Origin of the sequence: Streptomyces hyderabadensis, from assembly GCF_020404845.1 — a bacterium.
In the GTDB taxonomy this organism is placed as follows: domain Bacteria; phylum Actinomycetota; class Actinomycetes; order Streptomycetales; family Streptomycetaceae; genus Streptomyces; species Streptomyces hyderabadensis.
Map to the genome: position 1 here is coordinate 1 of NZ_JAIOJZ010000028.1, position 104,416 is coordinate 104,416.

99 protein-coding genes, 1 tRNA gene and 6 pseudogenes are annotated in these 104,416 nt (G+C 72.5%); 78 read left to right on the forward strand and 28 right to left on the reverse strand.

Going from position 1 to position 104,416, the window contains the following annotated elements; translation table 11 throughout:
• The first annotated feature begins 148 nt into the window (after positions 1 to 148).
• The 5 genes and pseudogenes from K7854_RS21715 to K7854_RS21735 form a co-directional block, all read left to right on the forward strand.
• Positions 149 to 496, forward strand: coding sequence for a RodZ family helix-turn-helix domain-containing protein (locus tag K7854_RS21715; protein ID WP_226028307.1), 348 nt, complete (start codon positions 149 to 151; stop codon positions 494 to 496).
• The gene (locus K7854_RS21720) at positions 493 to 1,137 is read left to right on the forward strand and encodes a class F sortase (protein ID WP_226028216.1); all 645 of its coding nucleotides are present in this window, start codon (positions 493 to 495) and stop codon (positions 1,135 to 1,137) included. The genes K7854_RS21715 and K7854_RS21720 overlap by 4 nt, the downstream gene beginning before the upstream one ends.
• Before the next feature lie 62 nt (positions 1,138 to 1,199).
• The gene (locus tag K7854_RS21725) at positions 1,200 to 1,691 is read left to right on the forward strand and encodes an RNA polymerase sigma factor (protein WP_226028217.1); all 492 of its coding nucleotides are present in this window, start codon (positions 1,200 to 1,202) and stop codon (positions 1,689 to 1,691) included.
• Positions 1,675 to 2,241, forward strand: coding sequence for a hypothetical protein (locus K7854_RS21730; RefSeq protein WP_226028218.1), 567 nt, complete (start codon positions 1,675 to 1,677; stop codon positions 2,239 to 2,241). The genes K7854_RS21725 and K7854_RS21730 overlap by 17 nt, the downstream gene beginning before the upstream one ends.
• Positions 2,242 to 2,535: 294 nt before the next feature.
• Positions 2,536 to 2,688 (forward strand): annotated as a pseudogene (locus tag K7854_RS21735) (DUF952 domain-containing protein); the annotation flags it as partial.
• Between the two features lie 7 nt (positions 2,689 to 2,695).
• Here K7854_RS21735 and K7854_RS21740 read toward each other — a convergent pair.
• The 4 genes from K7854_RS21740 to K7854_RS21755 all read right to left on the reverse strand — a co-directional run bounded on the left by K7854_RS21740 (position 2,696) and on the right by K7854_RS21755 (position 6,328).
• Positions 2,696 to 3,025 carry an SCO5918 family protein gene (locus tag K7854_RS21740; RefSeq protein ID WP_226028219.1) on the reverse strand — a complete coding sequence of 110 codons (330 nt, stop codon included), beginning with the start codon at positions 3,023 to 3,025 and terminating at the stop codon, positions 2,696 to 2,698.
• A 56-nt stretch (positions 3,026 to 3,081) separates the two neighbouring features.
• Positions 3,082 to 4,680: a DEAD/DEAH box helicase gene (locus tag K7854_RS21745; protein WP_226028220.1), complete on the reverse strand. Its 1,599-nt coding sequence runs from the start codon at positions 4,678 to 4,680 to the stop codon at positions 3,082 to 3,084.
• Positions 4,681 to 4,961: 281 nt separating this feature from the next.
• Positions 4,962 to 5,165, reverse strand: a complete 204-nt coding sequence (locus K7854_RS21750) for a cold-shock protein (RefSeq protein WP_226028221.1) — start codon at positions 5,163 to 5,165, stop codon at positions 4,962 to 4,964.
• 305 nt (positions 5,166 to 5,470) lie between these two features.
• Complete coding sequence (locus K7854_RS21755) at positions 5,471 to 6,328, reverse strand: oxidoreductase (protein ID WP_226028222.1); 858 nt, start codon at positions 6,326 to 6,328, stop codon at positions 5,471 to 5,473.
• Positions 6,329 to 7,110: 782 nt separating this feature from the next.
• Here K7854_RS21755 and K7854_RS21760 point away from each other — a divergent pair.
• Positions 7,111 to 7,764, forward strand: coding sequence for a helix-turn-helix domain-containing protein (locus K7854_RS21760; RefSeq protein WP_226028223.1), 654 nt, complete (start codon positions 7,111 to 7,113; stop codon positions 7,762 to 7,764).
• A gap of 119 nt (positions 7,765 to 7,883) precedes the next feature.
• The gene (locus K7854_RS21765; protein ID WP_226028224.1) at positions 7,884 to 8,615 is read left to right on the forward strand and encodes a ferritin-like domain-containing protein; all 732 of its coding nucleotides are present in this window, start codon (positions 7,884 to 7,886) and stop codon (positions 8,613 to 8,615) included.
• A 299-nt stretch (positions 8,616 to 8,914) separates the two neighbouring features.
• Here the strand turns inward: K7854_RS21765 and K7854_RS21770 are convergent, their stop codons facing one another.
• Entirely contained in the window at positions 8,915 to 9,499 is a 585-nt protein-coding gene (locus K7854_RS21770; RefSeq protein WP_226028225.1) for a TerD family protein, read from the reverse strand.
• Positions 9,500 to 9,652: 153 nt separating this feature from the next.
• On the opposite strand from K7854_RS21770, the gene K7854_RS21775 reads away from it, so the two are divergent.
• From K7854_RS21775 to K7854_RS21840, 14 genes and pseudogenes are all read left to right on the forward strand, one after another.
• Positions 9,653 to 10,273: a VOC family protein gene (locus tag K7854_RS21775; RefSeq protein ID WP_226028226.1), complete on the forward strand. Its 621-nt coding sequence runs from the start codon at positions 9,653 to 9,655 to the stop codon at positions 10,271 to 10,273.
• Between the two features lie 79 nt (positions 10,274 to 10,352).
• The gene (locus K7854_RS21780; protein WP_226028227.1) at positions 10,353 to 11,642 is read left to right on the forward strand and encodes a phosphatase PAP2 family protein; all 1,290 of its coding nucleotides are present in this window, start codon (positions 10,353 to 10,355) and stop codon (positions 11,640 to 11,642) included.
• Between the two features lie 53 nt (positions 11,643 to 11,695).
• Positions 11,696 to 12,319, forward strand: coding sequence for a carbonic anhydrase (locus K7854_RS21785; protein ID WP_226028228.1), 624 nt, complete (start codon positions 11,696 to 11,698; stop codon positions 12,317 to 12,319).
• 161 nt (positions 12,320 to 12,480) lie between these two features.
• The gene (locus K7854_RS21790) at positions 12,481 to 13,002 is read left to right on the forward strand and encodes a hypothetical protein (protein WP_226028229.1); all 522 of its coding nucleotides are present in this window, start codon (positions 12,481 to 12,483) and stop codon (positions 13,000 to 13,002) included.
• Between the two features lie 125 nt (positions 13,003 to 13,127).
• Entirely contained in the window at positions 13,128 to 13,970 is an 843-nt protein-coding gene (locus K7854_RS21795) for a DUF4097 family beta strand repeat-containing protein (RefSeq protein ID WP_226028230.1), read from the forward strand.
• A gap of 113 nt (positions 13,971 to 14,083) precedes the next feature.
• On the forward strand, positions 14,084 to 15,121 hold the full coding sequence (locus K7854_RS21800; RefSeq protein ID WP_372481054.1) for an ATP-binding cassette domain-containing protein: 1,038 nt from the start codon (positions 14,084 to 14,086) through the stop codon (positions 15,119 to 15,121).
• Positions 15,118 to 15,909, forward strand: a complete 792-nt coding sequence (locus K7854_RS21805) for an ABC transporter permease (RefSeq protein WP_226028231.1) — start codon at positions 15,118 to 15,120, stop codon at positions 15,907 to 15,909. Before K7854_RS21800 ends, K7854_RS21805 begins: the two co-directional genes overlap by 4 nt.
• A 212-nt stretch (positions 15,910 to 16,121) precedes the next feature.
• Positions 16,122 to 16,568: pseudogene (locus K7854_RS21810) on the forward strand (GtrA domain-containing protein); the annotation flags it as partial.
• Between the two features lie 243 nt (positions 16,569 to 16,811).
• Positions 16,812 to 16,901: a K(+)-transporting ATPase subunit F gene (gene kdpF / locus K7854_RS21815; protein WP_037922167.1), complete on the forward strand. Its 90-nt coding sequence runs from the start codon at positions 16,812 to 16,814 to the stop codon at positions 16,899 to 16,901.
• Positions 16,902 to 16,908: 7 nt separating this feature from the next.
• Complete coding sequence (kdpA, locus tag K7854_RS21820) at positions 16,909 to 18,570, forward strand: potassium-transporting ATPase subunit KdpA (RefSeq protein ID WP_226028232.1); 1,662 nt, start codon at positions 16,909 to 16,911, stop codon at positions 18,568 to 18,570.
• Positions 18,567 to 20,702 (forward strand): potassium-transporting ATPase subunit KdpB, encoded by a 2,136-nt coding sequence (gene kdpB / locus K7854_RS21825; protein WP_226028233.1) that lies wholly within the window; start codon positions 18,567 to 18,569, stop codon positions 20,700 to 20,702. Before kdpA ends, kdpB begins: the two co-directional genes overlap by 4 nt.
• 5 nt (positions 20,703 to 20,707) lie before the next feature.
• Positions 20,708 to 21,385: a potassium-transporting ATPase subunit C gene (locus K7854_RS21830; RefSeq protein ID WP_226028234.1), complete on the forward strand. Its 678-nt coding sequence runs from the start codon at positions 20,708 to 20,710 to the stop codon at positions 21,383 to 21,385.
• Between the two features lie 21 nt (positions 21,386 to 21,406).
• The gene (gene sigJ / locus K7854_RS21835; protein ID WP_226028235.1) at positions 21,407 to 22,351 is read left to right on the forward strand and encodes an RNA polymerase sigma factor SigJ; all 945 of its coding nucleotides are present in this window, start codon (positions 21,407 to 21,409) and stop codon (positions 22,349 to 22,351) included.
• Positions 22,352 to 22,466: 115 nt separating this feature from the next.
• The gene (locus K7854_RS21840) at positions 22,467 to 23,663 is read left to right on the forward strand and encodes an NAD(P)/FAD-dependent oxidoreductase (RefSeq protein ID WP_226028236.1); all 1,197 of its coding nucleotides are present in this window, start codon (positions 22,467 to 22,469) and stop codon (positions 23,661 to 23,663) included.
• Between the two features lie 31 nt (positions 23,664 to 23,694).
• On the opposite strand, the gene K7854_RS21845 is transcribed toward K7854_RS21840, so the two are convergent.
• The 3 genes and pseudogenes from K7854_RS21845 to K7854_RS21855 form a co-directional block, all read right to left on the reverse strand.
• The gene (locus tag K7854_RS21845) at positions 23,695 to 24,465 is read right to left on the reverse strand and encodes a polysaccharide deacetylase family protein (RefSeq protein WP_226028237.1); all 771 of its coding nucleotides are present in this window, start codon (positions 24,463 to 24,465) and stop codon (positions 23,695 to 23,697) included.
• 99 nt (positions 24,466 to 24,564) lie between these two features.
• Positions 24,565 to 24,829, reverse strand: a pseudogene (locus K7854_RS21850) (PH domain-containing protein); the annotation flags it as partial.
• 141 nt (positions 24,830 to 24,970) lie between these two features.
• Positions 24,971 to 25,273, reverse strand: a pseudogene (locus tag K7854_RS21855) (hypothetical protein); the annotation flags it as partial.
• On the opposite strand from K7854_RS21855, the gene K7854_RS21860 reads away from it, so the two are divergent.
• The 3 genes from K7854_RS21860 to K7854_RS21870 all read left to right on the forward strand — a co-directional run bounded on the left by K7854_RS21860 (position 25,235) and on the right by K7854_RS21870 (position 27,026).
• Positions 25,235 to 25,681: a DUF2690 domain-containing protein gene (locus K7854_RS21860; protein WP_226028238.1), complete on the forward strand. Its 447-nt coding sequence runs from the start codon at positions 25,235 to 25,237 to the stop codon at positions 25,679 to 25,681. The pseudogene K7854_RS21855 and the gene K7854_RS21860 overlap by 39 nt on opposite strands.
• Positions 25,674 to 26,174, forward strand: coding sequence for an acyl-CoA-like ligand-binding transcription factor (locus K7854_RS21865; RefSeq protein WP_226028239.1), 501 nt, complete (start codon positions 25,674 to 25,676; stop codon positions 26,172 to 26,174). The genes K7854_RS21860 and K7854_RS21865 overlap by 8 nt, the downstream gene beginning before the upstream one ends.
• 177 nt (positions 26,175 to 26,351) lie before the next feature.
• Positions 26,352 to 27,026, forward strand: a complete 675-nt coding sequence (locus tag K7854_RS21870; protein ID WP_486389164.1) for a lytic polysaccharide monooxygenase auxiliary activity family 9 protein — start codon at positions 26,352 to 26,354, stop codon at positions 27,024 to 27,026.
• Between the two features lie 90 nt (positions 27,027 to 27,116).
• Here K7854_RS21870 and K7854_RS21875 read toward each other — a convergent pair.
• Positions 27,117 to 27,467, reverse strand: a pseudogene (locus K7854_RS21875) (PIN domain nuclease); the annotation flags it as partial.
• Positions 27,468 to 27,564: 97 nt separating this feature from the next.
• Between K7854_RS21875 and K7854_RS21880 the strand changes: the two are divergent.
• The 5 genes and pseudogenes from K7854_RS21880 to K7854_RS37690 all read left to right on the forward strand — a co-directional run.
• On the forward strand, positions 27,565 to 27,855 hold the full coding sequence (locus K7854_RS21880; protein WP_226028310.1) for a hypothetical protein: 291 nt from the start codon (positions 27,565 to 27,567) through the stop codon (positions 27,853 to 27,855).
• Between the two features lie 416 nt (positions 27,856 to 28,271).
• On the forward strand, positions 28,272 to 28,553 hold the full coding sequence (locus K7854_RS21885; protein ID WP_226028241.1) for a hypothetical protein: 282 nt from the start codon (positions 28,272 to 28,274) through the stop codon (positions 28,551 to 28,553).
• Entirely contained in the window at positions 28,550 to 28,948 is a 399-nt protein-coding gene (locus K7854_RS21890; protein ID WP_226028242.1) for a PIN domain-containing protein, read from the forward strand. Before K7854_RS21885 ends, K7854_RS21890 begins: the two co-directional genes overlap by 4 nt.
• Before the next feature lie 989 nt (positions 28,949 to 29,937).
• Positions 29,938 to 30,669, forward strand: coding sequence for a dienelactone hydrolase family protein (locus tag K7854_RS21895; RefSeq protein WP_226028243.1), 732 nt, complete (start codon positions 29,938 to 29,940; stop codon positions 30,667 to 30,669).
• Between the two features lie 87 nt (positions 30,670 to 30,756).
• Positions 30,757 to 31,213, forward strand: a pseudogene (locus tag K7854_RS37690) (transposase); the annotation flags it as partial.
• Positions 31,214 to 31,271: 58 nt separating this feature from the next.
• On the opposite strand, the gene K7854_RS21900 reads toward K7854_RS37690, so the two are convergent.
• The gene (locus K7854_RS21900) at positions 31,272 to 32,168 is read right to left on the reverse strand and encodes an NAD-dependent epimerase/dehydratase family protein (RefSeq protein ID WP_226028244.1); all 897 of its coding nucleotides are present in this window, start codon (positions 32,166 to 32,168) and stop codon (positions 31,272 to 31,274) included.
• 71 nt (positions 32,169 to 32,239) lie between these two features.
• Here K7854_RS21900 and K7854_RS21905 point away from each other — a divergent pair, with 71 nt between their 5' ends.
• Positions 32,240 to 33,187: a GlxA family transcriptional regulator gene (locus K7854_RS21905; RefSeq protein ID WP_226028245.1), complete on the forward strand. Its 948-nt coding sequence runs from the start codon at positions 32,240 to 32,242 to the stop codon at positions 33,185 to 33,187.
• Between the two features lie 269 nt (positions 33,188 to 33,456).
• On the opposite strand, the gene K7854_RS21910 is transcribed toward K7854_RS21905, so the two are convergent.
• A tRNA-Gly gene (locus K7854_RS21910) sits at positions 33,457 to 33,530 on the reverse strand.
• 510 nt (positions 33,531 to 34,040) lie between these two features.
• Between K7854_RS21910 and dcd the strand changes: the two genes are divergently transcribed.
• Entirely contained in the window at positions 34,041 to 34,616 is a 576-nt protein-coding gene (dcd, locus tag K7854_RS21915; RefSeq protein WP_226028246.1) for a dCTP deaminase, read from the forward strand.
• A 34-nt stretch (positions 34,617 to 34,650) separates the two neighbouring features.
• Complete coding sequence (locus K7854_RS21920; protein ID WP_226028247.1) at positions 34,651 to 35,148, forward strand: phosphoribosyltransferase; 498 nt, start codon at positions 34,651 to 34,653, stop codon at positions 35,146 to 35,148.
• A gap of 80 nt (positions 35,149 to 35,228) precedes the next feature.
• On the opposite strand, the gene K7854_RS21925 is transcribed toward K7854_RS21920, so the two are convergent.
• From K7854_RS21925 to K7854_RS21935, 3 genes are all read right to left on the reverse strand, one after another.
• The gene (locus K7854_RS21925) at positions 35,229 to 36,257 is read right to left on the reverse strand and encodes a Yip1 family protein (protein ID WP_226028248.1); all 1,029 of its coding nucleotides are present in this window, start codon (positions 36,255 to 36,257) and stop codon (positions 35,229 to 35,231) included.
• Between the two features lie 71 nt (positions 36,258 to 36,328).
• The gene (locus K7854_RS21930; protein ID WP_226028249.1) at positions 36,329 to 37,627 is read right to left on the reverse strand and encodes an FG-GAP repeat domain-containing protein; all 1,299 of its coding nucleotides are present in this window, start codon (positions 37,625 to 37,627) and stop codon (positions 36,329 to 36,331) included.
• Positions 37,628 to 37,761: 134 nt separating this feature from the next.
• Positions 37,762 to 40,044 carry a (Fe-S)-binding protein gene (locus K7854_RS21935; protein WP_226028250.1) on the reverse strand — a complete coding sequence of 761 codons (2,283 nt, stop codon included), beginning with the start codon at positions 40,042 to 40,044 and terminating at the stop codon, positions 37,762 to 37,764.
• Positions 40,045 to 40,378: 334 nt separating this feature from the next.
• Between K7854_RS21935 and dnaK the strand changes: the two genes are divergently transcribed.
• The 6 genes from dnaK to K7854_RS21965 all read left to right on the forward strand — a co-directional run bounded on the left by dnaK (position 40,379) and on the right by K7854_RS21965 (position 47,101).
• A complete protein-coding gene (gene dnaK, locus K7854_RS21940) occupies positions 40,379 to 42,232 on the forward strand; it encodes a molecular chaperone DnaK (protein ID WP_226028251.1) in 1,854 nt (617 codons plus the stop codon).
• Positions 42,229 to 42,906: a nucleotide exchange factor GrpE gene (gene grpE, locus K7854_RS21945; RefSeq protein WP_226028252.1), complete on the forward strand. Its 678-nt coding sequence runs from the start codon at positions 42,229 to 42,231 to the stop codon at positions 42,904 to 42,906. The genes dnaK and grpE overlap by 4 nt, the downstream gene beginning before the upstream one ends.
• Before the next feature lie 42 nt (positions 42,907 to 42,948).
• Positions 42,949 to 44,139, forward strand: coding sequence for a molecular chaperone DnaJ (gene dnaJ, locus K7854_RS21950; RefSeq protein WP_226028253.1), 1,191 nt, complete (start codon positions 42,949 to 42,951; stop codon positions 44,137 to 44,139).
• A 5-nt stretch (positions 44,140 to 44,144) separates the two neighbouring features.
• On the forward strand, positions 44,145 to 44,600 hold the full coding sequence (locus K7854_RS21955) for a heat shock protein transcriptional repressor HspR (RefSeq protein WP_059299450.1): 456 nt from the start codon (positions 44,145 to 44,147) through the stop codon (positions 44,598 to 44,600).
• 203 nt (positions 44,601 to 44,803) lie between these two features.
• On the forward strand, positions 44,804 to 45,922 hold the full coding sequence (locus K7854_RS21960; protein WP_226028254.1) for a sugar ABC transporter substrate-binding protein: 1,119 nt from the start codon (positions 44,804 to 44,806) through the stop codon (positions 45,920 to 45,922).
• Positions 45,923 to 46,072: 150 nt separating this feature from the next.
• Positions 46,073 to 47,101, forward strand: coding sequence for a helix-turn-helix transcriptional regulator (locus K7854_RS21965; protein WP_226028255.1), 1,029 nt, complete (start codon positions 46,073 to 46,075; stop codon positions 47,099 to 47,101).
• Here K7854_RS21965 and K7854_RS21970 read toward each other — a convergent pair.
• The 3 genes from K7854_RS21970 to K7854_RS21980 are packed head-to-tail and all read right to left on the reverse strand — an operon-like array spanning position 47,064 to position 50,073.
• A complete protein-coding gene (locus K7854_RS21970; protein WP_226028256.1) occupies positions 47,064 to 48,041 on the reverse strand; it encodes a helix-turn-helix transcriptional regulator in 978 nt (325 codons plus the stop codon). The two genes, K7854_RS21965 and K7854_RS21970, sit on opposite strands and share 38 nt — an antisense overlap.
• A complete protein-coding gene (locus tag K7854_RS21975) occupies positions 48,038 to 49,066 on the reverse strand; it encodes a helix-turn-helix transcriptional regulator (protein WP_226028257.1) in 1,029 nt (342 codons plus the stop codon). Before K7854_RS21975 ends, K7854_RS21970 begins: the two co-directional genes overlap by 4 nt.
• A complete protein-coding gene (locus tag K7854_RS21980) occupies positions 49,063 to 50,073 on the reverse strand; it encodes a helix-turn-helix domain-containing protein (protein ID WP_226028258.1) in 1,011 nt (336 codons plus the stop codon). The genes K7854_RS21975 and K7854_RS21980 overlap by 4 nt, the downstream gene beginning before the upstream one ends.
• A 324-nt stretch (positions 50,074 to 50,397) precedes the next feature.
• Here K7854_RS21980 and K7854_RS21990 point away from each other — a divergent pair, with 324 nt between their 5' ends.
• The 3 genes from K7854_RS21990 to K7854_RS22000 all read left to right on the forward strand — a co-directional run bounded on the left by K7854_RS21990 (position 50,398) and on the right by K7854_RS22000 (position 54,331).
• Positions 50,398 to 50,733: a Rieske (2Fe-2S) protein gene (locus K7854_RS21990; RefSeq protein WP_226028259.1), complete on the forward strand. Its 336-nt coding sequence runs from the start codon at positions 50,398 to 50,400 to the stop codon at positions 50,731 to 50,733.
• Between the two features lie 292 nt (positions 50,734 to 51,025).
• Positions 51,026 to 53,623, forward strand: coding sequence for an ATP-dependent chaperone ClpB (clpB, locus tag K7854_RS21995; protein ID WP_226028260.1), 2,598 nt, complete (start codon positions 51,026 to 51,028; stop codon positions 53,621 to 53,623).
• Between the two features lie 171 nt (positions 53,624 to 53,794).
• Entirely contained in the window at positions 53,795 to 54,331 is a 537-nt protein-coding gene (locus K7854_RS22000; protein ID WP_226028261.1) for a YbjN domain-containing protein, read from the forward strand.
• Positions 54,332 to 54,436: 105 nt separating this feature from the next.
• Here K7854_RS22000 and K7854_RS22005 read toward each other — a convergent pair whose 3' ends face one another.
• On the reverse strand, positions 54,437 to 55,627 hold the full coding sequence (locus tag K7854_RS22005; protein ID WP_226028262.1) for a pyridoxal phosphate-dependent aminotransferase: 1,191 nt from the start codon (positions 55,625 to 55,627) through the stop codon (positions 54,437 to 54,439).
• Positions 55,628 to 56,043: 416 nt separating this feature from the next.
• Here K7854_RS22005 and K7854_RS22010 point away from each other — a divergent pair, with 416 nt between their 5' ends.
• The 21 genes from K7854_RS22010 to K7854_RS22110 all read left to right on the forward strand — a co-directional run bounded on the left by K7854_RS22010 (position 56,044) and on the right by K7854_RS22110 (position 78,132).
• Positions 56,044 to 56,328, forward strand: a complete 285-nt coding sequence (locus K7854_RS22010; RefSeq protein ID WP_226028263.1) for a hypothetical protein — start codon at positions 56,044 to 56,046, stop codon at positions 56,326 to 56,328.
• A 400-nt stretch (positions 56,329 to 56,728) separates the two neighbouring features.
• Entirely contained in the window at positions 56,729 to 57,265 is a 537-nt protein-coding gene (locus tag K7854_RS22015) for a DUF2617 family protein (protein WP_226028264.1), read from the forward strand.
• 125 nt (positions 57,266 to 57,390) lie between these two features.
• A complete protein-coding gene (locus K7854_RS22020; protein WP_226028265.1) occupies positions 57,391 to 59,043 on the forward strand; it encodes a polyamine aminopropyltransferase in 1,653 nt (550 codons plus the stop codon).
• 264 nt (positions 59,044 to 59,307) lie between these two features.
• Positions 59,308 to 60,468, forward strand: a complete 1,161-nt coding sequence (locus K7854_RS22025; protein WP_226028266.1) for a sensor histidine kinase — start codon at positions 59,308 to 59,310, stop codon at positions 60,466 to 60,468.
• Positions 60,465 to 61,193 (forward strand): response regulator, encoded by a 729-nt coding sequence (locus K7854_RS22030; protein WP_226028267.1) that lies wholly within the window; start codon positions 60,465 to 60,467, stop codon positions 61,191 to 61,193. The genes K7854_RS22025 and K7854_RS22030 overlap by 4 nt, the downstream gene beginning before the upstream one ends.
• A gap of 52 nt (positions 61,194 to 61,245) precedes the next feature.
• The gene (locus K7854_RS22035; RefSeq protein ID WP_226028268.1) at positions 61,246 to 62,082 is read left to right on the forward strand and encodes an SRPBCC domain-containing protein; all 837 of its coding nucleotides are present in this window, start codon (positions 61,246 to 61,248) and stop codon (positions 62,080 to 62,082) included.
• 36 nt (positions 62,083 to 62,118) lie between these two features.
• Entirely contained in the window at positions 62,119 to 62,916 is a 798-nt protein-coding gene (locus tag K7854_RS22040; protein ID WP_226028269.1) for an aldose epimerase family protein, read from the forward strand.
• A 9-nt stretch (positions 62,917 to 62,925) separates the two neighbouring features.
• Positions 62,926 to 63,474: an orotate phosphoribosyltransferase gene (gene pyrE / locus K7854_RS22045; protein WP_226028270.1), complete on the forward strand. Its 549-nt coding sequence runs from the start codon at positions 62,926 to 62,928 to the stop codon at positions 63,472 to 63,474.
• 154 nt (positions 63,475 to 63,628) lie between these two features.
• On the forward strand, positions 63,629 to 64,660 hold the full coding sequence (gene fbaA / locus K7854_RS22050) for a class II fructose-bisphosphate aldolase (RefSeq protein ID WP_226028271.1): 1,032 nt from the start codon (positions 63,629 to 63,631) through the stop codon (positions 64,658 to 64,660).
• A gap of 74 nt (positions 64,661 to 64,734) precedes the next feature.
• Positions 64,735 to 66,201, forward strand: coding sequence for an MFS transporter (locus K7854_RS22055; protein ID WP_226028272.1), 1,467 nt, complete (start codon positions 64,735 to 64,737; stop codon positions 66,199 to 66,201).
• A gap of 294 nt (positions 66,202 to 66,495) precedes the next feature.
• Positions 66,496 to 66,909, forward strand: coding sequence for a DUF3151 domain-containing protein (locus tag K7854_RS22060; RefSeq protein WP_226028273.1), 414 nt, complete (start codon positions 66,496 to 66,498; stop codon positions 66,907 to 66,909).
• Positions 66,910 to 67,070: 161 nt separating this feature from the next.
• Positions 67,071 to 67,886: a tryptophan 2,3-dioxygenase gene (locus tag K7854_RS22065; protein ID WP_226028274.1), complete on the forward strand. Its 816-nt coding sequence runs from the start codon at positions 67,071 to 67,073 to the stop codon at positions 67,884 to 67,886.
• Positions 67,879 to 69,123 carry a kynureninase gene (gene kynU, locus K7854_RS22070; protein WP_226028275.1) on the forward strand — a complete coding sequence of 415 codons (1,245 nt, stop codon included), beginning with the start codon at positions 67,879 to 67,881 and terminating at the stop codon, positions 69,121 to 69,123. Before K7854_RS22065 ends, kynU begins: the two co-directional genes overlap by 8 nt.
• Positions 69,124 to 69,316: 193 nt before the next feature.
• Positions 69,317 to 70,219, forward strand: a complete 903-nt coding sequence (locus K7854_RS22075; RefSeq protein ID WP_226028276.1) for an alpha/beta hydrolase — start codon at positions 69,317 to 69,319, stop codon at positions 70,217 to 70,219.
• Positions 70,220 to 70,410: 191 nt separating this feature from the next.
• On the forward strand, positions 70,411 to 71,400 hold the full coding sequence (locus K7854_RS22080) for an alpha/beta hydrolase (RefSeq protein WP_226028277.1): 990 nt from the start codon (positions 70,411 to 70,413) through the stop codon (positions 71,398 to 71,400).
• Positions 71,393 to 72,601 (forward strand): acyltransferase family protein, encoded by a 1,209-nt coding sequence (locus tag K7854_RS22085; protein WP_226028278.1) that lies wholly within the window; start codon positions 71,393 to 71,395, stop codon positions 72,599 to 72,601. The genes K7854_RS22080 and K7854_RS22085 overlap by 8 nt, the downstream gene beginning before the upstream one ends.
• Complete coding sequence (locus K7854_RS22090) at positions 72,594 to 74,009, forward strand: sensor histidine kinase (RefSeq protein ID WP_226028279.1); 1,416 nt, start codon at positions 72,594 to 72,596, stop codon at positions 74,007 to 74,009. Before K7854_RS22085 ends, K7854_RS22090 begins: the two co-directional genes overlap by 8 nt.
• Entirely contained in the window at positions 74,006 to 74,692 is a 687-nt protein-coding gene (locus tag K7854_RS22095) for a response regulator (RefSeq protein ID WP_226028280.1), read from the forward strand. Before K7854_RS22090 ends, K7854_RS22095 begins: the two co-directional genes overlap by 4 nt.
• Positions 74,693 to 74,788: 96 nt before the next feature.
• Positions 74,789 to 76,135: a sensor histidine kinase gene (locus K7854_RS22100; RefSeq protein WP_226028281.1), complete on the forward strand. Its 1,347-nt coding sequence runs from the start codon at positions 74,789 to 74,791 to the stop codon at positions 76,133 to 76,135.
• Positions 76,132 to 76,797, forward strand: coding sequence for a response regulator (locus K7854_RS22105; protein ID WP_226028282.1), 666 nt, complete (start codon positions 76,132 to 76,134; stop codon positions 76,795 to 76,797). The genes K7854_RS22100 and K7854_RS22105 overlap by 4 nt, the downstream gene beginning before the upstream one ends.
• 96 nt (positions 76,798 to 76,893) lie before the next feature.
• A complete protein-coding gene (locus tag K7854_RS22110; protein WP_226028283.1) occupies positions 76,894 to 78,132 on the forward strand; it encodes a cytochrome P450 in 1,239 nt (412 codons plus the stop codon).
• Here K7854_RS22110 and K7854_RS22115 read toward each other — a convergent pair.
• From K7854_RS22115 to K7854_RS22125, 3 genes are read right to left on the reverse strand one after another with little or no spacing between them, the layout of a single operon-like run.
• Positions 78,115 to 78,426, reverse strand: coding sequence for a hypothetical protein (locus tag K7854_RS22115; RefSeq protein ID WP_226028284.1), 312 nt, complete (start codon positions 78,424 to 78,426; stop codon positions 78,115 to 78,117). The two genes, K7854_RS22110 and K7854_RS22115, sit on opposite strands and share 18 nt — an antisense overlap.
• 36 nt (positions 78,427 to 78,462) lie before the next feature.
• Positions 78,463 to 80,088, reverse strand: a complete 1,626-nt coding sequence (locus K7854_RS22120; protein WP_226028285.1) for an ABC transporter permease — start codon at positions 80,086 to 80,088, stop codon at positions 78,463 to 78,465.
• Complete coding sequence (locus K7854_RS22125) at positions 80,085 to 81,011, reverse strand: ABC transporter ATP-binding protein (RefSeq protein WP_226028286.1); 927 nt, start codon at positions 81,009 to 81,011, stop codon at positions 80,085 to 80,087. The genes K7854_RS22120 and K7854_RS22125 overlap by 4 nt, the downstream gene beginning before the upstream one ends.
• Before the next feature lie 88 nt (positions 81,012 to 81,099).
• Between K7854_RS22125 and K7854_RS22130 the strand changes: the two genes are divergently transcribed.
• Both K7854_RS22130 and K7854_RS22135 read left to right on the forward strand, forming a co-directional pair.
• A complete protein-coding gene (locus tag K7854_RS22130; protein WP_226028287.1) occupies positions 81,100 to 81,600 on the forward strand; it encodes a GbsR/MarR family transcriptional regulator in 501 nt (166 codons plus the stop codon).
• An 85-nt stretch (positions 81,601 to 81,685) separates the two neighbouring features.
• The gene (locus tag K7854_RS22135; RefSeq protein WP_226028288.1) at positions 81,686 to 82,279 is read left to right on the forward strand and encodes a Uma2 family endonuclease; all 594 of its coding nucleotides are present in this window, start codon (positions 81,686 to 81,688) and stop codon (positions 82,277 to 82,279) included.
• A gap of 9 nt (positions 82,280 to 82,288) precedes the next feature.
• Here the strand turns inward: K7854_RS22135 and K7854_RS22140 are convergent, their stop codons facing one another.
• Positions 82,289 to 83,188, reverse strand: coding sequence for a diacylglycerol kinase family protein (locus K7854_RS22140; protein WP_226028289.1), 900 nt, complete (start codon positions 83,186 to 83,188; stop codon positions 82,289 to 82,291).
• Positions 83,189 to 83,373: 185 nt separating this feature from the next.
• Between K7854_RS22140 and K7854_RS22145 the strand changes: the two genes are divergently transcribed.
• From K7854_RS22145 to K7854_RS22165, 5 genes are all read left to right on the forward strand, one after another.
• Entirely contained in the window at positions 83,374 to 84,657 is a 1,284-nt protein-coding gene (locus tag K7854_RS22145) for an adenylosuccinate synthase (RefSeq protein ID WP_003975310.1), read from the forward strand.
• Between the two features lie 131 nt (positions 84,658 to 84,788).
• Entirely contained in the window at positions 84,789 to 85,280 is a 492-nt protein-coding gene (locus tag K7854_RS22150; protein WP_226028290.1) for a DUF3515 family protein, read from the forward strand.
• A gap of 58 nt (positions 85,281 to 85,338) precedes the next feature.
• The gene (locus K7854_RS22155) at positions 85,339 to 85,539 is read left to right on the forward strand and encodes a hypothetical protein (protein ID WP_226028291.1); all 201 of its coding nucleotides are present in this window, start codon (positions 85,339 to 85,341) and stop codon (positions 85,537 to 85,539) included.
• An 87-nt stretch (positions 85,540 to 85,626) separates the two neighbouring features.
• Entirely contained in the window at positions 85,627 to 86,511 is an 885-nt protein-coding gene (locus tag K7854_RS22160) for a sigma-70 family RNA polymerase sigma factor (protein ID WP_226028292.1), read from the forward strand.
• 38 nt (positions 86,512 to 86,549) lie between these two features.
• Entirely contained in the window at positions 86,550 to 86,843 is a 294-nt protein-coding gene (locus K7854_RS22165; protein WP_226028293.1) for a hypothetical protein, read from the forward strand.
• Here K7854_RS22165 and K7854_RS22170 read toward each other — a convergent pair.
• The 3 genes from K7854_RS22170 to K7854_RS22180 form a co-directional block, all read right to left on the reverse strand.
• Positions 86,836 to 87,486 (reverse strand): putative DNA-mimic protein, encoded by a 651-nt coding sequence (locus K7854_RS22170; protein ID WP_226028294.1) that lies wholly within the window; start codon positions 87,484 to 87,486, stop codon positions 86,836 to 86,838. The two genes, K7854_RS22165 and K7854_RS22170, sit on opposite strands and share 8 nt — an antisense overlap.
• Before the next feature lie 117 nt (positions 87,487 to 87,603).
• On the reverse strand, positions 87,604 to 88,305 hold the full coding sequence (locus K7854_RS22175; protein ID WP_226028295.1) for a GntR family transcriptional regulator: 702 nt from the start codon (positions 88,303 to 88,305) through the stop codon (positions 87,604 to 87,606).
• 169 nt (positions 88,306 to 88,474) lie between these two features.
• Positions 88,475 to 89,830 (reverse strand): aspartate aminotransferase family protein, encoded by a 1,356-nt coding sequence (locus K7854_RS22180; protein ID WP_226028296.1) that lies wholly within the window; start codon positions 89,828 to 89,830, stop codon positions 88,475 to 88,477.
• Between the two features lie 219 nt (positions 89,831 to 90,049).
• Here K7854_RS22180 and K7854_RS22185 point away from each other — a divergent pair, with 219 nt between their 5' ends.
• The gene (locus tag K7854_RS22185) at positions 90,050 to 92,455 is read left to right on the forward strand and encodes a serine/threonine-protein kinase (protein WP_226028297.1); all 2,406 of its coding nucleotides are present in this window, start codon (positions 90,050 to 90,052) and stop codon (positions 92,453 to 92,455) included.
• A 28-nt stretch (positions 92,456 to 92,483) separates the two neighbouring features.
• Here the strand turns inward: K7854_RS22185 and K7854_RS22190 are convergent, their stop codons facing one another.
• Positions 92,484 to 93,245, reverse strand: a complete 762-nt coding sequence (locus tag K7854_RS22190) for an SLATT domain-containing protein (RefSeq protein ID WP_226028298.1) — start codon at positions 93,243 to 93,245, stop codon at positions 92,484 to 92,486.
• Between the two features lie 270 nt (positions 93,246 to 93,515).
• On the opposite strand from K7854_RS22190, the gene K7854_RS22195 reads away from it, so the two are divergent.
• From K7854_RS22195 to K7854_RS22230, 7 genes are all read left to right on the forward strand, one after another.
• Positions 93,516 to 93,863, forward strand: a complete 348-nt coding sequence (locus K7854_RS22195) for a YbaB/EbfC family nucleoid-associated protein (RefSeq protein WP_226028299.1) — start codon at positions 93,516 to 93,518, stop codon at positions 93,861 to 93,863.
• A gap of 102 nt (positions 93,864 to 93,965) precedes the next feature.
• Complete coding sequence (recR, locus tag K7854_RS22200; RefSeq protein WP_226028300.1) at positions 93,966 to 94,565, forward strand: recombination mediator RecR; 600 nt, start codon at positions 93,966 to 93,968, stop codon at positions 94,563 to 94,565.
• Positions 94,558 to 95,217 (forward strand): DUF5063 domain-containing protein, encoded by a 660-nt coding sequence (locus K7854_RS22205; protein WP_226028301.1) that lies wholly within the window; start codon positions 94,558 to 94,560, stop codon positions 95,215 to 95,217. Before recR ends, K7854_RS22205 begins: the two co-directional genes overlap by 8 nt.
• 321 nt (positions 95,218 to 95,538) lie before the next feature.
• Positions 95,539 to 96,816 carry an aspartate kinase gene (locus K7854_RS22210; RefSeq protein WP_031042983.1) on the forward strand — a complete coding sequence of 426 codons (1,278 nt, stop codon included), beginning with the start codon at positions 95,539 to 95,541 and terminating at the stop codon, positions 96,814 to 96,816.
• The gene (locus K7854_RS22215; RefSeq protein WP_226028302.1) at positions 96,816 to 97,904 is read left to right on the forward strand and encodes an aspartate-semialdehyde dehydrogenase; all 1,089 of its coding nucleotides are present in this window, start codon (positions 96,816 to 96,818) and stop codon (positions 97,902 to 97,904) included. The genes K7854_RS22210 and K7854_RS22215 overlap by 1 nt, the downstream gene beginning before the upstream one ends.
• Before the next feature lie 483 nt (positions 97,905 to 98,387).
• Positions 98,388 to 98,960: a SigE family RNA polymerase sigma factor gene (locus tag K7854_RS22220; protein WP_226028303.1), complete on the forward strand. Its 573-nt coding sequence runs from the start codon at positions 98,388 to 98,390 to the stop codon at positions 98,958 to 98,960.
• Between the two features lie 752 nt (positions 98,961 to 99,712).
• A complete protein-coding gene (locus tag K7854_RS22230; protein WP_226028304.1) occupies positions 99,713 to 100,789 on the forward strand; it encodes a hypothetical protein in 1,077 nt (358 codons plus the stop codon).
• A 25-nt stretch (positions 100,790 to 100,814) separates the two neighbouring features.
• Here K7854_RS22230 and K7854_RS22235 read toward each other — a convergent pair whose 3' ends face one another.
• Entirely contained in the window at positions 100,815 to 101,642 is an 828-nt protein-coding gene (locus K7854_RS22235) for an SURF1 family protein (protein WP_226028305.1), read from the reverse strand.
• Positions 101,643 to 101,887: 245 nt separating this feature from the next.
• On the opposite strand from K7854_RS22235, the gene K7854_RS22240 reads away from it, so the two are divergent.
• Positions 101,888 to 103,669: a S9 family peptidase gene (locus tag K7854_RS22240; RefSeq protein WP_226028309.1), complete on the forward strand. Its 1,782-nt coding sequence runs from the start codon at positions 101,888 to 101,890 to the stop codon at positions 103,667 to 103,669.
• A gap of 136 nt (positions 103,670 to 103,805) precedes the next feature.
• Here the strand turns inward: K7854_RS22240 and K7854_RS22245 are convergent.
• Positions 103,806 to 104,416 (reverse strand): NAD-binding protein (locus tag K7854_RS22245; protein WP_226028306.1); only part of this gene is annotated, 611 nt, incomplete at its 5' end.

A 104,416-nucleotide genomic window follows, 5' to 3' on the forward strand; every position in this document is an offset into this window, starting at 1 on the left:
ACCTCCAGCGGGCTGCCGGTGTCGCGGGCGAGGCGGGGCGCGGCGTGCCCCACCGCCCCCCCCCCCCGGGGGGGCGCGGCGGAGGAGAGAGACGCCCCGGACGCCCCAACCCACCCCCCCCCCCGGGCCCCGGGCCTGCCCCGCCGTACTGGCGGGCCCCGCGCCCGCGTTCGCCGACGCCCCCAGCCCGTTCCCCTCCGCCCCCGCCGAGAGCGCCCCGAGCCCCGGTACCGGAGCGACCGACCAGGCCCCCGCACCCGCGCCGTCCGTCAGCTCTCCCGCCGCCGAGCCGACCGAGGCACCGGCCGCCGCGCCCGCCGACGGCCAGGTCTCCGTCGTACCGGAGGGCGCGGCCGACACCGGCGTGGCGGCGCCCGCGGACCCGGCCGGGACCGACCCGTCCGTGGTCGGCGCGAGCACCGGCGGGGTGCTCCTCGCGGGCGGCGTGGTCCTCTTCGTCGTCCGCCGCCGACGGGCGGCGGCGACCGGCGCGTGATCCCGCGCCCCGGCCGGACCCTGGCCGCCCCCGCCCTCGCCACCGCCGCACTGGCCGCGCTGCTCGTGGGCTGCGGCGGCGGCCAGGGGGACGGCGACGCCGCCCCCAGCCGCCCGGCAGCCGCGAAGGCCACGGCGGCACCTCCCGCGCAGGCCCCGGCCAAGTCGGTGCGGCCCCTGGCGCGTTCGGTGCCGGTGGGGCTGCGCATCCCCGCCATCGGGGTCGACACCCCGGTCATGGACCTCGGCCTGGCCTCGGACGGCACGGTGGAGGTCCCGCCCGTGACGGCCGACGACCGAGCCGGCTGGTACCGGCACTCGCCGACCCCGGGCCAGGCGGGGCCGTCGGTCCTCCTGGGCCACGTCACGGTGGGCCGGTACGGCGACGGCGTCTTCCGGCACCTCGCGCGGCTGCACCGCGGCGACCGGGTCGAGGCCCGCCTGGAGAACGGCACGGCCGCCGAGTTCGCGGTCACGGCCGTACGGACGGTGGCGAAGGACGACTTCCCGACGGAGGACGTCTACGGGGACGTGGCGGGACCGGAGCTGCGGCTCATCACCTGCGGCGGACCGCGCGACGGCGAGGAGTACCGGGACAACGTCATCGTCTTCGCCGAACTGGCCGCCACCGGGGGCACCTAGCCATCTGTCCGCCGGACAGGACCCGGTGCGCGCACCGCACACCCTCACGACCATGGAGAGCGTTGAAACGGTCCCGTGACAGGGCGGCGTCCGAGCTGTTCGCCGCCCTGTATCCGCGCCTCGCCGGCTGGTGCCGCCGGCTCGTCGACGACGACGAGACGGCCCACGAGATCGCCTCCGAGGCGTTCACCCGGCTCTGGGCCCGCTGGACGTCGGTGGAGGAGCCCCGCGGCTTCCTCTACGTCACCGCCGCCAACCTCGTCCGCGACCACTGGCGCAAGCTGGAGCGCGAGCGCCGGGCGGTGCGCCGGGTCACCGCGGAGGTCGCCGTGCGCCCGCACCCCGAACAGGCCGACCCCTCGGTGCGGCTGCTCGTACAGTCGCTGCCGGAGCGGCTGCGCGTGCCGATCCTGCTCCACTACTACGCCGACATGCCGATCCGGGAGGTGTCCGCGCTGACCGGGCGCAAGGAGGGAACCGTCAAGGCCGACCTGCACGCGGCCCGCGAACTGCTCCGTGTCCGGCTGAGGAGAAGCCTTGACCACACGCCTTGAGGACGAGATGGACGAGCCCGGTTCCGGACCCGACGGCGACGACCCGCTGCTGGTCGTGCTGCGGCCCGGCGCCGACTTCCTGGGCCCGCCGCCGGGCCGTTACGAGGCGATCCGCCGGGCGGCGTCCCGCCGGCGCCTGCTGCGTGCCGTCGCCGGTGCCGCCGCGACCGCTGCCGCCGCCGCCCTGATCGCACTGCCGCTGCGCTGGGCGGTGCCCACCGAGCCCACGCGCCCGGCGCCACCGCTGGCCCCGGCCCCCGCCGACCCCACCCCGCAGGCCTCGCCCAGCCCGGCCCCGCCGAGCGACGCCACGCGGGCGCCCCGCTCCGGCCACGCACCGCCGACGGAGGCCCCCGCCCCGTCCGCCGCCACACCGTCGCCCTCCGAGCCGACGACCGAGCCGAGCGTCCCGCCGGTCCGGCAGGGCCCGTCGAGCGCGCCGGGCGCCGTGGTGGTGCCCACGCCCGCGGCGCCCGACCATGCGGCGCACAGCGGCTCGGCTGCTTTCGAACGCTTGCCCAGTGCTCCCCTCTTCAGGGTGGAGGTGTAGGGCTTCCTCGCCTGGCGATCCGGAGAGGCGCGGATTCATGGCAGGATCGGCTTGTCCGACAACGGAGTTGTCGGACCTACCGCCGGACAGGCGGGACGTCAAGCCTGTGGAGACCATGTAAGACCACCCCTCACGGGGCGGCAGAGGTCGATGAAGCAGGAACCCGCGGTGGCACCGCGTAGCGGTGCGGACCGGAATCGCCTGCGTTCACACAGGCGAGGATGTCAAAACGGGGTGATGATCTATCACTTGGTGGCGATGTTCGGCCGCCTCCCACCGGCTCACCGCGAGGTTTGCGAGTGGGAGGCAGCCGCACCCGCGCCGCCGCCGGGTGTCGCCGAGGGCACCCTCTTCCCGCACGTGTTCGGCCCCCTCGACCGCGCGGCCGTCCGGCGTGTGCTGGAGGTCCGCTGGGACGCCGGGGGCCGGGCCACGGGGCTGTGCTGATCGTGCCTCAGCCGTCCTGGGGGGTGATGACGGTGCCGCCGAGCAGCGCGGACGCCGTCTCGACCGGTGTCGCGGCGGGCGCCGACGGCGCGGGTTCGGCGCCGGGGGCGGGGTGGCAGGTGAAGCCGAGGCGGGTCATGGCCCGGGTCACCTCACCACCGGTGAAGTCGCGGCGGTCCTGCCGGGTGACGACCTCCCCCACCTGCTTGACGGGATAGCGGCGACGGCCGATCGTGACCGACTCACCGGTGACGGGTTCGGGCGTGACGCCCTTCATCGAGTCCAGCACCCCGCCCTTGGTGAGGTCGAACGGGTACCGGGCGATGACACAGCGCATGATGCCTCCACGAGCGGGATGGGTGTGCGGTGGTGTTCGAACCTGCCCGGACCGTCCTAGGCCGCCGAGCCGGTCGCACCGGCCGAACCGGTCGAGCCGCCGGCGGACTGGCGGCGCGGCCTGCGGCGCGGGGACTCGCCGGCGGGCCGCCCCTGGGCGGCCCGGCCCTGACCGGTGCGGGGCTGCGCGGCGCCGGTACGGGCCTGGGCGCCGGTGCCCTGTCCGCCGCCGCGCCCCTGCGAGGAACGGCCGCGGCGGCCGCGGGACGCGGATCCCGTACCGGAGGCCGCGCGCTTGGGGCGCTCCACGACCGGTGCGGCGATCACGACGGGGACGCCGGAGGGTGCCTGCGCCCCGGTGATGCGGGTCAGCTCCGCCTCGCCCGAGCGGACCGGCGTGACCCGGGGGGTGATGCCGGCCGCGGCCATCAGCCGGGTCATCTCGCGCCGCTGGTCCGGCGTCACCAGGGTGACGACGCTGCCGGACTCGCCGGCCCGGGCCGTACGGCCGCCCCGGTGCAGGTAGTCCTTGTGGTCGCCGGGCGGGTCCACGTTGACGACCAGGTCGAGGTTGTCGACGTGGATGCCGCGGGCCGCGACGTTGGTCGCCACCAGCGCGGTCACCTGCCCGTCCTTGAACTGGGCGAGGGTCCGGGTGCGCTGCGGCTGGGACTTGCCGCCGTGCAGGCCCGCGGCGCGCACCCCGCTCTTCAGCAGGTGCTTCACCAGCCGGTCCACCCGGTGCTTGGTGTCCAGGAACATGATGACCCGGCCGTCGCGCGCCGCGATCTCGATGGTGGTGCGCTGCTTGTCCTCGTCCTGCACGTGCAGCACGTGGTGCTCCATCGTGGTGACGGCACCGGCCGACGGGTCGACGGAGTGGACCACCGGGTCGGTCAGGTAGCGGCGGACCAGCTTGTCGACGTTGCGGTCGAGGGTGGCCGAGAACAGCATCCGCTGCCCGTCCGGCGCGACCTGGTCGAGCAGGGCGGTGACCTGCGGCATGAAGCCCATGTCGGTCATCTGGTCGGCCTCGTCAAGGACCGTGATCGTGACGTCGCCGAGGGCGCAGTCGCCGCGGTCGATGAGGTCCTTGAGCCGTCCGGGCGTCGCGACGACGACCTCCGCGCCGGAGCGCAGCGCACCGGCCTGCCGGCCGATGGACATGCCGCCGACCACGGTGGCCGACCTGAGGCCCACGGCGCGGGCGTACGGGGCGAGCGCGTCGGTGACCTGCTGGGCCAGCTCACGGGTGGGGACGAGAACCAGGGCGAGCGGACGCCGCGGCTCGGCGCGCCGGCCGGCCGTACGGGCCAGCAGGGCGAGGCCGAAGGCGAGCGTCTTGCCCGAACCGGTGCGGCCGCGGCCCAGTACGTCCCGCCCGGCCAGGGAGTTCGGCAGGGTCGCCGCCTGGATCGGGAACGGCATGGTCACGCCCTGGTCGCCGAGGGCGGCCAGCATGCGGGCCGGCAGGTCGAGTTCGGCGAAGGTCTCGACGGCGGGCAGCGCCGGGGTGACCGTCTTCGGCAGGGCGAACTCGCCGCCCTGGGGCGCGGCGGCCGGGCGGCGGCCGGAGTTCTGCGGGCGGCCGGCCGAACGGGAGCGCCGGGGGGTGTCGCCGGAGCGTCGGCGGTCGTTGGTGCGTGCGCGGTTCATGGGGAACCTTCCTCGATACGGCACGTATCAAGGGAGACCCGCAGCGGACGAGCGGCGCAGGGAATCGCAAGAACGAGCCGGCCCGGTCGATTTCGGCGTGGTGGGCCGAGCGGACCGGGAGAATTGGTGAATGCGGGAACGCGTGAACGCGGGTGGAGCGAATGCGGGGAGGGAGTGCGGAGAAATCCGTACCCCGCGGCGGGCGCGGTGCGCCCGGAAACGCGGCAAGCTGGGGCCCGCACCCCAAGGTGCGGGCCCCAGCTGCGGAGTGTGCGTGCGCGTCAGGCCGGGGTGATGTTCTCGGCCGTCGGGCCCTTGTTGCCCTGCGCGATGTCGAAGGTCACCTTCTGACCCTCGAGCAGCTCGCGGAAGCCCTGCGCGTTGATGTTCGAGTAGTGGGCGAAGACGTCGGGGCCGCCGCCGTCCTGCTCGATGAAGCCGAAGCCCTTTTCGGCGTTGAACCACTTCACGGTGCCGGAAGCCATGTTTTCTCCTTCGGTACGGTGCTCGGAGTTCACCCTGTGTGCACTCCGGTCGCCGCGATGATCACCCCGTCGGAAAAACCTTCAGGCAACCACAACTGCAACTTCCGTCGACAGTAGCACGCCGTGATCGGCCGGGTGCCGGCGATAATCTTGGCCCGGTCGGCCGCCCGGGGAATATTCCCGGGCGGGGGCCCGATTTCCGCCGCCCACGGGGCGGATATCGGCACCCCGGGACGCCGCGGACACCCCCGGACACCCCGTACCGAGACAAAGGACACGTCCGCGCGGGGGCCCGGGCGGGCGGGTCAGCCGAGGTCGGCGAGGTCCTCGGCGGTGAGGGCGATCGACCCGGCGGCCGTGTTCTCCTCCAGGTGGGACGGGGTGCCGGTGCCGGGGATGGCCAGGGTGACGGGCGAGGAGGCGAGCAGCCAGGCCAGGGCGATCTGCGGGACCGTGGCGCCGTGCCGGCCCGCGACCTTGGCGATCCGGTCCCCGCGGAGGTCGGTCAGGCCGCCGCCCAGCGGGAAGAACGGCACATAGGCGATGCCGGCCTCCTCGCAGTGGGCCAGCACCTCCGTGTCGTCGCGCTTGTCGGTGTGGAAGTGGTTCTGGACGGCCGCCACGGGGGCGATCGCCCGGGCCTCGGCGAGGTGCCCGGCGTCCACGTTGCTGAGGCCCAGGTGCCGGATCAGACCCTCCTCGCGCAGTGCGGCCAGCGCCTCGAAGCGGGCGGCGACGGACTCGCCGTGCGGCGTCGGCGCGAGGCCGCCGATACGGAGGTAGACCAGGTCGAGGCGGTCGAGGCCCAGGCCCTCGAGGTTCTCCTCGACCAGCGCCCGCAGCGCGCCCGGGTCGGTGGTCGCCTCCAGACTGCCGTCCGGCCTGCGCAGCGGCCCGACCTTGGTGGCGATCACCAGGTCGTCCGGGTAGGGGTGCAGGGCTTCGCGGATCAGGTCGTTGGCGCGTACGGTGCCGTCGCCGCTGGTGTAGAAGGCGGCGGTGTCGATGTGGTTGACGCCGAGTTCCACGGCCCGGCGCAGCACGGCGCGCCCGGTCTCCGGGTCGCGGGCCGGGCCGTGGAAGCTGTTGGTGGGCAGACGCATGGCTCCGAAGCCGAGCCGCCCGATCGTCAGGTCGCCACCAAGGCGGAATTCATTGCTCATGCCCCCCACCCTGCGCGCCCCCACCCCCACCCCACGACCCCATGGCAACTTGCTGCCACCCACCCGACCCACAGCGCCCCCGGCCCCGGCGGCCCCCGGGGCCGCCCCGCGATCCCCGAGACCACCCCGCGATCCCCGAGACCACCCCGCGATCCCCGGGGCGGCCCTGCGAGTCTCGGGACCGCCCGGGATCCTCGGGACCGCCCGGGATTACGAGACCACCCCGCGATCCCCCGGGACTACCCGCGATCCTCGGGACCACTCGGGATCCTCGGGACCACTCGGGATCCTCGGGACCGCCCGTGATGATGCTCGGGACGGTCCGTGATGCTCGGGACCGCCTCGGGATCCTCGGGAGCACCCGTGATGCTCGGGAGCCCGGCGACCCCCGGGGCCACCTGGGACCCCGGGACCGTCTGGGACCTCCGGGACCCCCCGAGACCACCCGCGATCCCCAGGACCACGGTCCCCGTAGCCACCGCGGCGCCGCCAGCCCCGGCGGCCGCCGCCGACCTCGGCGGGCGGGGGCGGGTCCGGCGGTTTGGTGAGTGTTGCGGCCCGCCGGGTGTGGCGGGCCTGGCGTTCCCCAGCGGTCTTGCGGCCTTGCGGCCCGGCGGCCCTTGGTGGTTCCCGGCGTCCCGGAGTCCCCGGCGGGGCCAGTGCCCCTGGCGCGCACGGCGGCTCCGGCCGGCCCGGCGGGCCCTCGGGTCTCCGAGCGCCCCGGGCCGGCCCCGAGCGGTCGGCCCGGGTGCCGGTGGGGGCGGGCGCGTCACAATGGCCGTATGGCAGAGAGCATGACGGTGCACGGTGACCTGGAGCTGCTGGCGCGGGCCGGGCATCTCTTCTCCTCGGTCCGGGAGGAGTTCGTCTGCGCCGCCCGCGACCTCGACACCTGGCCCCGCCCGGCCGCCCGGCGGGTCGCCCGCACGCGGGTGCGGGACAGCGGCGCCTCGCAGGTGCGCAAGCTGCTCAGCCCGGCCGCGCTCGCCGACGAGGGCGCCCGGGCGCACCTGAACGAGCTGGCCGCCCGGGGCGCCCGGGTGCGGATCGCCGCCAGTGCCCTCCCGCACGAGACGATCATCATCGATCGGCGCTGGGCGATCCTCGCCGGAGCGGACGCGCCCGGGGGCCGCGCGTACACCGTGACCTCCGCGCCCACCCTCGTCGGCGGCGTGCACGCCCTGTTCGAAGCCGCCTGGGAGGCGGCCACCGACCTCGCGTCCTTCCTCCGGGGCGACCAGCCGCAGCTCGACGCCGGGAGCCGGACGGTGCTGCGCGCACTGGGATCGGGTGCCACCGACGAGGCAGCCGCTCGCGAACTGGGCATGTCCCTGCGCACCTACCGGCGCCGGGTCGCCGCACTGCTCGACGCCCTCGACGCCGGGTCGCGGTTCCAGGCGGGCGTACGCGCGGGCGAACTCGGACTCAGCGGCTGAGCGAGCGACCGGACGGACGGGCGAACGGCCGGAGGGTCGGTCGGCAGGAACGGTTCGGTGTTCCGCTGCGTCGTCACCCGACGGGGCACGGCGGCCGTGCCCCGGAGAGGGGCGGCGCAGTGGCTGCGGACGGGTTCGCCGAGTGGACGCGGCGGTTCGAGGACGAGAGCGAGCGCAGGCGGGCGCAGGGCGACCCGGACTGGACGCGCGGTGCCGTGCTGCACCGGGCGGTGTGGGCCGGCGTCCAGCGCTTCCAGGTCGGCGAGGACGGTGACGGGGCGAACCTCGTCGCCAAGGCCGAGAAGGCGGGCGACCCCCAATACGCGCGCGCCGTGCGCCTCTTCGTCGCCGAGGAGCAGAACCACGCCCGGCTCCTCGCCCGGCTGCTGGCCGCCGGCGGCAGGCCGACGCTGCGCGGCCACTGGAGCGACACCGCCTTCGTACGGCTGCGGCGCCTGCTGGGCCTGCGCACCGAACTGCTGGTGCTGATGGTCGCCGAGGTCGTGGCGCTGCGGTACTACCGCGCCCTGCGGGACGGCACCGACGACGCGCTGACCACGGAGGTGGCCGGCCGGATCCTGGCCGACGAGCGGCGCCACGTCCCCTTCCACTGCGAGCGGCTGCACGACTCGCTGGCCGAACTCCCCGCCGTGACGCGCCGCCCCGTGCTGGCCCTGTGGCGGCTGCTGCTCCTCGCCGCCACCCTGGTCGTCGTCGCCGACCACGGCGCGGGGTTGCGCCGCCTCGGCGTCGGACGGCGCCGGTTCGCGTCCGACGTCATGGCCTCGTCCGCCGAGGTGGTGGAGGCGGTGCTGTCCCCGCGGCCGGACGCGTGGCCCGGCGACGCCTGAGACCGGCAGCACCGGCGCCATACCGCCCGGCACGCCCGCTCCCGCGTCCGCGCTCACGCCCGCCGGCGGGTCCGTCCGGCACGCCTGCTCCCGCGTCCGCGCTCACGCCCGCCGGCGGGTCCGTCCGGCAGGCCCGCTCCCGCGTCCGCGCTCACGCCTGCTCCCGCGTCCGCCCGGCACGCCCGCTCCCGCGTCCGCGCTCACGCCCGCTCCCTCGTCCCCCGTCCCCGCCCGCTCCCGCGGCCGCCCGGCACGCCCGGCGGCGGGTCGTACCTCGGGTGGTCGTACCTCGGGGCGTCCTACTTGCTGACGGCGAAGCGCATCAGGGCGTGCTCGTCGCCCTGCTTGATCTTGCCCGTCTCGTTGACGACCTCCAGCTTCCAGGAGTCCCCGACCCGCACGGCCTTGGCCACGGCGCAGCCGTTGTCCTGGCTCAGCAGGCTGGGCCAGATGTCGGCGACCTGCTCCGAGCTGCCCCCGGTCGCGTCGTAGACCTTGAAGCTGATGTTGCGCGCCTTCTGGAAGGAGCTGCCCTTCTTGTACGCGGCGGCGACGAACACGATCGACGTGATGACGCCCGGGAGCCGCGCGAACTCCACGGTCACCGTCTCGTCGTCGCCGTCCCCGTGGCCGGTCTGGTTGTCGCCGCTGTGCAGCAGCGAGCCGTTGCCCATCGGGTCGAGCGAGTCGAGCCCGGCGAGCCGTACCGGGTCCCCGCCCTGCATCGCGACGGCGATCAGGTCGAGGTCGGTGCCGGTCTTGCGCCGCAGCTTGCCGAGCACTCCGCCGCTGCTGCCGGCGGTGGGGTCCCAGGAGACGCCGATGGACAGGTGGGTCACCCCGTCCAGGTCCGCGGGGCCGCCTTCCTTGGTGAGCGTGATCATGTGTGGGTCATCCTCCGTGGTCGTGCCTGTGCCGCAGAGTCTGCCTGGCGCGGGAACGTTTCGGCAGGGCGGGGCCGGGGACGGGGGCGGCCGCGGGCAGCCCGTCAGTTTTCGAGAAGCACCGCGGCCCCGCCCGCTCCTACCGTCGACGCCATGAACTCCATCGACTCGGTCACCCTGGAGGTGGCCGACACCGAGGCCGCCGCCCGCTTCTACTCCGACGCCTTCGGGCTCGACGGTTCGCGGGTGCGGGTCCGCGCCTGCGACGCCCCGACGAGCGGGTTCCGCGGCTTCACCCTGTCGCTCGTGGTGTCCCAGCCCGGCAACGTCGACGCCCTGTTCACCGCCGCCGTCGAGGCCGGCGCCACCGTCCTCAAGCCCGCCGCGAAGTCGCTGTGGGGATACGGCGGGGTGGTCCAGGCACCGGACGGCACGGTCTGGCAGCTCGCGACCTCGGCGAAGAAGGACACCGCTCCGGTCACCCGCGACGTCGACGAGATCGTGCTCCTCCTGGGCGTCGAGGACGTCAGGGCCACCAAGCGGTTCTACGTCGAGCAGGGCCTCACCGTGGGCAAGAGCTTCGGCGGGAAGTACGTCGAGTTCGCCACCGGCCCCGGCACCGTCAAGCTCTCCCTCTACAAGCGCCGGGCCCTCGCCAAGGTCGCGGGCGTGCCCGCCGAGGGAACCGGTTCGCACCGCCTCGTCGTCTCCGGCGGCACCCGCCCGTTCGACGACCCGGACGGCTTCACCTGGCAGCCGGAACCCAGGCAGTGATCCGTTCGTCTTCCTGTTCATGTCATCAAGGGAAACTCCGCGAATACCCTGGGGGCGGACGCGGGCGAGACTCTGGGCCGTGGCGGGTGTGGCGACCCTCGCGTTCCTCATCGCGCTGGAGATCGCCGCGCGCCGCTACGGCCTGCCGGGGCCGATGACCAACCAGGCCAAGGAGCTGGTGTTCGCCCCCGCGTCGGGGCCCCTGCTCTACGCCGGCCTGGCGCTGACGATGGTGGTCCTGACCTGGCGGCAGCGGTTCCTCGCGGCGGCCGTCGCGGTCGGCATCGACCTCGCCGTCGCGCTGGTGCGGTGGGCCGCGGACGCCACCGCGTCGGGCAGCCACTCCTTCGGCAACGGCGCGCTGTGGGTGGTCCTGGGCTGCGGGGTCGTCGCCGTGACGCGCCGCACCGGCCCCGAACGGATCCTCCTGCTGAAGGGCGTCGGGCTCGGCCTGCTGCTGGTGGCCGGGCGCAAGACGGGCGACGCCTGGCTGCTGATCACGTCGAAGACGCGTCCGGACGTGCTCGACCCGTACGTGGCGACCGCCGACCACGCGCTCGGCAACCCGTCGTGGCTGGTGGGCCGGGCCGTCGAGGCAACCGGAGCGGTCGGTGAGCACGTACTGGACTGGGTCTACGTCCAGCTCGCGGTGGCCGCGGTCGTGGTCGCGCTGTACCAGCTGCGCAAGGTGGCGGCCGAGCGCCGGTTCCCGCGCCACCACCTGGTCCGCACCTTCCTGCTGATCGGCCTGCTCGGACCGGGCATCTACATGATCTTCCCGGTGGTCGGGCCGGTCTTCGCCTACGGCACCGGCGCCTTCGGCACCGGCGGCGAGGAGTGGGCGCTCGCCGACCTGTGGCCGCACACGCCACCGCCGGTCGCCGCGCCGCACGCGTTCACGTACGACGGGATCACCCCCCGCAACTGCATGCCCAGCCTGCACACCGCATGGGCCACCGTGATCTTCATCCACTCCCGGACGGGCCCGCGCGTCCTGCGCTGGGCAGGAACGTTCTGGCTGGTCGCCACGCTCACCGCGACGCTCGGGTTCGGCTACCACTACGCCATCGACCTGGTCGCCGGAGTGGTGTTCGCGGTCACGGTCGAGGCGGGGCTGCGCGCCCTGGACCGCGGCTGGGACCGGTCGGGAAGCCTGCTGGTCGCCCACGGGGCGGTGGTGTTCGCCGCGATCCTGGCGTCGACGCGCTACCTGTCGCTGGAGATGGCCCGGCACCCGTGGGTCTTCGGCCCGCTCCTGCTGCTGGCCATGGCCTCGGTGATCCACGGTTACGTCCGGACCGTGAAGGGGTGGGAACCGGCGCCCGCGGCGCCGTCACCGCGTCCGGAACCGCAACTCGAGGCAGCCTGAGGCACGCGGCACGCGGCACGCGGCACCCGGAAGCGGGTCGGTATCGTGCAGCCATGCCTGATCTGAGCCCTTCCTCCCCCGCAGAGGCCTACGCGGCGCTGCTGCAGGGCAACGCCCGCTTCGTGAGCGGGGACCGCCTGCACCCCAACCAGGACGCCGACCGCCGGGCGGAGCTGGCCCCGCGTCAGCATCCGTTCGCCGTGCTCTTCGGATGCTCGGACTCACGGCTCGCGGCCGAGATCATCTTCGACCGTGGGCTGGGCGACCTGTTCGTGGTGCGGACGGCCGGCCACGTGGCGGGCGCCGAGGTGCTGGGCAGCGTCGAGTACGGCGTCAACGTGCTGGGCGCACCGCTCGTGGTGGTGCTCGGGCACGACTCCTGCGGCGCGGTCACCGCGGCCGCCGAGGCCGAACGCGGCGGCACGGCACCGGCCGGTTACCTCGGGGACGTGGTGGAGCGGGTGATGCCGAGCGTGCTCGCGGCGCGCGCCCTGGGGCGCACCGAGGTCGACGAGTTCGTGGACGAGCACATCCGCCGGAGCGTCGACGGGCTGGTGGGCCGCTCGGCGCAACTGGCGAACGAGGTGGCCGCCGGCCGGTGCGCCGTCGTCGGACTGTCCTACCGTCTGGCCGACGGGACGGTGAAGCGCGTGGCGGCTCACGGGCTCCCCGAGTAGCCGGTCGGCACCTGTGCCTCCGTGATGCCATGAGTGGCGCCACGGAGGCACATTGCATTTCGGGGACGTTTCCGCAGGTCGGTGGGCTGTCGTTCGCGTCCTCGCCGTTCTGGTGTCGTTGGTACTTGCGCGTGGCGCCATCGTGGTGCCATGATGGCGTCATGGACCTCACCCCGTATGTCGACGCACTCCGCCGCGAACTCGCGGTGGCCGCCGAAGCCGGTGGCGACGAAGCCCGCGAGCTGGCCGAGCGGCTGATCGCCCCGCTGGAGTCGGCGACCCGGCTGACCATGCTCAACGTGCTCTCCGCCGCGATGGACGAGATCACCCGCGAGCTGGCCCCCGGCTCGGTCGACGTACGGCTGCGCGGCCTCGACCCCGACTTCGTGGTGACACCGCCGCCCACCGACGGCGGCGGTGCCGTGGAGCAGGCCGCGCCCGTCGAGACCCTCAAGGCGCCGGCGCCGCCCGCCGACGGCGACGAGGGCGGCACCGCGCGCGTCAACCTGCGCCTGCCGGCCCACCTCAAGACGCGCGCCGAGGAGGCCGCGGGCCGCGAGGGACTGTCGGTCAACGCCTGGCTGGTGCGGGCCGTCTCGGCCGCCGTCGACGGCGGTGGCAGCGCGCCCGCGCCGGAGCGGGCCCGCAACGTCGGACAGAGCTTCACCGGCTGGGTGCGCTAGCCCGGCCCGCAAGGAACCGAGTACCGCAGCACACCGAACCGCACTGGACCACACCGCACAGCGCCACGCTCAGACCACGTCCCACCAGCGGGGACGCCCCACGGACTCATGAGGACGGTACAGCCATGCCTTCTTTCGACACTCCCCGCCCGATCGCGGTGACCGCCCACGTGGGCGCCGGTTCCGTCCGGTTCACCGCGAGCGACCGGCCCGACACGGTCGTCGAGGTGCGCCCGGGCGACCCCAAGCGGGACAAGGACGTACGGGCCGCCGAGCAGACCGAGGTCTCCTACGCGAGCGGCGTCCTGACGATCAGCACGAAGGAGCGCCGCTTCATCGGCCCCACCGGCACGGTCGACGTGACGGTGGAACTGCCCGCCGGGTCCCGCGTCGACACGGTCGGCTCCTGGACCCAGGTCCTCGGCGAGGGCCGGCTGGGCGAGGTCCGGGTGAAGACCCCGGGCGGCGACGTGCGCCTGGACACGACCGGGCCGCTGCGGCTCGACGCGTCCCACGGCTCGGTCACCGTGGACCGGGTCGAGGGCTCGGCCGAGATCACCACCAGCTCCGGCAGCGTGCGGGTCGGCGTCATCGAGGGTCCCGCCGTCCTGAAGAACTCGCACGGCTCCACCACCGTGGGCGCCGCCCTCGGCGACCTCAGGGTGAAGAACGCCAACGGTGACATCAACGTCGCCCGCGCCGAGGCCTCGCTCACCGCCACCACCGCCCACGGCACCCTGCGGGTGGACGAGGTGGCCCGCGGCGAGATCCGGCTGGAGACCTCCTACGGCGCCATCGAGGTCGGCGTCCGCGCGGGCACGGCCGCCTGGCTGGACGTCCAGTCCAGCGGCGGGCAGGTGCGCAACACGCTCACCGCGTCCGGCAGCCCCGCCCAGACGGAGGAGACCGTCAAGGTCCACGCCCGCACCCGGTACGGCAACATCGACGTCCGCCGCGCCAAGGCCTGAGCGCCCGCGCACCGGCCGCCCCCCGGCGTATCCGCCCCCCGGCGCCACCGTCGCCCCGCACGCTCCGTCACCTCACCCCCGCACATCCGTCACCCCTCGAACGGGAGGGCTCCATGCCTTCGTCTGTCATGCCCACGACCACCCCGGGAGCCGGTCCGCAGGCGCCCGCCGCCGTCTCCGCCGCGGGTCTGCGCAAGTCGTACGGGGACAAGACCGTCCTCGACGGCATCGACCTGCGGATCCCGGCCGGGTCCGTCTTCGCGCTGCTCGGGCCGAACGGCGCCGGCAAGACCACCACCGTGCAGATCCTCTCCACCCTCATCTCCGCCGACGGCGGGCAGGCCCAGGTGGCCGGCCACGACCTCGCCACCGCCCCGCAGGCGGTCCGCGGCGCGATCGGCGTCACCGGACAGTTCTCGGCCGTGGACGGTCTGATCACCGGCGAGGAGAACATGCTCCTCATGGCCGACCTGCATCTGATCCCCCGGCGCGAGGGGAAGCAGATCGCCGCCGAACTGCTGGAGCGCTTCGGCCTCACCGAGGCCGCGAAGAAGCCCGCCTCCACCTACTCCGGCGGCATGAAGCGCCGCCTGGACATCGCCATGACCCTGGTCGGCAGCCCCCGGGTGATCTTCCTCGACGAGCCCACCACTGGCCTCGACCCCCGCTCCCGCCACAACATGTGGCAGATCATCCGCGAACTCGTCACCGGCGGCGTCACCGTCTTCCTCACCACCCAGTACCTGGAGGAGGCCGACGAACTCGCCGACCGCATCGCCGTGCTCAACGACGGCAGGATCGCCGCCGAGGGCACCGCCGAGGAACTGAAGCGGCTCGTCCCCGGCGGACACGTCCGGCTCCGCTTCACCGACCCGGGCGCCTATCGCGACGCCGCCGGCGCGCTGCCCGGCAGCACCGCGGACGACGACTCCCTCACCCTCCAGATCCCCAGCGACGGCAGCCAGCGCGACCTGCGCTCCGTCCTCGACCGCCTGGACGCCGCGGGCGTCGAGGCGGACGAGCTGACCGTGCACACCCCCGACCTCGACGACGTCTTCTTCGCCCTGACCGGCGGCGCCGGCGTCCCCGCCCAGTCCGCCCAGTCCGCCCAGTCCGCCCCGTCCGACGCGACCAAGGAGACGGTCCGATGAGCACCCTCACCCTCGCCGTGCGCAACTCCTCCACCATGCTGCGCCGCAACCTCCTGCACGCCCGCCGCTACCCCTCCCTCACCCTCAACCTGCTGCTCACGCCGATCATGCTGCTGCTGCTCTTCGTCTACATCTTCGGAGACGCGATGAGCGCCGGCATCGGCGACGGCGGCGCCGACCGGTCCGCCTACGTCGCGTTCATCGTGCCGGGCCTGGTGCTGATGACCATCGGCAGCACCACGGTCGGCACCGCGGTCTCGGTCGCCAACGACATGAGCGAGGGCATCGTCGCGCGCTTCCGCACCATGCCCATCCACCGCGGCTCGGTGATCACCGGGCACGTCATCGGCAGTGTGCTGCAGTCGGTGATCAGCGTGGTCCTCGTCGGTGCCGTCGCCGCGGCCATCGGCTTCCGCTCCACCGACGCCACCGTCCTGGAGTGGCTCGCGGCCTTCGCGCTGGTCGCCCTGTTCGCCACCGCGCTCACCTGGATCGCCGTCGGCATGGGCCTGATCAGCCCGAACGCCGAGGCCGCCAGCAACAACGCGCTGCCGCTGATCTTCCTCCCGCTCATCTCCAGCACCTTCGTGCCCATCGACGCCATGCCGGGCTGGTTCCAGCCGATCGCCGAGTACCAGCCGTTCACCCCCGCCATCGAGACCCTGCGCGGCCTGCTCCTCGGCACCGAGATCGGCCACAACGGCTGGCTCGCCCTCGGCTGGTGCGTGGCCCTCTGCGCGCTCGGCTACTTCTGGTCGAAGTCGGTCTTCAACCGCGACTCGAAGTAGGCGGCCACCGCGGCCAGCTCCGCGGGCGGTCCCCGCGACCCGTTCCACCAGGGCGGCGCGCCCCGACACCTCGTCGGGGCGCGCCGCCCTCGGCGTTGCCCCGCCGGTCGATGGCGCACATGGCGTCAGTAAATGGCTCCCGATGGCGCCATGAATGTGCCATAGTGGTGCCATCAACGGCACTACGACACCACGGAGGGGGCGGTCCGACCATGGACACAGTGCGGAGCGGCGGCCGACGGACCACGCCCGGTGCCCTCGTGGCCTTCGCCCGCTTCGTGCTCTGCGGGGGCGGCGTGGGCCTCGCCGCCGCCTTCGCCGTGGCCGGCCTCGCCGCCTGGATGCCCTGGGCCCTGGCCAACGCCCTGGTCACCGCGGCCTCCACCCTCCTCGGCACCGAGCTGCACGCCCGCTTCACCTTCGGCGCGGGCGGGCGTACGACCTGGCGCCAGCACGCCCAGTCGGCCGGATCGGCGGGGGCCGCGTACGCGGTGACGTGCGCGGCGATGCTCGTCCTGCACCAGGTGGTGGCGGCGCCCGGTGCGGTGCTGGAACAGGCCGTCTACCTGTCCGCCTCCGCGCTCGCCGGTATCGCCCGCTTCGTGGTGCTGCGCCTCGTCGTCTTCGCGCGGGGCGAGCGGCGTCCCGCCGCGGCGGACGGGGCGCGTCCCCTCGGGTGTCCCCCCGGGCGTCCCCTCGTCAGAGACGTGTCAAAGGCGCTCACGCCGCCGTATGGAAGCCGTCAACGGTGGCCGAAACCGGTCGGAACGGGGCTCTCATCTTCCTGTCAGCTTCTTTTCCGAACCTCACTAGGAGCCAGCGATGGCCGACGTGGCCTTCGTCGTCACCACGATCGCGGTGTTCGCGTTCGTGGCCCTTGTCGCCAAGGGGGTGACGAAGCTGTGACCGCGGAGAACATCGTCGGCCTGATCGTGGCCGTCGCCCTGCTCGGTTACCTCGTCCTCGCCCTGATCCACCCGGAGAGGTTCTGAGCACCGCATGAGCCCCGTCCTCGCCGGCGTGCTCCAGCTGCTCGCGCTCATGGCCGCGCTGGCGCTCGCCTACGTCCCCCTCGGCAACTACCTGGCCAAGGTCTACTCCTCGTCCAAGCACCTGCGGGTCGAGAGGTGGATCTACAAGGGCATCGGAGCGAACCCGGACACGGAGATGCGCTGGCCGGCGTACCTGCGCGGCGTCCTCGCCTTCTCCGTCGCCGGCGTCCTCTTCCTGTACCTGCTCCAGCGGCTGCAGGGCGTGCTGCCGGGCTCGCTCGGCTTCGCCTCCATCGACCCGGACCAGGCGTTCAACACCGCCGCGTCCTTCGTGGCCAACACCAACTGGCAGTCGTACTACGGCGAGCAGGCCATGGGCCACGTCGTGCAGACCGCCGGCCTGGCGGTGCAGAACTTCGTGTCGGCCGCCGTCGGCATCGCCGTGGCCGTCGCCCTCGTCCGCGGTTTCGCCCGGTCCCGCACCGGTGAACTGGGCAACTTCTGGGCCGACCTGGTCCGCGGTGTGGTCCGCGTCCTGGTGCCCATCGCCGTCGTCGGCGCCCTGATCCTGGTGGCCTGCGGTGTCATCCAGAACTTCTCCGGCATCCACGAGGTCGGCCAGTTCACCGGCGGCACGCAGGAGTGGAACGGGGGTGCGGTCGCCTCCCAGGAGGTCATCAAGGAGCTGGGCACCAACGGCGGCGGCTACTTCAACGCCAACAGCGCCCACCCCTTCGAGAACCCCACCCCGTTCACCAACCTGTTCGAGATCTTCCTGATCCTGCTGATCCCGGTCGCCCTGACCCGCACCTTCGGCGTCATGACCGGCTCGGTGCGGCAGGGGTACGCGATCCTCGCCACGATGGCCACCATCTGGGTCGGCTTCACGGCCCTGATGATGTGGACCGAGTTCGCCCACCACGGCCCGGCGCTGCAGGCGGCCGGCGGCGCGATGGAGGGCAAGGAGGTCCGCTTCGGCATCGGCGGCTCGTCGATCTTCGCGGTGTCGACCACCCTGACCTCCACCGGCGCCGTGGACTCCTTCCACTCCTCCTACACCGGCCTGGGCGGCGGCATCACCATGCTCGGCATGATGCTGGGCGAGATCGCGCCCGGAGGCGTCGGATCCGGGCTCTACGGCATGCTGGTCATGGCGGTGATCGCGGTCTTCATCGCGGGGCTCATGGTGGGCCGCACCCCCGAGTACCTGGGCAAGAAGATCGGCACCCGCGAGATCAAGTTCGCGGCCTGCTACATCCTGATCACCCCGGCCCTGGTCCTGGTGTTCACGGCCGCCGCGATGGCGCTGCCCACGCCGGGCGACTCGATGACCAACAGCGGGGCGCACGGCTTCTCCGAGATCCTCTACGCCTACACCTCCGCCTCGAACAACAACGGCTCCGCCTTCGCCGGTCTGAACGCCGACACCCAGTGGTTCAACACCACCCTCGGCCTCGCCATGCTGCTCGGCCGCTTCCTGCCGATGGTGTTCGTCCTGGCCCTCGCGGGCTCGCTGGCCGGCCAGCAGCCGGTGCCGGCCACCAAGGGCACCCTGCGCACCGAGAAGCCCCTGTTCAGCGGGCTGCTGGTGGGCGCCGTCCTGATCATCACCGGGCTGACCTACTTCCCGGCCCTCGCCCTGGGCCCGCTCGCCGAGGGGCTGGCATGACCACTCACACGCGGAAACAAGAGGACGCCATGTCCACCGTCACCACCCCGGACCGGGCGCCGCACCACGACGCACCCACCGGGCACCAGCCCGAGCAGGGCCGCGTCGGCGCGGGCCTCTTCGACCCGAAGCAGCTGGTCAAGTCACTGCCCGACGCGTTCCGCAAGCTCGACCCGCGGGTGATGGTGAAGTCGCCCGTCATGTTCGTCGTCCTCGTCGGATCCGTCCTGACCACGGCCTTCTCCTTCGCGGACCCCGGCGACTGGTTCGGCTGGACGATCAGCGCCTGGCTCTGGCTGACCGTGCTCTTCGCCAACCTGGCGGAGGCGGTCGCCGAGGGCCGCGGCAAGGCCCAGGCCGACACCCTGCGCAAGGCCAAGACCGACACCGTCGCCCGCCGTCTCGTCGACGGACGCGAGGAGCGGGTGCCCGGCACCGGGCTGCGCGTCGGCGACCTGGTGGTCTGCGAGGCCGGCGACATCGTCCCCGGCGACGGCGACGTCGTCGAGGGCGTCGCCTCGGTCGACGAGTCGGCGATCACCGGGGAGTCGGCGCCCGTCATCCGCGAGTCCGGCGGCGACCGGTCCGCGGTCACCGGCGGCACGAAGGTGCTCTCCGACCGGGTCGTCGTACGGATCACCACCAAGCCGGGCGAGACCTTCATCGACCGGATGATCAACCTGGTCGAGGGCGCGGCCCGGCAGAAGACGCCGAACGAGATAGCGCTCAACATCCTGCTGGCCTCGCTGACCGTCGTCTTCCTGCTGGCCTGCGCCACCCTCCCGCCGTTCGCCGACTACGCCGGCACCGAGCTGACCATGGTCGTGCTGGTGGCCCTGCTGGTCTGCCTGATCCCGACCACGATCGGCGCCCTGCTCTCCGCGATCGGCATCGCGGGCATGGACCGCCTGGTGCAGCGCAACGTACTGGCGATGTCGGGCCGCGCCGTCGAGGCCGCCGGTGACGTCTCCACGCTGCTCCTCGACAAGACCGGCACCATCACCCTCGGCAACCGGCAGGCCGCCGAGTTCGTGCCCGTGCGCGGGGTGACGGAGGCCGAGGTCGCCGACGCCGCCCAGCTCTCCTCGCTCGCCGACGAGACACCCGAGGGCCGCTCGATCGTCGTCCTCGCCAAGGAGAAGTACGGGCTGCGCGAGCGCCACCAGGGCGAACTCGTCGGCGCCGAGTGGATCGAGTTCACCGCCCAGACCCGGATGTCGGGCGTGGACGTGGACGGCCGCAAGGTGCGCAAGGGCGCGGCCGGTTCGGTCGCCGCCTGGGTCCGCGAGCGGGGCGGCCAGGTCGCCGACGACGCGGACACCACCACCGACCGCATCTCCGCGGCGGGCGGCACCCCGCTGCTGGTGGCGGTCGAGGACGACCGCGGCGCGCGCGTCCTCGGGGTGATCCACCTCAAGGACGTCGTCAAGGACGGCATGCGCGAACGCTTCGCGGAGCTGCGCCGCATGGGCATCAAGACGGTCATGATCACCGGCGACAACCCGCTGACCGCGAAGGCGATCGCGGACGAGGCGGGCGTCGACGACTTCCTCGCCGAGGCCACGCCCGAGGACAAGATGGCGCTGATCAAGCGGGAGCAGGCCGGCGGCAAGCTGGTCGCGATGACCGGCGACGGCACCAACGACGCCCCCGCGCTGGCCCAGGCGGACGTCGGCGTGGCCATGAACACCGGCACGTCGGCCGCCAAGGAGGCCGGCAACATGGTCGACCTCGACTCCAACCCGACCAAGCTCATCGAGATCGTCGAGATCGGCAAGCAGCTGCTGATCACCCGCGGGGCGCTGACGACGTTCTCCATCGCCAACGACGTCGCCAAGTACTTCGCGATCATCCCGGCGCTCTTCGCGGCCGTCTACCCGGGCCTGGACAAGCTCAACATCATGGGCCTGTCCTCCCCGTCCTCCGCGATCCTGTCCGCGGTGGTCTTCAACGCGCTGATCATCGTCGCGCTGGTCCCGCTCGCGCTGAAAGGCGTGCGCTACCGGCCCATGAGCGCCGACCGGATGCTGCGCCGCAACCTCGCCGTGTACGGACTGGGCGGTCTGATCGCCCCGTTCGCCGGCATCAAGATCATCGACCTGCTCGTCTCGCTCATCCCCGGAATCGGTTGACCGCCATGAACACCTCCGTCACCAACGCCGCCCGCCTGCTGGCCGCGGGACTGCGCGCCCTCCTCGTCCTGACCGTGGTCACCGGCATCGTCTACCCGCTCGCCGTCACCGGCGTCGCCCAGGGGCTGTTCCCCGGCAAGGCGAACGGCTCCGAGATCAAGGCGGACGGGAAGGTCGTCGGTTCCTCCCTGATCGGCCAGCAGTACAACCTGCCGCTGAAGAAGGGCCAGGAGACCCCCGAGCCGGACCTGAAGTGGTTCCAGGGCCGCCCCGCCAACGGCCTCGGCACCAACAGCGTCAACACCCAGTACAAGCTGATCCTGTCCGGGGCCACCAACCGCTCCGCCGACAACCCGGAACTCCTCCAGTGGGTGAAGGACGCCAAGGCCGCCGTCGTCAAGGACAACTCCGTACCCGGTCACCCCGTGCGGCCGTCCGACGTGCCCGCGGACGCGGTCACCTCCTCCGGCTCCGGCCTGGACCCGGACATCTCCCCGCAGTACGCCGACCTCCAGGTGCACCGGGTCGCCGCGAAGAACGGCCTGCCCGTGGACCGGGTCCAGAAGCTCGTCGACGAGCACACCACCTCCCGCACCCTCGGCTTCATCGGCGAACCGCGGGTGAACGTCCTGGAACTGAACATCGCGCTCAAGGAGCTGGTGGCCCCCGCGGCCGGGCGCTGAGGCGCGGTTACAATCCGGGCCATGGCCCTCACCGTGAGCGACGTGGAACGGTTCGAGGCCTCCAGGCACCGTCTGGAGGCCATCGCCTACCGCCTCCTCGGCTCCGCGAGCGAGGCGGAGGACGCCGTGCAGGAGACGTTCCTGCGCTGGCAGGCGGCCGACGTCGCGCGCGTCGAAGTCCCCGAGGCCTGGCTGACCAAGGTCCTCACCAACCTGTGCCTCAACCAGCTCACCTCGGCCCGCGCCCGGCGCGAGACCTACGTCGGCCAGTGGCTGCCCGAGCCGCTGCTGGCCGGCGACCCGATGCTCGGCCCCGCCGAGACGGCCGAGCAGCGCGAGTCGGTCTCCCTCGCGGTCCTCGCCCTGCTGGAGCGGCTCGCCCCGGCCGAGCGGGCGGTGTACGTCCTGCGTGAGGCGTTCGGCTACCCGCACCGGGAGATCGCCGCGATCCTCGACATCACCGAGGACGCCAGCCAGCAGACCCTGCACCGGGCCAGGAAGCACGTCGCGCAGGGCAGGGCGCGCACGGAGGTAGACGGGGCCGCCGCCCGGCGGATCGTCGACGAGTTCCTCGCGGCGGCCACCAGCGGCCGCACCGAACCGCTGGTCCGGCTGCTCACCCAGGACGCCGTGTCGATCGGCGACGGCGGCGGAAAGGTCCCGGCCCGCGCCAAGGCGTTCGAGGGCGCCCGCGCGGTGGCCACGTTCATGCGGGGCCTGTTCAAGCCCGGCAAGGCCAAGCGCGAGCTGACCGGCGGTCCCGCCGATATCTACGCCGTCACCGCCAACGGCGACCCCGCCGTGGTGGCCGTCGTGCACGGCCGGGTCATCGGGATCATGTGCCTGGAGGTCACGCCCGAGGGGCTCGCGGGCTTCCGCAACCAGGTCAACCCCGACAAGCTCGAACGCGCCACCCGCCGGTGGGCGGCCACCGACCACGGGGAACCTTTGCTTCAGGTCTTCTGACCGTCATGTGACGCAAGTCACTTCCTGCTCCTGTCAGGAATCCGCGGGCTGCCCGGTTCAAGGGGCGAGTCCCGCTGGAGAGAGCCCTCAGCGGCCGGAGACAAGGGAGCACGTCATGCAGCACACCCCGCGGCACCGCATCGTCGTCCTGGGCGCCGGATACGCCGGAGCCGTCGCCGCCGGCCGTCTCGCCCGGCGGCTGCGGAGCGAGGACGCGGCCATCACCCTCGTCAACGCCGAGGCCCAGTTCGTCGAACGGGTCCGGATGCACCAGCTCGCCGTCGGCCAGGACCTCCGGGCCCGGCCGCTCGACGAGATGTTCGCCGGCACCGGCGTCGACGTGCGGATCGCCAAGGTCACCGCCGTGGACGCCGACCGGAAGACCGTCTCCGTCACCGACCCGGACGGCACCGGTGAACTGGAGTACGACACCCTCGTCTACGCCCTCGGCAGCGCCTGGAACCCCCAGGACGTCCCCGGTGTCCGGGAGCACGCCCACGAGCTGGCCGGGCGCCCGGGCGCGCTGCGGCTGCGCGCACGCCTGGCGGGACTGGCGGCCGGCCGCTCCGTGGTCGTGGTCGGCGGCGGGCTCACCGGCCTGGAGACCGCGGCCGAGATCGCCGAGGCCCGCCCCGACCTCGCGGTGTCGCTCACCGCGAGCGGCGGCCTCGGCGACTGGCTCTCCCCCAGGGGCCGCCGCCACCTGCGGAAGGTTTTCGCCGCCCTCGGCATCACGGTGTACGAGGACGCCGCCGTCACGGCCGTGGCCGCGGACCACGTCGTCACCGCCGACGGCACGTCCGTACCGGCCGACGTCACGGTGTGGACCGCCGGGTTCGCCGTCCACCCGCTGGCGCGGGCCACCACCCTGGAGGTCACCGACACGGGCCGGATCGTGGTCGACGCGACCATGCGCTCGGTGTCCCACCCCGACGTGTACGCGGTCGGCGACGCGGCGCTGGCCGCGGGCCCCGGCGACAAGCCGCTCAGGATGTCGTGCGCCTCGGGCGTCCCCACCGCCTGGCAGGCCGCCGACGCCGTCGCGGCCCGGCTGACCGGCCGGAAGCTGCCGACCGTGACGCCGCGCTACTTCAACCAGTGCATCTCGCTGGGCCGCGGCCAGGGCCTGATCCAGTACGTCACCGCCGACGACCGGGCCGTGCGCGGGGCGCTGACCGGACGGCTCGCCGCCCTCTACAAGGAACTCGTCTGCAAGTCCGCGGCCTGGGGCGTCGCCAACCCGACCCTCGGCATCCCGACCCGACGCCGTCCGGTCACGGCCCGCACCCCGGAGCCGGCGCCGACGGTCTGAACGGCGGCGGACCGGGCGGGGGCGGCCACGCTCAGCGCACCGGGAACCCGAAGGTGCGGCCCTGCTCCTTCAGCCAGGGCAGGACCTGCCGCAGCGCCTCGACGGTCTGGGTGCGGTCGCCCCCGGCGTCGTGGAAGAGGATGGTCGGCCCGTTGGGCAGCTCCCGCTGGACGGTGGCGACGATGGCGTCGGTGCCCGGCCGCTCGAAGTCCTTGGTGTCCACGTTCCAGCCCAGCGGGCGCATGCCGTGGGAGGCGGCGAGCTTGCGGCTGTAGGGGGTGAACGCCCCGCCGGGGGCCCGGTAGTACACCGGCCGGACGCCCCCGGACGCCTCGGTGATCATGCGCTCGGCGTCCAGGATCTCCTTGGACTGGTACGCCTCGGACTTCTTGTCCATGGCCGTGTCGTGCGACACCGAGTGGTCGCACAGCCGGTGCCCGGCGGCGACGACATCCTTCACGAGGTCCGGGTGGGCCTCGGCCTGAACGCCCGTCATGCAGAAGACGGCCTTCACCCCGTACTGGTCCAGCAGGTCCAGCACCTGCGGCGTCCACGCCGGGTCGGGACCGTCGTCGATGGTGATGTTCACGCCGCGCGGCCCGGCGTCCGAGGCGTGCGCGATGCTGATGTCGACCGGCTTGCCGCCCGGGGTGGCCGACGCGGAGGCCTGGGGCGTCGCGCCGCCGCCGACGGGGTCGGCCTGCGCGGTCCACACCGAGGCGCCGACGGCGAGCACCGTCACACCGAGCGCCGCCCCGACCACCTTGCCGTACCAGCCCCGTCCACCACCGTGCCGCGCCATGTCCGCCGCCCCGCCTTCGCGTAGTTCCTCGCCGCCGCTCCCCGAGCACCCCGGGGACCACATGACAGGACGGGAGAAAGCTCCTCGGGGATCCGTCCGTTACGGATCACGGACAATCCCGGGGGAGTTCGCGGACAACCGGGCGGCCGGGGCCCGCGCGCCACCCAGCGCGCGGAGGATGCGGACCAGGTCGGCGGGGGCCGCCGCGAGCCGCACCGCCCGGCCCGCGTCGTCGAGTTCGGCGACGTGCCGGCCGCGGCGTCCCCGTCGCCGCCCCGTGGACGCCGTACGGCCGTGCCGGTGAGCCGGCGCACCGGGACCGGCCGCGCCGCGACCTCCCGGGACCGGGGTGCGCAACGACCGCGACCCGCAGGGGCCGCCTGCGCGGTGGACGGATACTCATCTCGCGGCCGACGGTCGTGCCCGCATCGTGCCCGCACCGTGTCCGCACGCCGCCACCGGCCGTACGGGACCTGCCGGATGCCTGGGTGCGGTGGGCCGCGCCTCAGGCGGAGGGCGCCGGTCCCGGCCGGCGGTCGCCCAGCGGGCGGCGCGCGGCCAGCACCGCCCCGAGCCCCTCCCGCAGGTCGGCGACGAAGTACCCGGGAACCTCCAGCGACGGGAAGTGTCCCCCGCGTTCGGCCACCGTCCAGCGGACGATGTTCCGGTACCGCTGCCGGGCCCAGGGGCGCGGGCACTTCTCGACGTCGCGGGGGTACATGGTGAGCGCCGACGGGACGTCGACCCGGAGTGCGGGGTCGAGCGAGTCGTGGCTCTCGTAGTAGATGCGGGCCGCCGACGCGCCGGTCGGGCTCCCTTGTGCCACGGAGCCGCCTGCGAGGGCCGGGACCCGATGCGCCTGATCTGCGGCATCGGCCCCGACACCCTCGCCTCGCACCGCACCGCCACCGGCGCCCACGTCGAGCTGCGCCACAGCAAGAAGTGCGGTGCGAGCTGGGCCCGGACCTGGGGGACCGAGATCGGCGACCGGCTGGACGTCACGGCGGGCGGCCCGACCCACGAGGTGCGGATCGGGAACAAGGACGACGCGGCGGCCTTCATGTACACCGAGATGACGGAAGTGGGCCCCGGCAGCACCGTCCGGGCCTGCTTCCGCCCCGCGACGGCCGACGCCGAACGCGAGTGCTTCGAGGCCCGCGTGGGCGGGACCACCACAACCGGGCCGCGGGGGCTGGACACCGCCGGGGGTGAGTGACGTCCGGCCCTCGGACGTGCCGATGCCGCAGCGGGAAGACCTGGTGCTCGTCGACCAGAAGGGCCCGCTCGTCGCCGAGCGGATCGCCGCCACGTCCGCCGCGCAGCCCCTGGTCCGCCGTATCGGCACCGCGCTCGTCGACGCGGCAGCGGCGTTGACCGGCGGCGGTCGCCCGGACGACCCGGCGGCGGGCGACGCGTTGCTGCTCGCCCGTCTCCAGCTCATGATCTCGACGCCTGCCCTGTGGGCCAGGCACCTGGACGGCCACTACGCCCTCCAGCAAGCGATCGTCGACGCCCTGGGGGGCGACGTCACCGATCCCGATGCGGAGTTCCGCGCCCGAGCGGCGGCCGGCGCCTGTCTGGCCGCCATGCACACGGCACTGGTGCGCTGGGCCGAGGACGAGGGGCGGACCGAGCTGCCCGATCTGATCGCGCAGGCGCTCGTCGCCGCCTTCGGTCCCGATGCCGTCGACACCGGCCCGGCCGGGTGAGGAGCCCGCGACGTCGGCGCCCCGGGTGAGGTGTAGTGCGTCCGGCCCACGGCAGATTCCCCGCTCGTTGCCTACCGCTGTGATCGACTTTGTGCGCTTCGTTGACATTTCCCCCAGGAGGCCTACCGTTGGGAGCGCTCCCATAACAGTCGTGCAACTGGAAGGAGTTCCCCCCACATGCGCACACAGAGTCCGTTAACCGGGCGTTCGCGGTCGTCCCTCCGTCGCCCTCTCCAGGCGCTCGTCATGCTGTTCGCCGTGGTTGTCGGCGCACTGACCTGGTCGGCCCCCGCCCAGGCTCACGGCACTGTCGTCGGCCCCGCCACCCGGGCGTACCAGTGCTGGAAGACGTGGGGCAGCAACCACACGAACCCGGCCATGCAGACCGAAGACCCCATGTGCTGGCAGGCCTTCCAGGCCAACGCCGACACCATGTGGAACTGGATGAGCGCGCTCCGCGACGGCCTCGGCGGCCAGTTCCAGGCGCGGACCCCCGACGGGACGCTCTGCAGCAACAACCTCTCCAGGAACGCCAGCCTGGACAAGCCCGGGCAGTGGAAGACCACCACCGTCGGCAACAACTTCTCGGTCCACCTGTACGACCAGGCGTCCCACGGTGCCGACTACTTCAAGGTCTACGTGAGCAAGCAGGGCTTCGACCCCAAGACCCAGGCACTGGGCTGGGGCAACCTCGACTTCATCACGCAGACCGGCCGGTTCGCCCCGGCGCAGGACATCACGTTCCCCGTCCAGACTTCCGGTTACACCGGACACCACATCGTGTTCGTGATCTGGCAGGCCTCGCACCTCGACCAGGCCTACATGTGGTGCAGCGACGTGAACTTCGGCTGAGCCGGGGAGCGTCACCCCCTCCACACGCAACCCCAGGTCGCTGGCCTGGGGTTGCGTGCGTATCCAAGGGCTTCGACGTGCCCGTCGCGCTCACTTGCCGGCTTCGGGGCCGTACCACTGGAGCGCCTGACCGGTGACAGCTGTCACGCATTCGAAATCCCGGTCGCGGTGCAGAAGAGTGAGTCCCTGCAATTCGGCTGTGGCGGCCACGACGAGGTCAACAGGCCCGGCGCTGCGGTACTGCCCGCGTTGGGTGAGGATCTCCTGGACCTGCCAGGCGCGGTCGTAGGCCCTGTCATCGACCGGAACCCAGCCGAAGAGCAGACGCATGTTCTCGATGCCGTGGGCCCTGTCGGCGGCGGAGCGTGCGCCGTAGAAGAACTCCAGCTCGGTGATGGAGCAGGAGGCGATGAGCCCGGCTGCCGCCGCCCGGTCCCATCCGGCTGGTCGTCCGGCTGGGGCGCGGCCGGGTGCTGCTCGCGGGCTGCGCGGTGCAACTGGTGGGCACCGTGATGCTGTTGGCGGTGGCCGCCGGACCGTGGGCGGAGCCGTCGGCAGCCAGCTCGCCGCCGCGGTTCTGGCTTCCCGCGTGATCTCCGGAACATCGCTCCCCGACGATTCGGGCTTCACCCTCGCGTTCTGGATCGCCACGGCCGTAGCCGCGTCGGGGGCGCTCTATGCGTTGCTGTCCGGAAAGCGATCGACCACTGAAAAAGAAATCAGCCAGGAATTCGTTGGGGTCGGAGATGGAAGTGATGGAAAAGTAATGGAAGGGAAAAAGAATGGGCCGACCGCGGGCTCTGTCGACACGGCTGAGTCAACCGGTTGAGCTCTACCGCGACTGCACCGGTGACACGGAGGACCCAGCAGTAAGCATGCCGAGGAAGACCCCGCAGGGCTTGGAGACCTGGAGCAGGAGCTGTACTCGGCCGGTGCGGATGCCGCTGAGGTGGAAGCCGGTTCACGTCGACTGCAGGCGGAAGCCCTGGTCATCAACTCGCTGAGGCACGCAAGCAGTACGCGCTGGTCCAGAGGGACGTGGCTGCCCGTATGGGTGTGAGCATCGCTGGGGTATCCCAGGTCGAGCACGGCGAGGTCGCCCACTCTCGATGTCATCGCACGTTACGTCGGAGCGGTCGGCGGCAGCGCTTGGCGTGCTCAATGGCTGGGTTGCTCCGTCATCCGGTCTGAGCCTCGTGGCGCACTTGCCGCCCGTTATGCCATTTTCAATGGCATACTCGGGGTGTGGCTGATGACGACGTTGACTTCCCACCCGGCGACGGCCCCACCAGTGGTATCTCCGTCACCCTGACCGCCGGAACTCTGCAAGCCATCCGCGAGCGGGTCGGCAAGCGGGGCGTCTCGGCGTACCTGGAGAAGGCGGCCCAGCGGCAGATCGAGCGGGACAATCTGGACGAGCTGATCGCGGACTTCGACAAGGTGCACGGCCCGGCCGACCCCAAGGCCGTGGCGGCCAAGCGTGCCCGGCTGACTGGCGACGCTTCAGACTCTGGGGCGACTGCGTGAGCGGTGCCCTGGTCCTGGACAGCGAGGGCCTGGCGAAGGCCGTACAGCGTGATCGGGAAATCCACGAGTGGCTGACGGCGGCTCGCGACGCGGACCTGCCCGTGGTCACGTCAGCTGCCGTGCTGGTCGAGGTGATCCACCCGAAGATCAACGACGCCGCGCTGAAGTGGACCCTGTCCCGCCTGGCCGTCGAGCCGGTGACCCAGGCCGTCGCGCACTCCGCTGCCGCCTTGCTACGGGCAGCGGGGCTGCACGGCCACAAGTACGCCATCGACGCCATGCTGTGCGCGACCGCCTTGCAGCATCCCGGCCGGGTGACGATTCTGACTTCGGACTTCGAAGACATCAGGCTGCTCACTGCCGGGCATCCGCGCCTGAGCACCGAGAAGGTCTGAGCCGCTGCCATCTCCGTCTCCACATCCTCCCCCGGCGGCGCCATCTCGGAGCGCAGCAGGGATTCCAGACATCTCGCTCAGGTGGGTCAGGACCGCCTGCCGACCCCGGTAGCGTCCGACGTAACGGCGGGCCTGGGCGGCGAAGAACGGCACGGTGCCGTCGTTCAGCACAGCGTTTGGGTCCTCTCCGAAGTCGTTCTGCCCGGATCAGCCTGCCCATGCCTATGACACCGGGCCCGGAACGAGGGAGGTCGCACGACGCCTGCTGTGCGGCCTGGCATGGAGGGGTCCGGAAATGACTGAGGCCCAGGTCGTGACCTGGGCCTTCTTCATGGAGCGGGTGACGAGAATCGAACTCGCGCTCTCAGCTTGGGAAGCGACGGCGCTCGATGGGCGCCCAGGTCCCTGACCTGCAGCGTAAGGACCCACGGGGTCGGCCAGTGAGGCGCTGACCGACCGCTCTTGCCCCGCTGCGACCAGGCACGGGCCAGGACGGTGTGTATCCGGCTGTTGCGCTCGGCGGTGGCGAAAAGGTCCCCTCGCAGTCCTCGCCCGACTTCGGGTGCCGCGCCGACGTCACCCAGGGCCCAGTTCACTCCTACCGCGTAGAGGCCGGCCTCTGGCGGCGAGATGCGAAACAGCTGGTCTGCGGGGGCGATGCAGGGAGTCGGCATTCCCGCGTTCCGGGCGTCGGAGGTCATGTCCAGGGCCTGGCCGCAGTCACCCGTTCGTGAGGCCGCGGTGGCTGGCCGGCCCTCAATCGGGCAGATCACGAAGCCGCACAGGAGCTAGTGCCGCATCAGAGGAACGTTTGCCCTGCCGGCGTCCCTGCCCGGGTCAGGGTGGAGTCCCTCGTGATACGTTCCTGCCGCCGTGCACTGCTGCGAACTGAGGAGGTGAGACCGATCAACGCTGTGACAGGTCGGGCCTCCCTCCCTCGCATGGCCTAGGGAGTGCCCGCAGAGGCATCCCGAAAGGCATGAATCGCTATGCGCTTCATATCTGAGGCGTCGTCCGACGGCGTCCGCGAACAGCTCTTCACCCTCGGCGAGATTCCTGGCGTGTTGTGGACGCCGGAATGTGCCGCCACCACTCGTCCGCTCGTCTTGATGGGACACGGTGGCGGTCAGCACAAGAAGGCCCCTGACCTCGTGGCGCGTGCACGCCGCTTCGTGACCGAATGCGGGTTCGCGGTCGTGGCCGTCGACGTTCCCGCCCATGGCGACCGGCCGAAGGTTGAGGAGTACGACCGGATCGCGACGGAGAACCAGGCTCGCGTGGAAGCCGGTGAAGAATTGGCCCCGCTGATCGCCGACTTCCAGGCGCTCGTGGCCCGCCAGACTGTGCCGGAATGGCGGGCGGTCCTGGACGCGGTTCAGCAACTTGAGCACGTTGGCGCCGGCCCGGTGGGCTACTGGGGGGTTTCGCTGGGATGCGGACTCGGTGTTCCCTTCGTCGCTGCCGAACCGCGCGTTCGCGCGGCGGTACTTGGCTTGGGCGGGGCGCTGGCGTCGGCCGAGGCCGCCGCGCGGATCACGGTTCCAGTGGAGTTCTTGGTGCAGTGGGACGATGAGCGGGTGCCGAGGGTTCAGAGCTTGGCGCTGTTCGACGCCTTGGCATCGGCCGAGAAAACGTTGCACGCCAACCCCGGCAAGCACGGGGAGATCCCGGCATTCGAGCTGGAGAGCACGTTGAGGTTCTTCGCCCGGCACCTCGGCTGATCCCGCCGACTGCAGTCCGCGACGTGCCGATCGGGGGCCCGGATCCCGATCGGCACGTTCGCTGCAACTGGTCGGAGTGGCCGACACAACATGGACGGCTTCGACTCGCTGCACCCGAAAGTACAAGGGCGGCCGGCCGAAGACCTTCACGCTGCCCGAGCGGCGCGAGACCGAGAAGATCGCGAAGTCGAAGCCAGCCGACCGAGCACAAACTGACGTTCTCCACCCGGGGCCCGAGCAAGCCGGCGGACTTCCTGGTTGCCGAGGGGATGGTCGACGACATCAGCCACGAGGGCCTGCGCATCCTGCTCCGCGCGGAGGGCGTCTCCTGCAACGCCTGAAGGCCTGGAAGACCTCCCGCGATCCGGACTACGCAGCCAAGAAGGCCGGGATCGAGCACCTCTGCGCGACTCCCGACCGCGAGGTCATACCCAAGGGCGGCGAGCCCGAAGTGATCTACTGCGTAGACGAGTTCGTGCCGCTCAGCCTGACGCCGGCGGGAGTACGACGCCTGTATGAGCGGCGCAATGCAGGCGAGCGGCCTCATGATGGCCTGTCGTGGGCACGGCTCTTCGCGAGGCACTGGGAGACCTGGTGCCTGCCTAGCGGTTCAGCACTTCCCCGAGCACGTCGTCCACCGGGGTGGCGCTCACGCCGAGGATCTTTTCGGTCTCGGAGTAGTCGATGACGAACGGCCGGCCGGGCTTGGTGAGTACTTCGTGCATCTCCGCCCAGAACGGATCGGTGAACGCCAGCAGGGTCAGGTCGCGTTCGGTCAGCTCTTCCATCCGTGGTTCCGGGGCATCCGCGAGATCGGCGAGTCGCCCGGCCAGTTCCCGCACCGACAGGGTCGTGGTGGGGGCGTGCCAGGCACGGCCGTACGCCTGCTCGTTGCGGCTCGCGGCGACCAGTGTGCGTGCGGTGTCGCCGATCGCCGAGTAGCTGTGCGGCACATCGAGTTCCTGCGGCACCAGGGCCAGCCTGCCTTCCAGGACTTGCCGCTGCACCATGAGGCTGAACACCGAGAAGGCGCCGGCGCCGTAGAACTGGGCGGCCCGCACCTCGGTGACCTTCACCCCCGAGGCCGCGGCTTCCTCCCAGACCCGCGCCCTGGCCCGACCCTTGGGCCCGGTCGCCGCCAGGGGGAAGTCCGGCCTGATCGGCCCGCTCACCGGACCGTAGGCGTAGAGGTTGCCGAGCATGACGTACGCGGCCCCGGTACGCCGCGCCGCGCCGAGGAGCGATGCCGACAGGATGGGGAACTGCTCGGGCCAGCGGTGGTACGGCGGAGCGGCCGTGGTGAACAGGGTGTCCGCCCCCTCTGTCAGTTCGGTGAGCCGATCGGTGTCGGTCGCGTCCGCGGCGACCTTGTCGACGAGCGGGTGGTCGGGCCCGCCGCCGGTCCGGCTGATCATCCGCACCCGCTCGCCGTCTTCGGCGAGAAGCAGAGCGGTCTTCGACGCCGCGGCCCCACGTCCCACGATCACATGAGATTTCATGCGGACCACGGTGCCGCTGCCCGGCCTCGTGGAATAGTGGCCACAATGCCAACCATCCGGAGGTTCTGGCCATGCATCGCGTCGCCGCGGTCGTCGTGCCGCCGGTACTGAGCTTCGACGTCTCGATCCCGCTCATGGTCTTCCACAACGTGGAGCACTACGACGTGCGGGTGTGTACGGCGCGCCCCGGCCCGACGCCGACCGTCGGCGGCCCCGACATCGTGGTGCCGGACGGCCTGGACGCGATGGCGGGCGCCGACACGGTGATCGCCGTCGGCAGCGGCGGCGAGCAGGCTCCTCCGGAGGTCCTCGACGCCCTGCGGAAAGCCGCCGCCACCGGCGCCCGCATCGCCTCGCTGTGTACGGGGGCGTTCGTACTGGCCCAGGCCGGCCTGCTCGACGGGCGCCGCGCCACCACCCACTGGGGACTGGCCGACGACCTCGCCGCTCGCTTCCCGGCCGTCGACGTCCAGCCCGACCTCCTCTTCGTCGAGGACGGCGGCATCTTCACCTCGGCGGGGGCCGCGGCCGCCATCGACCTGTGCCTGCATCTGGTCAGGGTCGACCACGGCGCGGCGGCCGCCAACACGGCCGCGCGGCTCGCGGTCGTCCCTCCCGTACGGCCGGGCGGCCAGTCCCAGTTCATCGAGACCCCGCTGCCGCCGGAGCGCGGCACCTCACTCGCCGCCACCCGCGCCTGGGCGCTCGAACGCCTCGATCGCCCGCTCACCCTGGCCGACCTGGCCGGTCACGCCAGGACGAGCGTGCGCACCCTGACCCGGCGCTTCCACGCGGAGACCGGCCTGAGCCCTCTCCAATGGCTGCTGCACCGGCGCATCGACCGGGCCAGAGAGCTGTTGGAGACCACCGAGCTGCCCATGGACCAGGTGGCCGGGAAGAGCGGTCTGGGCAGCGCGGACTCCCTGCGCAAGCACATGGTCGGCCGGGTCGGACTCACGCCCACGGCCTATCGCGCGAGCTTCAGCCGGCAGGTCGACCACCCGGCCGGGGCCACGTGACGAGCCGCTAGCGCTGCGCCCGCCGCCAGCGGGGCCGAAGCACCGCATGGGGCTTCAACGCAGGGCGTGGCGGATCTTCAAGCGTCCGTACCCCATGCCCCCATTCCGGGTTGCTCCTCCGGAAGCGAGGCCAGAGCGCACCCGAGTTCGCCACTGACGGCACGCCGAGAGCACGCCGAGAGCACGCTGAGGGCACGCTGAGGGCGCGCCGCCCCTTGTTCGGACTAGGCAACAAGTAAGGCCCAAGTCGCTGACTTGGGCCTTCTCCATGGAGCGGGTGACGAGAATCGAACTCGCGCTCTCAGCTTGGGAAGCTGATGTTCTACCATTAAACTACACCCGCGTAAGACGCCGACCGAGGTCGGTGCCTGGACGCTCGCTCACTCTACCCCATGCCCGGCCCCCGGTGTTCGCGCCGTGGGGCCGGTGGTCGTTCCGGGGTGCGGATGCGGCTGCGGGGGCGCGGGGTTGGGGCGTACCGTGAGGGCCCTGGAGAGGGTGTGCGCGAGGGCGGAGTGCCGCCTGGAGAGTCGTCTCTTTCATCCCGTACTGTGGCTTTTGTCGTCAGGGTAGTTCAGCCAGACGCGGCTCTTGGGGAAGGGACTTGAAGGACTTGATGGAGCGCACCGTCGTCCGCTGTGCCGATGGGCACGTGTTCACCGCCACCTCGTTCCCGATGCAGCAGGCCGAGCGACTCGGCCCCGGTCGGCTCGTCCGATGTCCGCGGTGTGCGCGGCTGCGGAGCGCCGTGCCGGTGGGTGCGGAGAAGCGGTAGCACAGACGCAGAGCGAGATCGGGCGCGCGGCGCGGCGGCGGTTGTCGCTGCTCCGCGCGCCTTGCGTATCCTCGGTGCGTGCTTCTCTCAGACAAGGACATCCGGGCCGAGATCGACCACGGGCGGGTGCGGATCGATCCCTTCGACGACTCCATGGTGCAGCCGTCGAGCATCGACGTGCGTCTCGACCGCTACTTCCGGGTGTTCGAGAATCACCGGTACCCGCACATCGACCCCTCGGTCGAGCAGGTGGACCTGACCCGGCTGGTGGAGCCGGAGGGCGACGAGCCGTTCATCCTGCACCCCGGCGAGTTCGTGCTGGCCAGTACGTACGAGGTCATCACCCTCCCCGACGACCTGGCGTCCCGCCTGGAGGGGAAGAGTTCGCTCGGGCGGCTCGGGCTGGTCACGCACTCCACCGCCGGGTTCATCGACCCGGGCTTCTCGGGGCACGTGACGCTGGAGCTGAGCAATCTCGCGACCCTCCCGATCAAGCTGTGGCCGGGGATGAAGATCGGGCAGCTGTGCATGTTCCGGCTCACCTCGCCGGCCGAGCACCCGTACGGGAGCGAGCGCTACGGGTCCCGTTACCAGGGGCAGCGGGGGCCGACCGCCTCCCGGTCCTTCCTCAATTTCCACCGGACCCAGGTCTGAACCCAGTGACGAGCAGGATGAGCAGGACACGCGCATGAGTGATGTTCGGGAGAATCTGACCTACGAGCAGTTCGGCGTCGCCGTGCGCGAACTCGCGCAGGCCGTCGCCGACGACGGGTACGAGCCGGACATAGTGCTCTCCATCGCCCGCGGGGGCGTCTTCGTCGCCGGCGGGCTGGCGTACGCGCTCGACTGCAAGAACATCCACCTGGTGAACGTGGAGTTCTACACCGGGGTCGGGACCACGCTCGACATGCCCGTCATGCTCGCGCCGGTCCCGAACGTCATCGACTTCTCCGACAAGAAGGTCCTGATCACCGACGACGTCGCCGACACCGGCAAGACGCTCAAGCTGGTGCGGGACTTCTGCCTGGACACGGTCGCCGAGGTGCGCAGCGCGGTGATCTATGAGAAGTCCCACTCCCTCGTGCGGTGCGAGTACGTGTGGAAGCGGACCGATGAGTGGATCAACTTCCCGTGGTCCGTTCAGCCGCCCGTCGTGCGGCGGCAGGGGCAGGTGCTGGACGCCTGACCGGCCGATCGGCGCCAACGCGAAGGGCCCCGGCGTGACGTGCACGCCGGGGCCCTTTCCGTATGTCTGTGTGCCCGCGGCTAGAACGTGCCGAGCTTCACGATCGACAGCAGGGCGATCAGCTGGATGGCGCTGGCGCCGAGCGCCTTGGGCCAGGGCAGGTCGTGGGAGCGGCTGACCATGAGGGTCAGCAGGGCGCCGGCCGCGACCCAGGTGGCCCAGCCGAGGATCTGCACGAAGGGCGCGTCGCCGCCGGCGAACATCGCGACGACCAGGCGCGGGGCGTCCGTGAGGGACATGATCAGCATGGAGAGGCCGACCGTCGGCTGCCAGGCGCCGTCGCCGCCGAGCTGGCGGGCGAGGGTGTGGGTGACCACACCCAGGATGAAGGCGCTCAGCACCAGCGCGACCGCCGTGGTCAGGACGATCGGGATGGCGTTCGAGAGGGTGGCGTTGATCGCCTCCTCGCGGGCGCCGTCGAAGCCGAAGACCGCCAGCAGGCCGTAGAGGAACGTCACGATGAGCGCCGGGACCCACATCGCGTAGTCCCGCATCTGGAGGAAGGTCTGGTTGGGCGCGAGGATCACGCCCTTCAGGAGGTCCTTCCAGTGCAGGCGGGGCCCGACCGGGCCGGGGGCCGGGGCGGAGCCGGCGCGGTAGGTGTCGCCCTGGTTGTAGGGGTCGTCGACCGTGAACGCCTGGGTGTGGCCCGGGTTGTTGGCCGCGTACGGGTCGTACGGGGCCTGCTGGGGGTGTCCGCCGGGGCCGCCCTGTCCGTAGCCGCCGTCGCCGAAGTACTCCGGCTCACCGTGGCCACCGCCGTATCCGCCGCCGGGTGCCTGCGGCCACGGGGAGCCGCCGGGCGCGGGGGCACCGCCGCCGTACGGCTGCTGCGGGTACGGGGGCTGAGGCGCCGCGGGACCGCCGTACGACGGTCCCTGGGGCGCCTGCTGTCCGTACGGGGGGCGTTGCGGTCGCGCGTTTGGAGCGCCGTTGTCCCGGCCGCGTCCGATCCTGAATCCAGCCACGCCTTCGAACGTACCTGGTCCCGGAGAGTGACGTGCGGGGCCCGGCCATTCGGGGGGTCCTTTGCGGCCGAGCTGTGACATCCCTTACGGGGTCTCCCCGAGGAGACCCCGAGGCCCGGCCGGCGGACCGGCGGCGGGTGCCCCCCGGTTCCCTACCGGGTCAGGAACTGCGACGTCGAGAAGGTGAGAGCGGCCCGTGCCGTCACGACGTCCTTCGCCGCGCCCCGGTGGACCTCGACGGAGTCCTCCGTGTCGCCCCGGTAGGTGCGCAGCACCAGGTCCGCGAGACCGTCGCCGTCGAAGTCGCCGGTCGTCAGCACCCGCGTCGTGCCCGGCGCCGCGGGCCGCACCGTGACCGGGGCCCGGGCCGTGAGGCCGGCCTCGCGGCCCGGGTGGACGCGTACGCCGGAGCCGCTGGAGACCAGGTCGCTCAGGCCGTCGCCGTCGAAGTCGGCGGCGTCGAGCATCGAACCGGGGGTGTCGAGGCTGCCGCGGGCCGCGGTGGGCAGGTCGTAGCGCATCGCGGTGTCGTCCATGGTGCCCACGGCCGCGTCCAGCGCCTTGCCCTTGCCGAAGGCGCCCAGCGCGATGTCGACGCCGGCCGGGAGGGTGACCCCGGTGCGGGTCGGGCCGTCGGGGCCGCCCAGGACGAGGGCCGCCCTGCCGGGGCCCGCGGAGACGCGGACGACCAGGTCGTCGTACCCGTCGCGGTTCACGTCGGCGGCGGGGCCGGTCGGTGCCTCGCCGGGGGACGGGACGGGCGCGCCGGCCTCGCGCGGGGCGCCCTTGCGGGTGAAGGGCCCGCGCAGATAGCTGAGGCGGCCCGCGGAGGCGTGGACCACCAGGTCCTGGGCGCCGTCGCCGTCGAAGTCGCCGCAGACCGGACGCTCGGGCCAGTCGTTGCCGTAGCGGGCCCGGTCGGGCACGGTCAGCGGGACCGCGCGGCCGGTCGGTCCCGACGGGGAGCCGAAGAGGAGCTGGAGGGGGACCGGGGGGCGGCCCTGGCCGTCGTAGGGCGGGTCGGTGGTGACCACCAGGTCGGTGAAGCGGTCGCCGTCGAGGTCGCAGCTCGCCTCCGCCTCGAAGACGGCCGGCAACTGGCCGTCCACCGGGGCCGCGTGCTCCTTCGGCGTGAGCAACTGCCGGGTTCCCGAGACCAGTCCGCGGGACGAGCCGTAGACGATCCCGATGCCGGCGTCGTCGGCGTGGCTCTCCGCCTTGACCAGGTCGTCCAGGATCAGGTCGCGGTGGCCGTCGCCGTTGAAGTCGTCGGGGACCTCGCTGCCCTCGCCGTGCGGGACGGGCAGCGGGGCGGGGGCCTGGGCGGCCCGCACGGGGGTCGGGGAGGCGTCCTCGGCGGCGGGCGCCGGGCCGTGGCCGCAGGCGGCGAGCAGCAGCAGACAGCCGGCGGCGGCCGTGCCGGTCAGGGTCCTTCTTCGCAGGCGCCGCACCGTTCACCTCGTCCGTATCGACCCGTATCACCATCACCGTCAACGACCGGGTAATCATGCACGCGTTCGACATACGGCGACACCCCCGGGTTCGTACGGAACCCGGGGGTGTCGGTCGAGCGGGTGAGCGGCGGTTACTTCACCGGCTCCGGCGTCGGCTCGCTCTCCGGCTCCGGCTCGCCGGTCGGGTCGGCCGGGGTCTTGACGGAGTCCAGCAGGAGCTGGGCGACGTCGACGACCTGGATGGACTCCTTGGCCTTGCCGTCGTTCTTCTTGCCGTTGACCGAGTCGGTCAGCATGACCAGGCAGAACGGGCAGGCCGTCGAGACGATGTCGGGGTTGACGGACAGGGCCTCGTCCACGCGCTCGTTGTTGATGCGCTTGCCGATCCGCTCCTCCATCCACATCCGCGCGCCGCCGGCGCCGCAGCAGAAGCCGCGCTCCTTGTGCCGGTGCATCTCCTCGTTGCGGACGCCCGGGACGGCGGCGATGATCTCGCGCGGCGGCGTGTAGATCTTGTTGTGGCGGCCCAGGTAGCAGGGGTCGTGGTAGGTGATGATGCCCTCGACCGGGGTGACCGGGAGCAGCTTGCCCTCGTCGACCAGGTGCTGGAGCAGCTGGGTGTGGTGGATGACCTCGTAGTCGCCGCCGAGCTGCGGGTACTCGTTGCCGAGGGTGTTGAGGCAGTGCGGGCAGGTGGCGACGATCTTCTTGGCCGACTTGGGCTTCGCCGACTCGGGCGTCACCTTGCCGTCGTCGTCCATCTCCTCGCCGAAGGCGGCGTTGAGGGTCATGACGTTCTCCATGCCGAGCTCCTGGAACAGGGGCTCGTTGCCCAGGCGGCGGGCGGAGTCACCGGTGCACTTCTCGTCGCCGCCCATGATCGCGAACTTGACGCCCGCGATGTGCAGCAGCTCGGCGAAGGCCTTGGTGGTCTTCTTGGCGCGGTCCTCCAGGGCGCCGGCGCAGCCGACCCAGTAGAGGTACTCGACCTCGGTGAGGTCCTCGATGTCCTTGCCGACGACCGGGACCTCGAAGTCCAGCTCCTTGAGCCACTCCAGGCGCTGCTTCTTCGCCAGGCCCCAGGGGTTGCCCTTCTTCTCCAGGTTCTTGAGCATCGTGCCCGCCTCGGACGGGAACGCCGACTCGATCATGACCTGGTAGCGGCGCATGTCGACGATGTGGTCGACGTGCTCGATGTCGACCGGGCACTGCTCGACGCAGGCGCCGCAGGTGGTGCAGGACCACAGGACGTCCGGGTCGATGACGCCGTTCTCCTCGAGGGTGCCGATCAGCGGGCGCTCGGCCTCCGCCAGAGCGGCGGCCGGGACACCGGCGAGCTGCTCCTCGCTCGCCTTCTCCTCGCCCTCCATCGTCTTGCCGCCGCCGGCCAGCAGGTAGGGGGCCTTGGCGTGCGCGTGGTCGCGCAGGGACATGATCAGGAGCTTGGGGGAGAGCGGCTTGCCGGTGTTCCAGGCGGGGCACTGCGACTGGCAGCGGCCGCACTCGGTGCAGGTGGAGAAGTCCAGCAGGCCCTTCCAGGAGAACTGCTCGACCTGGGAGACGCCGAAGACGTCGTCGTCGCCGGGGTCGGTGAAGTCGATCGGCTTGCCGCCCGAGGTCATCGGGAGCAGCGGGCCCAGCGCGGTGCCGCCCTTCGCGTCGCGCTTGAACCAGATGTTCGGGAAGGCCAGGAAGCGGTGCCAGGCCACGCCCATGTCGGTCTTCAGGGCGACCGTGATCATCCAGATGAAGGAGGTGGCGATCTTCAGGCCGGCGAAGAAGTAGACGAGGTTCTGCAGCGTGCCGAGGTCCACGTCCTGGAGCGCGGAGACGACCGGGTACGAGATGAAGAACGACGCCTCGTAGCCGTCCACGTGGTGGAGGGCGCCCTCCAGCGCGTGCAGCATGAAGATGCAGACGCCGACGATGAGGATGACGGCCTCGACGAAGTACGCCTGGCCGAAGTTGGAGCCCCCGAAGCGGGACTTGCGGCCAGGCTTGCGCGGGTGGCTGAGCTGCCGGATCACGATCAGGACGAGGATGCCGAGCACCGTCATCGTGCCGATGAACTCGACGAAGACGTTGTACGGCGCCCAGTCGCCGATGACCGGCAGGATCCAGTCGGCCTGGAAGAGCTGGCCGACGGCGTTGACGATGGTCAGCAGCAGGGAGAAGAAGCCCACCGCGACGAACCAGTGCGCCACCCCGACGATGCCCCAGCGGTTCATCCGGGTGTGGCCGAGGAACTCCCTGACCACGGTGACGGTGCGGTCCACGGGGTCGTTGGTCCGCGTTCCGGCCGGCACCGGCTGGCCCAGCCGCATGTAGTTGAAGATCTGCAGGACGGCGCGGCCGAACAGTGCGACGCCGACCACGATCAGGACCAGCGACACGATGATCGCGGCGAGTTGCATTTGGGGGCTCCTCGGGCCTGCGAGGTTACGAGGGGGCGGTGGTACGGGGTGGTGCTCGGTAGTACTGGTGGGTGTTGCTCGGTATCGCTCGTATTACTAAGCGGTAACTTAATCAGTCCGTTTGAGACTACCCCCATCCTCCGCCGCACTGTAGTCGGACGTGCGGTGATCTGCGTCGCTGAGGCAACCCTGGCCGCGGCGTGCCACTCCGCCCCCCATTGCGCGTAAGGAGCGGATAAGAGTTGAGCCTGGCCGACTCACCTCTGTTGACCCAGTGCCGGGCGTCGTGCACACTTGAGCCTGTTCCACTCAAGTCAGCTGGAGGTTATTCACCATGGCACGTGCGGTCGGCATCGACCTGGGCACGACTAACTCCGTCGTCAGCGTTCTGGAGGGCGGCGAGCCCACCGTCATCACCAACGCCGAGGGCGCCAGGACCACGCCGTCCGTCGTCGCCTTCGCCAAGAACGGTGAGGTGCTGGTCGGCGAGGTGGCCAAGCGCCAGGCGGTCACGAACGTCGACAGGACCATCCGCTCGGTCAAGCGCCACATGGGCACCGACTGGAAGGTCAACCTGGACGGCAAGGACTTCAACCCGCAGCAGATCAGCGCCTTCGTGCTGCAGAAGCTGAAGCGGGACGCCGAGTCCTACCTGGGCGAGAAGGTGACCGACGCGGTCATCACCGTCCCGGCGTACTTCAACGACGCCGAGCGCCAGGCCACCAAGGAGGCCGGTGAGATCGCGGGCCTCAACGTCCTGCGCATCGTCAACGAGCCGACCGCCGCCGCGCTGGCCTACGGCCTGGACAAGGACGAGCAGGTCATCCTGGTCTTCGACCTCGGTGGCGGTACGTTCGACGTCTCGCTGCTGGAGATCGGCGACGGCGTCGTCGAGGTGAAGGCCACCAACGGTGACAACAACCTCGGTGGTGACGACTGGGACCAGCGCGTCGTCGACTACCTGGTCAAGCAGTTCCAGTCCGGCCACGGCGTGGACCTGGCCAAGGACAAGATGGCGCTGCAGCGTCTGCGCGAGGCGGCCGAGAAGGCCAAGATCGAGCTGTCCTCGTCCACCGAGACCAACATCAACCTGCCCTACATCACGGCGTCCGCCGAGGGCCCGCTGCACCTGGACGAGAAGCTCACCCGCGCCCAGTTCCAGCAGCTCACCTCCGACCTGCTGGAGCGCTGCAAGACGCCGTTCCACAACGTCATCAAGGACGCCGGCATCCAGCTGTCCGAGATCGACCACGTCGTCCTCGTCGGCGGTTCCACCCGTATGCCCGCCGTCGCCGAGCTGGTCAAGGAGCTGACCGGCGGCAAGGACGCCAACAAGGGCGTCAACCCGGACGAGGTCGTCGCCATCGGCGCCGCCCTGCAGGCCGGTGTCCTCAAGGGCGAGGTCAAGGACGTCCTGCTGCTCGACGTAACCCCGCTGTCCCTCGGTATCGAGACCAAGGGCGGCATCATGACCAAGCTGATCGAGCGGAACACGACGATCCCGACCAAGCGCTCGGAGATCTTCACCACCGCCGAGGACAACCAGCCCTCCGTGCAGATCCAGGTCTACCAGGGCGAGCGCGAGATCGCGGCGTACAACAAGAAGCTCGGGATGTTCGAGCTGACCGGTCTGCCCCCGGCGCCGCGCGGCGTCCCGCAGATCGAGGTCGCCTTCGACATCGACGCCAACGGCATCATGCACGTGACCGCGAAGGACCTGGGCACGGGCAAGGAGCAGAAGATGACCGTCACCGGCGGCTCCTCGCTGCCGAAGGACGAGGTCGACCGGATGCGCCAGGAGGCCGAGAAGTACGCGGAGGAGGACCACGCCCGCCGCGAGGCCGCCGAGTCCCGCAACCAGGGCGAGCAGCTCGTCTACCAGACGGAGAAGTTCCTCAAGGACAACGAGGACAAGGTCCCGGGCGAGGTGAAGACCGAGGTCGAGACCGCCGTCGCCGAGCTGAAGGAGAAGCTCAAGGGCGAGGACACCGCCGAGATCCGCACCGCCACCGAGAAGGTCGCCGCCGTCTCGCAGAAGCTGGGCCAGGCCATGTACGCCGACGCCCAGGCCGCGCAGGCCGCCGGCGGCGAGGCCCCCGGCGCGGGCGCCCAGGCCGGTGACAAGGCCGACGACGACGTCGTCGACGCCGAGATCGTGGACGACGAGCGCAAGGACGGTGCCGCGTGACGGAGGAGACCCCGGGTTTCGACGAGAAGCCCGACGTCCCCTCCGGCGCCACCCCTGACGACGCCGAGCCGCAGGCCGCCTCCGAAGAGGGGGCGGCCCCGGCCGGGGACGCGAGCGAGAACGCGGGTCTGGTGGCCCAGCTGGACCAGGTGCGCAGTGCGCTGGGCGAGCGCACGGCGGACCTCCAGCGCCTCCAGGCCGAGTACCAGAACTACCGCCGCCGGGTGGAGCGGGACCGCGTCGCGGTCAAGGAGGTCGCCGTCGCGAACCTCCTGTCCGAGCTGCTTCCCGTGCTCGACGACATCGGCCGCGCCCGGGAGCACGGCGAGGTCGTCGGCGGCTTCAAGTCCGTCGCGGAGTCGCTGGAGTCGGTCATCGCCAAGATGGGCCTCCAGCAGTTCGGCAAGGAGGGCGAGCCCTTCGACCCGACGATCCACGAGGCCCTGATGCACTCCTACGCACCGGACGTCACCGAGACGACGTGCGTGGCGATCCTGCAGCCCGGGTACCGGATCGGCGAACGCACCATCCGCCCCGCGCGGGTGGCGGTCGCCGAGCCGCAGCCGGGCGCCCAGACGGTCAAGCCGGCCGAGGCCGGCTCCGAGGGGCAGGACGCCTCCGACGCGGAGGACAACGCCGGGACCAAGGAGAGCGGTGGCCCGGACGAGGGCTGAGCTTGAAGTGACGGCACAGGCGCGAGAGGAGGGACGTCGGGGATGAGCACGAAGGACTTCATCGAGAAGGACTACTACAAGGTTCTCGGCGTCCCCAAGGACGCCACCGAGGCCGAGATCAAGAAGGCGTACCGGAAGCTCGCCCGCGAGAACCACCCGGACGCCAACAAGGGAAACGTCAAGGCGGAGGAGCGCTTCAAGGAGATCTCCGAGGCCAACGACATCCTCGGTGACCCCAAGAAACGCAAGGAGTACGACGAGGCCCGCGCCCTCTTCGGCAACGGAGGCTTCCGTCCGGGGCCGGGCGCGGGCGGCGGTGGCACCTTCAACTTCGACCTGGGCGACCTCTTCGGCGGCGGCGCCCAGGGCGGGGGAGGCCAGGGCGGCTTCGGCGGCGGCCTCGGGGACGTCTTCGGCGGTCTGTTCAACCGCACCGGAGGCGGACCCGGCACCGGCACGCGCACGCAGCCGCGGCGCGGGCAGGACATCGAGTCCGAGGTGACCCTGAGCTTCACCGAGGCCATCGAGGGCGCGACCGTGCCGCTCAGGATGTCCTCGCAGGCACCCTGCAAGGCCTGTTCGGGCACCGGCGACAAGAACGGCACGCCGCGCGTGTGCCCGACCTGCGTCGGCACCGGCCAGGTCGCCCGGGGTTCGGGCGGCGGCTTCTCGCTCACCGACCCGTGCCCGGACTGCAAGGGCCGCGGCCTGATCGCCGAGGACCCCTGCGAGGTCTGCAAGGGCTCCGGACGCGCCAAGTCCTCGCGGACGATGCAGGTCCGGATCCCCGCCGGGGTCTCCGACGGGCAGCGCATCCGGCTGCGCGGCAAGGGCACGCCGGGCGAGCGGGGCGGTCCGGCGGGCGACCTGTACGTGGTCGTGCACGTCAAGGAACACCCCGTCTTCGGACGCCGGGGCGACAACCTCACCGTCACCGTCCCGGTCACCTACGCCGAGGCGGCCCTCGGCGGCGAGGTCAGGGTCCCGACCCTGGGCGGTCCGCCCGTCACGCTGAAGCTGCCGGCGGGCACGCCCAACGGGCGCACCATGCGGGCCCGGGGCAAGGGCGCGGTCCGCAAGGACGGCACCCGCGGCGACCTCCTGGTCACCGTGGAGGTGAGTGTTCCGAAGGATCTGACGGGGAAGGCTCGTGACGCGCTGGAGGCGTATCGCGAGGCGACCGCGGACGAGGATCCGCGGGCGGAGTTGTTCCAGGCCGCGAAGGGAGCTTGACGGGAATGGACGGTCGTCGACGCAACCCGTACGAACTGACCGAGGACACCCCGGTCTACGTCATCTCGGTGGCGGCCCAGCTCTCCGGCCTGCACCCGCAGACCCTGCGCCAGTACGACCGCCTCGGCCTGGTCTCCCCGGACCGCACGGCCGGCCGGGGCCGGCGCTACTCGGCCCGCGACATCGAACTGCTCCGGCAGGTGCAGCAGTTGTCGCAGGACGAGGGCATCAACCTGGCCGGAATCAAGCGCATCATCGAACTGGAGAACCAGGTCGCCGAGCTGCAGGCCCGCGCGGCCGAGCTGGCCGCCGCGCTCGACGGCGCCGCCACGGCGATGCGCCAGCGCGAGGCCGCGGTGCACGCGTCGTACCGCCGTGACCTCGTTCCTTACCAAGAGGTACAGCAGACCAGCGCCCTGGTGGTCTGGCGTCCCAAGCGCCACGGCCAGTCCTCGGACTGAGCCGGACCGGCAGTCGGCACAAGGGAAAACGGCCGTGACAGCCCCGGAGGACCGCCCGTCCTCCGGGGCTGGTTCACAACGGTGCAGTCTCATTGGTCTAGTACTTCTTGACGATTTGGTGAAGACAGCGTTGGCTTCCTTCACCGGGGTCACCTGGGTCACCTGGATACCAACAACACCCGTGTGTCGGAAGGTCTAGCGCAGTGAGCAGCCGTGCCCGTCGTACCGCCATATCCGTGGCCGCGTCCCTGATGACCTTCTCGCTGGCCTCCTGCGGTGTGCTGGGCGCCTCGGACAGCAGCGACGACGCGAGCCCGACCAAGGGCAACGACATCACGGTCGGTCTGCTCCTGCCGGAGAAGGAGAACACGCGCTACGAGCAGTTCGACTACCCCTTCTTCAAGGCGAAGGTCGGCGACCTCACGCGCGACGAGGGCAACGTCAAGTACGCCAACGCCGAGGCCAGCGCCGCCAAGCAGGCCGAGCAGCTGCAGCAGATGGTCGACGACAAGGTCGACGTGATCGTGCTGGACGCGGTGGACTCGCACGCCATCGCGGACGGCGTGCGGAAGGCCAAGGACGCCGGCATCCCCGTCATCGCCTACGACCGGCTGGCCGAGGGCCCGATCGAGGCGTACATCTCCTTCGACAACGAACTGGTCGGCGAGGTCCAGGGCCGCTCCCTCATCGAGGCGCTGGGCGGCGACCCGGAGAGCTCCGAGAAGATCGTCATGATGAACGGCTCGTCCACCGACCCGAACGCCAAGCAGTTCAAGGCGGGCGCGCTGTCCGAGCTGAACGGCAAGGTGACGATCGCCCAGTCCTTCGACACCAAGGACTGGAAGCCGGAGAACGCCGAGTCGAACATGACCGAGGCGATCGAGAAGATCGGCAAGAGCCAGATCGCGGGCGTCTACTCGGCCAACGACGGCATGGCGGGCGGCATCATCAAGGCCCTGGAGGACGCGGGCGTCACCGACCTGCCGCCGATCACCGGCCAGGACGCGGAGCTGGCGGCGGTGCAGCGGATCGTCACCGGCGAGCAGTACATGAGCGTGTACAAGTCCTACCCGCAGGAGGCCGAGAACGCCGCGGAGATGGCCGTGGCGCGGGTCCAGGGCCGGGACATCCAGTTCGACGCGCTGGCCCGCGACAAGGTCGACAGCCCCACGCACAAGGGCATCCCGGCGCAGCTCGTCCCCGTCGTCGCCCTCACCAAGGCCAACATCGAGGAGACGGTCATCGCGGAGGGCTTCTACAAGGTCAGCGACATCTGCACCGCCAAGTACGCGGACGCGTGCGCGGAGATGGGCCTGAAGTAGCCCGCGTGTCTTCCGGGTCCCACCGGCGGGGCATTCCGTCCGCAACCGGCACATTCCGGTCCCCGCGCGGGGTGGAGCCGTGTTGCGGAGCCGGTCCGGGCCGCGCATAGTTGCGCTGCGGAAGAGCCGGAACCGGGGGTGGGATGGGCGATGGCCGGGCACGGGGCTCAGGAGCACCCGCACGGGGCCGACCGGCTCTGCGCGGCCGGAGACCGCCTGTACTCCCGGGCCGTGCGGCGCGGGCGGGTGCCCCGCCAGGACGCCGAGCCCGTCCCCTGCCTCCTGGAACTGGCCCTGCTGCACCCCGACCCCGACGACATGGACTGGCTGGTGCCGACCTCTCCGCAGGAGGTCATGACCCGGCTGCTGCGCGGGGTCCACGACGAGGTCAGCGCCAGTCAGCGGCGGGTGGGCTCGGCCGTGGAAGCCTTCGAGTGGTACGCGGGCCTGGGCAGGCTGCTCCAGACCCCGGCCGGCCCGGAGTCGACCGCGATCCGCGTCCTCGACGGCCTGTCCCGCATCCAGGCCGCGATGGACGAGGCGACGGCCGCCTGCACGACCGAGGTGCTCACCGTCCAGCCCGGCGGCATCCGGCGCGAGCACGAGCTGTCCGAGGGCCTGCACCGGGCGCTGGCGCTGCGCGGGCGCGGGGTGCGGATGCGGGACCTGTACACGCACGTGGCCCGGCACGGGCAGGGCCTGCTCAACTACCTCGAACTCATGGGTGACGCGGTGGAGGCCCGCACCCTGGACGAGGTCATCGACCGCCTCATCCTCTTCGACCGCACGGTCGCCTTCATCCCCGCCAACACCGACCGCACGATGGCCCTCGAACTGCGCCACCCGGCCCTGATCGCCTACCTGATCACGGTCTTCGAACGCCTCTGGCGCCTCGCCATCCCGCTGACGGCGCCCCTCCCCGACACGGGCATCGAGGGCATCTCCCACCGCGAGCAGTCCATCGCGGCGCTGCTCGCGGAGGGCCACCAGGACGCGGTGATCGCGGAACGCCTCGGCATCAGCGTCCGCACGGCCCGCGCGCACATCGCCCGCCTCTCGGAGACCCTGGGCGCGGCCAGCCGCACCCAGCTGGGCGTCCGCATAGCCCAGGCCGGCCTGGACGGCTCCCCGCGCACCCCGGTCATCCTTCCCGGTCGAGAATCCCCGACCGCCCGATGAGATACCCGAGCTGAGCCCGGCTCTCGCTGCCGAGGGTGGCGGCGAGTTTGGCGATGTGGACGCGTGCGGTGCGGACGTTCATGCCGAGGCGGTCGGCGATGTCTGCGTCGGTGTGGCCTTCGATGAGGAGGGCGGCGATGGCGCGTTGGCGGGGGGTGATGCCGTTGAGGGTGGGTTGTTGGACGGCTTGGGGGTGCATGGGGGTGGCGAGGTGCCAGAGGCGGTCGAAGGTGTTGACGAAGTAGGCGATAAGGGCGGGGTGCCGCACTTCGAGGGCGAGTGAGCGGTCGGCGCTGGCGGGGATGAAGGCGACGGTGCGGTCGACGACGATGAGCCGTTCGGTGACCTCGTCGAGCGTGCGGGCCTCGACGTCGCCGGTCAGCTGCTCGTAGCGGGCGAGCACGTGTGGAGCGTGCCGGTAGGTGTGTTGGTAGAGGGTGCGGATACGCCCCCCTCGGTCGAGGAAAGCCTGGTCGCGCTGGAGCGATCGCAGGTTGTCCTGCCGCGGCGGAGCATTGGGGCCCTGGTACGGCTGGATGGTCAGCGCCTGCTCCGTGGCGTCGGCCAGAGCGTCGGCGATGGCCCGGCTGATCTGCTCCTTCCCTGTCACCAGCAGGAGCGCGGTGACGTCCGCTGCCTCGGAGGACTCCTCGCGTATCAGCGGCGCGAAGGCCTTCACCAGTTGCTCTTCGCGCCGGCGTTCGTCGGCGATGCGTCGGCCCGAGGCTCGCAGCAGGCTGTGCAGCGCTGCCATCGGAGAGGCCGGTTCGAGCCGGTCCGGGTCGTCGGGCGCCGGGTGGAGGAATCCGAAGTCGACCAGGCAGGGCGGCATGCCGGGCACCGGTTGCGTCACATGGCCCTCCTGCAGCGCGCGCTGGTACACCCGCATGCCTGCCGGGCACATCTCCTCCGGCCCGTGCTCCGGGTGCGACGCCGTCATTGCTCGACTTCCCGTTGTCCGAGGATTCCCGACTCGGCGATCAAATAGCCGAGTTGTGCGCGGCTCTCGCTGCCGAGGGTGGCGGCGAGTTTGGCGATGTGGACGCGTGCGGTGCGGACGTTCATGCCGAGGCGGTCGGCGATGTCGGCGTCGGTGTGGCCTTCGACGAGGAGGGAGGCGATGGTGCGTTGACGCGATGTGACGCCGTTCAGGGATCGGTGTTGGGCCGCCTGTGGATGCATCGGAGTAGCGAGCCGCCAGAGACGCTCGAAGGTGGTCACGAAATAGTCGATGAGAGCGGGGTGGCGGACTTCGAGCGCGAGTGAGCGGTCGGCGTTGGCGGGGATGAAGGCGATCCGGCGGTCGACGACGATGAGGCGATCGGTCACCTCGTCCAGGGAGCGCGCCTCGGCGTCTCCGCGCAGTTGCTCGTAGCGGGCGCGGACCAACGGCAGGTGACGCTGCGTATGCTGGTAGAGGGTGCGAATCCGCCCACCGCGGTCGAGCATTTCCTGATCACGTTGCAAGGACAGGTGCTGGGACTGGCGTCCGCGCTGATCGCCGTAGTGGGCGTTGGGTTGGATGCACAGCAGTTCGTTGGTGGCATCCGCCATTGCTTCGCTGATGGCTTCGTTGATCTGCGGGACGCCGCTGAGGACGCGTACGGCCGCGGCGTCGCCACCGGCCGTACGTCGGCCGTCCACCTGCATCAACGGTTCGAACGTCGCGGACAGCCGGGCTTCCCGCCGCCTTTCCTCGGCGATGCGCTGTGCGGATACGTCCAGCATCCGGTGCAGGGCGACGGCCGGAGCGACCGGCTCCAGCCAGTCGGGTTCGCCGACGCGAGGCTGCAGCAGTCCATATGCCGTCAGGCAGGGCGCCGCGGCAGCCTCTGAGTCCGGTACGCGGCCCTCACGCAGTGCCTGGGTGTACAGCAGTGTTCCGGCGGTGCAGAGATCTTCGGGACCGTGCTCCGGATGCGTCTCGTGCGGTGCCGCCGTGGGCTCGCGTGCCTCCCCCGTCACAGGCCGTGCCCGTTGGTGACGCCCTGGTCGTCCTGCTCCAGGAGCCCCGACTGGGCGATGAGGTAACCCAGCTGAGCGCGACTGCCGCTCCCTAGTGCGGAGGCCAGTTTGGCGATGTGCGCGCGGCACGTGCGCACGTTCATGCCCAGGCGCCGGGCGATCGCCTCGTCGACGTGGCCTTCGACCAGAAGCTTGGCTATGGAGTGCTGGATGTCGGTGATGCCGTCGGGCGCCGTCTCGTAGGGGGCGCCGGCGGTGAGCGGCACTGCTCGCCCCCAGATGAACTCGAACACCTTGATCAGATAACGGACCAGCCCGGGGTGGCGGATTTCCAGCGCGACCTGCCGGTCGTCCCGGATGGGGATGAAAGCCACGGTCTCGTCGCAGATGATGAGTCGCTCGACGAGCTCGTCGATGGTGCGGTACTCGGCTTTCCCGTTCGGGAACTGGTCCACGTAGGCCATGCGTTCGGGGCTGTACCGTGCCGTGTGCTGATAGAGGGTGCGGATGCGTACCCCACGGTCGACCAGCGTCCTGTCGCGCTCCAGTCCCTCGATGAGCCTGCGCTCGGGGTGCCGGGCACTCGGCTGGACCGTGAGCATCTCCACCACGCACTGGTCCGTGGCCAGGTCAAGGGCCGCGTTGATGCGGTCGAGCCCCTCCAGGACGGTGATCGAGTGGGTTGGTGCCGCACCCTGCGCGCTGAGGGCCATGAAGGGTTCGAAGGCCGCAGCAAGCTCGATCGAGGTGCGTCGACGCTCCGATATCTCGTGCTCAATCGGATTCAGCCGCCGCGCGAGGGCGACCGCCGGAGACACGGGCAGGAGCCAGTTGGCATCGTCTGGGTCGGGGTGCAGGAGTGCGAACTCCATCAGACAGGGGACCGGATCCGCCTCGCTGCGGGCGACACGTCCGGTGCGCAGGGCGTTCGCGTAGAGGCGCGCCCCCGCCTCACACAGTTCAGTAACTGCATGGGGATGTGTCGCTTTGGTCTGATTTGTTGTCAAATCTCCACCCCCCAGGGTCCTGAACGTGCAGGAACATGATGCACCGATTGTGTGGCCATGACGTGCCTATATGAGCCATCGTCTTATCCGACGGGGGAAGAGGGGACCTTCAAGTGAGGACGAAGCTGGCTATGTCTAAGAGAATGCTTCGCTCGGTGCTTGTCGCCGCCTTCTCCGCCGTTGTGGCCTTCGGAACTCTGAGTGGCCTCTCCGTGGCGAAGGGCGATGCCCGAGCGGACAGCGTCTGGTCGCTTACGACGGTGACCGCTACGCCTGCTGGCGCGGACGGGGAAGCTCTCACAGACGACAGTGTGTGGTCTTGACATGACGACTCCACCCGATGACCGCTCCTTCCGGCGAGAAATGGCCACCGCCTACCGCTCCGGCTGGCACTTCATCGACCTGGTCACCGCGATCCCGCACGCCGGTGACTCCCTGATGGTGACCGTCTTCGGCGAGCCGGTCGTCGTCACGCTGGACGAGGACGGCGACGTGCGTGCGTACCGGTGTCTGCGGCGGCCTCGGGGGGCGCCGCAGCCCGTCCGGTGTGCCATCCGGTACGGAATGATCTTTGTGAACCTGGACCAGCGGGACCACCGGCTCGAGCAGCCGGAGGCCCCCGAAGTGAGGACCATCTCGGCCACCCCCCGCAGTGCCTGACGCGATTCCCCCGTCGTAACAAATCGCTCAGGTGCTTCCCCCCGGCAGCGGCGTCACCGTGACCTGAACACGGTGACGCCGCTGTCGCATGTGCGGACATCTCGCGACACCAGCCGGTTCCGCGACTGGCCGAAAAGGCACTCGTGCGGTGCGGCCCGTTCACTGCCGCGTCACCCGCCCCCCTGAGCCTCGGCGTCTCCCGGGGAGAATTGCGGCTCCCGACTTGAGTGGGGCAGGCTCAACTTTGTGTACGCTGGATGAGTCAGCACTACGCGAGGAGGAGAGCCAGAACGTGGACGCCGAGCTGACCAACCGGAGCCGGGACGCGATCAACGCGGCCAGCAACCGGGCCGTGACCGAGGGAAACGCCGACCTCACCCCCGCCCACCTGCTCCTTGCGCTGCTCCAGGGGCAGGACAACGAGAACATCACCGACCTGCTCGTCGCCGTCGAGGCCGACCTCGCCGCCGTGCGCTCCGGCGCCGAGCGCATCGTCGCCGGGCTGCCCAGCGTGACCGGGTCCACCGTCGCGCCCCCGCAACCCAGCCGTGAGATGCTCGCCGTGGTCGCCGACGCCCAGGCACGCGCCAAGGAACTCGGGGACGAGTACCTCTCCACCGAGCACCTGCTCCTCGGCATCGCCGCGAAGGGCGGCGCGGCCGGTGAGGTACTGGAGGGGCAGGGAGCCAGTGCGAAGAAGCTGCAGGAGGCCTTCCGCAAGGCGAGGGGAGGGCGCCGGGTGACCACGCCCGACCCCGAGGGGCAGTACAAGGCGCTGGAGAAGTTCGGCACCGACCTCACCGCCGCCGCCCGGGACGGAAAGCTCGACCCCGTCATCGGGCGCGACCAGGAGATCCGCCGGGTGGTCCAGGTGCTCAGCCGGCGGACCAAGAACAACCCCGTGCTCATCGGCGAGCCCGGCGTCGGCAAGACCGCCGTCGTCGAAGGGCTCGCCCAGCGGATCGTCAAGGGCGACGTGCCCGAGTCGCTGAAGGACAAGCGGCTGGTCGCGCTGGACCTCGGCGCCATGGTCGCCGGGGCCAAGTACCGCGGCGAGTTCGAGGAGCGGCTCAAGACCGTCCTCGCCGAGATCAAGGACTCCGACGGGCAGGTCGTCACCTTCATCGACGAGCTGCACACCGTCGTCGGCGCCGGCGCGGGCGGCGACTCCGCCATGGACGCCGGGAACATGCTCAAGCCGATGCTGGCCCGCGGCGAGCTGCGCATGGTGGGTGCCACCACCCTCGACGAGTACCGGGAGCGGATCGAGAAGGACCCCGCCCTGGAGCGCCGCTTCCAGCAGGTGCTGGTCGCCGAGCCGACCGTCGAGGACTCCATCGCCATCCTGCGCGGGCTCAAGGGGCGGTACGAGGCCCACCACAAGGTGCAGATCGCGGACAGCGCGCTGGTGGCCGCCGCGAGCCTATCCGACCGGTACATCACCTCCCGCTTCCTGCCCGACAAGGCCATCGACCTGGTCGACGAGGCCGCATCCCGGCTGCGCATGGAGATCGACTCCTCGCCGGTCGAGATCGACGAACTCCAGCGCGCCGTCGACCGGCTGAAGATGGAGGAGCTGGCGATCGGCAAGGAGACCGACGCCGCCTCCCTGGAGCGTCTGGAGCGGCTGCGGCGCGACCTCGCCGACAAGGAGGAGGAGCTGCGCGGCCTCACCGCCCGCTGGGAGAAGGAGAAGAAGTCCCTCAACCGGGTCGGCGAGCTGAAGGAGAAGCTCGACGAACTGCGCGGGCAGGCCGAGCGCGCCCAGCGCGACGGCGACTTCGACACCGCCAGCAAGCTGCTGTACGGCGAGATCCCCACCCTGGAGCGCGACCTGGAGGCCGCCTCCGAGGCGGAGGAGGAGGTCGCCCGGGACACCATGGTCAAGGAGGAGGTCGGCGCCGACGACATCGCCGACGTCGTCGCCTCCTGGACCGGCATCCCCGCCGGGCGGCTGCTGGAGGGCGAGACGCAGAAGCTGCTGCGCATGGAGGACGAGCTGGGCAAGCGGCTCATCGGCCAGACCGAGGCCGTGCGGGCCGTCTCCGACGCCGTACGCCGCTCCCGGGCCGGGATCGCCGACCCGGACCGCCCGACCGGGTCCTTCCTCTTCCTCGGCCCCACCGGTGTCGGCAAGACCGAGCTGGCCAAGGCGCTCGCCGACTTCCTCTTCGACGACGAGCGGGCCATGGTCCGCATCGACATGTCCGAGTACAGCGAGAAGCACAGCGTCGCCCGGCTGGTCGGCGCCCCGCCCGGATACGTCGGCTACGAGGAGGGCGGCCAGCTCACCGAGGCCGTGCGGCGGCGGCCGTACACCGTCGTGCTGCTCGACGAGGTGGAGAAGGCGCACCCCGAGGTCTTCGACATCCTGCTCCAGGTGCTGGACGACGGGCGCCTCACCGACGGGCAGGGCCGCACCGTCGACTTCCGCAACACCATCCTGGTGCTCACCTCCAACCTGGGCAGCCAGTACCTGGTCGACCCGACCACCGGCGAGGCGGAGAAGAAGGAGCAGGTGCTGGAGGTGGTCCGGGCCTCCTTCAAGCCGGAGTTCCTCAACCGGCTCGACGACCTGGTGGTCTTCTCGGCCCTCAGCAAGGACGAGCTGAGCCGGATCGCCCGGCTCCAGATCGACGGCCTGGCCCGGCGGCTCGCCGAGCGCCGCCTCACCCTGGAGGTCACCGACGAGGCCCTCGGCTGGCTCGCGGAGGAGGGCAACGATCCGGCCTACGGCGCCCGGCCGCTGCGCCGCCTCGTGCAGACCGCGATCGGCGACCGGCTCGCCCGGGAGATCCTCTCCGGTGAGATCAAGGACGGCGACACGGTCCGCGTGGACCGCTTCGGCGACGACCTGATCGTGGGACCGGCGAGCGGCAAGACGCTGTGACCGACCGCACGGCCCGCCCCGGCGATCCGCCCTTCGGGTTGCCGGGGCGCCGAGCGGGGTACCCGACTGGCCGGATCGAGTCAGCCGAGGGCTGACAGGCCCCCGACGGGCTTGCCACGCCCCTCCCCGCATGGGGGAGGATGGCCGGATCCGTACGAAGGGAAATTCACGGTGAGCATCGACCCGTCCTCGATTCCGAACTTCGGGGGCAAGCAGCCCGAGCCGCAGCCCCAAGGACCGGCGGGCCCCGTCGTCCCGGATCAGGATCTTGTGAAGCAGCTCCTCGACCAGATGGAGCTGAAGTACGTCGTCGACGACGAGGGCGACCTCGCGGCGCCGTGGGAGCAGTTCCGTACGTACTTCATGTTCCGCGGCGAGGGCGACCAGCAGGTCTTCTCGGTGCGGACGTTCTACGACCGGCCCCACCAGATCGACGAGAAGCCCCAGCTCCTGGAGTCGGTCGACGACTGGAACCGGCGCACCCTGTGGCCCAAGGTGTACTCCCACACCCACGACGACGGCACCGTCCGCCTGATCGGCGAGGCGCAGATGCTGATCGGCATGGGCGTCAGCCTGGAGCACTTCGTCTCCTCGACGGTCAGCTGGGTGCGGGCCGCCATCGAGTTCGACCGGTGGCTCGTGGAGCAGCTCGGCCTGGAGCAGGACGTCAACGAGGCGGAGAAGCCGACCGACGAGGACGGCGAGTAGTCCGCCCCCGCGGCTGATCACAGCAGAGCCCGGACCCCGGCAGTGCGGGGCCCGGGCTCTCGTCGTACCCGGGTCCGCGCGTACCGGGGCACGGTGCGGGCCCGCTCACCCCGCCGCCGCCTTCAGCCGCCGCACCGCCTCCTCCAGCACCGAGGCCTGCTTGCAGAACGCGAACCGCACGAAGGGCGCGCCCTCCTCCCGGTGGTCGTAGAAGACCGCGTTGGGGACGGCCACGACGCCCGCGCGCTCCGGCAGTGAGCGGCAGAAGGCGAAGCCGTCGCTGACGCCGAGCGGGCGGATGTCGGTGGTGACGAAGTACGTCCCGGCGGGCCGGTACACCCCGAAGCCCGCCTCGGCCAGCCCCGCCGCCAGCAGGTCCCGCTTGGCCTCCATGTCGGCCCGGTAGGCGGCGAAGTACGACTCCGGCAGCGCGAGCGCCTCGGCCACCGCGTACTGGAAGGGCCCCGAGGCCACGTACGTCAGGTACTGCTTGGCCGAGCGGACCGCCGTGAGCAGGGCGGGCGCGGCGGTGACCCAGCCGACCTTCCAGCCGGTGAACGAGAACGTCTTGCCGGCCGACCCGATGGTCACCGTGCGCTCCCGCATCCCCGGGAAGGACGCCAGGGGGATGTGCTCGGCGGTGTCGAAGACCAGGTGCTCGTAGACCTCGTCGGTCACCACCAGCAGGTCCCGCTCCACCGCCAGCTCGGCGATCGCCGCCAGCTCCTGGCGGGTGAGGACCGTGCCCGTCGGGTTGTGCGGGGTGTTCAGCAGCAGGAGCCGGGTGCGGTCGGTGACGGCGTCGCGCAGCTCGTCCAGGTCCAGGCGGAACGCGCCCTCGTGCGGGCGCAGCGTCACGGGCACGCGGGTGCCGCCCGCCATCGCGACGCAGGCCGCGTACGAGTCGTAGTACGGCTCCAGCGCGACGACCTCGTCGCCGGGCTCCAGCAGGGCCAGCAGGGCCGCCGCGATGGCCTCCGTGGCACCGGCGGTGACCAGGACCTCGGTGTCGGGGTCGTAGGACAGGCCGTAGCGGCTCAGCTGGTGGCCGGCGACGGCGGCGCGCAGCTCGGGGACGCCGGGGCCGGGCGGGTACTGGTTGCCGCGCCCGTCGCGCAGCGCCCGCACGGCGGCCTCGCGGATCTCCTCGGGACCGTCGGTGTCGGGGAAGCCCTGACCGAGGTTGATCGCCCCGGTCCGCACCGCCAGGGCGGACATCTCGGCGAAGATCGTCGTCCCGAACTCCGCGAGCCGGCGGTTCAGGAGGGGACGGGCGCTGGAGCTCATCGAGGTCATGCCGGCCATCCTGCGCCGAGGCTCTGGTCTTCCTCAACTCAGAGCGTTGTCAGAGCCACTTGTTAGATTGCCCGGTGGATGGAGACCGGTCAGAGAACCTTTGAGGTCCGCGGTCAAGAGGGGCGGGCACAAAGGTCCCCGGGAGCCACCTCGGGACTATGTCGCAGGCCGTAGATCCCCGCCCCTCTCATCCTCCATCTCCATGAGAGTGCAGGTCAGGGGCCGTTCCCGGTCGAAGACCCTCAGAACTTCCTCAACTCTGCTTTGGGGCGCGGCGGCGAGGGGCATCCCCCGTTCACGCAACGAGCTTCACGGCGTGATCCACAGGCAATCGATACGCAGCGGGGCATCCGACGGGGGATTGCTTCGGGGGAGTCCACCGGGCCCGGGTCCGGGGACGGAAGGAGGGTGGAGCCATGGTCACAGGCATCATCCTGTTCGTGGTCGCGGCCCTGGTGATCAGGGTCTTCGTGCTGGGCCGACGCAGTTCCGGTGCCGTCCGGGCGGGGGGCGGTCGCTCGCGCCGGGGCGGCGGGGGCGGCGACAGCGGCGGCGGCACCAACAGCTGGTGGGCCGGCGACGGGGGCGGTTCGTCCTCGGACGGTCACCACTCGGGCCACTCCTGCGGTGGCGGCTCGTCCTGCGGAGGCGGGTCGTCCTGCGGGGGAGGGGGCGGCGGCGGATGCGGCGGAGGCAGCTGACACGGGGCAGCTGAGCTCCGCCCAGGGGGAACCGCATCCCCGCCGAGGGGGCCCGTCCCTGGGACCGGGCCCCCTTGCCCCACCCAGAGCGCCCGCCGGGCCACACTCCCGGTGGGCGCTCCCACACCCCGGCGCACGCCGTACGGGCGGGGTGTGCGCTCTGGTTGAACAGTTGAGCTGTGGAGCCCCCTGAGGGATGGAAACGTCACGAAGTTGGGTAAAAACGCTGTGGCGGCGCCATCGTTCATGATTCGCTCTCCCTCATCAACGCAGCTCCTCGGACGACCTGTTGACCCCCCTCCTGACCGGCCGACTGGGCTGAGCGGGCCGCATCCCCGGCAGCGCCGCGGATGCGCAGACCCCACACCTTCCTCTCCTTGTGTGCTTGCGGAGCCGATCCATGCTCACGACCCTGAAAACCGCCTACACCGACACCCGCGCCGCCGACCTGGCCTGGGCCCTGGGGCGCGAGCCGCTGCCCGCGCTCGCCTGTCTGGACGTCGAACTGACGGACGCGAGGCTGCAGTTGAGACTGCTCGGCGCCTCCCACCAAGTCCTGCTCGAGGAGGAGCGGGGCAGCTGCTCGGAGACGGTGGCGTGCATCCCCGGCAGCAGCACCCCCCTTCCGCTGGGCGTCGCCAAGCGGGTGGGCGACTGGGAGTACGAGTTCGCCGCCCGGGTGGAGGTGCTGACCCCGGGCTCCTTCGCCGGCCGCGCCCAGGAGCTGCTGGCCCTGGTCTCCGACCACCCGCACGGCCTGGCGGGCGTCTTCCCCGGCAGCCCGCACGCCTTCACCGCGCTGCTGGCCCAGCGGCACGAGGGGCAGGTGCACTGGCGGACCTGGCACGCCTACCCGCAGGACGGCCAGCTGGTGGCGACCCGCACCCGGGTGGGCGTGCGGGTGCCGACGGCCCGGCTCAGCCCGTCCGCGGTGTGAAGCGGGGGGCGCGCGCCCGTGGCGCGAGCGGGTGAGGGCCGGATAAACCTGTGGTGCTCAAGCAGCCTTGAGTTTCACACGTGTGGGTGACGAAGCGCAGTGCTGGAGTGACGTAACGTCACTGCGTGATCGAACCGCACGCGCCCGCCCCGCCCGGCTCTCCGCCGTCCTGGGGCGGCCCCTGCGGCCCCGACGCGCCCGCCCGGCTGCCCGTACGGCCCGCCGTCGGGCGGTTCCTGGTGCTGGCGGGCGTCTTCGTCTGCGCGGCCTGCGGGCTCGTGTACGAACTCGAACTCGTCGCGCTCGCCTCGTACCTGATCGGCGACTCGGTCACCCAGGCGTCCGTCGTCCTGTCCGTCATGGTCTTCGCCATGGGCCTGGGCTCGCTCGCCGCCAAACGGCTGCGCGGCCTCGCGGCGGCCGGCTTCGGCGCGCTGGAGGCCGCCCTCGCCCTGGTCGGCGGCTCCAGCGCGATGGTCCTGTACGCCGTCTTCGCCTGGACCGGCGGCTGGGGCGGCCTGTGGGCGGACGGCCCGCGCATCCTGCTGGTCGCCTTCTCCCTCGCCATCGGCGTGCTGATCGGCGCCGAGGTGCCGCTGCTGATGGAGCTGATCCAGCGGGTGCGCCGGCAGGACCCGGGCGGTGCCGTCGCCGACCTGTTCGCCGCGGACTACGTCGGCGCGCTCGTCGGCGGCCTCGCCTTCCCGTTCGTCCTGCTGCCCTTCCTGGGCCAGCTCACCGGCGCCTTGCTCACCGGCACGGTCAACGCGGTCGTGGGGGCCGCCCTGGTCCTCGGGCTGTTCCGGCGCGACCTGACCCGCCGGGCCCGCTGGCTGCTGCTGACCGCGAACGCCGTGGTCCTCGCCCTGCTCGCCACGGCGACCGTCCTCGCCGACGACTTCGAACGCGCGGCCCGGCACGCCGTATACGGCCAGGACGTCCGGGTGGCGGTGCAGACCGACGTGCAGGAGGTCGTCCTCACCGGCGAGGCCGACGGCCGGCCCCTCGACCTGTTCCTCGACGGGCGGCTGCGGGTGCGCGGCAGCGACGAGCGGCGCTACCACGAGGCGCTGGTGCACCCCGCGATGGACGGCCCGCACGCGCGCGTGCTGATCCTCGGCGGCGGCGACGGCCTCGCCGCCCGGGAGGTGCTGCGCCACCCCGGCGTACACCGCGTCGACGTGCTCGAAGCCGACCCCGGCCTCGCCCGGCTGGCCCGGCACGACCCCGGCCTGTCCGCCCTCAACGAGCACGCCTACGGCGACGCCCGCGTCCGCGTCCTCACCGGCGACGCCTTCCGCCGGCTGCGCTCGACGCCCTCCGCGGCGTACGACGTGGTGATCGCGGACCTGCCCGACCCGGGCCTCACGGCCAGCACCAAGCTGTACTCGCAGGAGTTCTACGGCCTGCTGCGGCGGGTGCTCGCGCCCGACGGGCGGCTGGCGGTCCACGCCGGCCCGGTCGCCGACCGCCCCCGCGCCTTCTGGACGGTGGACGCCACCCTCCGCGCGGCCGGCCTGCCGGCGGCCGCCTACCGCGTCGTCGCCCGGGACTCCGGCACCGCGCCCGGCACCGGACGCGCGGCCGCCGGCCTCCGCGGTCCCCGCGGCTGGGGCTTCCTGCTGGCCGCGCGCACCGCCCCCGCGCTGCGCCTGGACCCGGCGGCGCCCCGCCCGCGCACCCTCACGCCGGGATCGCTGGCCCGGGACGCCCGCGACGCGGCCCGCACCCGGATCCCCGGGCTGCCGCCGTCCACGCTTCCGCATCCGCGGTACTGAGCCGCGGGGGTGCCGCGGATACGACCCGCGCGTCCCCGTGCGGCGGCCCGGCCCTCCCCCGAGTGCGGGACGGACCGCCACATCCCCCTGATCCCCCTGTGGATCGCTCGCACCGAGAACCTACGGCCGCACCGCGCGGCCCCGAATCCCGCGGTGGGTGGAGAACGGAGCCAACCCGGCGTGGTAGCCGCCCGGTTCCTGCAACTTCCGCGGTACGGCGAAAGGATGACGCCGACGCCCGGCGGCCGGACCTACGCTGCCCGGATGCGCCTGCACTCCTTGGCGGCCGACGGCCTGATCGCCGCGGCGCTGACGACCGTGGCCGTCCTGCTCGGCACCGAGGCCGTCACCCAGGGGTGGCCCGCGCTCGACCCGCTCGCCTGGACGCTCGTCGCCCTGCTGACCCTCCCGCTCGTACTGCGCACCCGCGCCCCCGTCGCCGTCTGCCTCGCCGTCCACGCCTGCTGGGCCGCGTACATCACCCTCGGCCACTGGCCCGTCGTCGGCTCCTTCGGCCCCATGCTCGCCGTCTACACCGTCGCCTCCCTGCGCCCCCACCGCACCGCCGCCGCCTGCGCCGCCCTGCTCGCCGCGGTCTGGATCTACGCCGGGCTGCGCACGGACGGCGGGTCGATGGCCTCGGTGGCGGGGCAGGCCGTGGGCTTCCCGCTGGTGCTGTGGCGGTTCGGCCACGTGGCCCGCCGGACCGGCGAGCTGACGCTGCGGCTGCGCGCCGAACAGGCCGACCGGGCCCGGCGCGAGGTCGCCGGGGAACGGGTGCGGATCGCCCGCGAACTGCACGACGTGGTCGCCCACCACATCGCCGTCATCAACGTCCAGGCGGGTCTCGCCCGCTTCGTCTTCCACTCCGACGCCCGCACCGCGCGCGAGGCCCTGGACACCATCGAGGGCGCCAGCGGCGAGGCGCTGGCCGAACTGCGCCGCATGCTCGGCCTGTTGCGCGCCGACGGCGTGCAGGGCGCGGACGGCGCTCCGGCGCCCGGCCTCGGCCAGCTCGACGAGATGGTCACCCGGGTGCGCACCGGCGGCGTGGCCGTGGACCTGCGCGTCACCGGCACCCCGCGCCCGCTGCCGCCCGGCGTCCAGCTGTGCGTCTACCGGGTGGTGCAGGAAGCCCTCACCAACGTGCTCAAGCACGCCCCCGGCGCGGACGCCGCCGTGGAACTCGCCTACCGCGCGGGCGAGGTGACGGTGTCGGTGACCGACGACGGGCCCGCCGGGGGACCGGATCAGGACATACCCGCCGAACGCGGCGGCCACGGCTTGATCGGAATGCGGGAGAGGGCCAAGCTCTACGGCGGGACGATCGCCGTCGGCCCGCGCAGCGAGGGTGGATTCGGCGTGCGCCTGACCCTGCCGACGCCGGTACCAGCCGCACGCCGGGGAGACACCGTCCGGGAATGACCGACGCAGACCGGGACCGCCCGACGGACGGGCCGATACGCCTGCTCGTCGTCGACGACCAGTACCTCGTCCGCAGCGGCCTCGCCGCACTGCTGCGCGCCGCCCCCGGCATGGAGGTCGCCGGCGAGGCGGCCGACGGCGCCGAGGCGGTGGAGCTGGCCGCGCGGATCCGGCCGGACGTGGTCCTGATGGACATCCGGATGCCCGGCCTCACCGGCATCCAGGCCACCGAGCGGATCCTTGCCCAGGCCGTGGACCCCGCGCCCCGGATCCTCGTCCTGACCACCTTCGACCTCGACGAGTACGTGTACGGCGCCCTGCGGGCCGGCGCCTCCGGCTTCCTGCTCAAGGACGCGGGCCCGGAACGGCTGCTGGCCGCGGTGACCGCGGTGCACGGCGGCGACGCGCTGTTCGCCCCCGCGGTCACCCGGCGCCTGGTGGAGGCGTTCACGCGGCTGACGGACACGGGGCGCGCCGAACCCCCGCACGTCCCGGCGCCGCCCGCCCTGACGGCGCTGACCGGCCGCGAGGCGGAGGTCCTGCGCCTGGTGGCCCGCGGTCTGAGCAACGCCGAGGCCGCCGACCGGCTGTTCATCAGCGAGGCCACCGTGAAGACCCACCTCAACCGCACCATGGCCAAACTGGGCCTGACCAGCAGGGCCCAGGCGGTGGTGGTGGCGTACGAGACGGGACTGGTGACGCCGGGCAGCGCGGGCGGCGGGTGACTTCGTGCCGACGGGGGGTGTACCGGGCGCCCGCTGGGTAAGCTGCGCTGACATGGAGCATGAGGTGTTCGTTCCGGTTCCGGCCGAGCGGCTCAGGGACGTGCTGGCCGACCCCGTCCGGGTCGCCCGGGCGGTTCCGGGGCTCCAGCAGGACGCCGGTGCCGAGCCCGTCGCGGGCCGGCTGAAGGTGCGCATCGGCAGTCACTCCATCACCTACCGCGGCGCCGTGCGCCTGTCCGCGCGCGAGGACGGCACCTACGCCGTCGAGGGCGACGCCACCGAGTCGCGCGGCACCGGCGCGGTCACCCTCGCGCTGACGCTGCGCGCGGCCGACGCCGAGGGCGGTGCCACCCTCGTGTTCACCGGGACGGCCACCGCCGACGGCCGGGTCACGGAGCTGCCGCCGGAATCGGTGACCTCGGCCACGACCCGGCTGCTGACCCGCTTCGCGGAGAACCTGGGCACGGCGGCGCAGGCGTCCCCCGCGGCGCCCCCCGACCCGCAGCCGGAACCGGAGCCGCGACCGGACCCCGAGCCGCGCCCCGCCTCCGTCTTCGACACCGAGGTCCCCCCGCCCTCCCTCATGAACACCGACGAGGACGAGGACACGGACGAGGACGCGCACGAAGACACGGACCAGGACACGGACGGGGGCACGGACGACGGGCCCGCCGTCCCGCCCGCCGCCGAGGCCGCGCACGCGCGCCGCACGATGATCGGCCGCAGCGCCGAGGAGGTGGACCACGCCCCGCCGCGCGGCCGGTACGCCCCCGTGCCCGCCCCGCAGGCGAGCGCGGTCGGCGCCCCCCTGCGCTGGGCCGCCCCCGCGGCGGCGCTGGTCGTGGCGTCGGCGATCGTGGTGGGCCGCGCGCTGCGCCGACGCCGCTGAGTGGGGCGCCCTTGATCGCCCCAGTAGGGTCGTGGCGTGAGTAACGAACCCATCACGCTGACCGCGGGCGACGCGGAGGCGACCGTGCTGCCGGGCAACGGCGGCCGGATCGGCGGGCTCCGCGTCGGCGGCACGGAACTGCTCCGCCAGGGCGAACGCTACGGCTGCTTCCCGATGGTCCCCTGGTGCGGACGCATCCGCGACGGCCGCTTCCGCGACGGCGCCGTGGAACACCAGATGCCGCTGAACTCCCCGCCGCACGCCATCCACGGCACCGCCCGCGACGCCGCCTGGCGCACCGCCCGCGTCACCGCGGACGAGGCCGTCCTCACCTACGACCTCGTCGACCCCTGGCCGTACCCCGGCCGCGTCACCCAGGTGGTCGCGCTCGCCGAGGACGGGCTCACCCTGTCGATGTCCGTGGAGACGTACGAGTCGTCCTTCCCGGCGCAGATCGGCTGGCATCCCTGGTTCAACCGGACCCTCGACGGCGAGAACGGCACCGGCGTGGAGATCGCCTTCGACCCCGCCTGGCAGGAGGAGCGCGGCGCCGACCACCTCCCGACCGGCAACCGGGTCGAGCCGAAGCCGGGCCCCTGGGACGACTGCTTCGGCATGCCCGACGGCGTCGACGTCACGCTGACCTGGCCGGGGCGGCTGGAGCTGAAGGTGACCAGCCGGGAGCAGTGGGTCGTGGTGTACGACGAACAGGAGGCCGCCGTCTGTGTGGAGCCGCAGACCGGCCCGCCCAACGGCCTGAACACCCTCCCGCGCCTGGTCACGCCGCTGGAGCCGCTGGAGGCCACGACCACCTGGCGCTGGACCCGGCTCTAAGCTGGGGGCATGACGGACGTACGCGGCGAGCTGCTGCAGCAGATCAAGGACAAGGCCGTGGTGCACGGCAAGGTGACCCTCTCCTCGGGCCTGGAGGCGGACTACTACGTCGACCTGCGCCGCATCACCCTGGACGGCGAGGCCGCGCCGCTGGTCGGGCAGGTGCTGCTCGACCTGACCGCCGACCTGGAGTTCGACGCGGTGGGCGGGCTGACCATGGGCGCCGACCCGGTCGCCGCCAGCATGCTGCACGCCGCCGCCGCGCGGGGCCGGAAGCTGGACGCGTTCGTCGTCCGCAAGGCCGCCAAGGCGCACGGGCTGCAGCGCCGCGTCGAGGGCCCGGACATCAAGGGCCGCCGCGTCCTGGTCGTCGAGGACACCTCCACCACCGGCGGCTCCCCGCTCACCGCCGTCGAGGCGGTGCGCGAGGCCGGGGCCGAGGTGGTCGCCGTCGCCACCATCGTGGACCGGGCGACCGGCGCCGCCGAGAAGATCCAGGACGGCGCGGAGGTGCCGTACCTGTACGCGTACGACAAGGACGAGCTGGGCCTGGACTGACACCAGGGGTACCAGGGGCCGAGACGGGACCGGGGTCCACTCGGGGATTCCCCTTCCGTCTGGAAGGATGGGGCCGACGATGACGTCGCCCCCCAGTCCTAGGTCAGGGCCATAAGCGCCAACACGCCCACCCGCACATACAAGGAGCGGACAGATGCCCATCGCAACTCCCGAGGTCTACAACGAGATGCTGGACCGGGCGAAGGCAGGAAAGTTCGCCTACCCCGCCATCAACGTGACCTCTTCCCAGACGCTGCACGCGGCCCTGCGCGGTTTCGCGGAGGCGGAGAGCGACGGCATCGTCCAGATCTCCACCGGCGGCGCCGAGTTCCTGGGCGGCCAGCACAACAAGGACATGGTGACCGGCGCCGTCGCCCTCGCCGAGTTCGCGCACATCGTCGCCGAGAAGTACGACGTCACCGTCGCCCTGCACACGGACCACTGCCCCAAGGACAAGCTCGACGGGTACGTCCGCCCGCTGCTCGCGGTCTCCGAGGAGCGCGTGAAGGCCGGCCGCAACCCGCTCTTCCAGTCGCACATGTGGGACGGCTCGGCCGAGACCCTGGCCGACAACCTCGCCATCGCCACCGAGCTGCTGGAGCGCGCCCGCGCCGCCAAGATCATCCTTGAGGTCGAGATCACCCCGACCGGCGGCGAGGAGGACGGCGTCTCGCACGAGATCAACGACTCCCTCTACACCACGGTCGACGACGCGCTGCGCACCGTCGAGGCGCTCGGCCTCGGTGAGAAGGGCCGCTACCTGCTCGCCGCGTCCTTCGGCAACGTGCACGGCGTCTACAAGCCGGGCAACGTCGTCCTCCGCCCCGAGCTGCTGAAGGAGCTGAACGAGGGCGTCGCCGCCAAGTACGGTCAGCCGGCCGGCAGCAAGCCGTTCAACTTCGTCTTCCACGGCGGCTCCGGCTCCACCGCCGAGGAGATCGCGACCGCCCTGGAGAACGGCGTGGTCAAGATGAACATCGACACGGACACCCAGTACGCCTTCACGCGTCCGGTCGCCGACCACATGTTCCGCAACTACGACGGCGTCCTCAAGGTCGACGGCGAGGTCGGCAACAAGAAGACGTACGACCCGCGCACCTGGGGCAAGCTGGCCGAGGGCGGCATGGCGGCGCGCGTCGTCGAGGCCTGCGGTCACCTGCGCTCGGCGGGCCAGAAGATCAAGTAACACCCGGCCGTCCGCACGGCCTTTTGCACGAGCCCGGCGCCCCCGCGCGCCGGGCTCGCTGTATACCTGGGGCCATGCCCGACGTCCGGCTGGCCTCACCGCAAGGCAAGTGGATCCTGTTCACCACCGTCCTCGGCTCCAGCATGGCGCTGCTGGACTCCACCGTCGTCAACGTCGCGCTGCCCCACATCGGGCGCGACCTCGGCGCGGACCTCGCCGCGCTCCAGTGGACCGTCAACGCCTACATGGTGACGCTGGCCGGTCTGATCCTCCTCGGCGGCGCCCTCGGCGACCGGTTCGGCCGCCGCCGGATCTTCGTCCTCGGCGTGCTGTGGTTCGCCGCCGCGTCCCTGCTGTGCGGCCTCGCGCCGAACGCCGGGGTGCTGATCGCGGCCCGTGCCCTCCAGGGCGTCGGCGGCGCGCTGCTCACCCCCGGCTCCCTCGCCCTCATCCAGGCTTCCTTCCACGCCGACGACCGGGGCCGGGCGGTGGGCCTGTGGTCCGGCTTCGGGGGCGTCGGCGCGGCGGTGGGGCCGTTCCTCGGCGGCTGGCTGGTGGACGGCGCGGGCTGGCGCTGGGTGTTCCTGCTCAACGTCCCGCTGGCGCTGCTGTGCGCGCCGGTCGCGCTGCGGCACGTGCCGGAATCCTCCGACCAGCGTGCCCACACCCGCTTCGACGTGCTCGGCGCGACCCTGTGCGCGGCGGCCCTCGCGCTGCTCACCTACGCCCTGATCGAGGCCCGTACGGCGTCCTGGGCGGTGGCGCTCAGCGCGGTGGCCGGGGCGGTGGCCGCCGTGGCCTTCGTCGCCGTCGAGCGGCGCGGCAAGGACCCGATGATGCCGCTGGACGTCTTCTCCTCCCGCCAGTTCACGGCGGTCAACATCGTCACGCTGTGCGTGTACGCGGCCTTCGGCGGCTTCTTCTTCCTCGCCGCGCTCCAGCTCCAGGTCGTCGTCGGCTGGTCCGCGCTGGCCGCCGGTACGGCGCTGCTGCCGACCACCGTCCTGATGCTGCTGCTCTCCGCCCGCTCCGGAGAACTCGCCGAGCGCCTCGGCCCGCGCCTCCAGCTCACGGCCGGTCCCCTGCTCTGCGCCGCCGGGATGGTCCTGATGCTGCGGGTCGGCCCGGACGCCTCCTACCTCGCCGACGTACTTCCCGCCCTGCTGGTCCTCGGCCTCGGCATGGTCACCCTGGTCGCCCCGCTGACGGCGAGCGTGCTGGCCGCCGTGGACACCGCGCGCGCCGGTCTGGCCAGCGGCATCAACAACGCGGCGGCCCGTGCGGCGGGGCTCGTCGCGGTCGCCGCGCTGCCGCTGCTCACCGGCATGGGCGAGGAGGCGTACCGGTCGGCTGCGGCGTTCGACGACGCGTTCGGACCGGCGATGCTGATCTGCGCGGGCGTCCTGGTGGCGGGCTCCGTCATCGCCTTCACCACCGTCCGCCGCCCCGCCCCGGACTGCCCCCGCCCCGACTGCCGCACCCACGGCTCGGTACTGACACCCCCGCTGGAGGGAGACCACCTGACCCCACCCACCCCGTGAGCGAAGCAGCCGCCACCCCGGTGACGCCCTGAAGGGGCGCGGGGAACCGCGCACGGACCGGGAACGCAGGGCGCCGCCCTGACGGACGCCCCGGTGACGCCCTGAAGGGGCGCGGGGAACCGCGCACGGACCGGGAACGCAGGGCGCCGCCCTGACGGACGCCCCGGTGACGCCCTCAAGGGGCGCGGGGAACTGCGCGCTCAACCACAGCGCACCCGCACCCGACAACGCACCCCACCCCACCTCACCGCCGCCCCCGCCCAGCCGCCGCCGGCAATACCGCAGACTTGTCCCATGGCCATTCACGAGAACCTCCTCGGGGGACCGCCCCCGACCCACCTCCCCGACGACCCGGGCCCGCGCGAGCTGCTCGCGACCGGCACCACCCCCGCCGACGTCGCCGCGAAGTACCCGACGTCCTCGCTCGCCTGGGCCCGCCTGGCCGACGAGGCGTTCGAGCGGGGCAGCGTCGTGGAGTCGTACGCGTACGCCCGTACGGGCTACCACCGCGGCCTCGACGCCCTGCGCCGCAGCGGCTGGAAGGGGCACGGCCCGGTGCCCTGGGAGCACGAGCCGAACCGCGGCTTCCTGCGCGCCCTGCACGCCCTCGCCCGCGCCGCCCAGGCGATCGGCGAGAAGGAGGAGTACGAGCGCTGCAGCGAGTTCCTGAAGGACTCCTCGCCGGCCGCGGCCGAAGTGCTGGGCTGACCGCCCCCGGCCACCCGCCCCCGGCTCCCGCGGGCCCGTCCGCCGTGCGCGGGCGGGCCTTGCGGTTTCCTGCGACGATTGCGGAGGATGCCGTTGGGGACCGGGGCCCCGTGCCGGTAACGGCAGGGCGGACCGCTACCCGTGCACATCAGGAGACAGCGATGTCCCACGACGCCCCGAATCTCGACTTCGAGGGCAGCACGCCGTACGAGGACTACGTCAAGGCGGACGTGCTCACCCACCTCCAGCACACCCTCTCCGACGATCCCGGAGAGATGGTCTTCCTGGTCACGACCCAGGTCATGGAGCTGTGGTTCACCGTCATCGTCCACGAATGGGAGACCGCCGCCCGCGCCCTGCGCGAGGACCGGATCCCGGTGGCGACCGACGCGCTCAAGCGCTCCGTGCGGGAGCTGGAGGCCCTGAACGCCTCCTGGACCCCCCTGGCCCAGCTCACCCCGGCCCAGTTCAACTCCTACCGGTCCGCCCTCGGCGAGGGCTCCGGTTTCCAGTCGGCGATGTACCGCCGCCTGGAGTTCCTGCTCGGCGACAAGTCCGCGTCCATGCTCGTCCCGCACCGCGGCGTCCCGCGCGCCCACGCGGAGCTGGAGAAGGCACTGCAGGAGCCGAGCCTGTACGACGAGGCGGTCCGGCTGCTGGCCCGGCGCGGGTACGACATCCCCGACGCCGTGCTCGACCGCGACCTCACCCAGAAGTACGAGGCCGCCCCCGAGGTGGAGGCCGCCTGGACGGCCGTCTACTCCGGCGACCAGAACGGCGAGCTGGCCCGCCTCGGCGAGGCCCTCACCGATGTCGCCGAGCTGGTCTGGCGCTGGCGCAACGACCACCTGGTCGCCACCCGCCGCGCGATGGGCGCCAAGACCGGAACGGGCGGCTCCGCCGGGGTGGCCTGGCTGGAGAAGCGAGCCCGGAACAACGTGTTCCCCGAGCTGTGGACGGCGCGGTCGTATGTCTGAACTCCAGCGGATCGCCGAGGAACTGGACGCCGCCGACCCGCTGGCCGCGGTGCGCGGGAAGTTCGTCCTGGACGACGTGACGTACCTCGACGGCAACTCCCTCGGCGCCCTGCCGGCGCACGTCCCCGGACGCGTCGAGGACGTCGTACGGCGCCAGTGGGGCGAGCTGCGCATCCGGTCCTGGGAGGAGAGCGGCTGGTGGACCGCGCCCGAGCGGATCGGCGACCGGATCGCCCCGCTGGTCGGGGCGGCCGCCGGGCAGGTCGTGGTCGGCGACTCGACCAGCGTCAACGTCTTCAAGGCGCTGGTCGCCGCGGTGCGGATGGCCGAGCAGGACGGGCGCACCGGCGGCGGGTCCGAACGCCGGAACCGACCGGTCCGGGACGAGATCCTGGTCGACGCCACCACCTTCCCCACCGACGGGTACATCGCCGAGTCGGCGGCCCGGATGACGGGGTGCACCCTGCGCCCGGTGGCCCCGGCCGAGGTGCCGTCGGCGCTGGCGGACCGGGGCGGGCGCACCGCCGCCGTGCTGCTCAATCACGTCGACTACCGCACGGGCCGGCTGCACGACCTGCCCGCGCTCACCGCCGCGGTGCACGCGGCGGGGGCGTACGCGGTGTGGGACCTGTGCCACAGCGCGGGCGCGCTGCCGGTCGGGCTCGACGAGCACGGCGTCGACCTGGCGGTCGGCTGCACCTACAAGTACCTCAACGGTGGCCCCGGCTCGCCCGCGTATCTGTACGTGCGCCGCGACCTCCAGCCCCGCTTCGACTCCCCGCTGCCGGGCTGGAACTCGCACGCCGAGCCGTTCGGCATGCGGTCCGACTACGCCCCGGCCTCCGGCGCGCCGCGCGGGCGGGTCGGTACGCCGGACATCCTCTCCCTGCTGGCCCTGGAGGCGGCCCTGGACGTGTGGGACGAGGAGGGCGTCTCGGTGGCGGCGGTGCGGGCCAAGTCGCTGGCGCTGACGGACTTCTTCCTGCGCTGCGTCGGGGCGTACGTCCCGGACGGCCGCGTGGAGTCGGTGACCCCGGAGGCGCATGCCGAGCGGGGCAGCCAGGTCGCGCTGCGCTGCGAGGACGCCGGTGAGGTGATGAAGCAGCTGATCGAGCGCGGGGTGGTCGGCGACTACCGCGCCCCCGACGTACTGCGCTTCGGCTTCACCCCGCTGTACGTCGGCTTCGCGGACGTCGAGTGGGCGGCGCGGGTGCTGGCCCGGACGCTGGCCGGCTGAGCCGCGGGCGGGGCGGCCGGGTCGCAGGGCCGCGGCTCGGGGCGCCGGGTGGGGACCGTACACCCCCTCGTCCGGTCCTCACCCAGCGTCACATCCCCGTGTCCGCGCACGTCACCTGCCTGATAACGTCCCGCCAACGGCCGATTTCATTCCCCCGGTCCGCCAACACCGTTTTGTCGCTGAGAGGTTGAGCATGCCGGACGCCGCCGCAGAACCGGGCACCGCTGCCGCGAGGAACGCGGCGGAGGAGAAATCGGCCCTGTCCCACCCGGCGGTCGCGCCCGACTCCACCGCCGGTTACGGCGACCACCCCGACCAGGTGGTCGACTTCTACGTGCCGCGCGGCGGGGCGGGCGCCGGTGAGGCGGCTCCCGTCGTGGTGGTTCTGCACGGGGGCTCGTGGCGCGCCCCGTACGACCGGCGGCACATCAGCCCGTTCGCCGGTTTCCTGGCCCGGCGGGGCTTCGCCGTGGCCAGCGTGGAGTACCGGCGCGGGGCCGAGGGCCCTGCCGGTGACGGTTCCGGGGAGCCCGTCGCCGGGCGTTGGCCCGACACGTTCGACGACGTGGCCGCCGCGCTGGACGCGCTGCCGGAACTGGTCGGACGGCATCTGCCGCGGGCGGACGCGCGGCGCACGGTGCTCACCGGCCACTCCGCCGGCGGCCACCTGGCCCTGTGGGCGGCCGCCCGGCACCTGCTGCCCGCGGACGCCCCGTGGCGGACGGATCGCCCGGCGCCCCTGCGGGGCGTGGTCGCGCTGGCGCCGATCGCCGACTTCGGGGTCGCCGACAAGCTCGACGTGTGCGGTGGGGCGGCGCGTCAACTGCTGGGCGGCGGCGAGCTGTTCGCCGAGCGCCGCCCGTACGCCGACCCCGCCCTGCTGCTGCCCACCGGGATCGCGACGACCCTCGTGCAGGGCCGGGCCGACGTGGACGTCCCGCAGGCGGTCGCCGAGGCGTACGCCGACGCGGCGGCGAGGGCCGGGGAGGTGGTGGGGGTGACGCTGCTGGAGGACGTCGGCCACTACCCGCTGATCGACCCGGCGGCGGACGCGTGCGCGGTGGTGGCGGAGGAGATCGCTCAGCTGGCCTGGTGAGCGGACGGCGGGTGTCGTCGTCCCCATAGAGGGGGTGTCGCCATCCCCGTAATAGCGGGTGTCGTCGTACCCGTAGTACCTGAGAGCTACCCGCCAGGTGAGTTCCCTGGCGGGACGCGGGTTACCCGGCCCGATTCATAACTTCCCCTTCAGACGCGCCCGATGGGCGGGCGTGCGGGAGGGGAGTGGTCATGGGGCCCGGGACGGCGGTACGTTGGCGGCGGCGTGTGGGCCGATGGCGTCGCGCCGGGTGTGCCGCCCTCATCGCCGGTGCCGTGGTGCTCCCGCTCTCCGGGGCCGCGCAGCCCCGGATCCCCGCCCCGGCCCCCGCCGCGCTCGCGCCCCCGACGGCCGCCACCCTGGACGAGGCGTACGCCGCCAACCGGGCCAACGCGGCGCGGGCGTCCCGGATGGCCGCCGGACACGGCGACGACCACCGGGCGGCGGCGGACCGTGCGATGGCCGACCGGTCCCGCCACCTCCTCGCCTTCGACGGCCGGGGCGCCGGACTGGCCACCGAGGTCTTCGGCGACCTGGCGCACGCCGACCGCGTCGCCGTCCTGGTCCCGGGCTCCGACACCGGACTCGACACCTACGGCCGCTTCCGCACCGCCGCCCTCGCCCTGCACCGGCAGCTCGCCGCCGAGGCTCCCGCGGGGACCCGCACGGCCGTCGTCGCGTGGCTGGGCTACGAGACGCCGGGCACCGTCAGCACCACCGTCGCCACGACCGGCCGCGCCGACCGGGCCGCGCCCAGGCTGCGCGGCCTGGTCGGCGACCTGCGCCGGATCACCGGCCCGGGCACGCGGGTCGCCCTCCTCTGCCACTCCTACGGCTCGGTGGTCTGCGCCCGCGCCGCCCACGGCCTGGACGTCGCCGACATCGTCCTGGTCGGCAGCCCCGGTACCGGAGCCGACACCGCCGCCGGTCTGCACACCGACGCCCGGATCTGGGCGGGGCGCGGCGCCGACGACTGGGTGGAGCACGTGCCGCACGTCAGCGCCGGCCTGTTCGGCACCACCGTCGGCTTCGGTACGGACCCGGTCTCCCCGGACTTCGGCGCCCGGGTCTTCGACGCCGGCGGCGGCGGCCACAGCGACTACTTCGACCCCGGCTCCCGCTCCCTGACCAACCTGGCCCGGATCGCCCTGGGCGAGACCACGGAGGTGACCCATGACTGACCCGACCCCGGCGCCCCCGCGCGGCGCCCTGCGCGCGGCCGCCGCCCGCATCGACGCCGCCACGCCCGAGGACCGGGACCGGGCCGTCGACGCCCTGCGCGGTTTCGCCATCCTCGGGGTGGTGCTCGGGCACTGGCTGGTGACGGCCCTGGTCGCCGACGGCGCCGGCCTGCACGCGGCCAGTCCGCTGCGGGACATGCCCTGGCTCGCCCCGGTCTCCTGGGCCTTCCAGACGCTCGCCGTGTTCTTCCTGGTCGGCGGCCACGTAGCCACGCGTGGCTACGTCTCGGCCCGGGACCGCGGCGAGTCCTACGGCCGCTGGCTGAGCGCCCGGCTGTCCCGGCTGTTCCGACCGGTCGCGGCCGTCCTGGCCCTGTGGACGGTGACGGCGGCGCTGCTCCTGCTCACCGGCGCGGACCTCGCGACCGTCCACACGCTGGTGAAGCTGGCGCTGTCCCCGATGTGGTTCCTGCTGGTCTTCGCCGCGCTGACCGCGGCGACGCCGCTGCTGACCCGGCTGCATCCGCTGTGGCCGCTGGTCGTCGTCCTCCACATAGACCTGCTGCGCTTCGGGTTGGGCGCACCGTCCTGGCTCGGCTGGGTCAACCTCGCGGCCGGCTGGCTGGTCCCCTACACCCTGGGCGCCGCCTGGACCCGCGGCGAGCTGGACCGCCGTCGTTCGGGCTGGATCCTGCTGACCGTCGGCACGGCGGCGACGGCGGCGCTCGTCGCCTGGGCGGGCTACCCGGCGTCGATGGTCGGTGTCCCCGGCGCTGCGGTGTCGAACCTCAACCCGCCGACCCTGGCCGCCGTCACCTTCGGCCTGGCCCAGTGCGGGCTCGCCCTGCTGCTGCGCGAGCGGCTGCGCCGTGCGCTGCGGCGTCCCGTGGCCTGGGCGGCGGTGGCGCTGGTCAATCTCTCCGCGATGACGATCTTCCTCTGGCACCAGACGGCACTGATGGCGACCACGGCCACCGGTCTCCTCGCGGGCCGTCTGCCGGGCCTGCACACGGCACCCGACGGCCTGGACTGGGTCGCGGCCCGGCTCGCCTGGCTGCCGGTGTTCGCGCTGGTCCTGGCCGTTTGCTGGGCCACGTTCCGCTCCTGCGAGCAGCGTGGCCGAGGGCGGCGAGGCTCCCGGGTCGTGCGCGCGCACCGACCGCAGCGCCGGGCGACCGCGGCGGGTGCCCGCCATGTCTAGGGTGGAGCCCGTGAAGCGATGGGGGAAACGGCAAGGGGCCCGGTGGTGGGCCCGGGCCGAGCGCCTGCTGCGCGTGCTCCACGACGACCTGTGGACCTGGCGTGCCGACCCGCTGCCGCCGTCGGTGTGGCTGCGCTGGTTCCCGCACGGGGTCGTGTGCCTGGCGGCGCTCGGGGTGCTGCTGGGCGATGCCGGTCAGCTCGGCGAGAACGGCGGCATCGAGCCGGGCTTCGCCTTCGTCATCGCGGTCGCCGAGGCCGGCGCGATGGTGCTCGCCCTGTGGCGGCCGGTCGCGGCGTGGTGGCTGTCGCTGGCCGCCATGCTGGTGGGGGCACTCGCCGTGCGGGCCGAGATGGTCGCGGGGGGTGACAAGTTCACCTGGCCCTGGCCGGCCGCCGCACTCATCGGGCACATGTTCGTCCTGCTGCTGCTCGCGCTGCGGGTGCGTACGCGGGTGTCGTTGGAGGCGCTGGCCCTGACCGCTCTCCTCACGTATGTCGTGCAGGGCGTGGTGGGCGCGCTGAACTACCAGCCGACCGGACAGCTCGCCGTCATCCTGTTCGCGGTCGTCGTCGTCCTCGGCATCGCCCTGCGAGGCCGCCGCGAGGCACGCACGGAACTCGCCCAGCAGACCACGCTCACCGCCGAGGAGCGGGCCCGGCGCACCCTGCTGGAGGAGCGCGGCCGCATCGCGCGCGAGCTGCACGACGTGGTCGCCCACCACATGTCGGTGATCTCCATCCAGGCCCAGGTCGCGCCCCTGCTGGTCAAGGACCCGCCGGACGAGCTGAAGGAGAATCTGGCCGGCATCCGGCAGAACGCGCTGGAGGCGCTCACCGAGCTGCGCCGGGTGCTGGGCGTGCTGCGCTCCGAGCACCCGGACGCGTTGGAGGCGCCCGAGGGAGGCGACGGGGCGGCCCCGCACGCCCCGCAGCCCACCCTCGACCGGCTCGACGCGCTGGTGGAGAACACCCGGGCCGCCGGGCTGACCGTCACCACCACCACGAGCGGACGGCGCAGACCGCTGCCGCCCGGCGTCGAGCTGTCGGCGTACCGGATCGTGCAGGAGGCACTCAGCAACGTGCTGCGGCACGCCCCGGGCGCGAGCGCCGAGGTCCACCTCATCCACCTCCCCATCGGGCTGCGCGTGGTGGTCTCCAACACCCGGCCGTCGCGCGCACCGGCACCGTCGCAGGGGGCCGGGCACGGACTGCTCGGCATGCGGGAGCGGGTGGCGATGCTCGACGGCGCGCTGACGGCGCAGCCGCTGCCGGACGGTGGCTACCAGGTGGCGGCGTTCCTGCCGGTCGACGACCCCGACCTGCCCGCCGACCCCCTGCCCGATCCTTCCTCCGACCCCTTTCCCTTCCCCTTCCCCGACCCTTCCAGCGAGGACGACGCCCCATGACGACCAGCGGCAACGGCCGGGTGATCCGCGTGCTGATCGCCGACGACCAGCAGATGGTCCGGCAGGGTTTCACCGTGCTGCTCAACACCCAGCCCGACATCGAGGTGATCGGGCAGGCGGTGGACGGCCTGGACGCGGTGGCCAAGGTGGCCGAGCTGGCCCCGGAGGTCGTCCTGATGGACATCCGGATGCCCGAGCTGGGCGGTATCGAGGCCACTCGGCGCATCACCGGGGCGACCCCGGAGATCAAGGTGCTGGTGCTGACCACCTTCGACCTCGACGAGTACGTGTACGAGGCGCTGCGGGCCGGGGCCTCCGGCTTCCTGCTGAAGGACGCCTCCGCCGACCAGCTCGCCGAGGCGGTCCGGGTGGTGGCCGCCGGTGACGCCCTGCTCGCGCCGGGGATCACGCGACGGCTGATCGCGGAGTTCTCCCGGCTGGACGACCGCCCGCGCGCCCCGCTCAAGGCCCGCGTCGGCGAGCTGACCGAGCGGGAGACGGAGGTGCTCGCCCTCATCGCCCAGGGCCTGTCGAACGCGGAGATCGCCCAGCGTCTGGTGGTCGCCGAGCAGACCGTGAAGACCCATGTGGGCAGGATCCTGGTGAAGCTGGGCCTCAGGGACCGCACGCAGGCGGCGGTGTTCGCGTACGAGTCGGGGCTGGTCCGCCCCGCGGGATACTGAGCCCCGTCGTCGCCTCCGTAGTACTTGAGAGGGATGCCCCAGGACCCCTCTCACAGGTGACGACGTCGGACCTGCGCTGCGCCTACGGTTGCCAACGTGACCGAGACGACCCAGATGCGGACCACGCCTCCCGGAGGCGGAAGCGGATCGCGCAGCCCCGAGTACCGGCTGACGATGAACGCCCTGAGCGGGCTGCGCGAGGACCTGTTCCACGACGCCTTCGCCTACCGGCCGCTGCCTCGCATGGGCACGGACGGCCCGGTGGCCCGCCACCTGCCGGCCCGGCTGAAGCCCCACGCCGCCCGCCTCCCGCACGCGGTGGTGGCAGCCCTCGCTCTCCTGTGCCTCTACGCCGGGACGGTCGAAGGCGTGCCCGACGGCCCGCTCACCCTGCTGAGCGGGTTGGTGTGCGCGGTTCCGGTGCTGACCACCCTGGTCCGGCCCGTCGGTGCCTTCTGGATGTCCATGGCGGCCACCCCCGTGGTCGCCCTGCTGGGCAGCAGCTATGCGAACTGGCCGTGGCTGCCCGGCGCGTTCCTGTGCCACACCGTGGTCCTGCTGATCGTGGCGATACGCACCCGGCCGCGGACGGCCGCGTGGATGTGGGCCCTGACCGCGGCGTACGGATTCGTGAACGACTCCTTCTGGGGCGCCGGCCACTTCGGGAGCAATGCCACCCCGCTACTGGTCCTCAACGCCTTCGGCCTGCTGCTGGTATCGGTCTGGCACATCCGGCGCGACGCCCGCCGGCAGGTGAGCGCCGAGCAGACGGTCACCGCGCACGAGCGGTCCCGGCGGACCCTGCTGGAGGAGCGCACCACCATCGCGCGCGAGCTGCACGACGTGGTCGCGCACCACATGTCGGTGGTCGCCATCCAGGCGGAGGCCGCGCCCTACCGGGTGGAGAATCCGCCGGAGGAGCTGGAGCGGGCCTTCGCCACCATCCGGGAGAACGCGGTGGCGGCCCTCACCGAGCTGCGCCGCGTCCTGGGCGTCGTCCGCGCCGAGGACTACGAGGCGCCGGACGCCCCGCAGCCGACGCTCGCCGACCTGGACGCCCTGCTCGCCAACGTCCGCGAGGCGGGCCTGCCCGTGGACAAGGTGGTGACCGGCGCGGTGCGCGAGCTGCCGCCCGGGGTGGAGCTGTCGGCGTACCGGATCGTGCAGGAGGCGTTGAGCAACAGCCTGCGTCACGCGCCCGGCGCGACGGCCCGCGTCGAGGTCTCCTACGTCCTGGGCGGTCTGGGCCTGCGCGTCGTCAACACCGCCGTCCCGCCGAACACCCTGGTCAAGCCCTCGCCCGGCGCCGGGCACGGCATCACCGGCATGCGCGAGCGCGTCTCGATGCTGAACGGCGGGATGACGGCGGGACCGACGGACGACGGAGGGTACGAGGTGGCGGTGTTCCTGCCGGTCACGGTGCAGACCGAGGATGAAGCATGACGATCCGCGTACTGATCGCCGACGACCAGATGATGGTGCGCGAGGGCTTCTCCGTCCTGTTGAACGCGATGCCGGACATCGAGGTCGCCGGTGAGGCGGTCAACGGCCGGGAGGCGGTGGCGAAGGTCCGCGAGCTGGCCCCGGACGTCGTCCTGATGGACATCCGCATGCCCGAGCTGAACGGCATCGAGGCGACGCGGGAGATCGTGGCGGCGGACAGCACGTCGAAGGTGCTGGTCCTCACCACCTTCGACCTCGACGAGTACGTGTACCAGGCGCTGCGCGCGGGCGCCTCCGGCTTCCTCCTCAAGGACGCCTCGGCCCGCCAGCTCGCGGACGGCGTCCGGGTGGTGGCGGCGGGCGAGGCCCTTCTCGCCCCCTCGGTCACCAAGCGCCTGATCACCGAGTTCTCCAAGCTCTCCGACGCCCCGCGGCTGATGCCCTCGGCGCAGGCGGCCTACGGCGACCTGACCGAGCGCGAGACGGAGGTCCTGGTCCTGATCGCGCAGGGCCTGTCCAACTCGGAGATCGCCGAGCGCCTGGTGGTCGCCGAGTCGACGATCAAGACCCACGTCAGCCGGGTCCTGGTGAAGCTGGGCCTGCGCGACCGCACCCAGGCGGCGGTCTTCGCCTACGAGGCCCGCCTGGTGACCCCGGGCTAGACCCGAGGGGAGGCCGCCGCACGGCGCATCAGGAAGGGCCCCTCAGAACGGCTCCTCCCCTTCCACGGACGGCTCTTCGTTTCCTATCGTCCGTTTATGACGGCTGCATCCGAAGAAGCTCGCGAGTCCGGCCCCGCGTTCGACCCGTGGGACCCCGCCTTCGTCGACGACCCGTACCCCGCCTTCGCCGAGCTGCGGGCCCGGGGGCGGGTGCTCTACTACGAGCCGAGCGACCAGTGGCTGGTCCCGCACCACGCGGACGTGTCGGCGCTGCTGCGCGATCGCCGCCTCGGCCGGACCTACCAGCACCGTTTCAGCCACGAGGACTTCGGCCGCACCCCGCCCCCGCCGGAGCACGAGCCCTTCCACACGCTCAACGACCACGGCATGCTCGACCTGGAGCCGCCGGACCACACCCGTATCCGGCGCCTGGTGTCGAAGGCGTTCACGCCGCGGACCGTGGAGCGGCTGAAGCCGTACGTGCACGGGCTGGCGGACGACCTGGTGTCCCGGCTGGTCGCGGCGGGCGGCGGCGATCTGCTGACGGACGTGGCCGAGCCGCTGCCGGTCGCCGTGATCGCCGAGATGCTGGGCATCCCGGAGTCCGACCGCGCCCCGCTGCGCCCCTGGTCGGCGGCCATCTGCGGGATGTACGAGCTGAACCCGTCCGAGGAGACGGCGGCGCAGGCGGTCCGGGCCTCGCTCGACTTCTCGGAGTACCTGCGCACGCTCATCGCGGCCCGTCGCAAGGACCCCGGCGACGACCTGATCTCGGGCCTGATCGCCGCGCACGACGAGGACGACGACCGCCTCACCGAGCAGGAGATGATCTCGACCTGCGTGCTGCTGCTGAACGCCGGTCACGAGGCCACGGTGAACGCCACGGCCAACGGCTGGCTGGCGCTCTTCCGCAACCCCGGCCAGCTGGCGGCCCTGCGCGCCGACCACGCGCTGGTCCCGTCCGCGGTGGAGGAGCTGATGCGCTACGACACCCCGCTCCAGCTCTTCGAGCGCTGGGTCCTCGACGAGATCGAGATCGACGGGACGACCCTCCCGCGCGGCGCGGAGGTGGCGATGCTGTTCGGCTCGGCCAACCACGACCCGGCGGTCTTCGCCGACCCCGAACGCCTCGACGTCAGCCGCCGGGACAACCCCCACATCTCCTTCAGCGCCGGCATCCACTACTGCATCGGCGCCCCCCTGGCCCGCATCGAGCTGGCGGCGTCCATGACGTCCCTGCTGGAGCGGGCCCCGGGCCTGCGCCTGGCGGCGGAACCGGAACGCAGGCCGAACTTCGTGATGCGCGGCCTGACGGAGCTACGCGTGGAGGTCTGAGGACGACGAGGAGGGCGAGGACGACGAGGAGGGCGAGGACGGCGAGGGCACCGCGCGCCGGCGCCGCCCCAGCAGCCAGGCGCCGAGCCCCCAGACCAGGGCGGGCCCGACGGCCCCGGCGAGGAAGACGAAGGGCAGCTCGGTGAAGACGGCACCGAAGTCCTGCCCGTTGTTCTCGAACCCGTTGCCGAGATGCCGCTGCGTGCGGCCGGAGGCGCCCCACAGCCACACGGCCCCCGCGGCACCCGCCATCGACACCAGGCATCCGCCGTACGTCACCGTGTCTCGTTTCATGCAGCTGAGGACGCCGCCGGCCCCCGGGCCGGTTTCCTACGCGGACGTCACGTCCCGCCGCCGCAGTCCGGCGAGCCCCGTCCCCACCAGTGCCGCCGCGATCAGGACCAGTACCAGCACCGGCGACCAGGTCATCTCCCCGCCCGGCAGCTTCGGCAGGTGCCCGTAGGGGGAGACGTCGAGGACGGTCTGCGGCACGTCCAGCGCCGGTCCGACCCAGCCGAGCAGCAGCACCGCGCCCGCGACCGCCCACCCGGCCACCGCCGCCCGGGGCAGCAGCCCGTGCAGCAGCACCGCAGCCCCGCCGATCACCCACACCGCCGGCAGCTGCACCAGGCACGCGCCCAGGATCGCGCCGACGTCCTGCCCGTACCCGGCCGCGAAACCGAGCCCGGCGAGCAGCATGATGAGCGCCGCACCGCCGAAGGCGATCACCAGGTGGCCCGCGGCCCAGCGCAGCCGGCCCACGGCACCCGCGAGCACCGGTTCCGCGCGCCCGGACGTCTCCTCGCCGCTGAGCCGCAGCACCGACGCCACGACGTACAGCGCGGCGACCAGGCCGAGCATCCCGACCATCGCCGACACGAACGCGTCGGTGAGCCCGGCCTGCCCGCCCATCCGCTCGATGATCTCGCGGGCCTGCTCGTTGTCCCCGACCAGATCGGCCGCGCCCTCGGTCATCCCGCCGTAGACGACCCCGGCGAGGAAGAAGCCGATGCTCCAGCCGAGGACGCTGCCGCGCTGCAGGCGCCAGGCCAGCGCACCGGCCGTACCGAGGCGCCCGGCGGCCGGTCCCGGCCGGGTCGGCAGGAAGCTCATGCCGAGGTCCCGGCGCCCGGCGAGGCCGTAGGCCACGGCCCCCTGCGCCACCGTCGCAGCCGCGATCAGCAGCAGTACCCACCACCGTTCACCGGCGAAGGCCCGCAGGTTCTCCAGCCAGCCGAGCGGCGACACCCAGGTGAGGACGGACGAGCCGTCGTCCGTCGCCGAGTCGCCTGCCGCGCGCAGCACGAAGGCCCCGCCCAGGACCGCCGCCGTCAGCCCCCGGGCCAGCCGGGCGCTCTCGGTGAGCTGGGCGACGATGGCCGCCATGGTCGCGAAGAGCATCCCGACGCCGGCGACCCCGAGTCCGAGGGCCGCCGCCCCGGCCGCCCCCTGCCCGCCCAGCCCCACGGCGATCAGCAGGGCCAGTACGGCGTTGGCGACCGCCGCCGCCAGCAGCGCCGCCGTCAGTGAGGCCCGGCGGCCGACCATGCCGGAGGCGACGACCTCCTGCCGCCCGCTCTCCTCCTCGTCCCGGGTGTGCCGTACGACGATCAGCAGGCTCATCACGGCGGCGAGCGCACCGGCGTACAGGCCGACGCGCCAGGCGGTGAGCGCGCCCAGACCGTCGTCGAAGACGGGGCCGACCAGGGCGCGCAGCGAGGCGTTGGTCTCCATCTGCCGCATCAGGTCGGCACGTTCGGCGGCGGTGCCGTACAGGCCCTTGATGGTGCCCGGCATGGAGAGCACCATCAGCGCGTTCACCGCGACCCAGACGGGGATCAGCACCCGGTCGCGGCGCAGGGCGAAGCGCAGCAGCGTGCCGGTGCCGGCCAGTTGGCGCGAGCCCCCGGGCCGGGCCGCGAAGGCGGGGGCGGCGGTTCCGGCGGTGGCGGTCATCGCGCCGTCACCTCCGCCCCGGACTCCGCGCCCTTGGCGTCCTCGGCCTGGTAGTGCCGCAGGAACAGCTCCTCCAGCGTCGGCGGCGTCGAGGTCAGCGACCGCACGCCGGTCTCGCTCAGCGACCTGAGGACGGCGTCCAGCTTGTCGGTGTCGACCTGGAGCCGGACCCGGTGGCCCTGGACGTCGAGGTCGTGGACGCCGGGCAGGCGGGTGAGCCCGTTCGGGGCGCCCGCGAGTTCGGCGGTGACGCTGGTCCGGGTCAGGTGGCGCAGGTCGGCGAGGGAGCCGCTCTCGACGGTCCGCCCCTTGCGGATGATGCTGACCCGGTCGCACAGCTCCTCGACCTCGCTGAGGATGTGGGAGGAGAGCAGCACCGTCCGGCCGCGTTCGCGCTCCTCCTCGACGCACCGCTGGAAGACCTCCTCCATCAGCGGGTCGAGCCCCGAGGTGGGTTCGTCGAGGATCAGCAGGTCGACGTCGGAGGCGAAGGCGGCCACCAGGGCCACCTTCTGCCGGTTGCCCTTGGAGTACGTGCGGCCCTTCTTGGTCGGGTCGAGTTCGAACCGCTCGACCAGGTCCGCGCGCCGCCGGGTGTCGAGTCCGCCGCGCAGCCTGCCGTAGAGATCGATGACCTCGCCGCCGGAGAGGTTGCGCCACAGCGTCACGTCACCGGGGACGTACGCGATCCGCCGGTGTACCGCCACCGCGTCCGCCCACGGGTCGCGGCCGAGCACCTGCGCGGCGCCGGAGTCGGCGCGCAGCAGGCCGAGCAGGACCCGGATGGTGGTGGACTTGCCGGCTCCGTTGGGTCCGAGGAAGCCGTGGACCTCGCCGGTCTCGACCTCCAGGTCGAGCCCGTCCAGAGCATGCGTGCGTCCGAACGACTTGTGGAGTCCGGAGACGCTGATTGCCTTCGTCATGCTTCGGAAAGTACGCTACTTTCAGAAACTTGTGAAGTTAAGAAACCGTCAGGATGATGGGCGGCACCGGGTGAGAGATGATCGACGGATGACGACGGAACCAGCGGAAGCGGGGCGCGACCCCGAGGCGGTGTCGAAGTTCGTGGAGGGCTTCGCGGCCCAGCTCGTCGAGGCCGGGATGCAGCGCATGCCGGCCCGGGTCTTCGCCGCGCTGCTGGCCTCCGACTCGGGTTCGCTGACCTCCGCGGAACTGGGCGAGACCCTGCGGGTCAGCCCGGCCGCCGTCTCCGGCGCCGTGCGCTACCTCTCCCAGCAGCACATGGTCGCGCGCGAGCGCGAACCCGGCTCGCGCCGGGAGCGCTACCGGGTGCACAGCAACCAGTGGTACGAGGCGCTCACCAACCGTGAGGCCGTCCTCAAGCGCTGGGAGCACGCGCTGAGCGAGGGCGTCACCAGCCTCGGCGCCGACACCCCGGCGGGCCGCCGCATGGCCGAGACGCTCGCCTTCTTCGAGTTCGTCGACGGAGAGATCGCGGCCATGATGGAGCGCTGGCGCGTGCACCGGGAGGAGCGGTTCGGACGGGGGTGACGGTGATCGTAAAAGCGGCACGCTTCAGCGTGGCCGGATGACTACAGTGAGTTGTCACTGGTCCGCATCAAGGGGAGGGCGCATCATGACTGTCATGGCGGAGCGACCGACGACGAGCGGCACTGAGTACCAGAGCTTCGAGGAATTGCTGGTGGCCCTCGACGCACTGGCCGTCCCCGACGGCTACCGGGCCGAGATCATGAGGGGGAGCATCGTCGTGTCGCCGTGGTCGAAGGGGTACTACCTCCCGGTGATGCGCCGGGTGTGCGAGCAACTGGAGGCGCACCTTCCCGAATCGCATGTGATCGAACGAGGGCCGTTCCTCTATGTCTTTCCGGGAGACGGGTGCGCCTACGGACCGGATATCCACGTGGCGCACGAGCGGGCCTTCGAGACCGAGAGCCACCATCTGGACGGTGCGGCCCTGTCCTTCGTCGCCGAGCTGACCTCTCCTGCCACCCGAACCAACGACCTGACCGACAAGGTCAGGGTGTATGCCAGGGCCGGCATTCCCGTTTACCTGGTCCTCGACATGCAGGAGGAGCAGGCCATCGTCCACGGCTCCCCCACCCCCGAGGGGATCTACGAGGTCCGCTTCACCAAGCCGTTCGGTGAGAAGCTCCCCATCCCCGCCCCGTTCGACTGCCTGCTGGACACCGCCGGTTTCAAGGCGCCCTGACCGGCGGCCCTACCCCGCCGGCAGCGTCAGCCCCCACGCCCCCTCCCGGGCCACCCACGTCCGCGTGCCCACCGGCCCGCACACCACCGCGTCGGCCCGGTAGCGGAAGTGCGCCCCCGACACGGTCACCCTCCGTCCGCTCGCCGTCAGCGGCGACGCCTGCGTGCCCACCGACAGCGGCCGCACCTCCACCACGGCCACCCCGCCGGCGCCCGGCATCACCGTCACCGCCTCCACGGGCTGGTCCAGGTCCACCAGCGTCTCCCCGTCGACCTCCACCCGCAGCCGGGCCGGACCGGCCGCGCCCGGCGCGACGGCGGTCCGGGCCGGACGCGAGGCCGCCAGCGTCCGTACGAGCGACTGACAGGTCCGCAGCCAGGGACGGACCGCCGCCGCCCCCTCCGGGCCGGAGCCCGCGTCCGCCCGCACCGGCACCGGAGAAGGCGGAATCCCCACCGCCCCCAGCACCACCCCGTCGCTGTCGTCGACGAGCAGGTCCAGGCGCCGTTCCGCGCCGTCGAGCACGGCCCGTGCCGCCGCCACCGCCCCCGTCGGCAGCCCCAGCGACCGGGCCAGGCCGAGCGCCGACCCCACCGGCACCACGGACAGCGCACAGCCCGCCAGCTCCCGCCGCCGGTGCAGCAGGGCCACGGCCCGCAGCAGCGCGCCGTCGTCGCCGACCACCACCGGGCGCCGCGAGCCGCGCCGCCCGAGCGCCCGCGCGAACTCCTCCGGGCCGTCCGGCAGACACACCTTCGTATGCGCCGCGCCCGCGCTGAGCACGTCCTTCGCGATCCTGACCGACTCCCCGTCCAGCCGCCGGGCGGCCGGATCGACGACCACCAGAAGCTGATCGGACCTCGCGGAAGGGTTCGCGGAAGAGCTCGCGGAAGTCGCCACCTCGGCCATGCCTCGCTTCCTCGGGTAGCATCTTTGTGCAAGAGCCCCTTGCGCTGTTGCGCCAGGGGCTTCGTCTATTCCGGGGCACCCGGTCCGACGGTTGGCGGCCAACGACGGTCGCGGTGTACGTGGCGGAAACCCGTCGCATACGCCCTCGACCATGGACATGCCCCGCCCGGAAGGGGTGTACGCGCGTGCCCGCACTTGTGCTGCTCGGTGCTCAGTGGGGTGACGAAGGCAAGGGAAAGGCGACGGACCTGCTCGGTGGCTCCGTCGACTATGTGGTGCGCTACCAGGGCGGCAACAACGCCGGCCACACGGTAGTCGTGGGCGACCAGAAGTACGCCCTCCACCTGCTCCCTTCCGGGATTCTCTCCCCCGGCTGCACGCCGGTCATCGGCAACGGCGTCGTCGTCGACCCGTCGGTCCTGTTCTCCGAGCTGAGCGGGCTGAACGAGCGCGGCGTCGACACGTCCAAGCTCCTGATCAGCGGCAACGCCCACATCATCACGCCGTACAACGTCACCGTCGACAAGGTGACGGAACGCTTCCTCGGCAAGCGCAAGATCGGCACCACCGGCCGCGGCATCGGCCCGACCTACGCCGACAAGATCAACCGCGTGGGCATCCGGGTCCAGGACCTCTACGACGAGTCGATCCTCACCCAGAAGGTCGAAGCGGCGCTGGACGTCAAGAACCAGATGCTCACCAAGCTCTACAACCGCCGCGCCATCGCCACCGGCCAGGTCGTCGAGGAGCTGCTGGGCTACGCCGACAAGCTCGCGCCGTACGTCGCCGACACCGTCCTGGTCCTCAACCAGGCCCTCGACGACGACAAGGTGGTCCTCTTCGAGGGCGGCCAGGGCACGCTGCTCGACATCGACCACGGCACGTACCCCTTCGTCACCTCGTCGAACCCGACCGCGGGCGGCGCCTGCACCGGCGCCGGCGTGGGCCCGACGAAGATCAGCCGGGTCATCGGCATCCTCAAGGCGTACACGACCCGGGTCGGCGCCGGCCCCTTCCCGACCGAGCTGTTCGACGAGGACGGCGAGGCCCTGCGCCGCATCGGCGGCGAGCGCGGTGTCACCACCGGCCGCGACCGGCGCTGCGGCTGGTTCGACGCGGTGATCGCCCGCTACGCCACCCGCGTCAACGGCCTCACCGACTTCTTCCTCACCAAGCTCGACGTCCTCACCGGCTGGGAGCAGATCCCGGTCTGCGTGGCCTACGAGATCGACGGAAAGCGCGTCGAGGAGCTGCCGTACTCGCAGTCCGACTTCCACCACGCGAAGCCGGTGTACGAGACGCTGCCCGGCTGGAGCGAGGACATCACCAAGGCGAAGTCCTTCTCCGACCTGCCGAAGAACGCCCAGGCGTACGTCAAGGCGCTGGAGGAGATGTCCGGCGCCCCGATCTCCGCGATCGGCGTCGGCCCGGGCCGGGACGAGACGATCGAGATCAACTCGTTCCTCTAGGCCCACGGACCCACACCGACGGCCGGGACCCCGCACGGGGCCCCGGCCGTCGCCGTCGGGACGGCGGATACGCTGGCCGGAGCCGCCTCCCCGGCGGACGAACGGCACGGACAGCACGGAGCGAGCGGAACATGCGGAAGCCCACCACCCGGACGTGGATCTGGCTGACCGCGGCGGTCGTCGTCGTGACCGGCGGTGCCTTCTACGTCGACGGCCACCGCGTCTCCGCCGCCCCGCACGCCGACGACCCCAAGTGCGACAAGGTGATCTCCCGGCTCCCGGACGACATACCCGGCGCCTCCCGCGACTGGGCGCTGGGGGACGCGGTCGCGTCCTGGGGCGGCCAGAAGGCCGTGTTCCGCTGCGGCGCCGAGGAACTGCAGCCCAACGTCAACCTCTGCGTCACCGCGGACGGCGTCGACTGGGTCCTGGACGAGGCACGGCTCAAGCGCGACGGCGTGAGCGTCCTGCGGACGTACGGCCGCTCCCCGGCCGTGGAGTTCACCTACTCCGGTCCGCGCGAGGAGGTGGGCGGCATCCTCGCCACCCTGGACCCCGCCGTGAAGTGGATCCCGCAGCAGCGCAAGTGCATCGGCCTGGACGACGCCGACACCGTCCTGTAGCCCTTCGTTCGGCCCCCTCCGCCGGGCGCGGGCGGGCCCGGTGGTGTCGGATCGGGGCATGACCGACCGTGACCGCGCCGCTGCCTGCCAGGGCCCGTACGGCGGCGAGAACGGACTCGCCGACTGCGGCGACCCGGTCCGCTTCGAGGTCGCCCGGCACCTGCGGGCGCCGCTGCGGGTGTGCCCCGTGCATCTGGGGCCCGCGCTGCTGCTGGCCGACGGGGTGCTGTGGCCGCCGGTGATCATCCTGGTGCGGTGAGGGGCCGTAGCGGGAGCGCGGACGCCGGGATGGTTCACTGGGGCGACGCGCCCCCGAGGGCGTGCGGAGGCGGAAGGAAGCCGTACGGTGCCCGCACGATCCGACGACATGGCCAGGCATTTCGAGCGGGACCGGCCCAGGCTGCGGGCCGTCGCGTACCGCATCCTCGGCTCCCTCGGCGAGGCCGACGACGCCCTCCAGGACGCCTGGCTGCGGGCCGACCGGGCGGACACCTCCGAGGTGACCAACGCCTCGGGCTGGCTCACCACGGTCGTGGCCCGGGTCTGCCTCAACATGCTCCGCGCCCGGGACACCCGGCGCGAGGAGCCGCTGGACGACGCGGCCCGCAGGCAGCCGGCCGCCACCGGCACCGCCGCGGACCCGGCCGAGGAGGCCCAGCTCGCCGACGAGGTCGGGATCGCGCTGCTCATCGTCCTGGACACCCTCGGCCCCGCCGAGCGGCTCGCGTTCGTCCTGCACGACATGTTCGACGTGCCCTTCGACGACATCGCCGCGATGCTCGGCAAGACCCCCGCCGCCACCCGCCAGCTGGCCAGCCGCGCCCGCCGCCGGGTCCGGGGCGTCCCCGCGCCCGAGGCCGACCCGCCGCTTCGGCGCCGCGCGGTCGACGCCTACCTGGCGGCCACCCGCGGCGGCGACTTCGACGCGCTGGTGGCCCTGCTCCACCCGGACGTCGTGCTGCGCGCCGACGCGGCGGTCGTCCCGACGCCCGAGCCCTTCGCCGTCAGCGGGGTGCAGCGGGTGGCCAGGGGCGCGATGGCCTCGACGGGCCGGGCCAGGAGCGCCGCCGTCCTCCTGGTCGACGGCCGGGCGGGGCTGGCGATGGCCGAGCACGGCAGGCTGCGCGTCGTCCTCCGCTTCGACTTCGCCGCCGACGGCCGGATCACCGGCATCGACGTGATCGCCGACCCGGTTCGCCTGAACGAACTGGACATCACGGGCATAAGCTGAAGCCGTACACGTCGCGTCGGCAGAAGAAGGTGAGTGCGATGCGCGTGCTGCTCAAGGCGACGCTGGACACGGACCGGGCGAACGAGGCGATCCGCAGCGGGAAGCTGCCCGAGGTGATCAGCCGGACCCTCGACCAGCTCGAGCCGGAGGCCGCCTACTTCGGTCCGCTCGGCGGCAGGCGGACGGCCCTGCTGGTCTTCGACATGCAGGACAGTTCGGAACTGCCGCCCACCGGCGAGCCGTTCTTCACCGAGCTGGGCGCCGAGGTCGAGGTCTCCCCGATCATGAACGCGGACGATCTGCGCAAGGGCCTGTCCCAGCTGGCTAGCTGAAGACGATCATCGACCCCTGGGCCAGGCTCCGGGTGGCCGCCGCGTGCAGGCCCAGCCACACGTGGCGCTCCCGGGCGAAGGGGCTCGCGTCGTACGGCGCGGGCCCGGCCGGTTCCTCCAGCTCCGTCGGCGCGAGCGGCGGCGCCGGGGGTGCCGGGGGGTTGGCCGGGTCGATGCCGAGCGCCGGGGCGACGGCCTCCAGCTCCCGCAGCAGGGTGTGCGAGGAGCCCAACGGGCCGCCGCCCGCCAGGAGTTCGTCGTTGGCGAGCGGGTGCGGGAAGTCCACCGGGACGTAGGCGCCCGCGTGGTCGTAGTGCCACACCAGGTGGGACTGCTGGGCCGTCGACTCGAACATCTCCAGCAACTGCTCGTAGTCTCCGCCGAGTTCGTCCACCGGGGCCACCGCGAGACCGCACACCTGGAGGAGGTACGCCCGGCGCAGGAAGTGCAGCGCGTCGTAGTCGAAGCCCGCCACCGGCGCGACCTCGCCGGAGAGCCCCGGCATGTACTGGTACACCGGCACCGGCGGCAGCCCGGCCTCGGCCAGCACCTTGTCGTATTGCGCGAGTTCCTCGGCGAACGGATTGTCCGGCGTGTGGCACAAGACGTCGACGAGCGGTACCAGCCACAGGTCACAGGCCAAAAGAGGGCTCCTCACACAGCACGGTGGTCAGGGCAGCGTAGTCGGTGGTGGGCGGTGTGCGCCCGCGTGCAGGTCCCATACCCATCTGGGGCCGGGCCACGACACGTCAGGCGTTGGTCATCCGGCGGCGAGCCGCTCGACCAGGGCGAGCGAGTGGGTGTTGTACGCGTCGACGAGCGCCCGCGCGCCCGGGATGTCGCGCCGGGCCAGGGCGTCGACCAGTTCGGTGTGCCCGCACCACAGCGCGCCGCGCAGTTCGCTGAGCCGGCGCAGGTGCTGCACCGTGCACACCCAGCTCTGCACCCGCAGCCGGTGCAGGAAGTCGCCGAGGTAGGCGTTGCCGAACAGGGCGGCCAGCTCGCGCCAGTAGCGCAGGTCGTAGCCGATCAGGACGGTCAGGTCCCCGGCCGCGGCGGCGCGCTGGGCCTCCTCGCCGCGCCGGCGGACCCCGGCGAGGGCGGCGGCGATGCGCGGGTCGGCCGGGTCGGGACCGCCCGGCAGGTCGGCGGCGAGGGCGAGGAACATCCCGTCGGTCACCAGGCTGCGGGCCTCGGTCATGCCGCGGAAGTCCTCGACCGAGTACTCGTGGACGCGGAAGCCGCGGTGGTGGTCGGCGTCGAGGAGCCCCTGCGCGGACAGGTCGACCAGGGCCTCGCGCACCGGAGTCGCGGAGACGCCGTACTGCTCGGCGATCTCCTTGACCGTGAACTCCTGCCCCGGCTGGAGCCGCCCGGCCAGCACCTCGTCGCGCAGCGCGTCGGCGATCTGCTGCCGCAGGGTGCTGCGCGTGACGGCACCGGTACCGCTGGGGCCGGGCATGGGCGGGCGTCTCCTCGTCGCGTTCGGGGCGTCGCCCAGGGGCGTCGTCCGGGGGCGTGCTCGTACATCCGGGGGCGTGCTCGTACACATGTCTACCGCGTACGAGCACGCAACCCTACGCGCTCGGGCCCCGCACCCGGCCCCGCCCGGGACCGGCGCGCGCACTCGCCTACCGCGTGTACTCGTCCGCCACGGACAGTGCCGTGTCCAGGACCGCCAGGCCCTCCTTCAGCTCCGCCTCGGTGATGTTGCACGGCGGGACCACGTGGGTGCGGTTCATGTTCACGAACGGCCACAGGCCGTGTGCCTTGGCGGAGGCGGCGAACGCCGACATGGGCGCGGCCGCCTGCCCGGTCGCGTTGTAGGGCACCAGGGGCTCCCGGGTCTCCCGGTCCCTCACCAGCTCCAGCGCCCAGAACATGCCGGTCCCGCGCACCTCGCCCACGCTCGGGTGGCGCTCGGCCAGCTCCCGCAGCGCCGGCTCGACGACCTCGGCGCCGAGCCGTGCCGCGTGCTCGACGACACCCTCCTCCGCCATCACGTTGATGGTGGCGACGGCGGCGGCGCAGGCCAGCGGGTGCCCGGAGTAGGTCAGTCCGCCGGGGTAGGGCCGCTCGGCGAAGGTCGCGGCGATCTCGGCGGAGATCGCGACGCCGCCCAGCGGCACATAGCCCGAGTTCACGCCCTTGGCGAAGGTCATCAGGTCGGGCACCACGTCGTACAGACCGGCGGCGAACCAGGTACCGGTCCGGCCGAACCCGGCCATGACCTCGTCCAGCACGAACACGATGCCGTACTTGTCGCAGATCTCGCGGACCCCGGCCAGGTAACCGGCCGGCGGCATCATGATCCCCGCGGTGCCCGGGATCGTCTCCAGGACGATCGCGGCGACGGTCCCCGGACCCTCGAAGGCGATCGTCGTCTCCAGGTGCTCCAGCGCCCGCGCGCACTCCTGCTCCTCGGTCTCGGCGTAGAAGCGCGAGCGGTACAGGAACGGCGCCCAGAAGTGCACGACCCCGGCCGTGCCGCTGTCGGAGGCCCAGCGGCGGGGGTCACCGGTGACGTTGACCGCCTGCTGGGTGCCGCCGTGGTACGAGCGGTAGGCGGAGAGCACCTTGGGACGGCCGGTGTGCAGCCGGGCCATGCGCAGGGCGTGCTCGACGGCGTCGGCGCCGCCGTTGGTGAAGAAGATCTTGTCCAGGTCGCCGGGGGTGCGCTCGGCGATCAGCCGGGCCGCCTCCGAGCGCGCCTCGACGGCGAACGCGGGCGCGAACGTCGTCATCCGCGCCGCCTGCTCCTGGATCGCGGCGACGACCTTGGGGTGCTGGTAGCCGATGTTGGTGTAGACGAGCCCGCTGGAGAAGTCGAGGTAGCGCTTGCCTTCGTAGTCCCAGAAGTACGACCCCTCGGCGCCGGCGACGGCGAGCGGGTCGATCAGCTCTTGCGCTGACCAGGAGTGGAAGACGTGCGCGCGGTCCGCGGCCTTCACGGCGGCGCCGGCCTGGGGGGAGGGCTGAGGGGTCATGCGGCCGAGGGTAGATGTCCGCGATGCGGAAACGGAATCGGCGTCCTGTCTGCGGTCGGGGGCTTTCCACGACAGGTTGTCGACGGACAGGTCGTCGACGCGTCGCGGGCACCGGGGTCGCCGCCGTTACGGAACCGTGGACAAGCGGCGACTCACCGCGGGGCCGCCCCGCACTATCCTCGCCGTGTTGTGCAGGTACAGGGGGGAAGGCGGCACGGCATGCGGAGACTGGGGGACGGGGACCCGGTGGGGGTCCCCCCAGGCGTTCAGCACTGGGGGAACATCGGGGCCTACCGGCTGCTGGGCCGGCTGGGCACGGGCGGCATGGGCCACGTCTACCTGGCCCGCTCGGACCGCGGGCGCACCGTCGCCGTGAAACTGGTGCGCGAGGAACTGGCCGCGCGGGAGGAGTTCCGCGAGCGGTTCCGGCTGGAGGTCGAGTCCGCGCGCCGGGTCGGCGGCCACTGGACGGCGCCCGTCCTGGACGCGGACACCGAGGCCGCCGTGCCGTGGGTGGCCACCGGGTACGTCGCGGGGCCCAGTCTCCAGCAGGTCGTCGGGCACGACCACGGCGCGCTGCCGGAACGCTCGGTGCGCACGCTGGGCGCCGGTCTGGCGCACGCGCTCCAGGACATCCACGCCGCCGGGATCGTGCACCGCGACCTCAAGCCGTCCAACGTCCTGGTCACCATCGACGGCCCCCGCGTCATCGACTTCGGCATCGCCCGCGCCCTGGAGTCGGTGACCGACGGCGGCCTCACCCGCACCGGCGCGCTGGTCGGCTCGCCCGGCTTCATGGCGCCCGAGCAGGTGCGCGGCGACCGTGTCACGCCCGCGTGCGACGTCTTCTGCCTCGGCTCGGTCCTCGCCTACGCCGCCACCGGCAAGCTGCCCTTCGGCGCCGCGAACAGCGGCGCGCACGCCCTGATGTACCGCATCGCGCAGGAAGCGCCCGACCTGGAGGGCGTGCCCGAGGGCATCGCGGACCTCGTCCACGACTGCCTGCGCAAGGACCCCGCCGCGCGGCCGGGCCTCGCCGAGATCCTGGAACGCACGGGCGCGCAGGACACGGTCACCGACGGCCGCTCCCGCGACCCGTGGCTGCCCAGCGCCCTGGTAGCCCAACTCGGCCGCCACGCGGTCCGCCTCCTGGACGCGGAAACCCCGGACTCCGGCGACGCGGCCCCGGTGCGCCCACCGGGGCTGGGCGACGCGGGACCGGGTGGTGTACCGGGTGGGGTGGGCCGGGGCGGTGTGGTGTCCGGTGGTGCGGGTCCGGGTGGTGAGGGCTCGCGTGGTGCGGGGCCTGGTGGTGTGGGGTTCGGCGGTGCGGTGCCTGGTGTGCCGGGCGGGGCGGGCTCGGACGGTGTGGTCTCTGGTGGTGCGGGTCCAGGTGGTGCGGGTCCGGGTGGTGCGGGTCCGGGTGGTGCGGGTCCGGGTGGTGAGGGTCCAGGTGGTGCGGGCTCGCGCGGTGCAGGGCCCGGTGGTGTGGTCTCTGGCGGTGCGCCTGCCCCTCGTCCCGGTGGTCCAGGGCCTGGCGGTGCCGGGCCTGGCGGTGCGGTGTCCGGTGCCGCGGAACCGGGTGCGGGTCCGGGCGACGGCCCTGGGGCCGTGTGCCCCGGTGGTGCGGGCCCGGGGGGCGCGGGCCCCGGTGGTGTGGGGGTCGCCCCGAGCGGCGACCCGGCGCACCACGGCCAGGCGCACCACGGCCCGGCGCCCGACGGCTCGACGCCTGCTGGTCAAGCGCCAGCGCCCGGCGGCCCCGCGGTCGACGCCCCGGCGGTCGACGGCTCCGGGCTCGACGGCCCGGCGGGTGGTGGGCCGCCGCCTCCGCGTGAGCCGGGCAGTGGGGACGGTGCTCCGCTGGACCACCTCCCCACCCTGGTCGCGGGCCGGCACCCGCCCACGCCCCCGCCCGTCGCCCCCGGGCACACCCCGGCCCCGGCATGGCACGCCGCGCAGCCCGGGTACCAGCCCCCGTACGGCGGCGGCCTCGGCCCCACCCCGCCCCAGGGGCCCCCGCCCCCGTACGGCACCCCGTACGGGCCTCCGCACGAGCCGGCCAGGACCGGCCGCTCCACCGCGCTGCTGATCGTCGTCGCCCTGGTCGTCGCGCTGGGCGCGGGCGGCACGGTCTACGCCCTGATGCGCGGCGGCGACGACGACCGGGCCGACGGCGACCCCGCGCCCACGCGCTCCACCGGCGCGCCGCAGGACCCCGGGACGGGCTCGCCGGGCCCCGCGACCGGTTCGACCGCTCCGGCCGCCGCCGACGGCACCGTCCCGACCGGGTACGTGGGTGACTGGGCGACCGCCATCGACAACGCCTCCGGCACGCACCCGCGCAAGCTGACCATCGTGCAGGGCGAGGTCGGCGACACGGTCATGACCCTCGTGGCGGACGGGCCGACGGACACCGGCACGTACCACTGCGTGTTCGACGCCGCCCTCACCGCCGAGCCGGGCGCCGACGGGCCGCTGAGGCTCGGCCCGTCCCAGGTCACGACCGGTCCCGCCAGCAGTTGCTCGCCGGGCGCGGCCACCACGATCACCCTGCTCCCGGACGGCAGCCTGGAACGCACCAACGACGACACCGGCGAGTCCCTGGTCTACACCCGCCGGTGAAGCAGGGACGTGCCCCCGGCGCCGGGGGTCAGCGGGGCTCCGGCGGGCGCTGGCGGGGCATGTTCGGGCGGGTGCCGTTCTGCGGCGGGACCGGGAACCGGCCGGTGACACCCGTGCCCGCACCGTCCGGACGGGGCCCGTCCGCCGCCGCCGAGGCGTGCGGACCCAGCGGCGCGGGACCCGGGCGGAAGCACAGCATCCAGTCCGCCGTCTCCGCCCGTACCAGCTCCGTCACGTCCTCCGAGAACCGCCGCAGCACCTGCAGGCACCGCTCCGCCGCCTCGCCGGCCGTGCCGTCCGCCGGTCCCAGCACCTCCCGCACGCTCTCCGACGCCCAGTCGAACTGCAGCGCCTGGAGCCGCCGCTGCACCGCCTGCGCCGTGGCCACGTCCCGCATCCACCCGGCCGTGACCCCGAAGTACCGGTCGCCCGCCACGCACGCCACCGCGCACAGCAGCGCCAGATACCCCCAGGGCGCCACCCCGCCCACCGCCCCGGACAGGTCGAGCAGCGGCAGCGCCGCCCCGGCGACCGCACCCCCCGCGGCCCCGCCCCGCAGCAGCACGGCACCGCGCCGCTTCCGCACCCGGTCCGCGAGATACCAGTCCGCCGTGTCCAGCGCGCCCCGCTCCACCCACCGGTACAGCTCGTCCAGCCGCTCGGCGGGCAGGGTCCAGTCCCCGAGGGGAAACGCCCGCCCGGTCAGATCGCCCGGCCGCGCCCCGGTCGTCCCCCCGCCGTCCCGCCCGTGCTGCGGCGGCCTCTCGGGCTGCATCTCCGGCTGACCCACCCGGCACTCCCTACTGCTCGCCACTGCTCGCCGCACCGCTCGCCGTCCACGAGGACTCATGCGCCGGAACCCTGCGCCGGAACCCTTCCTACCGCCCAATGGGTGGCGAAGAGCCTGGTTCCGCCGCTTTTCCGCCCGGAAGAGGGCGTTGATCAGGTATAGGGCTCCCCGGGCATCACTCGAAAGAGTGCTGGGGCGAGGGCTGCCCGGACCACGTAGGCTCGTGCCGAACGGCAAAACCGTCGTGACCGGACGTGATGGGAGCTGAACGTGATCCCCGGTGGTGGCCAGCCCAACATGCAGCAGCTGCTCCAGCAGGCCCAGAAGATGCAGCAGGACCTGGCGAAGGCCCAGGAGGAACTGGCGCGGACCGAGGTCGACGGCCAGGCGGGCGGCGGCCTGGTGAAGGCCACGGTCACCGGCTCCGGCGAGCTGCGCGGCCTCGTCATCGACCCGAAGGCGGTGGACCCGGAGGACACCGAGACCCTCGCCGACCTCGTCGTCGCCGCCGTCCAGGCGGCCAACGAGAACGCGCAGAACCTCCAGCAGCAGAAGCTCGGCCCGCTCGCCCAGGGGCTGGGCGGTGGCGGCACCGGCATCCCCGGCCTGCCGTTCTGACCCAGGAGGATCGATCCGGCCCTTTCCCGGTTCGCCTTCCTCAGACCGCCCGAAGCCATCTACCGTACGTAGTGCACGAACCTCAGGAAGGACGGCAGTCCGTTGTACGAAGGCGTGGTCCAGGACCTCATCGACGAACTCGGGCGACTGCCCGGCGTCGGTCCCAAGAGCGCGCAGCGGATCGCCTTCCACGTCCTGCAGGCCGAGCCGACCGACGTACGGCGCCTCGCGCAGGCCCTGATGGAAGTGAAGGCGAAGGTCCGCTTCTGCGCGACCTGCGGGAACGTCGCGCAGGAGGAGCAGTGCAACATCTGCCGCGACACCCGGCGCGATCCTTCCGTCATCTGCGTGGTGGAGGAACCGAAGGACGTCGTCGCCATCGAGCGCACCCGCGAGTTCCGCGGGCGCTACCACGTGCTCGGCGGCGCGATCAGCCCGATCGACGGGGTCGGCCCCGACGACCTGCGCATCCGTGAGCTGCTGGCCCGCCTGGCGGACGGCACGGTCGCGGAGCTGATCCTGGCCACGGACCCGAATCTGGAGGGCGAGGCCACGGCCACGTACCTCGCCCGCATGATCAAGCCCATGGGCCTCAAGGTCACCCGCCTGGCCAGCGGCCTCCCGGTGGGCGGCGACCTGGAATACGCGGACGAGGTGACCCTCGGCCGCGCCTTCGAGGGGAGACGACTCCTAGATGTCTGACGCCACGCTGCACGCGACCGACCAGAACCCGGACGACTTCGCGGTCCAGATCGCCGACCAGATCGAGAGCTTCCTGGTGGCCGTCACCGAGGTGGCGAAGGGCGACGAGCCGGACTCGGCCGTTCCCTTCCTGCTCCTGGAGGTCTCCCAGCTGATGCTGGCCGGCGGCCGCCTGGGCGCCCACGAGGACATCGTCCCGGACGAGCGCTACGAGCCCGACCCGGGCCCGGAACTCGACGTGGACGAGATCCGGGAGAACCTGGCCCGCATCCTCGACCCGGTCGACGTCTACTCCGAGGTCTTCGACCCCTACGAGCCGCGCAAGGCCCCGGTCCCGGCCCGTATCTCCGACGACCTCACCGACGTCATCACCGACCTCCGCCACGGCATGGTCCACTACAAGGCCGGCCGCACCACGGAGGCCCTGTGGTGGTGGCAGTTCTCCTACTTCTCCAACTGGGGCTCCACCGCCTCCGCGACCCTGCGCGCCCTCCAGTCCGTCGTCGCCCACGTCCGCCTGAACCAGCCCCTGGCGGAGCTGGACGGCCTCGACACCGACCAGGACCTCGGCGACGACGCCCTGGAGTCGGAGGCCGGCCGCGTCATGGTCCAGGAGATCGCGGGCCCGCTGGGCCTGCGCCCGGTCACCTGACGGCACCGGTCGTCCCACGTCCACTCGCGGACGTCCGGTGCGCGGAGCACCACGGGCGTCGGCCTCGCCAGCGGTCCAAAGGGCTGCCCGTCCCACCAGCCCGGCCTTTCACGTGGCGGGAAGCCACTTGTGAACGTGTGACTCACCGCACTTTCCCGAGTGACCCGCGCCCCGATGGGCATGAGCCACCCCGAACAGTGGGTGGTCCGGAAGTCTCACCATGCGATATCGCAGGGGGGAAATCCGGACGCTCGGTAAAATGAGCCGACCGCAGTACATATACGTACGTGCGGAAAGAGACGGATTGAGCGAGGAGCGCACGTGGGCCTTGTCGTGCAGAAGTACGGAGGCTCCTCCGTAGCCGATGCCGAGGGCATCAAGCGCGTCGCCAAGCGGATCGTGGAAGCGAAGAAGAACGGCAACCAGGTGGTCGCCGTCGTTTCCGCGATGGGCGACACGACGGACGAGCTGATCGATCTCGCCGAGCAGGTTTCCCCGATCCCTGCCGGGCGTGAACTCGACATGCTGCTGACCGCCGGAGAGCGTATCTCCATGGCGCTGCTGGCCATGGCGATCAAAAACCTGGGGCACGAGGCCCAGTCGTTCACCGGCAGCCAGGCCGGGGTCATCACCGACTCCGTCCACAACAAGGCCCGGATCATCGACGTCACGCCCGGCCGCATCCGCACCTCGGTCGACGAGGGCAACGTCGCCATCGTGGCCGGCTTCCAGGGCGTCAGCCAGGACAGCAAGGACATCACCACGCTGGGCCGCGGCGGGTCCGACACCACGGCCGTCGCCCTCGCCGCCGCGCTCGACGCGGACGTCTGCGAGATCTACACGGACGTCGACGGCGTGTTCACCGCCGACCCGCGCGTGGTGCCGAAGGCGAAGAAGATCGACTGGATCTCCTTCGAGGACATGCTGGAGCTCGCTGCCTCCGGCTCCAAGGTGCTGCTCCACCGTTGCGTGGAGTACGCCCGCCGGTACAACATCCCGATCCACGTGCGGTCCAGCTTCAGCGGACTGCAGGGCACGTGGGTCAGCAGCGAGCCGATCAAGCAAGGGGAAAAGCACGTGGAGCAGGCGCTCATCTCCGGAGTCGCGCACGACACCTCCGAGGCCAAGGTCACGGTTGTCGGCGTGCCCGACAAGCCGGGCGAGGCGGCCGCGATCTTCCGCGCCATCGCCGACGCCCAGGTCAACATCGACATGGTCGTGCAGAACGTGTCCGCCGCTTCCACCGGCCTGACGGACATCTCCTTCACGCTGCCGAAGAGCGAGGGCCGCAAGGCCATCGACGCGCTGGAGAAGAACCGCCCGGGCATCGGCTTCGACTCCCTGCGCTACGACGACCAGATCGGCAAGATCTCCCTGGTCGGCGCTGGGATGAAGAGCAACCCGGGCGTCACCGCCGACTTCTTCACCGCGCTCTCCGACGCCGGGGTGAACATCGAGCTGATCTCGACCTCCGAGATCCGCATCTCGGTCGTCACCCGCAAGGACGACGTGAACGAGGCCGTGCGCGCCGTGCACACCGCCTTCGGGCTCGACTCCGACCGCGACGAGGCCGTGGTCTACGGAGGCACCGGACGCTGATGTCCGCCGTGCACGACACCGGCCCGGACGGCGGCCGCACCGGCAGGCCCACGCTCGCCGTCGTGGGCGCGACCGGCGCCGTCGGCTCGGTCATGCTCCAGATCCTGTCCCAGCACGCGGACGTCTGGGGCGACATCCGCCTGATCGCCTCCCCGCGCTCGGCCGGCCGCAAGCTGGCCGTGCGCGGGGAGGAGGTCGAGGTCGTCGCGCTCAGCGAAGAAGCCTTCGACGGGGTCGACGTCGCCATGTTCGACGTGCCCGACGAGGTCTCCGCGCAGTGGGCGCCGATCGCCGCCGCCAAGGGTGTGGTGGTGGTCGACAACTCCGGCGCGTTCCGGATGGACCCGGACGTGCCGCTCGTCGTGCCCGAGGTCAATCCGCACGCGGTGCGGATGCGGCCGCGCGGGATCGTCGCCAACCCGAACTGCACCACGCTGTCCATGATCGTGGCGCTGGGCGCGCTGCACGCCGAGTTCGGGCTGCGCGAGCTGGTCGTCTCCTCGTACCAGGCGGTCAGCGGGGCCGGCCGGGACGGCGTGGACACGCTGCGCCGGCAGCTGTCGCTGGTGGCCGGGACGGAGCTGGGGACCCACCCCGGTGACGTGCGGCGGGCCGTCGGCGACGACACCGGGCCGTTCCCGGAGCCGGTCGCGCTGAACGTCGTACCGTGGGCCGGGTCGCTGCGGGAGGACGGCTGGTCCTCGGAGGAGATGAAGGTGCGGGACGAGTCCCGCAAGATCCTCGGACTGCCGCGGCTGCCGGTCGCCGTGACCTGCGTACGGGTCCCCGTGGTCACCACCCACTCGCTGACCGTCCACGCCCGCTTCGAGAGCGAGGTCACGGTCGAGGGGGCCCGGGAGATCCTGGCCACCGCGCCGGGCGTCGTCCTCTTCGACAACCCGGCCGCAGGGGAGTTCCCGACGCCCGCGGACGCGGTCGGCACCGACCCGACCTGGGTCGGCCGGGTGCGCCGGGCGCTGGACGATCCGACCGCGCTGGAACTCTTCGTCTGTGGGGACAATCTGCGCAAGGGCGCCGCCCTGAACACCGCGCAGATCGCGGAGCTGGTGGCGGCCGAGTTCGGCTGAACCGGGATCAGCGAGGCAAAACCCCCCGGACGCTGTGGGTTTCCTTTGTAGGATCCATGGTCGAGATGTGATCCGGAAGTTGGTCCGGACTACTTGTACCGGGCAGCCGTGCCGTCAGAGGATTTCCTCCCCGCCCTCCGCAACCGCGCGAGCGGCGGGGAGCGTCTTTGCGGTCACCCCTTCGGGGCGCGGGGCGCGGGTCGGCGTGGGGACGCCGAGGGCGGGCGTGGGGACGCCCGTTCACATGGACACAGGGGAAGAGCGGACGATGAGGGCCTATGACGCACCGTCAGCCGGGTGGCCGCCCAGACGGCTGTCCGGCGGACCCGGGAACGTGACGCCCGGCACGTACAACCCTCTCGGGGTCGGACGTGTCCAACTGGCGTGGCAGAGGTTCTCGAATTCACCGCAGGCACGCGGGGCGCGGCACTGCGCCCTCCGGTCCGGTCCGTCCGTCCCCGTGTGGCCGGTCCGGCCGGTGGCATGCCGGTGATCGCGCCGATGCCCGCAGCGCGGCCGGCCCGCATATCGAACCAGCGCGACGGCGCCGAGGACGCGGCGGCGGGCACCACCGTCGACCACCTCACCGAGACCTACCGGGCGCACTACCGCTCGCTGCTCGGCCTCGCCGCCCTGCTCCTCGACGACACGGCCTCCTGCGAGGACGTGGTCCAGGAGGCCTTCATCCGGGTGCACTCGGCGCGCAAACGCGTCCGTGACCCGGAGAAGACCCTGGCCTACCTGCGTCAGACGGTCGTCAACCTCTCGCGCTCGGCGCTGCGCCGCCGCATCCTCGGCCTCAAGCTCCTCTCCAAGCCCATGCCGGACATGGCGAGCGCGGAGGAGGGCGCCTACGACCAGCTGGAGCGCGACTCCCTGATCAAGGCGATGAAAGGGCTCCAGCGCCGGCAGCGCGAGGTGCTGGTCCTGCGCTACTTCGCCGACATGACGGAGGCGCAGGTCGCCGAGACGCTCGGCATATCCCTGGGCTCGGTCAAGGCGTACGGGTCGCGCGGGATCGCGGCGCTCAGGGTGGCCATGGAGGCTCCGGCATGAGCGACGGCAACGACGCCCGCCCGGACGCCCACGAGCAGCGCGATCCGCGCCCGGCCGTCCGAGAGGGGCGCGACGCGCAGTCGGATGCCCGGGAGGGCAACGATTCGCGGCCGGACGCCCGGAACGAGCGCGGTTCGCGGGCGGAGCCCCGGGAGCGGAACGATTCGCGGGCGGATGCCCGGGAGGAGCGCGGTCCGCGCCCGGATGCCCGGGAGCGGGACGGTGCGCGGGCGGATGCCCGGGGCGAGCGCGGTCCGCTGGCGGCTCCCCGGGAGGGGGACGATTCGCGGGCGGATGCCCGGGAGGGGCGCGACGCGCAGTCGGATGCCCGGGAGGGCAACGATTCGCGGGCGGATGCCCGGGAGGAGCGCGGTCCGCGCCCGGATGCCCGGGAACGGGACGGTGCGCGGGCGGATGCCCGGGGCGAGCGCGGTCCGCTGGCGGCCCCCCGGGAGGGGGACGATTCGCGGCCGGATGCCCGGGAAGGGAACGGCCCGCCCATGGACGCCCGCGAGGAGCGCGGTCCGCGCCCGGATGCCCGGGAGGGGCGTGACGCGGGGGCGGAGGCCCGGGAGGGCGACGGTGCTCGGGACGAGCGCGGTCCGCTGGCGGACGCCGGGGAGCGGTATGGTCCGCGGGCGGGTGTCCCGGAGGGGTACGCCGCGCGGCTTGACGCCCGTTCGGGGCACGACGCGTCCGGCGGACCGGCCGGGCGAGAGCAGCAGAAGCACACGCACGCTGGGAACGGAACTGTGAACCACGGCCCCGCCGCACAGGGCCCCGACGATCCGGGGGCCGACGGGCCCGCCACCGACGAGGCAGTCCTGCGCGCGATGATGCACCGGGCGGTCGGCGAGATGGAGCCGAGCGACGGCACCCTGGAACACCTGCGGCGCGCGGTGCCCGCCCGGCGTGCCCGCAAACGCCAGGCGGTCGTCGGCGTCGCGGCCGCCGCCCTCTTCCTCGGCACGGCCGTCCCGGCCCTCGTGCACGTCTCCAAGTCCACCGGCGCGAGTGCCGACCCGTCCGTCGCGGGCAACGCCTCACAGGCCCAGGGCGGCGCGTCGCAGGGCAAGGACCCGGCCGGCGGCCAGAGCGGCATCGCCGGATCCGGGGACACCACCGAGGGCAAGGACAAGACCGGCCCCAAGGAGACACCCGGCGGCAAGGAGTCCGGCGCCGCGACGGGCTCCGCCCCCTCGGGTGCCCCGAGCGCCAGCAGCCCCGCCGACATCCCCGCGTGCGCGCCCGGGTCGCTCGGCCCGGCCGTCGCGAGCAGCGCCGCCCCCGACTCCACGGGCGTGGTCTACGGCTCCTTCCGGGTCACCAACGTCTCCTCGGGCGGCTGTACCGTCACGGGCCCCGGCACCGTGGTCACCGCCTCGTCGGGCGCGGCGGACGCCGGCCGGATCGGCACCGCGCGGCACGCCGCCGGGGACGCCGCGGCCGGACTGCCCGACCCGTCGCTGGAGGCCGCCTCGCTGACCCTGCAGCCGGGCGCCGCGTACGAGGTGCAGTTCGCCTGGGTGCCCTCCGAGACCTGCCCCACCACCGGCGGCACCACGGGGGGCAGTACCGGCGGGCCCTCGCCCGACCCCTCGCCCACCGGGGACACGACCGCCGCGGGCGGCACCTCCGCGGGCGGTGGTGGCGAGGCCGGGCCCACGACCCAGCTGATCACCGAGGACGGCCCGGCCGAGGGAAGCGTGTCGGTGACCTACACCCCGCAGGGCGGTTCCGGCTCGGCGACGGCCACGGTGTCCAACGCGTGCGTGGGGACCGTGTACTGGACGGGCCTGCTGGCGGACTCGGGAGGCGCGGGGGCGTAGCCCCGGGCGCCGGGCGGCCCCGCGGTCAGGAGACGAGCCCCGCCCTGGCGCCCTCGTCCGCGTCGTCCTCCTTGGCCCCCTGGCCCTCCGCGTCCGGCGCGACCAGGCCCAGCTCGGCGTCGCGGGCGAGTTCGACCTCGCGGCGCAGCAGCCGGAACCACATGAAGATCACGAAGCCGACGAAGGCGAACCACTCGGCGGTGTAACCGAGGTTCTGGAAGGCCTTCAGGTCAAGACCCGTGCCCTGCGGCGCGCTGACGGGCACGGCCCGCATCCCGGAGTCGCCCTCGTTCAGCGTGACCCACGCGTCGTAGACGTCGTACGGCACCAGGTTCAGCAGCGTCGCCGCGCTGATCGCGCCGGTCTGCCCGGCGGGCCAGCCGGAGCGGCCGCTGACGCCGTCACTGCCGGGGGACTCGGCGGCCTGCAGCGCGCCGGTGACGGTGACCTCGCCGGCGGGCGGGGCCGGGGCCTTCGCCGGGTCCGGCTCGCCGGGCAGCCAGCCGCGCACGACCGGCAGGGCCTTGCCGCCGTCGGTGCGCAGGAGGGTGAGGACGTAGAAGCCCTCGCGGTCGTCCAGCTTCCGCTCCGGGACCAGCAGCTGATCGTCGTACCGGCCGGTCACGGTGGTCTGCTTGCCGACCGTCGCCTTGTCCACGGGCAGCAGCTCGCTCAGCGGGCGCGCCGCGTCCCTGCGGGCCGATTCCTGCTGCGTGGAGGCGGCCTCGTGGTCCTGCACCCGGTCCTCGAACCGGCCGAGCTGCCAGGAACCCATGAAGATGCAGAAGGGGATGGCCAGGACGACGAAGACGTTGATCCCCCACCATCGGGGCGTCAGCAGAAACCGGTACACGCCCTCCACGGTACGGTGCGCGCCCGACAGCCCTGCAGCGGGGCTGTGGAAAACATGGCGGCGCGGGAGCGGGCGCGGGGAGGTTGTCCACAGGCTGGGGATCTCTTCTGCGCGTGGTCGCCCGGTCGGGGCAGTATGGGGCCATGACTGAGAGCAACGGGTCCGTTCCGCCGGACATGGATGCGGCCGTGGACGTGGACAGGGACGAGCGCGCCGTGGACGGGCGGCACACGCGGGGCGAGCAGATGCCCGACTGGGAGAAGCGGTTCCGGGCGCCGAGGGTGTCCCTGCCCGACTGGGCCGAGGACGCCCCGGACCGCTCCCTGTTCGTGTCGAACGCGACGGGGACGTACGAGCTGTACGCCTGGGACCGCTCCAGCGGCGAGCAGCGCCAGGTCACCGACCGGCCCAACGGCACCACGGACGGAGTGCTCGCGCCCGACGGCGAGTGGATCTGGTGGTTCGACGACAAGGACGGCGACGAGTTCGGCGTCTGGCGCCGGCAGCCCTTCGCGGGCGGCGCGGACGAGGAGGCCGTGCCCGGCCTCGACCCCTCCTACCCGGCCGGCCTCGCCCTCGGCCGGGACGGCCGCACGGCGGTGATCGGCCGCTCCACGGACGAGGACGGCACGACGATCCACCTCGCGCGCGGCGACGGCGGCGCCCCGGTGGAGATCTACCGGCACCGCGAGTCCGCGGGCGTCGGCGACCTCTCCCACGACGGCTCCCTGATCGCGATCGAGCACACCGAGCACGGCGACGCCATGCACTCGGCGCTGCGCGTCCTGCGCCCCGACGGCAGCACCGTCGCCGAGCTGGACGACACCCGGGGCGGCGAGGAGGAGCTGGGCCTGGAGGTCCTGGGCTTCGCGCCGGTCGACGGCGACACCCGCCTGCTCATCGGCCACCAGCGCCGGGGCCGCTGGGAGCCCCTGGTGTGGGACGTGGCGACGGGGGAGCAGACCGACCTCGCGCTGGAGCTGCCCGGCGACGTGAGCGCGGAGTGGTACCCGGACGGGTCCGGCCTGCTGATCGTGCACGGCTTCGAGGCCCGCAGCGAGCTGTTCCGCTACGACTTCGCCGAGCGCGGCCTGACGGAGATCGACACCCCGCCCGGCACCGTCTCCGGGGCCACGGCACGACCGGACGGCAGTGTCGAGTACCTGTGGTCCTCGGCGGCCGAGCCGTCCGCCGTCCGCTCCACCACCGGCCGCGTCGTCCTCGACCCGCCCGGCCTGAAGTCGCCCCGCTCGGTGCCGGTGCAGGACGTGTGGGTGGAGGGGCCGGGAGGCCGCATCCACGCCCTGGTGCAGAAGCCGGCCGGGGCGTCCGGTCCGCTCCCGACGGTCTTCGACATCCACGGCGGCCCGACCTGGCACGACAGCGACTCCTTCGCCGCGGGCCCGGCCGCCTGGGTCGACCACGGGTACGCGGTGGTCCGGGTCAACTACCGGGGCTCCACCGGGTACGGCCGCGCCTGGACCGACGCCCTCAAGCACCGCGTGGGTCTCATCGAGCTGGAGGACATCGCGGCGGTGCGGGAATGGGCGGTCGGCTCCGGCCTCGCCGACCCCGAGCGCCTGATCCTCACCGGCGGCTCCTGGGGCGGCTACCTCACCCTGCTCGGCATCGGCACCCAGCCCGAGGCGTGGACGCTGGGCATCGCGGCCGTGCCGGTCGCCGACTACGTCACCGCGTACCACGACGAGATGGAGGGACTGAAGGCCCTCGACCGCACCCTGCTGGGCGGCACCCCCGAGGAGGTCCCCGAGCGCTTCGAGGCGTCCTCCCCGCTGACCTACGTCGACGAGGTCAAGGCCCCGGTGTACATCTCGGCGGGCGTCAACGACCCGCGCTGCCCGATCCGCCAGGTCGAGAACTACGTCAAGCGCCTGGAGGCCCGCGGCGCCGTCCACGAGGTCTACCGCTACGACGCGGGCCACGGCTCCCTGGTCGTCGACGAACGCATCAAGCAGGTCGCCCTGGAACTGGACTTCGCGAGAAGGCACTTGCCGCAGGGCGCGTGACTGCGGGCAATCGTGCCTCCCCCAGTGCCTGAACGGCCTGGGAGGTACCCCCAGGCGGCACGGGTGGGCGCAGGCGGCACCCCGCCGACGCGGGCGAGTGCTTCCCACCCACCCCGGGGACGGCAACGGTCACCTGCTACCCAGGGGACTGTTGCCGCACCCGCCGCCCCAGCAACTCCGCCAGCCCCCGCCGGGTGGCCGCCAGCACCACCCGGTCCGAGCCCCGCAGGACATATGTGTCGGGCAGCTCCCACACCAGCCGGGACTCCCGCGCCCCCTCCGTGCCGGCCCCGCCCGCCCGTCCACCGTCGGACACCTCGAGGGCCAGCACCCGCCACGCCCCGGCCCGGAACGCCTCCCCGACCGTCTTCCCCTCCAGCTGCGGATGCCCCGCCACCTCCACCGCCGCGAACAGCAGCACCCGCCGCTCCACGGGGATCGCCCCCAGGATCTGGCGGCCCATCATCGCCCCGGCGAAGGACGGCGCCGCCAGGTGCGTCACGCTGCGGCTCCGGGTGAGCGCGAAGGGGTGCGCGGCACGCAGCGTGCGGTACACGGCGGTCGCGAAGTCGTCGTCGTACAGGCGCAGCACCACCCGCAGCCGGGACCGTACGGAGCGGGCGTACAGCACCGCCTCCAGGTTGGTGGTGTCGACGCTGGTCAGCGCGAGCAGCGAGTGCGCGCGGTGGATCTTGGCGGCCTCCAGGACGCCCTCCTGCGTGACGTCCCCGAGCACCACCGGCACCC

Excerpts from the sequence above, each read along its gene's own strand:
- K7854_RS22025 (WP_226028266.1), top strand. The coding sequence starts at position 59,308 with ATGCGCCTGCACTCCTTGGCGGCCGACGGCCTGATCGCCGCGGCGCTG.
- K7854_RS22135 (WP_226028288.1), top strand. The coding sequence starts at position 81,686 with ATGACTGTCATGGCGGAGCGACCGACGACGAGCGGCACTGAGTACCAG.
- K7854_RS21990 (WP_226028259.1), top strand. The coding sequence starts at position 50,398 with ATGACGACTCCACCCGATGACCGCTCCTTCCGGCGAGAAATGGCCACC.
- K7854_RS22185 (WP_226028297.1), top strand. The coding sequence starts at position 90,050 with ATGCGGAGACTGGGGGACGGGGACCCGGTGGGGGTCCCCCCAGGCGTT.
- K7854_RS22015 (WP_226028264.1), top strand. The coding sequence starts at position 56,729 with ATGCTCACGACCCTGAAAACCGCCTACACCGACACCCGCGCCGCCGAC.
- K7854_RS21800 (WP_372481054.1), top strand. The coding sequence starts at position 14,084 with ATGCCTTCGTCTGTCATGCCCACGACCACCCCGGGAGCCGGTCCGCAG.
- K7854_RS21805 (WP_226028231.1), top strand. The coding sequence starts at position 15,118 with ATGAGCACCCTCACCCTCGCCGTGCGCAACTCCTCCACCATGCTGCGC.
- K7854_RS21790 (WP_226028229.1), top strand. The coding sequence starts at position 12,481 with ATGGACCTCACCCCGTATGTCGACGCACTCCGCCGCGAACTCGCGGTG.
- K7854_RS21785 (WP_226028228.1), top strand. The coding sequence starts at position 11,696 with ATGCCTGATCTGAGCCCTTCCTCCCCCGCAGAGGCCTACGCGGCGCTG.
- K7854_RS21935 (WP_226028250.1), bottom strand. The coding sequence starts at position 40,044 with ATGCAACTCGCCGCGATCATCGTGTCGCTGGTCCTGATCGTGGTCGGC.
- K7854_RS21965 (WP_226028255.1), top strand. The coding sequence starts at position 46,073 with ATGGCCGGGCACGGGGCTCAGGAGCACCCGCACGGGGCCGACCGGCTC.
- K7854_RS22165 (WP_226028293.1), top strand. The coding sequence starts at position 86,550 with ATGCGCGTGCTGCTCAAGGCGACGCTGGACACGGACCGGGCGAACGAG.
- K7854_RS22115 (WP_226028284.1), bottom strand. The coding sequence starts at position 78,426 with ATGAAACGAGACACGGTGACGTACGGCGGATGCCTGGTGTCGATGGCG.
- K7854_RS21750 (WP_226028221.1), bottom strand. The coding sequence starts at position 5,165 with ATGGCTTCCGGCACCGTGAAGTGGTTCAACGCCGAAAAGGGCTTCGGC.
- K7854_RS22065 (WP_226028274.1), top strand. The coding sequence starts at position 67,071 with ATGTCCCACGACGCCCCGAATCTCGACTTCGAGGGCAGCACGCCGTAC.
- K7854_RS22125 (WP_226028286.1), bottom strand. The coding sequence starts at position 81,011 with ATGACGAAGGCAATCAGCGTCTCCGGACTCCACAAGTCGTTCGGACGC.
- K7854_RS22080 (WP_226028277.1), top strand. The coding sequence starts at position 70,411 with ATGGGGCCCGGGACGGCGGTACGTTGGCGGCGGCGTGTGGGCCGATGG.
- K7854_RS21770 (WP_226028225.1), bottom strand. The coding sequence starts at position 9,499 with ATGATCACGCTCACCAAGGAAGGCGGCCCCGCGGACCTGGACGGGGTG.
- K7854_RS21955 (WP_059299450.1), top strand. The coding sequence starts at position 44,145 with ATGGACGGTCGTCGACGCAACCCGTACGAACTGACCGAGGACACCCCG.
- K7854_RS22155 (WP_226028291.1), top strand. The coding sequence starts at position 85,339 with ATGACCGACCGTGACCGCGCCGCTGCCTGCCAGGGCCCGTACGGCGGC.
- K7854_RS22085 (WP_226028278.1), top strand. The coding sequence starts at position 71,393 with ATGACTGACCCGACCCCGGCGCCCCCGCGCGGCGCCCTGCGCGCGGCC.
- pyrE (WP_226028270.1), top strand. The coding sequence starts at position 62,926 with ATGACGGACGTACGCGGCGAGCTGCTGCAGCAGATCAAGGACAAGGCC.
- K7854_RS22005 (WP_226028262.1), bottom strand. The coding sequence starts at position 55,627 with ATGACCTCGATGAGCTCCAGCGCCCGTCCCCTCCTGAACCGCCGGCTC.
- K7854_RS21840 (WP_226028236.1), top strand. The coding sequence starts at position 22,467 with ATGCAGCACACCCCGCGGCACCGCATCGTCGTCCTGGGCGCCGGATAC.
- K7854_RS21895 (WP_226028243.1), top strand. The coding sequence starts at position 29,938 with ATGCGCTTCATATCTGAGGCGTCGTCCGACGGCGTCCGCGAACAGCTC.
- K7854_RS21760 (WP_226028223.1), top strand. The coding sequence starts at position 7,111 with ATGGCAGAGAGCATGACGGTGCACGGTGACCTGGAGCTGCTGGCGCGG.
- K7854_RS21745 (WP_226028220.1), bottom strand. The coding sequence starts at position 4,680 with ATGAACCGCGCACGCACCAACGACCGCCGACGCTCCGGCGACACCCCC.
- K7854_RS22030 (WP_226028267.1), top strand. The coding sequence starts at position 60,465 with ATGACCGACGCAGACCGGGACCGCCCGACGGACGGGCCGATACGCCTG.
- K7854_RS22090 (WP_226028279.1), top strand. The coding sequence starts at position 72,594 with ATGTCTAGGGTGGAGCCCGTGAAGCGATGGGGGAAACGGCAAGGGGCC.
- K7854_RS22095 (WP_226028280.1), top strand. The coding sequence starts at position 74,006 with ATGACGACCAGCGGCAACGGCCGGGTGATCCGCGTGCTGATCGCCGAC.
- kdpA (WP_226028232.1), top strand. The coding sequence starts at position 16,909 with ATGAGCCCCGTCCTCGCCGGCGTGCTCCAGCTGCTCGCGCTCATGGCC.
- K7854_RS22120 (WP_226028285.1), bottom strand. The coding sequence starts at position 80,088 with ATGACCGCCACCGCCGGAACCGCCGCCCCCGCCTTCGCGGCCCGGCCC.
- kdpB (WP_226028233.1), top strand. The coding sequence starts at position 18,567 with ATGACCACTCACACGCGGAAACAAGAGGACGCCATGTCCACCGTCACC.
- K7854_RS22110 (WP_226028283.1), top strand. The coding sequence starts at position 76,894 with ATGACGGCTGCATCCGAAGAAGCTCGCGAGTCCGGCCCCGCGTTCGAC.
- K7854_RS22205 (WP_226028301.1), top strand. The coding sequence starts at position 94,558 with ATGTCTGACGCCACGCTGCACGCGACCGACCAGAACCCGGACGACTTC.
- K7854_RS22035 (WP_226028268.1), top strand. The coding sequence starts at position 61,246 with ATGGAGCATGAGGTGTTCGTTCCGGTTCCGGCCGAGCGGCTCAGGGAC.
- K7854_RS21970 (WP_226028256.1), bottom strand. The coding sequence starts at position 48,041 with ATGACGGCGTCGCACCCGGAGCACGGGCCGGAGGAGATGTGCCCGGCA.
- K7854_RS22060 (WP_226028273.1), top strand. The coding sequence starts at position 66,496 with ATGGCCATTCACGAGAACCTCCTCGGGGGACCGCCCCCGACCCACCTC.
- K7854_RS22075 (WP_226028276.1), top strand. The coding sequence starts at position 69,317 with ATGCCGGACGCCGCCGCAGAACCGGGCACCGCTGCCGCGAGGAACGCG.
- K7854_RS22105 (WP_226028282.1), top strand. The coding sequence starts at position 76,132 with ATGACGATCCGCGTACTGATCGCCGACGACCAGATGATGGTGCGCGAG.
- K7854_RS21775 (WP_226028226.1), top strand. The coding sequence starts at position 9,653 with ATGAACTCCATCGACTCGGTCACCCTGGAGGTGGCCGACACCGAGGCC.
- K7854_RS22220 (WP_226028303.1), top strand. The coding sequence starts at position 98,388 with ATGCCGGTGATCGCGCCGATGCCCGCAGCGCGGCCGGCCCGCATATCG.
- K7854_RS21905 (WP_226028245.1), top strand. The coding sequence starts at position 32,240 with ATGCATCGCGTCGCCGCGGTCGTCGTGCCGCCGGTACTGAGCTTCGAC.
- K7854_RS22215 (WP_226028302.1), top strand. The coding sequence starts at position 96,816 with ATGTCCGCCGTGCACGACACCGGCCCGGACGGCGGCCGCACCGGCAGG.
- dnaJ (WP_226028253.1), top strand. The coding sequence starts at position 42,949 with ATGAGCACGAAGGACTTCATCGAGAAGGACTACTACAAGGTTCTCGGC.
- K7854_RS21900 (WP_226028244.1), bottom strand. The coding sequence starts at position 32,168 with ATGAAATCTCATGTGATCGTGGGACGTGGGGCCGCGGCGTCGAAGACC.
- fbaA (WP_226028271.1), top strand. The coding sequence starts at position 63,629 with ATGCCCATCGCAACTCCCGAGGTCTACAACGAGATGCTGGACCGGGCG.
- K7854_RS22240 (WP_226028309.1), top strand. The coding sequence starts at position 101,888 with ATGCCCGACTGGGAGAAGCGGTTCCGGGCGCCGAGGGTGTCCCTGCCC.
- K7854_RS22180 (WP_226028296.1), bottom strand. The coding sequence starts at position 89,830 with ATGACCCCTCAGCCCTCCCCCCAGGCCGGCGCCGCCGTGAAGGCCGCG.
- K7854_RS22140 (WP_226028289.1), bottom strand. The coding sequence starts at position 83,188 with ATGGCCGAGGTGGCGACTTCCGCGAGCTCTTCCGCGAACCCTTCCGCG.
- K7854_RS22010 (WP_226028263.1), top strand. The coding sequence starts at position 56,044 with ATGGTCACAGGCATCATCCTGTTCGTGGTCGCGGCCCTGGTGATCAGG.
- K7854_RS21740 (WP_226028219.1), bottom strand. The coding sequence starts at position 3,025 with ATGCGCTGTGTCATCGCCCGGTACCCGTTCGACCTCACCAAGGGCGGG.
- K7854_RS21755 (WP_226028222.1), bottom strand. The coding sequence starts at position 6,328 with ATGAGCAATGAATTCCGCCTTGGTGGCGACCTGACGATCGGGCGGCTC.
- K7854_RS22150 (WP_226028290.1), top strand. The coding sequence starts at position 84,789 with ATGCGGAAGCCCACCACCCGGACGTGGATCTGGCTGACCGCGGCGGTC.
- sigJ (WP_226028235.1), top strand. The coding sequence starts at position 21,407 with ATGGCCCTCACCGTGAGCGACGTGGAACGGTTCGAGGCCTCCAGGCAC.
- K7854_RS21870 (WP_486389164.1), top strand. The coding sequence starts at position 26,352 with ATGCGCACACAGAGTCCGTTAACCGGGCGTTCGCGGTCGTCCCTCCGT.
- kynU (WP_226028275.1), top strand. The coding sequence starts at position 67,879 with ATGTCTGAACTCCAGCGGATCGCCGAGGAACTGGACGCCGCCGACCCG.
- K7854_RS21845 (WP_226028237.1), bottom strand. The coding sequence starts at position 24,465 with ATGGCGCGGCACGGTGGTGGACGGGGCTGGTACGGCAAGGTGGTCGGG.
- K7854_RS21920 (WP_226028247.1), top strand. The coding sequence starts at position 34,651 with ATGAGTGATGTTCGGGAGAATCTGACCTACGAGCAGTTCGGCGTCGCC.
- K7854_RS22130 (WP_226028287.1), top strand. The coding sequence starts at position 81,100 with ATGACGACGGAACCAGCGGAAGCGGGGCGCGACCCCGAGGCGGTGTCG.
- K7854_RS22175 (WP_226028295.1), bottom strand. The coding sequence starts at position 88,305 with ATGCCCGGCCCCAGCGGTACCGGTGCCGTCACGCGCAGCACCCTGCGG.
- K7854_RS21830 (WP_226028234.1), top strand. The coding sequence starts at position 20,708 with ATGAACACCTCCGTCACCAACGCCGCCCGCCTGCTGGCCGCGGGACTG.
- K7854_RS21925 (WP_226028248.1), bottom strand. The coding sequence starts at position 36,257 with ATGTCACAGCTCGGCCGCAAAGGACCCCCCGAATGGCCGGGCCCCGCA.
- dnaK (WP_226028251.1), top strand. The coding sequence starts at position 40,379 with ATGGCACGTGCGGTCGGCATCGACCTGGGCACGACTAACTCCGTCGTC.
- K7854_RS22055 (WP_226028272.1), top strand. The coding sequence starts at position 64,735 with ATGCCCGACGTCCGGCTGGCCTCACCGCAAGGCAAGTGGATCCTGTTC.
- K7854_RS21795 (WP_226028230.1), top strand. The coding sequence starts at position 13,128 with ATGCCTTCTTTCGACACTCCCCGCCCGATCGCGGTGACCGCCCACGTG.